Source organism: Sandaracinaceae bacterium, from assembly GCA_020633055.1.
In the GTDB taxonomy this organism is placed as follows: Bacteria; Myxococcota_A; Polyangia; order Polyangiales; family Houyiibacteriaceae; genus JADJJE01.
The window spans coordinates 634,231-748,732 of sequence record JACKEJ010000007.1 but is presented as its reverse complement, the minus strand read 5'-3'; the positions used below and the strand labels follow the sequence as shown (position 1 = coordinate 748,732).

General features: G+C 70.2%; 101 protein-coding genes, 4 tRNA genes and 6 pseudogenes (2 of these 111 running past the window's edge). 50 read left to right on the top strand and 61 right to left on the bottom strand.

Features of this window, described 5'->3' with window-relative positions; genetic code table 11:
- The 3 genes from H6726_16650 to H6726_16640 all read left to right on the top strand — a co-directional run.
- Positions 1-2,715, top strand: partial view of a protein kinase gene (locus H6726_16650; protein ID MCB9659276.1) — the 3' portion only. It extends 1,275 nt beyond the left edge of the window; only the last 2,715 of its 3,990 coding nucleotides appear in the window; the start codon falls outside the window, past its left edge; its stop codon occupies positions 2,713-2,715.
- A gap of 2 nt (positions 2,716-2,717) precedes the next feature.
- Complete coding sequence (locus H6726_16645) at positions 2,718-3,281, top strand: YaeQ family protein (protein ID MCB9659275.1); 564 nt, start codon at positions 2,718-2,720, stop codon at positions 3,279-3,281.
- A gap of 123 nt (positions 3,282-3,404) precedes the next feature.
- Complete coding sequence (locus tag H6726_16640) at positions 3,405-5,120, top strand: hypothetical protein (protein MCB9659274.1); 1,716 nt, start codon at positions 3,405-3,407, stop codon at positions 5,118-5,120.
- A 36-nt stretch (positions 5,121-5,156) separates the two neighbouring features.
- Here the strand turns inward: H6726_16640 and H6726_16635 are convergent, their stop codons facing one another.
- The gene (locus H6726_16635; GenBank protein MCB9659273.1) at positions 5,157-9,977 is read right to left on the bottom strand and encodes a sigma 54-interacting transcriptional regulator; all 4,821 of its coding nucleotides are present in this window, start codon (positions 9,975-9,977) and stop codon (positions 5,157-5,159) included.
- A 249-nt stretch (positions 9,978-10,226) separates the two neighbouring features.
- Here H6726_16635 and H6726_16630 point away from each other — a divergent pair, with 249 nt between their 5' ends.
- Positions 10,227-10,961 carry a 1-acyl-sn-glycerol-3-phosphate acyltransferase gene (locus H6726_16630; GenBank protein ID MCB9659272.1) on the top strand — a complete coding sequence of 245 codons (735 nt, stop codon included), beginning with the start codon at positions 10,227-10,229 and terminating at the stop codon, positions 10,959-10,961.
- Positions 10,962-10,968: 7 nt separating this feature from the next.
- Here the strand turns inward: H6726_16630 and H6726_16625 are convergent, their stop codons facing one another.
- From H6726_16625 to pyrR, 3 genes are read right to left on the bottom strand one after another with little or no spacing between them, the layout of a single operon-like run.
- Positions 10,969-12,138 carry a DUF1343 domain-containing protein gene (locus H6726_16625; protein ID MCB9659271.1) on the bottom strand — a complete coding sequence of 390 codons (1,170 nt, stop codon included), beginning with the start codon at positions 12,136-12,138 and terminating at the stop codon, positions 10,969-10,971.
- A gap of 14 nt (positions 12,139-12,152) precedes the next feature.
- Entirely contained in the window at positions 12,153-13,085 is a 933-nt protein-coding gene (locus H6726_16620; GenBank protein MCB9659270.1) for an aspartate carbamoyltransferase catalytic subunit, read from the bottom strand.
- Positions 13,085-13,588, bottom strand: coding sequence for a bifunctional pyr operon transcriptional regulator/uracil phosphoribosyltransferase PyrR (pyrR, locus tag H6726_16615; GenBank protein MCB9659269.1), 504 nt, complete (start codon positions 13,586-13,588; stop codon positions 13,085-13,087). The genes H6726_16620 and pyrR overlap by 1 nt, the downstream gene beginning before the upstream one ends.
- Before the next feature lie 125 nt (positions 13,589-13,713).
- Here pyrR and H6726_16610 point away from each other — a divergent pair, with 125 nt between their 5' ends.
- A complete protein-coding gene (locus H6726_16610; GenBank protein MCB9659268.1) occupies positions 13,714-14,298 on the top strand; it encodes a hypothetical protein in 585 nt (194 codons plus the stop codon).
- A gap of 91 nt (positions 14,299-14,389) precedes the next feature.
- On the opposite strand, the gene H6726_16605 is transcribed toward H6726_16610, so the two are convergent.
- Together H6726_16605 and H6726_16600 are read right to left on the bottom strand one after the other, a co-directional pair.
- Entirely contained in the window at positions 14,390-14,848 is a 459-nt protein-coding gene (locus H6726_16605) for a helix-hairpin-helix domain-containing protein (GenBank protein ID MCB9659267.1), read from the bottom strand.
- A 140-nt stretch (positions 14,849-14,988) separates the two neighbouring features.
- The gene (locus tag H6726_16600) at positions 14,989-15,615 is read right to left on the bottom strand and encodes a universal stress protein (protein MCB9659266.1); all 627 of its coding nucleotides are present in this window, start codon (positions 15,613-15,615) and stop codon (positions 14,989-14,991) included.
- A gap of 183 nt (positions 15,616-15,798) precedes the next feature.
- On the opposite strand from H6726_16600, the gene H6726_16595 reads away from it, so the two are divergent.
- From H6726_16595 to H6726_16535, 13 genes are all read left to right on the top strand, one after another.
- On the top strand, positions 15,799-16,287 hold the full coding sequence (locus H6726_16595; protein MCB9659265.1) for a hypothetical protein: 489 nt from the start codon (positions 15,799-15,801) through the stop codon (positions 16,285-16,287).
- A 56-nt stretch (positions 16,288-16,343) separates the two neighbouring features.
- Positions 16,344-17,288, top strand: a complete 945-nt coding sequence (locus H6726_16590) for a hypothetical protein (protein ID MCB9659264.1) — start codon at positions 16,344-16,346, stop codon at positions 17,286-17,288.
- Positions 17,215-17,760, top strand: a complete 546-nt coding sequence (locus tag H6726_16585; GenBank protein MCB9659263.1) for a cytochrome P450 — start codon at positions 17,215-17,217, stop codon at positions 17,758-17,760. The genes H6726_16590 and H6726_16585 overlap by 74 nt, the downstream gene beginning before the upstream one ends.
- Positions 17,761-17,791: 31 nt before the next feature.
- Entirely contained in the window at positions 17,792-18,574 is a 783-nt protein-coding gene (locus H6726_16580) for a metallophosphoesterase family protein (protein ID MCB9659262.1), read from the top strand.
- A 72-nt stretch (positions 18,575-18,646) separates the two neighbouring features.
- The gene (locus H6726_16575) at positions 18,647-19,783 is read left to right on the top strand and encodes a nitronate monooxygenase (protein MCB9659261.1); all 1,137 of its coding nucleotides are present in this window, start codon (positions 18,647-18,649) and stop codon (positions 19,781-19,783) included.
- A 61-nt stretch (positions 19,784-19,844) separates the two neighbouring features.
- Entirely contained in the window at positions 19,845-20,816 is a 972-nt protein-coding gene (locus H6726_16570) for a universal stress protein (protein ID MCB9659260.1), read from the top strand.
- A 5-nt stretch (positions 20,817-20,821) separates the two neighbouring features.
- Positions 20,822-21,139, top strand: coding sequence for a hypothetical protein (locus H6726_16565; protein ID MCB9659259.1), 318 nt, complete (start codon positions 20,822-20,824; stop codon positions 21,137-21,139).
- Positions 21,140-21,684: 545 nt separating this feature from the next.
- On the top strand, positions 21,685-21,906 hold the full coding sequence (locus tag H6726_16560; protein ID MCB9659258.1) for a hypothetical protein: 222 nt from the start codon (positions 21,685-21,687) through the stop codon (positions 21,904-21,906).
- Positions 21,907-21,980: 74 nt separating this feature from the next.
- Entirely contained in the window at positions 21,981-22,325 is a 345-nt protein-coding gene (locus tag H6726_16555; protein MCB9659257.1) for a hypothetical protein, read from the top strand.
- 49 nt (positions 22,326-22,374) lie between these two features.
- Positions 22,375-23,289 carry an OmpA family protein gene (locus H6726_16550; GenBank protein MCB9659256.1) on the top strand — a complete coding sequence of 305 codons (915 nt, stop codon included), beginning with the start codon at positions 22,375-22,377 and terminating at the stop codon, positions 23,287-23,289.
- A gap of 66 nt (positions 23,290-23,355) precedes the next feature.
- On the top strand, positions 23,356-23,571 hold the full coding sequence (locus tag H6726_16545) for a YHYH domain-containing protein (GenBank protein ID MCB9659255.1): 216 nt from the start codon (positions 23,356-23,358) through the stop codon (positions 23,569-23,571).
- 179 nt (positions 23,572-23,750) lie between these two features.
- A complete protein-coding gene (locus tag H6726_16540; protein ID MCB9659254.1) occupies positions 23,751-24,458 on the top strand; it encodes a hypothetical protein in 708 nt (235 codons plus the stop codon).
- Between the two features lie 48 nt (positions 24,459-24,506).
- Positions 24,507-25,457 (top strand): NAD-dependent epimerase/dehydratase family protein, encoded by a 951-nt coding sequence (locus H6726_16535; protein ID MCB9659253.1) that lies wholly within the window; start codon positions 24,507-24,509, stop codon positions 25,455-25,457.
- 22 nt (positions 25,458-25,479) lie between these two features.
- Here H6726_16535 and H6726_16530 read toward each other — a convergent pair whose 3' ends face one another.
- The 5 genes from H6726_16530 to H6726_16510 all read right to left on the bottom strand — a co-directional run bounded on the left by H6726_16530 (position 25,480) and on the right by H6726_16510 (position 31,517).
- Positions 25,480-26,124 (bottom strand): hypothetical protein, encoded by a 645-nt coding sequence (locus H6726_16530; GenBank protein ID MCB9659252.1) that lies wholly within the window; start codon positions 26,122-26,124, stop codon positions 25,480-25,482.
- A gap of 115 nt (positions 26,125-26,239) precedes the next feature.
- On the bottom strand, positions 26,240-26,998 hold the full coding sequence (locus H6726_16525) for an SDR family oxidoreductase (protein MCB9659251.1): 759 nt from the start codon (positions 26,996-26,998) through the stop codon (positions 26,240-26,242).
- 103 nt (positions 26,999-27,101) lie between these two features.
- The gene (locus H6726_16520; protein MCB9659250.1) at positions 27,102-27,686 is read right to left on the bottom strand and encodes a TetR/AcrR family transcriptional regulator; all 585 of its coding nucleotides are present in this window, start codon (positions 27,684-27,686) and stop codon (positions 27,102-27,104) included.
- 169 nt (positions 27,687-27,855) lie between these two features.
- Positions 27,856-29,367, bottom strand: coding sequence for a hypothetical protein (locus tag H6726_16515; protein MCB9659249.1), 1,512 nt, complete (start codon positions 29,365-29,367; stop codon positions 27,856-27,858).
- Positions 29,368-29,609: 242 nt separating this feature from the next.
- A complete protein-coding gene (locus tag H6726_16510; GenBank protein ID MCB9659248.1) occupies positions 29,610-31,517 on the bottom strand; it encodes a hypothetical protein in 1,908 nt (635 codons plus the stop codon).
- Between the two features lie 169 nt (positions 31,518-31,686).
- Between H6726_16510 and H6726_16505 the strand changes: the two genes are divergently transcribed.
- Positions 31,687-32,301 (top strand): hypothetical protein, encoded by a 615-nt coding sequence (locus tag H6726_16505; protein ID MCB9659247.1) that lies wholly within the window; start codon positions 31,687-31,689, stop codon positions 32,299-32,301.
- 100 nt (positions 32,302-32,401) lie between these two features.
- Here H6726_16505 and H6726_16500 read toward each other — a convergent pair whose 3' ends face one another.
- Genes H6726_16500 through H6726_16490 form a run of 3 tightly spaced genes read right to left on the bottom strand, consistent with a single transcriptional unit; the run spans position 32,402 to position 33,903 of the window.
- Complete coding sequence (locus H6726_16500; protein MCB9659246.1) at positions 32,402-32,818, bottom strand: hypothetical protein; 417 nt, start codon at positions 32,816-32,818, stop codon at positions 32,402-32,404.
- Positions 32,815-33,561: a hypothetical protein gene (locus H6726_16495; GenBank protein MCB9659245.1), complete on the bottom strand. Its 747-nt coding sequence runs from the start codon at positions 33,559-33,561 to the stop codon at positions 32,815-32,817. Before H6726_16495 ends, H6726_16500 begins: the two co-directional genes overlap by 4 nt.
- 33 nt (positions 33,562-33,594) lie before the next feature.
- Positions 33,595-33,903, bottom strand: a complete 309-nt coding sequence (locus H6726_16490) for a hypothetical protein (GenBank protein ID MCB9659244.1) — start codon at positions 33,901-33,903, stop codon at positions 33,595-33,597.
- Between the two features lie 72 nt (positions 33,904-33,975).
- Between H6726_16490 and H6726_16485 the strand changes: the two genes are divergently transcribed.
- Together H6726_16485 and H6726_16480 are read left to right on the top strand one after the other, a co-directional pair.
- Entirely contained in the window at positions 33,976-34,542 is a 567-nt protein-coding gene (locus tag H6726_16485) for a macro domain-containing protein (GenBank protein MCB9659243.1), read from the top strand.
- A 40-nt stretch (positions 34,543-34,582) separates the two neighbouring features.
- Complete coding sequence (locus H6726_16480; GenBank protein ID MCB9659242.1) at positions 34,583-34,957, top strand: hypothetical protein; 375 nt, start codon at positions 34,583-34,585, stop codon at positions 34,955-34,957.
- Positions 34,958-35,514: 557 nt separating this feature from the next.
- On the opposite strand, the gene H6726_16475 is transcribed toward H6726_16480, so the two are convergent.
- Complete coding sequence (locus H6726_16475; protein MCB9659241.1) at positions 35,515-36,390, bottom strand: hypothetical protein; 876 nt, start codon at positions 36,388-36,390, stop codon at positions 35,515-35,517.
- Entirely contained in the window at positions 36,387-37,112 is a 726-nt protein-coding gene (locus H6726_16470) for a hypothetical protein (GenBank protein MCB9659240.1), read from the bottom strand. The genes H6726_16475 and H6726_16470 overlap by 4 nt, the downstream gene beginning before the upstream one ends.
- 207 nt (positions 37,113-37,319) lie before the next feature.
- Here H6726_16470 and H6726_16465 point away from each other — a divergent pair, with 207 nt between their 5' ends.
- A complete protein-coding gene (locus H6726_16465; GenBank protein ID MCB9659239.1) occupies positions 37,320-37,772 on the top strand; it encodes a hypothetical protein in 453 nt (150 codons plus the stop codon).
- A gap of 79 nt (positions 37,773-37,851) precedes the next feature.
- Here H6726_16465 and H6726_16460 read toward each other — a convergent pair whose 3' ends face one another.
- Positions 37,852-38,088, bottom strand: coding sequence for a hypothetical protein (locus H6726_16460; GenBank protein ID MCB9659238.1), 237 nt, complete (start codon positions 38,086-38,088; stop codon positions 37,852-37,854).
- Positions 38,089-38,201: 113 nt separating this feature from the next.
- Here H6726_16460 and H6726_16455 point away from each other — a divergent pair, with 113 nt between their 5' ends.
- The 5 genes from H6726_16455 (at position 38,202) to H6726_16435 (ending at position 42,592) form a co-directional block, all read left to right on the top strand.
- The gene (locus H6726_16455; GenBank protein MCB9659237.1) at positions 38,202-38,645 is read left to right on the top strand and encodes a hypothetical protein; all 444 of its coding nucleotides are present in this window, start codon (positions 38,202-38,204) and stop codon (positions 38,643-38,645) included.
- 332 nt (positions 38,646-38,977) lie between these two features.
- Positions 38,978-40,108, top strand: coding sequence for a sulfatase-like hydrolase/transferase (locus tag H6726_16450; GenBank protein ID MCB9659236.1), 1,131 nt, complete (start codon positions 38,978-38,980; stop codon positions 40,106-40,108).
- Positions 40,109-40,136: 28 nt separating this feature from the next.
- The gene (locus tag H6726_16445) at positions 40,137-41,057 is read left to right on the top strand and encodes a hypothetical protein (protein MCB9659235.1); all 921 of its coding nucleotides are present in this window, start codon (positions 40,137-40,139) and stop codon (positions 41,055-41,057) included.
- A gap of 158 nt (positions 41,058-41,215) precedes the next feature.
- On the top strand, positions 41,216-41,761 hold the full coding sequence (locus tag H6726_16440; GenBank protein MCB9659234.1) for a hypothetical protein: 546 nt from the start codon (positions 41,216-41,218) through the stop codon (positions 41,759-41,761).
- 231 nt (positions 41,762-41,992) lie between these two features.
- The gene (locus H6726_16435; GenBank protein ID MCB9659233.1) at positions 41,993-42,592 is read left to right on the top strand and encodes a hypothetical protein; all 600 of its coding nucleotides are present in this window, start codon (positions 41,993-41,995) and stop codon (positions 42,590-42,592) included.
- 386 nt (positions 42,593-42,978) lie between these two features.
- Here H6726_16435 and H6726_16430 read toward each other — a convergent pair.
- A protein-coding gene (locus tag H6726_16430; GenBank protein ID MCB9659232.1) for an IS3 family transposase occupies positions 42,979-44,141 on the bottom strand; the annotation gives its coding sequence in 2 pieces (ribosomal slippage) (positions 42,979-43,886 and positions 43,886-44,141; 1,164 coding nt in all).
- Positions 44,142-44,550: 409 nt separating this feature from the next.
- Between H6726_16430 and H6726_16425 the strand changes: the two genes are divergently transcribed.
- On the top strand, positions 44,551-44,874 hold the full coding sequence (locus H6726_16425) for a hypothetical protein (GenBank protein ID MCB9659231.1): 324 nt from the start codon (positions 44,551-44,553) through the stop codon (positions 44,872-44,874).
- An 8-nt stretch (positions 44,875-44,882) separates the two neighbouring features.
- Here the strand turns inward: H6726_16425 and H6726_16420 are convergent, their stop codons facing one another.
- From H6726_16420 to H6726_16390, 7 genes are all read right to left on the bottom strand, one after another.
- Positions 44,883-45,401 (bottom strand): hypothetical protein, encoded by a 519-nt coding sequence (locus H6726_16420; GenBank protein MCB9659230.1) that lies wholly within the window; start codon positions 45,399-45,401, stop codon positions 44,883-44,885.
- A 134-nt stretch (positions 45,402-45,535) separates the two neighbouring features.
- Positions 45,536-45,778, bottom strand: a complete 243-nt coding sequence (locus H6726_16415) for a hypothetical protein (GenBank protein MCB9659229.1) — start codon at positions 45,776-45,778, stop codon at positions 45,536-45,538.
- 91 nt (positions 45,779-45,869) lie between these two features.
- Positions 45,870-46,337 carry a DUF695 domain-containing protein gene (locus tag H6726_16410; protein MCB9659228.1) on the bottom strand — a complete coding sequence of 156 codons (468 nt, stop codon included), beginning with the start codon at positions 46,335-46,337 and terminating at the stop codon, positions 45,870-45,872.
- Between the two features lie 66 nt (positions 46,338-46,403).
- Entirely contained in the window at positions 46,404-47,510 is a 1,107-nt protein-coding gene (locus tag H6726_16405; GenBank protein ID MCB9659227.1) for a sigma-70 family RNA polymerase sigma factor, read from the bottom strand.
- 3 nt (positions 47,511-47,513) lie between these two features.
- A complete protein-coding gene (locus tag H6726_16400; protein MCB9659226.1) occupies positions 47,514-48,980 on the bottom strand; it encodes a hypothetical protein in 1,467 nt (488 codons plus the stop codon).
- 75 nt (positions 48,981-49,055) lie between these two features.
- Positions 49,056-49,943 carry a hypothetical protein gene (locus H6726_16395; GenBank protein MCB9659225.1) on the bottom strand — a complete coding sequence of 296 codons (888 nt, stop codon included), beginning with the start codon at positions 49,941-49,943 and terminating at the stop codon, positions 49,056-49,058.
- Positions 49,944-50,203: 260 nt separating this feature from the next.
- A tRNA-Gly gene (locus H6726_16390) sits at positions 50,204-50,276 on the bottom strand.
- Positions 50,277-50,420: 144 nt separating this feature from the next.
- Here H6726_16390 and H6726_16385 point away from each other — a divergent pair.
- Complete coding sequence (locus tag H6726_16385; protein ID MCB9659224.1) at positions 50,421-54,113, top strand: response regulator; 3,693 nt, start codon at positions 50,421-50,423, stop codon at positions 54,111-54,113.
- 19 nt (positions 54,114-54,132) lie between these two features.
- On the opposite strand, the gene H6726_16380 is transcribed toward H6726_16385, so the two are convergent.
- Genes H6726_16380 through H6726_16365 form a run of 4 tightly spaced genes read right to left on the bottom strand, consistent with a single transcriptional unit; the run spans position 54,133 to position 58,199 of the window.
- Positions 54,133-54,858, bottom strand: coding sequence for a hypothetical protein (locus H6726_16380; protein ID MCB9659223.1), 726 nt, complete (start codon positions 54,856-54,858; stop codon positions 54,133-54,135).
- Positions 54,859-54,889: 31 nt separating this feature from the next.
- Complete coding sequence (locus tag H6726_16375; GenBank protein MCB9659222.1) at positions 54,890-56,143, bottom strand: FAD-dependent monooxygenase; 1,254 nt, start codon at positions 56,141-56,143, stop codon at positions 54,890-54,892.
- Positions 56,144-56,156: 13 nt separating this feature from the next.
- Positions 56,157-57,350, bottom strand: coding sequence for a VWA domain-containing protein (locus H6726_16370; GenBank protein ID MCB9659221.1), 1,194 nt, complete (start codon positions 57,348-57,350; stop codon positions 56,157-56,159).
- 6 nt (positions 57,351-57,356) lie between these two features.
- Positions 57,357-58,199 carry a MoxR family ATPase gene (locus tag H6726_16365; GenBank protein ID MCB9659220.1) on the bottom strand — a complete coding sequence of 281 codons (843 nt, stop codon included), beginning with the start codon at positions 58,197-58,199 and terminating at the stop codon, positions 57,357-57,359.
- Between the two features lie 510 nt (positions 58,200-58,709).
- On the opposite strand from H6726_16365, the gene H6726_16360 reads away from it, so the two are divergent.
- The 4 genes from H6726_16360 (at position 58,710) to H6726_16345 (ending at position 61,790) form a co-directional block, all read left to right on the top strand.
- Complete coding sequence (locus H6726_16360; GenBank protein ID MCB9659219.1) at positions 58,710-59,306, top strand: hypothetical protein; 597 nt, start codon at positions 58,710-58,712, stop codon at positions 59,304-59,306.
- Positions 59,307-59,842: 536 nt separating this feature from the next.
- Positions 59,843-59,913 (top strand) — tRNA-Gln (locus H6726_16355).
- A gap of 50 nt (positions 59,914-59,963) precedes the next feature.
- Positions 59,964-60,038: transfer RNA gene (locus H6726_16350), tRNA-Glu, on the top strand.
- A 144-nt stretch (positions 60,039-60,182) separates the two neighbouring features.
- On the top strand, positions 60,183-61,790 hold the full coding sequence (locus H6726_16345) for an ATP-binding cassette domain-containing protein (GenBank protein ID MCB9659218.1): 1,608 nt from the start codon (positions 60,183-60,185) through the stop codon (positions 61,788-61,790).
- A gap of 45 nt (positions 61,791-61,835) precedes the next feature.
- On the opposite strand, the gene H6726_16340 is transcribed toward H6726_16345, so the two are convergent.
- On the bottom strand, positions 61,836-63,512 hold the full coding sequence (locus H6726_16340) for a serine/threonine protein kinase (protein ID MCB9659217.1): 1,677 nt from the start codon (positions 63,510-63,512) through the stop codon (positions 61,836-61,838).
- Positions 63,513-63,772: 260 nt separating this feature from the next.
- Here H6726_16340 and H6726_16335 point away from each other — a divergent pair, with 260 nt between their 5' ends.
- The 3 genes from H6726_16335 (at position 63,773) to apaG (ending at position 67,135) form a co-directional block, all read left to right on the top strand.
- On the top strand, positions 63,773-66,025 hold the full coding sequence (locus H6726_16335) for a nitrite/sulfite reductase (GenBank protein MCB9659216.1): 2,253 nt from the start codon (positions 63,773-63,775) through the stop codon (positions 66,023-66,025).
- A gap of 38 nt (positions 66,026-66,063) precedes the next feature.
- Positions 66,064-66,633 (top strand): hypothetical protein, encoded by a 570-nt coding sequence (locus H6726_16330; GenBank protein MCB9659215.1) that lies wholly within the window; start codon positions 66,064-66,066, stop codon positions 66,631-66,633.
- A 103-nt stretch (positions 66,634-66,736) separates the two neighbouring features.
- Positions 66,737-67,135, top strand: a complete 399-nt coding sequence (gene apaG / locus H6726_16325) for a Co2+/Mg2+ efflux protein ApaG (protein ID MCB9659214.1) — start codon at positions 66,737-66,739, stop codon at positions 67,133-67,135.
- Here the strand turns inward: apaG and H6726_16320 are convergent.
- The 10 genes and pseudogenes from H6726_16320 to H6726_16275 form a co-directional block, all read right to left on the bottom strand.
- Positions 67,062-69,113, bottom strand: a complete 2,052-nt coding sequence (locus tag H6726_16320) for a CRTAC1 family protein (GenBank protein MCB9659213.1) — start codon at positions 69,111-69,113, stop codon at positions 67,062-67,064. The two genes, apaG and H6726_16320, sit on opposite strands and share 74 nt — an antisense overlap.
- A gap of 75 nt (positions 69,114-69,188) precedes the next feature.
- Positions 69,189-70,400: a hypothetical protein gene (locus H6726_16315; GenBank protein MCB9659212.1), complete on the bottom strand. Its 1,212-nt coding sequence runs from the start codon at positions 70,398-70,400 to the stop codon at positions 69,189-69,191.
- 1 nt (position 70,401) lies between these two features.
- Positions 70,402-70,646: pseudogene (locus H6726_16310) on the bottom strand (calcium-binding protein).
- A gap of 66 nt (positions 70,647-70,712) precedes the next feature.
- Positions 70,713-70,946: pseudogene (locus tag H6726_16305) on the bottom strand (hypothetical protein).
- Positions 70,885-71,148: pseudogene (locus tag H6726_16300) on the bottom strand (hypothetical protein). The pseudogenes H6726_16305 and H6726_16300 overlap by 62 nt, the downstream one beginning before the upstream one ends.
- A gap of 60 nt (positions 71,149-71,208) precedes the next feature.
- Positions 71,209-72,093: pseudogene (locus tag H6726_16295) on the bottom strand (hypothetical protein).
- A gap of 141 nt (positions 72,094-72,234) precedes the next feature.
- A pseudogene (locus H6726_16290) lies at positions 72,235-72,447 on the bottom strand (hypothetical protein).
- Positions 72,439-73,290 (bottom strand): annotated as a pseudogene (locus H6726_16285) (hypothetical protein). The pseudogenes H6726_16290 and H6726_16285 overlap by 9 nt, the downstream one beginning before the upstream one ends.
- A 227-nt stretch (positions 73,291-73,517) precedes the next feature.
- Positions 73,518-74,117 carry a threonylcarbamoyl-AMP synthase gene (locus tag H6726_16280; protein MCB9659211.1) on the bottom strand — a complete coding sequence of 200 codons (600 nt, stop codon included), beginning with the start codon at positions 74,115-74,117 and terminating at the stop codon, positions 73,518-73,520.
- A gap of 4 nt (positions 74,118-74,121) precedes the next feature.
- Positions 74,122-75,015, bottom strand: a complete 894-nt coding sequence (locus H6726_16275; GenBank protein MCB9659210.1) for a hypothetical protein — start codon at positions 75,013-75,015, stop codon at positions 74,122-74,124.
- 127 nt (positions 75,016-75,142) lie between these two features.
- Between H6726_16275 and H6726_16270 the strand changes: the two genes are divergently transcribed.
- Complete coding sequence (locus H6726_16270) at positions 75,143-75,640, top strand: hypothetical protein (GenBank protein MCB9659209.1); 498 nt, start codon at positions 75,143-75,145, stop codon at positions 75,638-75,640.
- A gap of 93 nt (positions 75,641-75,733) precedes the next feature.
- On the opposite strand, the gene H6726_16265 is transcribed toward H6726_16270, so the two are convergent.
- From H6726_16265 to H6726_16245, 5 genes are all read right to left on the bottom strand, one after another.
- The gene (locus H6726_16265; GenBank protein ID MCB9659208.1) at positions 75,734-76,819 is read right to left on the bottom strand and encodes a serine/threonine protein kinase; all 1,086 of its coding nucleotides are present in this window, start codon (positions 76,817-76,819) and stop codon (positions 75,734-75,736) included.
- Complete coding sequence (locus tag H6726_16260) at positions 76,820-78,196, bottom strand: bifunctional phosphopantothenoylcysteine decarboxylase/phosphopantothenate synthase (GenBank protein ID MCB9659207.1); 1,377 nt, start codon at positions 78,194-78,196, stop codon at positions 76,820-76,822. It lies immediately after the preceding gene.
- 71 nt (positions 78,197-78,267) lie between these two features.
- Positions 78,268-79,806, bottom strand: coding sequence for a VanW family protein (locus H6726_16255; protein MCB9659206.1), 1,539 nt, complete (start codon positions 79,804-79,806; stop codon positions 78,268-78,270).
- Positions 79,807-79,838: 32 nt separating this feature from the next.
- Entirely contained in the window at positions 79,839-80,531 is a 693-nt protein-coding gene (locus H6726_16250; GenBank protein MCB9659205.1) for a TetR family transcriptional regulator, read from the bottom strand.
- Between the two features lie 28 nt (positions 80,532-80,559).
- On the bottom strand, positions 80,560-81,807 hold the full coding sequence (locus tag H6726_16245; GenBank protein ID MCB9659204.1) for a serine hydroxymethyltransferase: 1,248 nt from the start codon (positions 81,805-81,807) through the stop codon (positions 80,560-80,562).
- A gap of 537 nt (positions 81,808-82,344) precedes the next feature.
- On the opposite strand from H6726_16245, the gene H6726_16240 reads away from it, so the two are divergent.
- The gene (locus H6726_16240; protein ID MCB9659203.1) at positions 82,345-82,887 is read left to right on the top strand and encodes a hypothetical protein; all 543 of its coding nucleotides are present in this window, start codon (positions 82,345-82,347) and stop codon (positions 82,885-82,887) included.
- 36 nt (positions 82,888-82,923) lie between these two features.
- Entirely contained in the window at positions 82,924-83,175 is a 252-nt protein-coding gene (locus tag H6726_16235) for a hypothetical protein (protein MCB9659202.1), read from the top strand.
- Between the two features lie 679 nt (positions 83,176-83,854).
- On the opposite strand, the gene H6726_16230 is transcribed toward H6726_16235, so the two are convergent.
- The 6 genes from H6726_16230 to H6726_16205 form a co-directional block, all read right to left on the bottom strand.
- Positions 83,855-83,928: transfer RNA gene (locus H6726_16230), tRNA-Asp, on the bottom strand.
- Positions 83,929-84,020: 92 nt separating this feature from the next.
- Positions 84,021-85,532, bottom strand: a complete 1,512-nt coding sequence (locus H6726_16225; GenBank protein MCB9659201.1) for a chorismate-binding protein — start codon at positions 85,530-85,532, stop codon at positions 84,021-84,023.
- 69 nt (positions 85,533-85,601) lie between these two features.
- Positions 85,602-86,156: a hypothetical protein gene (locus H6726_16220; GenBank protein MCB9659200.1), complete on the bottom strand. Its 555-nt coding sequence runs from the start codon at positions 86,154-86,156 to the stop codon at positions 85,602-85,604.
- Positions 86,153-86,821, bottom strand: coding sequence for a hypothetical protein (locus tag H6726_16215; protein MCB9659199.1), 669 nt, complete (start codon positions 86,819-86,821; stop codon positions 86,153-86,155). The genes H6726_16220 and H6726_16215 overlap by 4 nt, the downstream gene beginning before the upstream one ends.
- A 94-nt stretch (positions 86,822-86,915) precedes the next feature.
- Entirely contained in the window at positions 86,916-89,408 is a 2,493-nt protein-coding gene (locus H6726_16210) for a HEAT repeat domain-containing protein (GenBank protein ID MCB9659198.1), read from the bottom strand.
- Positions 89,408-91,084 (bottom strand): ABC transporter ATP-binding protein, encoded by a 1,677-nt coding sequence (locus H6726_16205; GenBank protein MCB9659197.1) that lies wholly within the window; start codon positions 91,082-91,084, stop codon positions 89,408-89,410. Before H6726_16205 ends, H6726_16210 begins: the two co-directional genes overlap by 1 nt.
- A gap of 301 nt (positions 91,085-91,385) precedes the next feature.
- Between H6726_16205 and H6726_16200 the strand changes: the two genes are divergently transcribed.
- The gene (locus H6726_16200) at positions 91,386-92,954 is read left to right on the top strand and encodes a sigma-70 family RNA polymerase sigma factor (GenBank protein ID MCB9659196.1); all 1,569 of its coding nucleotides are present in this window, start codon (positions 91,386-91,388) and stop codon (positions 92,952-92,954) included.
- Positions 92,955-93,038: 84 nt separating this feature from the next.
- Here H6726_16200 and H6726_16195 read toward each other — a convergent pair whose 3' ends face one another.
- Both H6726_16195 and H6726_16190 read right to left on the bottom strand, forming a co-directional pair.
- Complete coding sequence (locus H6726_16195) at positions 93,039-94,100, bottom strand: glycosyltransferase (GenBank protein MCB9659195.1); 1,062 nt, start codon at positions 94,098-94,100, stop codon at positions 93,039-93,041.
- The gene (locus H6726_16190; protein MCB9659194.1) at positions 94,063-95,901 is read right to left on the bottom strand and encodes a cyclic nucleotide-binding domain-containing protein; all 1,839 of its coding nucleotides are present in this window, start codon (positions 95,899-95,901) and stop codon (positions 94,063-94,065) included. The genes H6726_16195 and H6726_16190 overlap by 38 nt, the downstream gene beginning before the upstream one ends.
- 101 nt (positions 95,902-96,002) lie before the next feature.
- On the opposite strand from H6726_16190, the gene H6726_16185 reads away from it, so the two are divergent.
- From H6726_16185 to cysC, 5 genes are all read left to right on the top strand, one after another.
- The gene (locus tag H6726_16185; GenBank protein ID MCB9659193.1) at positions 96,003-97,460 is read left to right on the top strand and encodes an AarF/ABC1/UbiB kinase family protein; all 1,458 of its coding nucleotides are present in this window, start codon (positions 96,003-96,005) and stop codon (positions 97,458-97,460) included.
- 3 nt (positions 97,461-97,463) lie between these two features.
- Positions 97,464-98,036 carry a Holliday junction resolvase RuvX gene (gene ruvX / locus H6726_16180; GenBank protein ID MCB9659192.1) on the top strand — a complete coding sequence of 191 codons (573 nt, stop codon included), beginning with the start codon at positions 97,464-97,466 and terminating at the stop codon, positions 98,034-98,036.
- A complete protein-coding gene (mltG, locus tag H6726_16175) occupies positions 98,033-99,118 on the top strand; it encodes an endolytic transglycosylase MltG (protein ID MCB9659191.1) in 1,086 nt (361 codons plus the stop codon). Before ruvX ends, mltG begins: the two co-directional genes overlap by 4 nt.
- Positions 99,115-100,104, top strand: a complete 990-nt coding sequence (locus tag H6726_16170) for a DUF72 domain-containing protein (protein MCB9659190.1) — start codon at positions 99,115-99,117, stop codon at positions 100,102-100,104. Before mltG ends, H6726_16170 begins: the two co-directional genes overlap by 4 nt.
- Before the next feature lie 149 nt (positions 100,105-100,253).
- The gene (gene cysC, locus H6726_16165) at positions 100,254-100,868 is read left to right on the top strand and encodes an adenylyl-sulfate kinase (GenBank protein ID MCB9659189.1); all 615 of its coding nucleotides are present in this window, start codon (positions 100,254-100,256) and stop codon (positions 100,866-100,868) included.
- 97 nt (positions 100,869-100,965) lie between these two features.
- On the opposite strand, the gene H6726_16160 is transcribed toward cysC, so the two are convergent.
- The 8 genes from H6726_16160 to H6726_16125 all read right to left on the bottom strand — a co-directional run bounded on the left by H6726_16160 (position 100,966) and on the right by H6726_16125 (position 110,725).
- Positions 100,966-102,420, bottom strand: coding sequence for a DUF3482 domain-containing protein (locus H6726_16160; protein MCB9659188.1), 1,455 nt, complete (start codon positions 102,418-102,420; stop codon positions 100,966-100,968).
- On the bottom strand, positions 102,417-103,958 hold the full coding sequence (locus H6726_16155) for a DUF2868 domain-containing protein (protein MCB9659187.1): 1,542 nt from the start codon (positions 103,956-103,958) through the stop codon (positions 102,417-102,419). The genes H6726_16160 and H6726_16155 overlap by 4 nt, the downstream gene beginning before the upstream one ends.
- Positions 103,948-104,559, bottom strand: coding sequence for a hypothetical protein (locus H6726_16150; protein ID MCB9659186.1), 612 nt, complete (start codon positions 104,557-104,559; stop codon positions 103,948-103,950). The genes H6726_16155 and H6726_16150 overlap by 11 nt, the downstream gene beginning before the upstream one ends.
- The gene (locus tag H6726_16145) at positions 104,556-105,359 is read right to left on the bottom strand and encodes a fumarylacetoacetate hydrolase family protein (protein MCB9659185.1); all 804 of its coding nucleotides are present in this window, start codon (positions 105,357-105,359) and stop codon (positions 104,556-104,558) included. The genes H6726_16150 and H6726_16145 overlap by 4 nt, the downstream gene beginning before the upstream one ends.
- A gap of 161 nt (positions 105,360-105,520) precedes the next feature.
- Positions 105,521-106,444, bottom strand: a complete 924-nt coding sequence (locus H6726_16140) for a hypothetical protein (protein MCB9659184.1) — start codon at positions 106,442-106,444, stop codon at positions 105,521-105,523.
- Positions 106,445-106,446: 2 nt separating this feature from the next.
- On the bottom strand, positions 106,447-107,382 hold the full coding sequence (locus H6726_16135; protein MCB9659183.1) for an outer membrane beta-barrel domain-containing protein: 936 nt from the start codon (positions 107,380-107,382) through the stop codon (positions 106,447-106,449).
- Between the two features lie 154 nt (positions 107,383-107,536).
- The gene (gene ftsY, locus H6726_16130; protein MCB9659182.1) at positions 107,537-108,982 is read right to left on the bottom strand and encodes a signal recognition particle-docking protein FtsY; all 1,446 of its coding nucleotides are present in this window, start codon (positions 108,980-108,982) and stop codon (positions 107,537-107,539) included.
- Between the two features lie 9 nt (positions 108,983-108,991).
- Positions 108,992-110,725 carry a carboxypeptidase regulatory-like domain-containing protein gene (locus tag H6726_16125; protein MCB9659181.1) on the bottom strand — a complete coding sequence of 578 codons (1,734 nt, stop codon included), beginning with the start codon at positions 110,723-110,725 and terminating at the stop codon, positions 108,992-108,994.
- Positions 110,726-110,857: 132 nt separating this feature from the next.
- On the opposite strand from H6726_16125, the gene H6726_16120 reads away from it, so the two are divergent.
- The 5 genes in view from H6726_16120 to H6726_16100 are tightly spaced (at most 53 nt apart) and all read left to right on the top strand, a layout consistent with a single transcriptional unit that may run on beyond the window.
- Complete coding sequence (locus H6726_16120) at positions 110,858-111,745, top strand: alpha/beta hydrolase (GenBank protein MCB9659180.1); 888 nt, start codon at positions 110,858-110,860, stop codon at positions 111,743-111,745.
- A gap of 53 nt (positions 111,746-111,798) precedes the next feature.
- Positions 111,799-112,389, top strand: a complete 591-nt coding sequence (locus H6726_16115) for a hypothetical protein (protein ID MCB9659179.1) — start codon at positions 111,799-111,801, stop codon at positions 112,387-112,389.
- Between the two features lie 10 nt (positions 112,390-112,399).
- Positions 112,400-112,990, top strand: coding sequence for an aminodeoxychorismate/anthranilate synthase component II (locus H6726_16110; protein MCB9659178.1), 591 nt, complete (start codon positions 112,400-112,402; stop codon positions 112,988-112,990).
- Positions 112,987-114,033, top strand: a complete 1,047-nt coding sequence (trpD, locus tag H6726_16105) for an anthranilate phosphoribosyltransferase (protein ID MCB9659177.1) — start codon at positions 112,987-112,989, stop codon at positions 114,031-114,033. The genes H6726_16110 and trpD overlap by 4 nt, the downstream gene beginning before the upstream one ends.
- Positions 114,030-114,502 carry the 5' portion of an indole-3-glycerol-phosphate synthase gene (locus H6726_16100; protein ID MCB9659176.1) on the top strand. 388 nt of this gene lie beyond the right edge of the window, so only the first 473 of its 861 coding nucleotides appear in the window; the start codon lies at positions 114,030-114,032; its stop codon lies off the right edge, out of view. Before trpD ends, H6726_16100 begins: the two co-directional genes overlap by 4 nt.

Below are 114,502 nucleotides of genomic sequence, written 5' to 3'. Positions count from 1 at the left end.
CGCCTGCGTGATGCTGCGCACGGTGGGGTGCGCGTCGTGATCGTGCGCTCCAATGCGCGGGTCTACGACGGTGGCTTCGCCGAAACCAATCCCGCCGAGCGCGCCCGGGCGCTCGCGTTGCTGGAGACGCTGGCGCCCAACGAGATCGCGTGCGAGCCCGATCTCGCCCCAGATGTGGGGTGGGTCTTTCGCGTGGGCGACGAGCCCCTGCCGCGCCTGCATGGCCTGCGGTCCCGCAGCGAGCGGGAGGCGGAGACCATGCGGCGTGACGCCCCGTTCGTCGGGCGCCGCGAGACGCTGAAGCTCGTGGGGGATACGCTGGCCGGCGTCGTCGAGGGACAGGGGGCCGCGCTGTTGGTCGTCGGGGGTGCTGGGGTCGGCAAGTCGCGCCTCCTAGCGGAGCTGCGCTCGCTGACCATCGGCGAGGGACGGGCGTTCATCAACGCGCGCTGCCGCCCCGCGTTGGCCACGTCCCCCTTCTCCGTGCTGGCGGATGTCCTCGGAGATCTCCTCGGCGTGGAGGAGGACGACGAGCTGGCCGCGCGCGCCGAGAAGGTCGAACGCATGCGCGTGCTGGGGCTCTCACCTCGCGAGATCTCGCTGGTGGGCGAGTTGGTGGGGCTCTCTGCCGCAGAAGCCCAGCGCCCCGGTCGTCCTCGCGGGCTTGACGTCGTCGGCGCCGTGCAGAAGGCACTGCAGGCGCTCGCCGTCGATCAGCCCGTGGTGCTCGCCATCGAAGACGTGCAGTTCATGGACGACGCGACGCGGCAGGTGCTGTCCATCCTCCTCGCGAAGCTGCGCCGCCTGCGCGTGCTGACCGTGATGACGTCGCGGCCTTCCCCGTCGTTGCCGGTGCACGTCGGGGTCGACCGCGTCGCCATCCGTCCCCTCGATCAGGCCGCCAACGCCCGCTTGTTCGCCGCCGTGGTGGGAGGGCGCAACCTCGAACGCAACCTGAGCAACGCCGTGTTCGCGGCGACGGGGGGGCTCCCGGCCTGGACCATCGCGCTGGCCGACGACATGCGCGCCACCGGGACCGCGCAGCTGGACGAACAGCTCGTGCATGGCGGCGAAGTCTCGACGGCCGGGGTGCCCGAGCGGGTACAGCACACGGTCGCGGCAGAGCTCGCGCTGCTGAGCGCCCCCGACCGCGCCACGTTGCAGCTCATCAGCTTGTTCCGCGAGCTGGTGGACATCCCCACGTTGGCCGCGATCCAGGGCGTCCCGCGGGATGCCGTGGAAGCGCCTGTGCGCCGGTTGCTGGGGCTGCACTGGGTGGTCCCCGACGTCGACGCCCCGGAGCTCTGGCCCGCGGAGGGGCGTTGGGGCGGCGGCGGGGGCGTGCTCGCCATGCCGGCGCGCATGCGGGTCTCCGGGGGAACCTTGTTGCGTGACGCCGTGCGCAAGAGCCTGAGTGCCCACGCCGCGGGCACGCTGCACGGCATGATCGCCGCGGCGCTCGAGCGGGGCGGCGCCGGCGACGACGAGCGCCGCGTGGCGCAGCTGGCATATCACGCGGTACGCGCCCACGACCCCGCGCGTGCGCCCGCGTACCTGGTGCGCGCCGCCGATCTGGCGGTGGCGCAGGGGCGGCTCGCCGACGCCTCCGTCAACGTCGCCGACGCCGCGAAGGTGGTGGCCGCGCAGGTGACGGCGGCTGGTGCCGTGGCCGGTCGCGTATTGCATGGCCTCGCGGAGCTGGTCATCCGCGCGGTGGACCTGAGCCTGCAAGTCGGCAACACCGGGCTCGCCATCGAGGCGCTCGAGCGCTTTACGCCGACCTTCCGCGACGCGGTCGACATGGACGTGCGGCTCTCATTACACCTGGCTCAGGCGCGCGTTGCGGCGCACCAGGAGCGGTGGAGCGACGTCGTGCAGATCCTCGCCGTCACCGAGGAGAACGAGTCCGAGCCCGTGGACCCGGACATGCTGGGCGAAGCGCTCATGCGCTTGGGCCACGCCCGGCTGGAGGCGGGCGAGGTCGACGCCGCCAGCCGTACGCTGGCCCTGGCGGTGGCGCAGCTGTCTGGGGAGGACACCCGACTCTTGCACGGGATGGGTTCGTGCTACCTCGCAGTCGCGCTCGCCCGGCTGGGGCGCATCGACGACGCCCGCATGCGAGGGATGGACGCGATGACCGGTGCCGTGTGCGTCGGGGAGCTGCGGCTGCGTTGGTCGTCGCTCTCGGCCATGGCCGAGGTGGCGGAAGCGCAAGGGGACTTCAGCGGCGCGACCACGCGCTGGAGCGACGCGATGGGTGTGGCACGCGAGCACGGCATGCCGGTGGAGCTGTCGCGGGCGGCCGTGCGCGCAGCCGCAGCGGCCTTCGAGGCCGGCTGGGAGTCGCGGGCCGCGGTCTTCGCGGAGGAGGCCATCCACGTGGGCAGGCGGCATCGCCAGGAGGCCGTGGTCAGCCTGGGCGCCGCGATCCAAGGGGCGTTGGCGGTGGCGGCGCACCCCGATCCGGGCTTCGTCAAGGGTATGGTCCGCGGGGTGGAGAGCCTCGAGGCGATGGGGCGTCCCGCCGAGGCGGCGATGGCGCTGCGGATGCTCGCCTTCGTGCACGTTGCGCTGGGGGACGTGCCGGCCGCCATACGGACGCTCGGGCGCGCCCGCCCGCTGGCGGTGGCTTCGGGACAGCTGCCTCTCGCGGCGCGCTTGCTGCGCGCCGCCGAGCGGTTGGCCGAGGGGGCCACCGACACGAGGGGGGTCTGAACATGGCGCAGGCGACGGTGCTGCTGCGAGTGGGGGTCGAGCTGGCGGATGTGGACCGCGGGGTCTACGAGACGCTGGACCTGCGCGTCGCGCAGCACCCCTCCGAGTCCGAGGCGCGCGTGGTGGTGCGCGTGCTCGCGCGCTGTCTGCTCCACGAGGAGGGGCTCGAGTTCGGACGCGGACTGTCGAACGTGGACGAGCCAGCGCTCTCGCTGCCGGGGGCGCATGGGGGGCACGCGCTGTGGGTGGACCTGGGCGCCCCGTCGGCGGACCGTGTCCATCGCGCGAGCAAGCTCGCCGAGCGCGTCGCCATCGTGACCGACAAGGACGCCCAGACGCTCCGCAAGGAGTGGGGCAGCCGCACCATCCACGCCGCGGACGCCATCGAGCTGCTGCTGCTCCCTCGTGGCTTCGTCGACACGCTCGCGGCCGGCCTCGGGCGCAACGACGCGTGGGTGGTCTCGCTCGTCGAGGGGAACCTGAGCGTCACGGCTCACGGGGAGTCCCACGCGTGCGACCTGGTGCGCACCACGCTCGCCGCGTTCCTGGCCGGCGACGCGTCGTAGCCGTCGGTCTGCGGTGGCGCGTCGGGCGCGCTGCGTCGGCTCGCGACCGCGCGTGCGCCACACGGCGCGACGGCACATGCCGCGTCGCTGGTCATGCGCGGCGGCTTTTGGGATAGTCCCGCGATGGCGCAGAATCGATCGATCCTCGGCGTGGCCGCGCGAGACCTCAACCGCCTGCGGGCCGTGTCGGTCACGGTCGCGCGGCACGGCTTCGGTGAGCTCCTCATGCGGACCGCGATCGGGCGCCGTCTGTTCCCCGACCGCAGCGTGCCGGCCACGGACGCCGAGCTGGTCGGTTCTCCCGCGGCCCAGCGCTTCGCCCACATGCTCGGCGAGCTGGGGCCGACGTTCATCAAGCTCGGCCAGATCCTGTCGATGCGGCACGACCTGTTCTCGCCCGAGTTCATCAAGGCGCTCGAGAGCCTCCAGGACGGCGCCCCGGTGCTCCCGTTCGAGGAGATCCGCGCCGTCGTGGAGTCGGGTCTCGGCGGCAAGCTGGAGGACCTCTACCAGTCGTTCGACGAGAAGCCCCTGGCCACCGCGTCCATCGCGCAGACGCACCTGGCCACCACGCTCGACGGAGAGCGCGTCGTCATCAAGGTGCAGCGGCCCGGCATCGAGGACATCATGCGCGGCGACCTCGACCTGCTCTACCTCGGCGCGCAGGTGCTCGAGGCCAGCATCGACGAGATGGGCCTCGCCAATGTCAGCGAGATCGTGAGCGCGTTCGAGAAGGGGCTCCTGAAGGAGCTCGACTTCAACGAGGAGCTCGGGAGCCTCTTGCGCATGCGCAAGAACCTCGACCCCGAGCGCAGCGTGGTCGTGCCGCGGCCACACGCCGAGCTGTCGTGCAAGACCGTGCTCACCATGGAGTTCTTCCCTGGCCGGCCCGTGCGCAAGGTCGAGCCACGCTCCAAGGAGGCGGAGCACGTCGTCACCGAGATCGTGCACTCGGCGTGCAAGCAGGTCTTCATCGACGGCTTCTTCCACGGCGATCCGCACGCGGGGAACATCCTCATCAACGACGAGGGCACGCTATGCATGATCGACCTCGGCCTGGTGGGCAGCCTCACGCCGGACCAACGCGAGGACCTCGTCACGCTCATCATCGCGGCCATCGCCAACGACTCCGGGACGGTGGCGCGCATCCTCATGAAGATGGGCACCCCCACCCAGCGCGTGAACATCGCGGAGCTCAAGGCGGAGATCGAGCGCGTGCGGCAGCAGTACCTCGTGGTGGACAACATCGGCGACGTCGACTCGGGCGCGTTCGCCGAGGAGTTCGCGGACGCCGCGGCCAAGTTCCGCATCAAGCTGGGCCCCGAGTACGCCTTGCTCATCAAGGCGGCCGCCACGGTCGAGGGCATCGTGCGCAGCTTGCACCCCGACGTGGACCTGCTGGGCATCACCAAGCCGTACGCGGAGCAGATCATCGCGCAGCGCTACTCGCCGCAGGCCTTGCTGCAGGGCGCGGTCGGCGAGGTGGCGGGGCTGGGCGCCATGGTGAAGAACCTGCCCACCCAGCTTGATCAGCTGCTGCACGACATGCAGGAGGGGAACCTGCAGGTGCGCGCGGTCACGCCCGAGCTGGACGACGTGCCAGCGATGATCCACTCGCACGCCAGCCGGTTGGCGCTGACCGCGTTCGCGACCTCCATGACCCTGGGCGCCGCCCTGATCTTCCCGCCCAACGCCGAGGGGACCGCCGCCCTCGTGCTCAGCGGGCTGGCCGCCATCGCGGCGAGCCTGGCGTGGCTCGTCCTCTGGGGCTGGCACTTCGTCGGGCGCGGCAAGCCCATGAAGGTCACGCCGCTGCTCAAGCTGTTCCGGCGCGGGTAGGCGCGCTCCCCCCCCGTTCACGCGCGCTCGCGGAGCTCACTCCCGCAGGCCCAAGCGCTTCATCATCTTCTGCAGGCCGTAGCGGCTCACACCCAGCTCGAGCGCGGCGCGCGTCTGGTTCTGGCCGGTGCGTTCGAGCGCCGCCGTGATCAGCGCGCGCTCGAGCGCGTCGACGTGCTCGCGCACGGCGAGTGATCCCAGCGGGTCGAAGGCGGACACGTCGCCCCTGCGCGGGGGTTCCACCGCCGCGGTCGTGGGTCCTGCCGCAGCCAGCACGTCGCTCGCCTCGATGGGGTCGCCCTCCATCACGAGCAGGCGCTGCACCTCGTTCTCGAGTTGGCGAACGTTCCCAGGCCATGGGGCGCTCGCGAGGCGTCGCATCGCCTCGGGCGTCACACGCGGGGGCGTGCCCGGGTGGTGCTTCCGCAGGAAGTGGCGCACGAGCAAGGGCACATCGTTGGCGCGCTCGCGCAGCGGGGGAAGCCGCAGCGACACGACGGTGATTCGGTAGTACAGGTCCTCGCGGAACCGCCCGTCCGCGACCATGGCCAGCAGGTCGCGATGCGTCGCCGTGACGAGCCGCACGTCCACCTGCGTGACCTTCGTGCCCCCCACCGGGCGTACCTGCCCGTCCTGCAGGACACGTAGCAGCTTGCTCTGCATCGCGGGGCTCATCTCGCCGATCTCGTCCAAGAAGAGGGTCCCCCCGTCGGCGGAGTGAAACAGCCCCTGCCGCGCGCGGTCCGCACCCGTGAACGCGCCGCGCTCGTGCCCGAACAGGGCCGACTCCAGCAGGGTGTCCGGGATGGCGGCGCAGTTCTCGCTCACGAAGCGTGCCGCGCGGCGCGCGCTCTGGTCGTGCACGAAGCGCGCGACGAGCTCCTTGCCAGTCCCGCTCTCGCCGAGGATCAGCACGGGGACCGAGCTCGCGGCCGCTCGCTCCGCCAGCTCGAGCGCGCGCCGCATGGGACCGGGGCCCGCGATCATGCTGCCGCGCTCGGTGCCGGTGACGGCGCGTCGCAAGGAAGTGATCTCGTCGCGCTGCGACTCCACGTCCGTGCGCAGCGTTGCCTCGGCGGCCGCCAGCTTCTTGCGCTCCTCGCGCAGGGCGGCGGCGTCCCAGCTGGCTGTCAGCGAGAGGCCTGCGAGCTGCGCGCACGCTGCGAAGACCTCCTCGCTCTCGCGATCGAACGCTGCCGGTCGTCGGCGGTCGTCCACGTACAGCGCGAGGTAGCGGCCCACGCAGTGCAGCGGAGCGGCCAACACCGAGCGCGTGCCGATGCCGAGGACGCTGCCGCTCGTGTTGAGGCGGGTGTCGTCGATGGCGTCGAGCGCGGAGACCGTGCGCCCCGTGGCGAGCGCGCGCCCTGCCACGGACCGTGAGAAGCCGCGCACGTCGGCTGGTTGTTCGTCCGTGCAGGCGAGGGTCAGCCAGCCACCGTCGGCCAGGCGCTCGACCACGAAGCCGCGCTCGGCGCGCGTGAGGGCTTGTGCAGCGTCGGCGATGCGCTGCAGCAGTCGCCCCGGGTCGCCTGCGCTGACGAAGCGCTGCATGTACAGCGGGAGCTCGCGGAAGACGTCGCGGCCGCCCGCCGGGGTGGGGGCGTCCGCCTCGAACAGCGGCGGCACCCGCAGCGCGGCTTGGTAGCGAACCGTCTCGAGCAGGAGGGGACGCAGGTGGTTGGGGAGCGAGTCCAGCGCGGTATCCAGCAGCACGCGCGCGCGTCGGGCCTCGGCCAGCGCTCCTGGTGCGTCGGCGAGGCGCTCCAGGAGCTGACTGATCAGCAGCGTCGCTTGCAGCTGCCGCTCCCAGCCACGTGGGTCGGCGGCAGCGGGGGCCAGGAGCTCCACCGCGCGTCTGCGCGCGACGCTCTCCGCGCCCAGGGCCAGGGTGCCGAGCGCCAGTCGGCGCGTGAGCGCGGCGTCGGCGTGTGGGAGGGCCTCTTCGGCTTCCGTGGCGGTCAACAGCCCACGCGCGCGCTCGCCGTGGTTCGCCTCGGCCAGGGCCAGCGCGGCCCGCGCGTGCACGAGCGGGAGCGCCTCTGGTGGGCAGCTCGGGACCCGCTCGAGCGCCGAGTCGATGCGTTGCACGGACGCCAGCAGTTTGCCGCGACGCAGCTCGATGGCGGCCCACGTGAGGTCGACGTGGGCGCGGACGCTGGCGAGCCCCGCGGCCTCCGCCTTGCGCGCGGCGAGCGGCAGCAAGGCGCTCGCCCCCGTGTCGTCTCCGAAGGCGGTGTGGACTTGGGCGAGGTTCAACGCAGCTTGCGAGAGCAGGCTGTCTCGGCCTAGCTCGGCCAGCGTGTCCGCCCCTGCGCGTACATGCGAGAGGGCCTCGCCGAGGTTGCCGAGCTCGAAGCAGGACAGCCCGAGGTTCAGGCCGTACACCGCCGCCGCGAGGCGCTCCCCACCAGCCTCGGCCAGGGTCAGCGCGCGGCGACCCAAGGCGTATGCGCTGGCCGCGTCGCCGCGTCGCTGCGCGATGGTGGCACGCAGCGAGAGACCGCGCGCCGCCTCGCCAAGCGCGTCTCGCTGGAGGGCTAGGGTCGCCGCCCGCTCGGCCTCCCGCTCGGCGACGTCAACGTCTCCGCACGTGAACGCGGCGAGAGCGCGCAGCTCGCAGAACGCATGGGAGTCGCGGTGGTCTTCGGGGCGTGCCTCCGCGAATGCCGCCAGCAGCGCGTCCACGCCGTCGACGGCCAGGTCCGGATGCTCGATCGCGAGCCGACCTGCGCTGCGCAGGAACACCTCGCTGGCATGTGCCCCAGGCAGCCCCCGGGCGGACGCCAGCGAGCGCACCGCTTCGGTGGGGCGCCCTTGCTGGCGCAGGAACTCGGCGTGTAGCGCGAGCGACTCGGCGTCCACTTCCCGCTCGAGCAACGCCAGCGCGTGCTCCGACGCGGCGCGGCGCTGCAGCCACTGGGCGGCCAACTGCCTCGTGCGCAGGCTCAGCGTGGGCAGCGCACACGCCAACGCGTACACGCGCGCTGCGCGCGCTGGCGAGGCCGTCTCGTCGTCGCTCTCGGCGAGGGCCCGGGCGAGCTCCGACTCCGCGACGTCGTGCAGACCGGCCTGCACGGCGAGGTGCGCGCGTCCCAGTGGGTCCATCACTGACCCGAGCAGGTCGGCCGCCAGCCTCTTGCGTCGCGCCGCCGTCATGTGCGCCAACATCCGGGCGCGTACGTCCGCGCGGGCCACCACGTCGCCGCGATGGTCGACGGCGAGCAGGCCCAGGGTGAGCGCCAGCGAGAGGCCGTCCGGCACGTCGTCGTCGAGCGGCAGACCGTCGGCGCACATGCTGCAGCGCTCGAGCAGCTCCAGGGTCGCCGTGGGCAGCGGGGGTGGGGCCCACTCGAGGGTGGCCGCTCGCAGCGTGGGGAGGTCACGCGCGCGGAGAAAGTCGCCCCCAATGGCGTGTGCCGCGAGCTGCTCCACGAGGGAGCCCACGAGCCCGCCGGTCAGCGCCAACGCGGCGTCGACCTCGTCTGGTGTCGGGTGCTCGCGCAGCGCGTCGTAGAGGAGCTCGCGCACCGGGTCGGCCGTTAGGGGCCCGAGCAGTATCTCGATCAGGCGCGCGTCGTCCGAGCCTGTGACGAGCGGGGCGTCCGTGCACACGACGATGATGGACGGACTACGCTCCACCTCGCTCACGTCCAAGAAGCGGAGCGCGCGTGCCGCCCCCTCTTCCGTCGTTGGCGGCGTCCAACGCACCACGACGGGCTGTCCCGAGAGCGTTGGGAGGACCGGGCCGTGCGCGATCGTCGGGACTGGGAAGCCCGCGTCGAACGCCATGCGCTGGAGCCGCTGCGCGAACTCTTGGGCGAAGCGGTCGCGTCCGGATCCGGCAGGACCGATGACGCGCACGAGGGTGGGGGGGAGGCTCGTGCCGGCGCGATCCCGGATCCGCTCGAGCGCGTCTCGGAGCGGCCCCTCGTGTCCCACGAAGCGCGCGTTGCGGAGTGCGCCAGCGACCCTTGGGCCGCCGCGCCGGGCGCGCATGCGGAGCGGCGCGAGCTCCTCGGTGTAGCTGCTGCGAGGGCGGTCCTCGTGCTCCCACTCGAAGCGCCGGGCGACCTCTTGGGCGTCGCTCGGACGCGTGGAGGGCGACGGCGCCAACAGCGTCGTGATGATCTCGGCCAGGGGGTGGGGCGCATCACGTAGCCGTTCTCGGCTCAGGTGCTGGAGGCGGAGCGCGTGCTCGTGCGCATCGGCGAGTCCTGCCAGCGTGGGCAACGAGGTGGCCCCAGGCGCCGCTGCCAGCAACGTCGCGCCCAACGCGAACAGATCCGTGCTGGGTGTGCGGGCGCCCGCGAAGGCTTCGGGGGCCATGAAGCCAGGGGTCCCGGCGGCGCCCACCCCGGCCTGAAGCGGCGAGCCCGCGTGGCCGAGGTCCACCAGCACCCAGCGGCCGCTGCTGGACAGCACGTTGAACGGCGAGACGTCGCCGTGGACGAGGTTCACGCGGTGCAGCTCCGCCAGCGCTTCGGCCAGCATCTGGCCCGCGGCGGCGAGCTCCTCCCAGCTCTCGCACGGGGCCTCGGCAAGCGGCTCGCCAGCGACGAGCTCCTCCACCAGCACCGCGGCACCCGCGGGCAGCGCGAAGGGCGGAGGTAGCGGCGTCGCGACCCGCAGCAGCTCACGCGGTCGCACGATGCTGGCGTGCCGCACGTCCAGCAGCGCATCCAGCTCTGCCGCGAGGCAGGCCGCGTTGTACGGGGGCACGGCCTTCGCGACCCACGAGCTGCTCCCGTCCACGTCGCGCACCAGCATGACGCGCCCTGTAGCCCCTTCGGCGAGCTCTCCTTCGTAGGCATAGCGGCCGGCCAACCGGGCCTCGATGGGTCCCGTGTCTGTCAACGTCGTTGGCGTGCGGCTCCGCTCCATGCCAAGGACTCTGCGCCAGCGCACACTCGGCAGTCAACGAGGTTGACGTCTGCCGCCGCGCAACGGCACCAGCAGGGACGCAGGCGCGGCTGGCGCGTGCGTCCCACGACGAGCTGGCCGGTACACGACGCGCGTCTTGACCGCCGAGACCCTCGAGGCCGTCTTCGGCTGAGGGCGCGGCCAGCTGGCGCGCACGGTCTCGTCCGAGCATCCTCGACCGTCATGGAGAAGCCCCGGCTCAGCATCACCCTCAAGACCTGTGGCGAGACCCTGCGCGTCTGCGTGCCCACCATCGCGGAGGCCGCGTTCGGGCCCGTGCCCCGCGAGCGGGCCAGCCGGCGGCTCGCGCAGTGGGCCGAGGCCGCGGTGCGCCACGCGCGCATCGATACCTTCGTCGAGGGTCTCGAGCACGTCGACCCGACGCGTCCCCACCTGGTCGTGTCCAACCACCAGAGCACGTACGACATCTTCGTGCTGATGCACCTCTATCCCGCCGAGCTGCGCATGATCGCGAAGAAGGAGATGTTCCGCGTGCCCTTCGTGGGTGGAGCCATGGCCGCGGCGGAGTTCGTCAACATCGACCGGGGGGACAACGCCCGCGCGCGCGAGGCCCTCGAGGTCGCGCGCCGTCGCATCGAGTCCGGCATCAACATCTGGATCGCCCCCGAGGGCACACGCTCCGAGGACGGCCGACTGCTCCCGTTCAAGACGGGCGGGTTCATGCTGGCCCTGCAGACGGGCATCCCCATCCTGCCCGTGACGGTCGTCGGGACGCAGCACGTGCTGCCCGCCAAGCAGGTGCGGGTGCACCCTGGGAAGCGCGCGGGCCTGCGCTTCCATGCGCCCGTGGACCCGGCGGCGTATGGCACGGCGCGCCGTGACGAGCTGATGGAGCACGTGCGGCGCACCATCGACAGCGGCCTCCCGCCCGGGCTGCAGAGCTACACGCACGGGTGAGCGTCGATCAGCGGTAGAGCAGATACGGCGCGCGCTCGGCCTCGAACGCCGCGGCGCCTGCGGCTTCGGACGCGAGCCACGGGTCGATGCTCTCGCCTGCGTCGGTCGCTTGGCGGAACTCGGGCCCGCCCGTGAGGAGGTCGATGGCCGGCCGGTCGGTCACGTACTCGTACTCTTCGGTCCGATAGCGCGGCGCGTCCGGGTAGCGCGTGAGCAGCGCGTGCAGGATGCGCAGGTAGGCCTCGTAGCTGCGCACTCGCGCGCGGTCGGTGACGTGCACCTGTACGCCGCCGCAGCGTTGCCCCCCGTGCTTCTGGAACGTCGGCTGGAAGTGCAGGGGGCGCAGCGCGAGCCCCGGCAGCTGGCCTTCGAGCGTCTTTGCGAGGGCCTCTCCGTCCACCCAGGGCGCACCGAACACCTCGAACGGGCGGGTGGTGCCGCGCCCCTCCGACAGCAGCGTGCCTTCGATCAGGCACCCGCCGGGGTACACCAGCGCGGTGTCCAGCGTGGGCATGTTGGGGGAGGGATAGACCCAGGGGAGCCCGGTGTCGTCGAAGTACATCGCGCGCTGCCAGCCGCGCATGGGCACTGTCACCAGGCTCTCCGCCGGCAGCGCCAGGCGCGCGCGGACCATGCCCGTGATCTCGGCGATGGTCATGCCGTGGCGCACGGGGACGTCGTAGAGGCCCACGAACGAGCGGTACCCGGGCCGCTGCGGGGCGCCCTCCAGCACAACGCCCCCCAGCGGGTTGGGGCGGTCCAGCACGACGCACGGGATGCCCACGGCCGCCGTCGCCTCGAGCATGAGCGCCGCGCTCCACACGAACGTGTAGTAGCGCGCGCCGACGTCCTGCAGGTCCACCACCACGGCGTCCAGGCCACGCAGCATTTCCGGGGTGGGGCGCAGCGCATCGAAGGTGGTGCCGTAGAGGGAGAACACCCGCACGCGCTCCTCGGCTGCGTCGTCCACGTCGCCCACGGGCGCCATGTCCTGCGCCTCGCCCCCGTAGCCGTGCTCGGGCCCGAACAGCGTCACCACGCGTGCGCCCGCGCGCTCCAGGACCGCGTGTGCGTGCGCCAGCCCCCGCGTCACGCTGGCCGGATGCGCCAAGAGCCCCACGCGCTTTCCGCGCAGGTGCCCGAGCACCTCGGGGGCGCCCGCCGCGACCCGGTCCAGCCCGCTCTCGACCGTCACGCTTCGCCCGAGTCGCCAGCCAGCAGGTACAGGAGCGCCATGCGGATGGCCACGCCCGCCTCGACCTGGTCCAGCACGTGCGACGTCGCGCCGTCGGCCACGTCGGGCTCAATCTCCACGCCACGGTTCATGGGCCCGGGGTGCATCACCAGCGCGTCCGGCTTGGCCAGCGCCAGCCGCCGACGGTTGACCCCGAACGTGCGCGAGTATTCGCCCAGCGACGACAGCAGCGCGCCCTTCAGCCGCTCGAGCTGCACGCGCAGCACCATCACCACGTCGGCGTCACGCAGGCCGGTCTCCACATCGTGGTGCAGCTCCACGCCGTAGCCGGCGAGCTCGGGCGGCACGAGCGTGTCTGGTCCCACGAAGCGCACGGTGCAGCCGAACTGCTTCAGCAGCAGCGCGTTGCTGCGCGCCACGCGCGAGTGGGCCACGTCGCCCACGATGGCCACCGTCAGGCCGTCCAGCGTGCCCCGCGCGTTGCGGATGGTGAGCGCGTCCAGCAGGGCCTGCGTGGGGTGCTCGTGCATCCCGTCGCCCGCGTTGATGACGCTGCAGCGCACGTTCTTGGCCACGAAGTGCGGCGCGCCGGACGACGCGTGGCGCATGACGATGACGTCGGGGTGCATGGCCTCGAGGGTCTTGCACGTGTCGTACAGCGTCTCGCCCTTGCTCACGCTGGAGCTGGCCACGCTGATGTTGATGACGTCCGCGCTCATGCGCTTGCCGGCCAGCTCGAAGCTGGTGCGGGTGCGCGTGGAGTTCTCGTAGAACAGGTTGATGACGGTCTTGCCGCGCAGCGTGGGCACCTTGCGCACGGGCCGCCGCGACACCTCGAGGAACGCCTTGGACGTGTCCAGCACGTGCTCGATGTCGGCGCGCGACATGCCCTCGATGCCCAGCACATGACGGTGCGGGAACGTCTCCATCAGGCCTCCTCCGCGCCGGCCTGGCCAGCGGGTTCCAGGAACGCGCGGTCACCTTCGCGCCCCTCGAGCTCGACGCGCAGCTTCACGCCCGCGCGCACGTCCACCGTCTTGCCGACGAAGTCCGGGTGCACTGGAAGCTCGCGCCCGCCGCGGTCGAACAGCACCGCCAGCCAGATGCGCCGAGGCCGGCCGTAGTCCAGCACGCAGTCGATGGCCGCGCGCACGGTGCGCCCCGTCTGCAGCACGTCGTCCACGACGATGACCTCGCGCCCCTCGATGGGGAAGCGGATGTCGCTGGGGCCGATCTTGGGGTCGGGCAGGGCCGTAGCCGCGTCGTCCCGGTAGAGGCTGATGTCCACCGCGCCGACTTGGGGCGTGCCCTCTTCGAGGTCGCCGATGGCCTCGGCCAAGCGCTTGGCCAGGTCCACGCCGCCGCGCCGGATGCCGACGAGGCACAGCTCCTCGGGCCGCTTGCCCGTGCGCTCCACGATGCTGAGGGCCATGCGACGAAGGGTCCGCTGCAGGGCGTCACCGGCGAGCAAGACCGTCGGGGGCGAGGTGGGCACGGCCCGGATTTACGCGCCTTCCGACGGGTGCGTCAAGCCGCCCGGGCTGCTATCAACGCGACGTGGCACCCGCCCCGCACGCCTCGGCCTCCTTTGCGCTCGCCTGGTGCCGCGCGTCTGCTGCGTGGGCCCTGTGGGTCACGATCGCCATCGTCGGCGTAAGCCTCGTCCAGCCCGGCGAGGCCCGCGCGTACGAGGAGCAGATCGCCCTCAACATCGACGCGGGCTACGTCTACGCGCAGCACGGGCTGCCCACGCACGGCGTGGGCGTCGGCGTGGGCGCGGGCATCGGTCTCGGGGACACGTTCACGCTCGTCTTGCGCGGCGGCTACGCGGCGCACCCCGGGAGCACGCCCGGCCACGTGCTCTCGGCCACCGCCGAGGTGCTCTACATCGTGGACATCCTCACGTGGGTGCCCTTCTTCGGCATCGGCACGGACGGGCACCTCATCCTCCGCGATGGGCAGGTGCGCGGGAACTTCGAGGTGCACGGCGTGCTCGGGCTCGACTACCTGCACTCGCGCACGCTCGCCATCGGCCTCGACGTGCGGGTGGGCTACTTGCCGTTCGAGCCCACGGCAGGCGTGCTGCACGGCCTGCACGCGCAGGCGGGGCTGCGGGTGTCGTACCTGTTCTCCCGCTGGTGATGCGCCGCGGCTGGGCCGGACGGCCGCCCGTTCGTCTTTGGGTCACGACAGCCTTGGGCGAGGGTGCCGCGTGCGATGAGCGGCAGCCCGGCTAGTGGGTCGTCCGCGGCTGCCCCGCGTCTGGGGCCGAGCTGACCGTGGGTGCGGTCGCGCCCGCGTGAGCGTCGGTGGCTTCATCACCTGACCCCGCGTAGGCCAGCGCGGCGATGCGCTCCACCGTACGCGGACCGATGCCGGTGACGCGCGTCATCGCCTCGAGGGTGGGGTATGGGCCGTGCTCGGCGCGATCCGCGATGATGCGCTGCGACACCACGGGACCCACGCCCGGCAGCAACTGCAGCGTGATTGCGTCCGCCTGGTTGACGTCGATGCGGCCCCCGTCCCGCACGACCGCGATCTGCGCGGCCGCGGCCGCGGACGGAGGCTCGGGGCGCTGCGACGCGTAGGTGGCCGAGTCGAAGCCCGTGCTGGTCTGTGGCTCCGGGGCGGGGGGCGTCTGCGCCAGGGACGCCACGGCGATGGCTGCCGTCACCCACGCGGCGGCGCTCACGGGACTGCTCCGCGGGGACGGGTTCGGCACGCGGCCCTTCTCGGCGCTGGCGCCCGCCAGTTGCGGGGTGGCGCGCCGACCGTCCGCCCTCGTGAGTGCCAAGGGCGGCTGTGTCGCTTCGCGCGTGGCGCTGGCGACCGTCAGCGCATGTTGTAGCCCGGTGCGCTCGACTTGCGCGTGCCCGCACCGCTGTACGTGTGGCGGCTCTGGTGATCACGGGCGTGCGTGGCGCACCACGTCATCATGTCGCCCGTCTCTTCGCGCTTTGCTACGCAGTCGGCGCAGGGTGGGGCGGGCAGCTCGCTCTTGCGGCGACCCTGGTAGGCGCGCGGCTTGGCGACGAGCACGGGGCAGGGCGCCTCGCGCAGGAGCCCCTCGCTGACGGGCGTGCGCAGGCGGTCGATGGCCTTGTGGGCGTGGGTGCCGCACACCAGCAGGTCGGCCTCGACGTCCGTGCAGAACTGCACGAGGGCGGCGACGGGTGTGCCAATGCGGGTGTGCACCTCGGGCCGCACCAGCGGCCACACCTCCTCTCGCTCGCAGACGTCGCTGACGTACGCGCGCACCACGTCGGGATCGTTCTCCAGGACCTTCTCCTGCTCCTGGATGCGCGTGGCCTCACGCAGGGCGTGGACCTCCACGGCGTGCACCACGTGCAGGGTGTCCGCGGCGTTGCACATGCGCACCGCCGTCAGCAACGCCAGCTCCGAGTCCGCGCTCGAGTCCACACCCACTACGATGATGCGACCGCTCGTGTTCGTCTCCATCTCATCCATATCGAAAGACCCCCTTCCGGTCGGGCGAATGGCGGAGCACCCCCTTCGGGGCTCCGTCCAGCACACTCTAGCGGCTGATAGTAGCGTTGGCGAATGGCAAAAGTGTGACGCTGTGCGCAACGGACCTACACGGCGGCCGAGAACCGGGCCAACTCTCCGAAAGGCCCGGTCCCCATGTACGCCATCGACTCCTCGTCTCTCCAGCAGATCCTCGCCACCATCGTCCTCGCCTCACCCGCTGTGCCCTTGCTGGCGTGGGCCATGCGCCGGGCGCTCACGGAGTGGTCCCCGTCCAACCCGCGCAACACGTGGTCGCGTGGGCTCACGCTCTCGGCGTTGCACGTGCTCGTCGGCCTGCTGCTCACGTTCACCCTCACCCTGGACATCCCCGCGGCGGCAGCCGTCACGGTCGCACGCCTGGCGTTGCTGGTGGGCGCCATCGCGTACGCCTACCGCATCGGTCCCGTCTTGGCGCTCGGGGTAACCCTGCTCACGCAGCTGTTCATCACGCTCGCGAGCGGGGCGGTCACCATCGCGCTGATGGGCGCGTGGGCCGTCAGTCCCGTCTTCGCCGTGCTGGTCGTGGTGCTCGGTCTCGGGGGCATCACGCTGCACCTGCGCGCCGGGCGCCGGCTCCAGGCCCGCTTCGACGCGGTGGAGTGATCCCGTCGCCGCGTGCGGAGGTTGAGTGCGGCTGCGGCATGTGAGACAGAATACGCATGCCCCCCGCGCTCGACCCCGGTCAGGCCCAGCCCACGTCCCCGCGTTTCGCTCCCGTGGCGAAGCACCATGGGCCGCCTCCCATGGTGCGTGGCGGTATCCCCTGGATCGGCCACGCGCTCGCTTTCGGCAAGGACCCGCTGGGCTTCCTGCGGACGTGCCAGCGCGAGTACGGCGACGTCTTCACGGTGCGCTTCCCGTCGGGGCCGCGTACGTTCCTGCTCGACCCGCTGGACTACCCCGCCTACTTCAAGAACCGCGACATGGAGTTCGCGGAGGTGGGCGCCGAGATCGGCGGGCGTGCGTTCGGCTACACGCTCGAAGAGGTGAAGCGCGCCGACATCGAGGAGGTGTCGCACCAGGTCAACGTGTACATGAAGGGCGAGCCGCTGCAGGTGATGAGCGAGCGCATGCAGCGCAAGCTGGTCGAGCGCCTCCGCGCGCTGCCCGTGGGCACGTGGACCGAGGACGCGCTCCATCGCTGGGCCAACGAGTACATCTTCGCGGCGGGCACGGACGCGCTCTTCGGCGAGGGGGTCTACTCCGAGGCGCTCAAGCGGGCCTACACCACGGTGGACAAGGCGTTCCCCGTGCTGGCCATGGGCCTACCCGTGAAGCTGGTGCCGCCGTGGGCCCGCGCGCAGCGCACGCTGGGCGAGCTGGTGCGCCTCAAGGGGCCCGAGCACGCCGAGCTGTTCGACGTGCGGCACGCGCACTTCACCAAGCTGGACGTCCTGGACCACGAGGGTGGGTTCGACGCAGGCCTGATGTGGGCGGCGCAGGCCAACACGGTCTCGGCCGCGTTCTGGACCATGCTCTACATCCTGCGCGACCGGCGCGCGCGACGAGATCCTCGCCGAGGTGCGTGGCGTGCTGGGCGGGGCGGACATGCTCGCGCCAGGCGGGCCCGTGTTCTCGAAGCAGCAGCTCAAGAGCTTGGTTAAGCTCGAGAGCGCCGTCACCGAGATGAACCGCCTCACCACGGCGCCCATGGTGCCGCGGCGCGCCATGAAGCCCACGGAGCTGGCGCTGCGCAGCGGGACGTACACGTTCGAGGTGGGCGACGACCTGGCGTTGTTCCCGCCCACCACGCACCTCGACCCAGAGATCTACGAGGACCCGTACAGCTTCCGCTTCGACCGCTTTCTGCCCGACGAGAGCGGCGCGCCCGCGCGCTTCTTCAAGGACGACGAGCGCGTGCACTTCAACCTGCTGCCGTTCGGCGCCGGCGTGAGCATGTGCCCAGGGCGCTTCTTCGCCATCAACGAGTTCAAGATCGCGGTGGCCGTGCTGCTCTCGTCGTTCGACATCGAGCTGCTCACCACGGCGGTGCCCAAGCAGGACGTCGGGCGCACGGGCTTCGGCACCCTGCCTCCCGTCGAGGACGTCCCCTTCCGATATCGGCGGCGCGCGTGACGCCGGGCCATGGCGTGGTCAAGGTGAGGTCATGGCGCTCCTAGCCCAGCTCTCAGATGCCCACTTGGTGGAGCTCGACGCCTCCGAGCGAGACGCGGGCGACTGGGTGCGCCTCGCGTTCCTCTCGTCGTACAGGCCTTCTCGGGCGGTCAGCCGCGTGCGGAAGCTGGCGGGCGCGTTTGCGCGGGCGCGTGCGGCAGGCGCCGACCACGTGGTGTTCACGGGCGACCTCACCGAGGACGCGGCGCCGGGGCAGTTCGCGCTCTTCGCGCACATCGTCGCCGAGAGTGGGTTCACGCCGGAACAGGTGACGGTCATCCCCGGCAACCACGACGCATACCGCGGGCGCGACTTCTACGCGCACATGGCCGCGGGAACGTTGGGTGCGGTCGCCCGCACGTCCAGTGACCCGTTCGACCTGGATGGCGTGCGCGTGGTGCCGCTCGACTCGACGCTGGACCAACACTACGTGCGCGCGGCCGGCTGTCTGGGCGCCGCCCAGCGCGCGCAGCTGCGCAGCGGGGAGGGGCCCACGCTGGTGTTGCAGCACCACCCGCCGCTGGCGCACGCGCCGCGCGCGCTTTCGTGGTTCCAGGAGCTGGTGGACCTCGCCGACGTGCAGTCCGCCGTGGCCGCGGCCGAGCACCTCTACGTGATGCACGGGCACGTGCACCGGGACCGCGACCTCTACCCGTATGGCGCCACGCGGCCGCGCGTGTTCTCGCCGCGCGCGGTGGTCGAGACCGATGCCGCGGTGCGCTTCTACGAGGTGGACGCGCGCGGCGTGCGCCCCCTGGGCGAACGGCTGGACTGAGCGCGCTCCTGAACTATACAGTTCGTAAACATTCGCGGGGAACTACCCCGTGGTCCCAAGGAGCCCCTCTCAATGCGCACACCCATCTGCGACACGCTCGGCATCGAGTTTCCGCTGTTCGCCTTCAGCCACTGCCGCGACGTCGTCGCCGCGGTCACCAACGCGGGCGGCTTCGGCGTGCTCGGCGCGCTCACGTTCAGTCCGGAGCAGCTCGAGGAGGAGCTGACCTGGATTGACGCGCACGTCGGTGGACGCCCGTACGGCGTGGACATCGTCATCCCCGCCAAGTACGTGGGGCGCGAGTCGGGGGACATGAGCACGGCGGACCTGAAGAAGATGATCCCCGAGCACGTGTCGAAGTTCCTGAACGACCTACTGGCCAAGCACGAGGTGCCCGAGCTGCCGGCCGACTTCGGCGGCTTCTCCGAGATGCTGGGGTGGTCCGCGGGCGGCGGTCGCGCGCACCTCGAGGTCGCGATGAAGCACCCCATCCGCCTGCTGGTGAACGCGCTCGGGCCCCCGCCGGAGGACGTCATCGAGCTGGCGCACGCGCAGGGCATCCTGGTGGGCGCGCTGGTGGGCACGCCACAGCAGGCGCTCAAGCAGAAGCAGGTGGGCGTGGACATCATCATCGCGTCCGGCACCGAGGCCGGCGGCCACACGGGCGAGGTGGCCAGCATGGTGCTGACGCCGCAGTGCGTGGACGCCGTGGCGCCCACCCCCGTGCTGACCGCGGGCGGCGTGGGGACGGGGCGGCAGCTGGCGGCCGCGCTCTGCCTGGGTGCGCAGGGCGCCTGGACCGGGTCCATCTGGCTCACCACCAACGAGTCGGAGGAGGCCGAGTCGCTGATCGAGAAGCTGCTGGCCGCGACGTCCAGCGACACCATCCGCTCGCGCTGCCTGACCGGCAAGCCCGCGCGGCAGCTGAAGACGACGTACACCATGGCGTGGGAGGCCGAGGACGCCCCGGACCCGCTGCCCATGCCGCTGCAGTTCATGGCTGTGGCCGACGCGAACAACCGCATCTGGAAGCACTCGCAGACCAACCACCCCACGGCTGGCAACCTCACGGGCATCGCCGTGGGGCAGATCGTCGGGATGATGAACCAGCGGCGCCCCACGCGTGAGCTGGTGCAGAGCATCGTGACGGAGTGCGCCGAGACGCTGGCCGCGCAGGCCGAGCTGCTGGAGCGCTCCGCGGCCGACTGAGCGCTTCGAAGAGCGGCGCACGGGTGGTGCCGGTGGTAGGCTCCCGCCAAGGAACCCGACCATGACTGGCACCGCTGACCGCCTCCTCGTCGCCGCCGACCTGTCCTTCGCCAACGACGCCGCCGTGCGCTTCGCGGCGTCCGTGGCCAAGGCGCTCTCGCTCTCGCTGGAGCTGGTACACGTGGTGGACACGGCCGGCACCGAGCCCCTGGCCGACAGCGCCGACCCTGCCGTGCAGGTGTACCTGCGCGAGCTGCAGAAGCGCCTGACCGACCGGCTGGACGCGCAGAGCGCGGGGCTCGAGGCGGAGCGTGCGCTGGTCGAGGCGCTGGGCGTGCCGTGCACGTCGCACCTGACGAACGGGCGCGTGTGGGAGGCCATCCTCACGCGCGGCCGCGAGGTCGACGCGCGCTTCGTGGTGGTGGGGCCGCACAGCAAGGGGCCCGGCGAGCGCCTGCTCGGGGCGCTGGGCGAGTGGCTGCTGGGCAGCACGGCGGACCGCGTGGTGCGTCACGCGCACTGCCCCGTGTGGGTGGTCCCTGGGGTGCCCGCGGGCGATGACGTGGTCGCGCCGCAGGGACCCGCGGCGTCCCTGGCCCGCATCATGGTGGCGGTGGACTTCTCGCCGGCGTCCATGCGGGGGCTCGCCATCGCGGCAGACCTGGCGCGCGGGGCGGGTGGCTCGCTGCACCTCGTGCACCTGCTGCCGCACGGATACCGTGGGGACTCGAGCTCGCCGTGCGCGGAGGACATCACGAGCGCGCCATCCACCATCGTGGCGAACGACGCCAAGGCGCGCCTCCACCGCGTGGCACTCTCCGCCGCGGAGGGGGGCGTGACGGTGCACGAGGACGTGCGCGTGGTGAACCACAGCTTCCACGAGGAGCTGCTGGAGGCGGCTCGAGAGGCGGACGCGACCGAGGTGGTGCTGGGGTCGCACAGCCGCTCGGTGCTCGACCACCTGGTGCTGGGCAGCACGGCCGAGCGCATGCTGCGCCGCGCGACGGTGCCCACGCTGGTGGTGCGCGGCTGACGCCCATGGCCTGGGCGGCGCTGTTCCTGGCGGGCCTGCTGGAGGTCGCCTGGGCCGTTGGGCTGGTCTACACGCGCGGCTTCACGCGCCTTTGGCCTTCCGTGTTCACGGGGCTGGCGCTGGTGGCCAGCATGGGGTTGTTGTCGTTCGCGGTGCGCACGCTGCCGATTGGGACGGCGTATCCCATCTGGGTGGGTATCGGCGCGCTGGGCGCGGCGGCGGCTGGGGTGGTGCTGTTCGATGAGCCGGTGTCGGCGGCGCGGGTGGTGTTCGTGGTGTTGTTGGTGGTGAGCGTGGTGGGGCTGAAGGTGACGGCGAAGTAGCGGCGGGGGGCACGGGGCACCGGGTCACGCGGCCCGGTTCACGGTTCACGGTTCACGGTCACGGTTCGCGCGGCACGGGTCGCGGTTCACGGGTCCCAGGGTCACGTGGCACGTGTTCACGGTTCACGCGGCCCGGTCCACGGTTCACGCGGCCCGGTCCACGGGTTCGCTGGGCCCGGTTCACGTTTCACGGTTCGCGCGGCCCGGTGTTGCGGGCGGGTGGTGCGCGACTTGGGTCGGGGGCGTGGTGGCTCGCGGGGAGGGTGTGGACGCTTTGGGGCGGGCCGCGCGGGAGAGGTCAGGGTAGCACGGTGCTCGCCCTGTCACGCCCGACCCTGCGGGTCGCTTTTCGTGCCGAAAAGTGCGGCGGGACAGGGCTGCGACTCCGTGCGGGTGGGGGGGTCTCAGCGCGGCCGATGCCGCAGAAAGGCCTCTTTGTGACACGTACGGAAGACCTCATTTTGTCCACCATTCGGGAAGCCACGCCGGTGATTCGCGTGATGGGTCGGCGGGTTCCTCACCTTGCTCGGCAGACCGAGCGGGCTTTGCACTCCGTGGCTCTGCAGTACGCGGAGGGGATGCACGCTCGGGGCGGGAACCGGGACGCGAAGCTCCAGGGGGCGTATGCCGAGGCGAAGGAGGCGATGACGGCGGTGCGGGTGGCCGTCGCTTGCGGGGCGCTCAGCGAGGACGGGGCGCGGGGGACGCTGGTGCGGCTGGACCATGTGGCGGCGGTGTTGCACCTGAAGCGCACGCGGCCGCTTTGAGCGGGGGCGTAGCCGGGCTCGCTCCTCGGAGCGGGCTCGTTGTCCTCGTCTCAGGGTTGCTGTACATCTGTTCAGTGCACTCCGCGCCGACGCCCGCTCCCGAGCCCAAGACCTGCGTGTTCTGTGGGCAGCCGTTCGCCGAGGGGGCGGCGCGGTGGTTCGTGCGGGGGGACGCAGCGTGGGCGCCGGAGCGGGGCTTCGCCCACACGGAGTGCATGCCGTGGGAGCGGGCGAGCGCGCCGTGGACGCACATGCTCACGCAGCTGCCGAAGGAGCTGAACGGGCTGCGTGCCCGCCTTCGTGCGGGGGAGCGGCTGCTGCGGGCCATCCGCAAGCTGCACGGGGAGTGGCCGCGTGAGGCGCGGCGGCGCGTGCTGCTGGTGCAGGCGATGATCGAGGAGTGGCAGAGTCGGCGTTGAGCGCACGGTGCGTAGACGGGGCCGCCTGTGTTGCCCCATGCTCTTGGGCATGTCTGCACGGCACGTCGAATGGCGCTGGGTCCTGACCGGGCTCGCGTGGCTTTACGTGGCGGGCGTTCAGGGCTGCGGCGGGGTGGCTTCCACGAGCGCGGGTCACGCGGCGGGAGCGGAGCCGAGCACGGCCGAAGAACGCACGGACACCGACGAGGACGGCGTGGCGGACGCGCTGGACGCGTGTGTGGAGGCTCCCGAGGACCTCGACGGGTTCGACGACGAGGATGGGTGCCCCGACCCGGACAACGACGGAGACGGCGTCGCCGACGTCGACGACATGTGCCCGAACGACACGTCGTACCGCAGCCGCTCGCGACAGGGGGCTGGGGAGGATGGCGCGCTCGGGTGTCCGGATGGGTCCGAGCGGGAGTACACCAACGGGCCGCCCGGCGACCTCGACGACGACGGGTATCCCGACGAGGTGGACCAGTGCCCGCGCCACGCCGAGACCTTCCCGAGCAGCCTCGACGGGGGCTGCACGGACGACGGGGATGGCTGCCCCGACGGTGGGTCCATCCTGCTGGTGGCGTGCGATGTCGCCATCTTGGACATCGTGTACTTCGCGTCGAACGCCAGCACGCTGTCGCCCGACGGTGCCCTCGTGCTCGACGCGCTCGCACAGACCCTGCAGGTGAACCCGGGCGTTGGGGTGGATATCGTGGGCCACGTCGACGACCGCGAGCGTGAGCCCTTGGCGCAGCTGCGCGCCCAGGCGGTGTACGACGCGCTCGTCGCGCGCGGTGTGCCGGCCTCGCAGCTGGGCGTGCGCGCCGTGGGGGCGTCGCAGCCCGCGGCGCCCATCGCGGGCGTGCGTGGACGGGAGCTGGCCGCCGCGCGGGAGCGCAACCGACGCGTGAGCTTCGAGGTCACGCGGCAGCCGCGCTTGCCGGGTCGTCCGTCCGAGCGCTGAGGGCGCGCCGCGGGCTCGTTCGTCGTTGCCGTTCCCGCCACGCGTGCGTTGTGCGACGCTGCGCGCATGGGTCGACTGCTGTTCGTGTTCCTCCTCGCGCTGCCCGCGTCGGCCGCGGCGCACCGTGGCGGACTCGACGACCAGGGCGGGCACCACGATCGACGCACGGGCGAGTACCACTGCCATCGAGCGGGCTGCTGTCAGCCGCCCCGCGAACGACGCGACCCCGAAAGAGACGACGAGAACGAGCCCGACGACGAGCCGGAGCGCCCGCGTGGCTGACGCGCCCCAGAGGGAGCCGCCCGAGTGGGGCACGGACGCGCATCTGCGGTGGGAGCTCGACCACCTGCTCCACGGAGCGCACGTCGACGCAATGTGCGGTCCCTTTCCTACGGGCGCGCTCCGTTGGTCGCTGCGGGCCAGTGGCGCCGAGGACGTCACGTGTTGAGGCGCGGCGCCCGGTGACTGGGCGCTCGCCGTACCGAGTTGGGCTCGAGTGGTGCGCGTTCGCCGAGGAGGACCTCGTGGTCGGTCGCGTCGGTTCGGGCGCTGCCGAGCCTCCCGGGGCGCGCGACGCGCTGCTCACGCTCACCGTCGGTGCACGCCCCACGGCTGCCGGGGTCGCTGTGATGGTCGACGCGACTCTGCCTGAGGAGGCAAACGCGGTGCGGCGCGCGTTCGCCGGGCTGCGCCAGGAACCCCCAGCCCGCGACTTCGTGGAGCTGGAGGCTTGTGTGCAGGGCTTCGTGGAGCGCGCGCGCGAGCAGCTGCACCAACGTCCCGGGCACGGAGCGAGCGTCACGGCGGTGGCGTGGTGCGGCGCGGAGGGGGTCGTGTGGCACGTCGGAGAGGTGCGCGCGTATTCGCTCTCGCGCGGCCACGTGAGGCGCCTGACGACCGACGATACGTTCCAGACGACGCGGGGCGCGTGGATCCTCACCCGTTCGCTCGGCCTCGGCCGCGATGAACCGACCGTGACGCGCGTCTCGCTCGATGGGGTCAGCGACCTGCTCTTGTGCTCGTCGGGGGCGCATCGACATGCCGACGACGCGAGCTTCGACGTCTTGTCCCAGGACTGGAGCCGCCCGGCGCAGGCCATCGACGTCCTTCGTCGGGCCCGCGCGGGTGACCCGGGATCGGGCCTCGTCGCGCTCGTCCGGCGCTCGTGACGTCGACCGTGCGCGCCTCGGGCGCTACAGCACAGCAGGAGCCAAGCGATGCAGACCATCCTCGGGGCGAGCGGACAGATTGGGCGGGAGCTGGCCATCCACCTGGCGCGCGAACACACCACGGACATCCGGCTGGTGAGCCGGCGCCCGGCGCGCGTGCACGACACCGACGAGCTGCGCCCTGCGGATCTGTTGGATGCCCAGCAGACCCTGCGCGCCGTGGAAGGCTCCACCACGGCGTACCTGACCGCCGGGCTGCCGATGGACACGCAGCGCTGGGTGGCGCAGTGGCCCGTCTTGATGCGCAACGTCATCGACGCGTGCGCCGCGCACGGCACGCAGCTCGTGTTCTTCGACAACACGTACATGTATCCGCAGACCGCGGACCCCCAGACCGAAGAGACGGCCTTTCGTCCGCACGGCGCGAAGGGTGCCGTGCGCGCCCAGATCGCCGAGGCGCTGCTGGACGCCATGGTCAGCGGCCGCGTGCGTGCGTTGATCGCGCGTGCGCCCGAGTTCTACGGGCCCGGGGCGACGCAGAGCATCACGACCGCGACGGTGGTGGACCCGCTGTGGTCAGGCAAGGCTGCCAAGGTCTTCGTGCGCGACGACACGCGGCGGACGCTGATCTACACGCCCGACGCGAGCCGCGCGATGGCGCTGCTGGGCAACACGCCCGACGCGTTCGGTCAGACGTGGCACCTCCCGTGCGACGACCAGCGGCTCACCTATCGCCAGTTCGTCGCGCTCGTGGCGGAGACCTTCGGCGTCCCGGCGCGCCATCGCGTGCTGCGCCGCTGGCAGTTGCGGTTGGCGGGCCTCGTGAGCCCCACGGTGCGGGACGCGGCCGAGCTGCTGCCGCGCTACGACGTGGACAACCTGTTCGTGTCGGACAAGTTCAAGCGCCGGTTCCCGGAGTTCGCCGTGACGTCGCTTCGCGCGGGCGTGACCGCGATCCGCGACGAGCGTGTGCTGCTTCGTGAGGCGGGACGCGAGTAGCGTACGAGCGAGCGTTGGGGTGCTACGGCGCGAGCTCCTCGAGGTAGGGGCGCCATGCGTCTTCGGTCCACGGGGCATCCGCCGCCGCGCGCAGGTGAACGGTGTGCACGCCGCGCGGCGCGCTCGGGTCGCCGCCGACCGTCGCTTGATGCAGCAGTCCACGCCAGCCGTGTCCTGGCTCCATGACGCTGTTGCACAGCGCGACGAGGACGAAGTGCGTAGCGTCGCGCGGGATGTCGATGGCCAGGGCGCTCAGGCGCGGGTCGTCCGCCGGGAAGCCGTTCGGACGGCTCGCGAGGTAGGCCGCGATGGACTGGGCTTCGGCCGCCGCGTGAGGGAGATCGACGACGCGCAGGCGGCTGGTGCGGGCAGAGGGCTCGTAGCCCAGCAGCAGCACCGACTCGTCGGGTCCACCGTCGACGTGGAAGGGCGTGGTCTCGCCCTGGTCGAAGAAGGTGAGCGCGGTGGGGATCAGACCGCGGCCACGCAGGCGGCGCTCTTCGCGGTCTAGCCCCCGAGCCAGGCGGTGCTGCGCCTCACGGAGTGCCCGCGCCCCCGCGTGAGGCCCGAGGTCGATGGTTGCCCAACCGGGCTGCCGCTCGTCGCGGCGCAAGATGGCGCCGTGGAGCGACGGATGGTCCAGGCTGGCGGCGCCATGTACGAGCATGTGAGGTAGACGAGCCCGACCGCAGCGCTCTGTCAACCGTGCGCCACCGGCGGGCCGGAGTTGCGCGCGGCACCGAGATGCGGGGCGGTCGAGCTACTGCGTCTCGGTGGCTCCCCTAGTTCCTGCCCGCCATGACGCCGCCGTCCACGTCCCACACGGCGCCCGTGACCCACGCCGCATCATCGGAGAGCAGGTGCGCGATGGTCTTGGCCACGTCGTCGGGCTGACCGATGCGACCGATGGGGTGGAACGCGTCGAAGCCTCGGAGGGTCTCGGCGATCTGCGCGGGTTCGATGAAAGCCCCGTAGATGGGCGTGTGCACCACGGCCGGAGAGACGGCGTTTACGCGGATGCCGTCTGCTGCGAGCTCCATGGCGAGGTGCTGGGTGAGCGCGTGGAGCCCAGCCTTGGCCATGGAGTAGGCGGAGGAGGGCGTGGCCGCGATGGCCTGCTTGGCCCACATGGAGCCGATGTTCACGATGGCACCGCCCCCGTGCCGCTGCATGTTCGCGACGACGGCCTGGGTGAGGAAGAAGGTGGCGCGGTTGAGGTCGTGGTAGCGGTCGTAGTCGGCGCGGGTGTGTTCCATGAACGGTCGCGGGCTGAAGTAGCCGGCCGCGTTGACGAGCTGATGGATGGGCGCCGCCTGCTCGCGTAGCTGGGTGGCGAACGCGTCCACCGCGGCCTTGTCGTAGAGGTCGAGGCTGGTGGTCTCGACGCGCCCGAGAGGGCTCAGCTCGGACTGCGCGGCGGCGAGCTTCTGTGGGTCGCGCGCGACGAGGTGCACGGCGCCACCTCGTGTCAGGAGGTGGCGGGCGGTGGCGAGGCCCATGCCGGTGGAGCCGCCGAGGATGAGAGCGTTGAGGGAGGTCATGGAGTGTTCTTTCGAGATGGTTGGATGGTGCTACCTATGCATAGGTAGTCAACGCGGACGGCGGACGAGCGCGGCAAACGTCGGGTCGACGATGGCCGGCGCGTCAGGAAGGCGAGGGCGCGGCGACCGCGTCGAAGAAGACGCGCGCGACCGTGGCGACCCACGGGGAGCCCGCCCGGACCCTTGCCAAGATGAGGCCTCCTTGGAGCCCCGAGACGAGCGTGGTGGCCAGCTCGTGCGGGTCTTGTCGCGTGTGGAGCTCGCCGCGCGCCACGCCGTCCGCGACGCGTGCGGCGACCCACTGGGCGCTGCGGTCGAGGTAGGCGGCGACGGCGTCGCGCATGGGGGTGGGCAGGGTCTCGCAGTCGGTCGCGAGCGAGCCGCAGACGCAGATGACCCCGTTCGTTTCCGTCTTGCCGTAGAGCGCGACGAAGGCTTCGAGCTGGTCGCGAACGGACCCGCCGCGTGCGTCGATGTCGGCGAGCGCGGCCTCGAGCTCCGCGCGGTAGCGCTGCACCACGGCGAGCCCCAGGTCGGCTTTGGACGGGAAGTGGTAGTGGATGCTGGCCGTGCGGATGCCCACGACCGCGGCGAGGTCCTTGTAGCTGAACGCGTTGAACCCACGGCTCTGGATCAGCGCCTGGGCCTCGTCCATCAGCTGGTTGGCGGTGTCGGTTCCAGAGGTCATCGAGGAGCTCTGTGTATAGCTACCTATCCATAGATAGGCAAGGGCTGCGGACGTTTTCGTGTGACTCGTCGGGGGCGCAGCGACCGCGGAGGCAACCCTTCGGGGGCTGGGCCCCCGGCTTCACGTGTGTGTCATGTGTGATTCTTTGTCGCGCCCATGGGTGCCCCCTTCACGGCGCGACGGGGGTCTGCACGAGCCAACCGCCGCAGTCGCCCCCGTGTCCGTTCCGCGTGATGGTGCAGCTGCGGTCGGGGGTCGCCGTGTCGAAGTCCGTGGTGAGCTGCAGCCCCGGCCACGGCCCGATGAACAGCGGGAAGGTCGCGCTCGTCGCCGCCCCCGAAGCGCGCCGCACACGGAACGACTGCGTCACGCTGCGCCCGGGCCAGACCATGAACTGGGCGTCGTCGCCGCGTGCGCTGTCGCGCTGCCAGTCGGTGCCCTCGTCGCGCACGTTGAAGTCCGGCTGGTCGCGCAGGAACCCGTCCTGCTCGAACACGTGCAGCGGCCGGCAGCCCTCGATGTTGTCGTTGGTGACCTGCACGTCGACGTACACGGTGCGGTCGTCCTGCACGCGCGTGCTGACGGTGAGCGTGGGCGGGAGCGCGCAGCGGGCATCGTCGGTGACGGCGTCGACGCGCAGGGTGGCGGTCATGCCGTCCTCGGCGAAGGCGTCGACGTCCACCTGGATGCCCGTCTCGTCGATGAAGCGGTGCCGGAACGTCGCGACGAGCGAGCCGCGCGTGGCGCAGTCGTCACAGTCCGCGATGATGTGCGCGGCGATCATGGACTCCTCGTCGCGCTCGTCCGAGTGACGGAAGAAGCCCACGCTGCGGAACGCGGACTGACGCCCGATGAGGCTCAGCTGCATGACCTCGCCCGTGGGCAAGCGCACCAGCGCCGCGATGGGCTCGCCGCGCGTGAGGAAGTCGGACTCCACCACGGAGCCCACCTCGCGGATGAGCACGGGCTGGCTACGGTTCGGTTGCACGAAGAGGTCGTCGTGCTCGAAGAAGCGCACCCAGTAGAGCTGGTGCGGGAGCATGGCGGCGTTCGCGCGCCCCATGAACGAGGTGTAGTCCCCGTAGGCGTAGGAGCCCTCGGCCAGGCGCGAGAGGGGCGCGGTCCCGTCGAAGCTGTCGGCGGGCGTGAAGGCCGTGTCGCCTTCGCCTGCATGGAGGATCTTGTAGGCGTGGTGGAAGCCCAGCTCGTGGCCGAACTCGTGCACGTGCGTGTAGCCGTTCTTGATGCCGGCCATGGCGATGTGCGAGCCGTAGGCCGCGGTGCCGCACTGGGTGTTTCGGAAGTAGGCGAACGTCACCTCGGTCCCCGGGATGAGGAACATGCTGGGCACGTCGCGGCAGCTGGGCGGCGTGCCCTCGACGGTGGCGCTGGCGATGGACTCGATGGTCAGCCGGCCGTTCGCGCGCGACCCGTAGAAGCTGCGCAGGTGGTCCATGCGGGCCGCCCAGGTGTCCGCGCGGGCTGTGTCGTCGTACCAGGACTCGGGCCCCTCGTCCTCGATGAACACGGCGCCGACGCGCACGTTGCGCACCAGCTCGGTCTGGTTGCGCTGGGGCAGCACGATGGGCCGCGTGGAGAAGGGCGGGAGCGCGACGGAGGCGTCCGGTGCGGACCCGTCGGGTGGCGTGGCGCCGTCCTGTGGCGTGGAGGCGTCGGGCAAATCCGGGGCGTCTGCGTCCGGGCATGCGCCGGGGGGATCGCAGGGCGGGGCGTTGCCCGCGTCCGAGCACGCGGCGAGGGCGAGGGCGAGTGCGCACAGCGAGAGGTGCGTGTGGCGCCGGCGTTGCGCAGGTGGTGCCGTGATGGACGGCGCTGGAGGACAAGGGCCACGGGGGGGACGGCAGCATGCGACTTCTCCCTACACTGCGCCTGGGGGGCACGTCCACCCCGACCCGCTCGGCATCACGGCGCGCTCAGCATCCAGGTGACCACGGCGCCGACCACGAGACTGGGGAGCAGGAAGAGCCCGAGCGCTACCAGAGCGGGCGCTACCCGGTCCAGGGCGCACCGGAGCACGCTACCCGGTGAGCCGACCCACGCTGTGCCGCTACGCCGGTAGGGGGATGCCCCGCCCGTGAGCTCGGGGCGGTGCGCTGGGCCGCGTGGCACCCACCCTGGGAAACAGGGTGTAGCCGTGGCTGAGGCTTGGTCGAGCGGCCCACCCACCGTGCAGAGGGCGTAGCGCCGGGCGGTGATGACGACGACGCCGAGCAGCCACCCGAGCCAAGCTCCGAACCCCAGCGACACAGCGCCGAGCACGAGGCCCAGCCGATGTTGGACCAGCGCCGCCGTGTCGGCGCCGAAGTGATGACGCGGGAGCGCGGCGCTCGCGGGCGGGTGCGGACCGGGAACCACGTAGGTGAGACCCGCGCTGCGGTCGACGTCGACGAGGCGGGTGTTCGGCGCACCCGAGAGCACGGCGTCCATCCTCCCAACGGGCGTCGCGTCTCGGCGCATGAAGGACCACTGTGGATCCGGGGGATCCGCGAGCCGGTGCGCGCTGACCGCGGTGGTGACCAGCTGTCGTCGCAACGGGCGCGCGATGGCGAAGCGCGAGGGGAGGGCCTCGCCGAGGGCGTTGGACGCGTCCATCGGCACTACCCACTCGAGTTGGCATTCGCGGTCGCACACGCTGCGCGCGAGGGCCGCGAAGTCCGCCGCGGTGGCGCTCTCGGGCATGAGGACACCGCCATAGTGGAGGGCGACGGGCTGCACGGGAGGTCCCCCATCGTCCGCGTCGCGCAACGACCCGTTGGGTTCCACCCAGAGGACGCGGCCGCGAGGGCCGTCTGCCAGTCGTGCGGGCGTGGTGCGGAGACGAGCCATGACCGCACTCCGCTCTCGGAGTGCCCACGCCGCGCCATGTTCTTGGCGCGAATACGCGAACGCGTTGCGACCGAGGAGGCTGGCCGCGACGACGCACCCCGTCAGCGCGAACGTCACGCCGGTGGAGCACGCGGGAGGCCGCTGGCCGCGGTGCGACCCGAGGCGCAGACCCCGTGTGACCTGGCCGAGAAGCGCGAACGTCCTTTGTGCGAACGCCAGCACCATCAGGCCCGCGAGCAGCGTGCCCGCGAGGGCCAGTACGTGCGCCGCTGACCAGTCTGCTGCCGACGCGAGCAAGGCGGTCCTGAAGACGTCGTTCAGACGTTGGTTCGATGGCCCTGCGACGAGTCGGACGATGCCATGCTCGAGCAGTGTGTCCGCCACGAACAGCACGGCGACGAGGGTGCACATGCGCTGCAGCCACCGGTCCGCGTGAGGCGTGCGTTGGGTTCCGTTCGACGCGGGGCCCATCATCAACGCGAACGCAGCTAGCCCAGGGAGGATGTTCAGCGCTTCGGTGAGGAGCGAGCCTGGCCACATGCACAGCATCCCCGGCTCGGATCCAGGCAGCCAGACAGCCACCGGGGGAGGCGCGGCGAGCAGGCCGACCACGCCCGCCGCGAGCGCAGTGACGCGCGGTACGCGCCGGTGGACCAGCGCCCTCAACCCCACCGCGACGACCGACCACGACACGAGCGCCGTCGTGTGGGTGGTCCAGTGCACGACCCGGCAGGACGCGATGCCCGCCGCAGCCATGGCCAGACCTAGCGCAACGCGCCTGCGTCGCGACGCCGACCACGGCACGGTGGGGGCCATGACGACGCACAGGCCGAGCACCGCGGTCAGCGCCAGGTCCGCCCGTCGCCAGATCATGGCGTGGTCGTCCGCCGCGCTCTGGAGTGCACGGAGCTCGGGCCGCAACGAGAAGCCCGCCACGACATAGCGCGAGAGCTGCGCGAGGATCGCCAGCATGGCGATGGGCACGAGCTCCCTCTCGGCTACCCGGCGCATCCGCTTCAGCGCCCTTCGCCTGGTTCGTTGCACGACACAGCGACACCCTTTTTTCTCAGAAAGTTCCCGCGGACTCCAGCGCCCAAGTCGGACCGCGGGGCGGCGTTTGGAATGGTCGCCGGCACCGCATGTTGTCGCCCACATGGTGTGGCGACGTGTGCGCGCGTGCTTCCAAGGGGTCGGCCAGGTCTTGCAGGTGCTGGACCTGCTCGTCTTTCTGCTGGTGGTGATCCTCGCCGTCGTCGGTCTGGGACTCTGGCTGCTACGGGCGCTGCTGCCGTGGGTACCGTGGATGGCCATCACGGCGGGTGCGGTCATGAGCGTCTCCCTCGCACGCGCTCCCGCTGGGGTGGTGCGGCGCGCCGGCATGCTGGTCATCCAGCGGAGCGTTGGAGACCGTTTGGGCGCAGGGTGTGCCTTCGGCATGTGCGGCATTGGCGCGTTCGCGGTTGCCGTGGGCGGGTCTTCCGTCGCGGGCGCAGGCTCGGTCGTCGCGGGCAGCGTGGCCGCGGCTGGTTTGCTGGCGTCCGCGCTCGCGTTCGGTGTCGCTGCTGCGCGTATCGAAGCCACCCAGGCAGGTGTTCGCACACTCTTTGGTCAGACCCCTTGGCACGAGGTGCAGTGGCGCCACATGGGCGAGGCAGCGCCTCAGCTCGTGGCCCGCGGCTGTTCCGTTCGCGTGGCCTACGGCGACCTCGATGCGCTCCACGCAGTGGGCGTTTCAGCGGGAGAGGGTGGTCCCGTGCGGAGCTTCTGAAGGCACGGAGCCGCTGGGGCTGTCGCGCCATGGGCCTGCGAGAACCCGGGCGCTGCTACGGCCGTCGCTCGGCATTTGGGGCGTGTGGTGGCGCCGAGTGCTACGGCGCGTCGCTGTAGTAGCGCTGGGCGTCTGCGCGCAGCTCGTCGACATCAAAGCCGTCGAAGTCCCCATGCGCTTCGCACACCTCGATGTAGTCGAGCGCGTCGCGCGCGAGCGCTCCCGTGAGCGCGGCGAGGTGCTGCTTCGTCGTGGCGAGTCCAGCACCGCACATCAGCTGGACGTCGATGGAGCATCCCGCGTCGAACGAGGATTGCTTGGCTCGCCACACCGCGAGCGCATCGGTCACATCGCCACCGAGGCACAGGTGGACGCAGAGCAGGCGTGCCGCGGCGCTGTCCCCCGTGCCGTCCCGCAGGCGCTGCGTCTCCTCTTCGAGTACACGGCGAATCTCGGGTGAGTGTCGCGGGTCCGCGGGTGGCACACCGAACCGAGCGATGAGCTCGTCCTCGGTCATCGGGCCAGCCTCTCGGTGAGCGACGCCGCGAGTTGGGGGTCCTTGGCAAGCGCCGCGCCGAAGCCTTCGCGCACGGCGCGCTCGACCAGGCCGCGTGCCGCCGGCGTGGTGAGCTGGTCCTTGGTGGGCGCTCCGTACGAAGGGTCGACGAGGGTCACGCTGATCACGGCGACGAGCCCCCTTGCAACGCGGTCGTACGCCGCGGTGGTCCGCCCGCGTGAACGCGCGCCAGCCGCGCTCGCGACCGCATCGACGAGCCCGCGCCGGAAGCCATCGAGGTGCGTTCCGGCGTGTGTCTTCAGCAGGTTGCAGTAGCTGGCCTCGCGCGGGGGCGCGCCGAACGCGGGGTTCGAGAACCAGAGGCCGACGCGCGCGCTCATCGGTCCGTCGTCGGCGCTGCACAGGATGACGTCCTCCGGGCGCGGGCGACCATCGCCCAGCTCACACACGAGGTCTCGCAGGTCTTCGAACGGGCCGTAGCGGCGCCGCTCGAACGCGAAGGACGTGGTGAGGCCCGGGCACAAGCTCGCCAGCTCGCGCAGCATCGGGTCTATCCGCGCCGGGTCCCAGGCGGGGCGCGGAAAGATGTCGGGGTCGGGGAGCAGCTCCACAGTGGCCCCCGTGGTCGTCGCGGGCCCCGTGCGCACCAGGTCGCCGGTCGCGACGCCGCACGCGAACGTCCGTCGGAAGCAGCCGTCTGCGTTCCTGACCTGGACGAGCAGCGCGGCCGACAGCGCGCACACGGGCGCGAGGCCGAGGCCGACGTCCGCGAGATGTCAATGGGGTGCGTGGCCATCGGCGGTCGGCGTCGTGTGCCGCGTCGTGAACACACGCTCGAGGAACGTCCTCCCGTCGGCGTCGCGTGCTGTCGAGATCCCTCGGCCGTCGTCTTCCACGCGCAGGCGTCCGTCGGCGAGGACCGAGACATCGATACGCGTCAGGCGCCCCACGTAGAACTGGTCCAGGGCGTTCGCGAGGAGCTCGCGCAGCAGGTGGTGCAGGCCACTGCCGTCGTACGGGTCTCCCACGTACATGCCTGGGCGCTTACGGACGGACGTGATGAACTCGAGGTCGGAGTCGGACACGGCAGAAGGTATCGCGAGGGCGCGCGGGTGTCAGCGGTGACGAGGTCAGCGCGGCCCGTTACCATGCGGGCCATGGACTGCCGCGTGTTCGTGGGGAGCCTCGTCGACGCCAGCCTGCGCGCTGACGCCATCGTGAACGCCTCGAACCCGGAGGTGGCGTTGGGCACTGGGGTAAGCGGCGCGATTCGCGAGGCGTGCGGCGGCGCCCCGTACCAACGGCTGGTGCGGAGCGCGTGGGAGGAAGAGTTCGACGAGCCCCTCGGGCCGGACGACTGCCTCGTCACGACGGCGGGTACAGCGAGCGCGTTCCGGTGGGTGCTGCACGTGGCTGCTGTGGACTATCGCAAGCCCGACCCCGAGACGGGTGGACCGTCGGGCCCGACCCGCATCGAGCGATGCACGCGCGCCGCGCTAGACGCCGCCGAGGAGCTCGCCATGTCGGAGTCCGCCGAGTCGTTCGTGCTCGGCCTTCCGCTGCTCGGGGCGGGACACGGCGGGGCCGGCGAGACCGCATCAGCGGGCGCGATGGTGCGCGCCCTACGCGGGTGGGCCGGCCCGACGCGCCAGGTGTCGACCGTCGTGTTCGCGGTCCTGGAGGAGCCCACGGCGCGTATCGTTCGCGCTGCTCTCGGGCTATGATGCCAGCCGACACTAGGTCACGTTGCCGCACACCCCACGCATGAGCCGTTCACCGCACGACCCTCACCTCACTGTGCCCCTCGGCGGCCGCGAGCCTTCGTTCAAGGTGATGTTCGTTCCCGCGTGGGTCTTGTTGGGTGTCTTCTCGACGTCTGGCTGGATGACGCTGTGCGGTCCCCCCGTGTGGTGGACGTTGCTCCCCGCGACGGTGATCAACTTGGTAGGAGTCGTGGTTGGGCTGTCCAGGTGGCTCGCCATCGGCCCGCGCGCGGTGCTGGTGGTCGCCTGTGGGACCTGCTTCGTGTTCGCCGCGCTGCCCATGGCAGCTGCGGTCAGTGACCAGGTCTTCCGCGACGATGCGGTGCGCGTGGGGTGTTCCGAGGTTCACAGCGTGCAGTCGGCCACTGCCAGGTGAGGCGTGGATCGGACCAGGCGATATCGAATGGCATGGGAATCGCGCTCACCGAGGGTGGTTGAACTCGCTCGAGTCATCGCGCTCCGGCGCCAGAGGCGTGCTCCCCTCGCTGACGAGGCCCACGGTGCGTGCCACATGCATGCGCTCGTCGCCGGAGGAGGGTCATGACAGGGATTGGAGCGGCGGACGCAGAAGCGCTGTCTACCTGGGAGGAGCTGTTGACGTCCTGCGACGAGCCCGAGGTGCTCGAGCTCGCGCGCCAGATGTTCCACCTCCCGCGCGTGCGTCGCCTCTTCCCGTTCGTTTCGCTTCGCCGGTTGGTGCTGAGCGTCAATCCGCCCTTCGCGAGCCTGTCGAGCCCGAGAAGCGCGCTACGTTCGGGCCGGACGATGGGGAGGTGTTGCGGACCGCCAGCTGGGCGATGCACATCCCGGTCTCGGGGGTCGGCCGCTTCACCGAGAGCCCGGTGGGTTGTTCCCGTTCGAACGCACCGAGAACGGAGACGTCCTCTACCGGTTGACCGCCGGGCCCCGACGCGCGGACCGTGATCGCACCCATCAGCCGAACGCGGCTTCGTACTCCTGTCGGTCGAACACGAACGGTCCAAGGTCGTACACCCACGGTCGGTGGAACGACTCGAAGTCGGACCACACGACGACGTCGGGCAGCACGGAGATGCGCACCAGCAGGAACTCACACTCGGAGACTCCACAGGAGCACGTGAGGAGCGTCGTCTTGCTCAGGCGTCTGTCGCTCGGCTCCATGACGAACGACCGCGCCTCGACCGACGGAACCTCTCCGAACAGCTCCCTCGAGGTGCGGAACGTCTGGGGCGGGGGGAGATAGTCCGCCGGGACGAGGTGACACGCCGGGTCTCCTCCGCCGCGGTTGGCGTTCTCGCGCTCGACGTGCGGCCGCTCGGCGTCGCGGACCCAGTCCATGAGGTCCTTCCCGCTGACCTCGATGCGCACGCCCGCGTAGCGTCCGCCACCCGGCCACGTCAGGGTCTGCGTGTCCCCGAACCGCAGCGTGTCGCGTGACGTGCGCGCGGCGACGAGCTCGTGGATGACCGCCGTCGTGAGCTCGGGAGGCCCGACTTCGGCGGTTCGGCTCGGAACACGCGCGGACGCTGGACGAAAGGCGAATTGCGGACCTTCGTGCGTCGGTGTCCAGCCAGCGCTGAGCGCCTCCCGCACCACGGCCGCCACCTCTCTGGGCGTGACCGCGTACGTACGCTCCAGTCCACCGCTTCCCGGGTGCAGTCGCCGGAGCACGGCGACCAACGTGGCGCCGCGGACATCGTCGCGCTCCACCGCCACACCGAGCGGGCTGCGACCTGTGCGCTGTGCCGCGGTCGGGCGGGTGCGCACGCGCCAGCGATACGTGACGCCATCGACGATGACGGTTCGGCTTCCTCGGCGCGGGAGGGTCATGGTTCGCCGACAGTAGCAGCGTGGGGCGCCGCTCTACCGCACAGGCTGAGCAGGTGCGCGATGCGTTTCCGCACCACGGGGCTGGGGTGTTGCGCGAAGCGGCGGAGTGCCTCCACGGGGAGCCGGCCGCGGCCGCGTTCGATGGCCCCCTGCGCGACACCGAGGGCGCGCACAGCCTCCACGTTCGTCTCCGCCGTTGCGAGGTGTCGCATGCCGCACAGGTAGGAGGCGCGGACCCGGCGGATGAGGTTGGGGGTGCCCGGGCGGAGGCACATGCTGCACACGCAGGCGTAGTGCGTGGTGCCCTCGGGGGTCTCGACCCAACCAACGTCTTGGCGGAGCGCCCGTATGGCGCGGATGGACGACGCGGCGATGCGCTCCGGGATCACGATCTGGGCGCCCGCGGGCGAGTCACGTACAGCGGCGACCGAAGCGCCCAGCGGGAGCGCGCGGTGTTCTTGCCCGAACCGCCCGACGTAGACCTCCGTCTCGGCCGGGAGTCGAAAGTAGACGCCGATGAAGCGTCGCCCGTCGTGCCGGCGTAGCTCCCGGAGCCACTGGTGCGTGACGCTGAAGTCGCTCAGCACCGGCATGGCGAACACGGCTTCGGTGAACGAAACACGTTGGCCACCGACCATCAGTGACCACGCGCCACCACGCAGCCCGCTGCGCGTGATGCGGCGGTGCAGATGCTCGGGCGCGAGGTGGACCAGGGTGGGCATGCGCGGGCGACCCTGGGGAGGCGAGGTCACAACGTCAACCGCGAGGCACCGCCTTCGGGCGCATCACCAGGGCGCGCAGCCGACACCCCGCGCTTCGGCTTCGTACGTCTCGCCGCCAGACGACGCCAGCCGCGCGTCGGCTTTCCCGCACACGGGACCCGGGGCTCCTGGTACTGTCGGCAGCTGACCGGTGAGAGGCGGTGAGCGATGAGGGCGGTGCTGGGAGTTGTGGTCGCGTTCGCTTGCGCAGCGAAGGCGCTGGTGTCTGCGCAGGACATCGTCCCGACGTTGGAGGTCAACACCATCATCTCTGACGATGCCTTCCGGGGGGCAGGTGCGCGGGAGCGCTCGCGTCGTGTGGTGATCACCGACTGCCGCCGCATCTCGCGCACTTCGCAGAGCTGTCGCGCCGGGGCGTACCTCACTGCGGATCACGCGAGCTTCTGGGAGCGGCGTGTGCGGTTCGAGTTCGTCGACAGGGCAAGCGCCGATGGGGGGCCGCTGTGGTGGGGGCAGGTGGCGTCAGGTGACGTGCTCGAACGCCTCTACGTGACCACCCTGCACCTCACCATCACGCGCATCACCCGCTTCCCGGACAGTGCGTTCACGGTCACCGTGCCGCGTAGGTCCCCCGACACTGATCCGGGATTGCACTACTGAAGCGAGGGTCGACGAACGCTTCCGTCTCAGGCGCATCGTCCGACAATCACCGCTCATCTACGAAAAGGCGCACACGCCGCTAGCGCATGAGGTCGCGCAAGGACTCCCAGAACGAGTCGCCCAACACTGCCGAGACGAAGCCCACCGCGATCAACCCCACGGCCGCGAACCCGCAGACCTCCGCGCCGCTCAGATCGGGGTAGTCGGTCGCCACATAGAGCCCAGCCACCACGCCGAGGAGTCCACCGCAGCCGAAGCGGACACCGCGACCCGTCGATGAGTGGTCGTCATTTACCTCGAAGCCGTTGTTGCCCATGCTTGCTCCGCCTTACGTGTAGCATCGCGGGCGGTCCGACGGCACTCGCATCATCGTTGGCGCCCGTGTCACGAGCTCGACGCGATGAACGCACGTCGGTATCGTCCGCGCCCATGAGGTGGCTGCTCTTCTCGACCGTTCTCATCACCTTCGCCATCGACGTGATGGCGTTCGAACCGAGCCATGCGAAGGCGCGCCGCGGCTGGGCCCTCATCGGGAGCAGCGAGAACATCGCGGAGGTTGCGGACGTAGTCACTCCCGAGGCGATCGCGGAGGTCGGGTTCGCGGAACCCGTCATCGGCTACAAGTACAGCGACTTCTCGGTGTTCTTCGTGCCGCTGTTCACAGGTGGCGGGTCGTACGTGGTGTGCGACCGCGACGGGGACTCGTACATCCCCCTGGACGATGCCCAGGTGCTCGCCCTCTCGGGACAGACCCCCGACGACATTGGCACGCCGTTCTTCTACAAGGTCCCTTTCGGCTGGCTGATCCTTGGTCCGTTTCTCGCCCTTCAGGCGTTGGCGTTCGTGCAGCGGTGGCGAGCGGTGGGCGCCTAGCGGCTGTCGCGACGCGATTGGTATGTCGCTGGGGGCCTTGGCGCTTGGCGCGACGGGCGTTCTTCGCGCGAGCTCGTTCCCTGGGAATCACCCGCGCGGGACCATACGTTGGGCGCCGCATGACCTGGCCGAGCCATCGAACCAGCGGAGTCGCCGCGTGGGTCGCGCTCCTTGCCGCGTGCTCGGGGTCGTCAGGCAGCCCAGAGTCACCCGCAGGTCAGGCGTCCACGCGCCATGGCGCCGAAGCAACGCCGACTGCACCTCAGACTGAGACGTCGGAGACCTCCGATGCTGCGCCCGATGTCCCCACGGGCCGCGCCCGCAACGCCCTCTTGATTCTGGTCGACGCGCTCCGTGCAGACCACCTGACCGCGGAGCGCATGCCGAACCTCACGCGCCGCGCACAGGGCGGCGTGCGCGGTGAACTGCGGTCCCCCGAGACCCACTGCCTGCGAGCCGTGGGCAGCCTGCTGATGGGCGTGCCGACGGAGCGCTTGCGCCGCGTCAGGTCCCGCGCATTGGGCGAGGAGCCCGTGATCCCCCGGCTCGCGTGGACGCTCCCGGAGATCCTCCAGTGCGAGGGTCTTCGCACGGCGGGCTTCTCCGCGAACGGCTACACCAGCGAGCCCTTCGGCGTCACGCAGGGCTTCGAGCAGTTCCACAACGCGCTTCGCGCGTACGCAGGCACCACCGCCCCCGCCGTCCTGAGCGTTGCGGAGTCCTGGATCGCGGCGCAGCAAGAGGAACGTTGGTTCGTCTATGTGCACCTGATGGAACCCCACGTCCCGTATGACCCGCCTGCCGAGTTCGCCCCCGCGCGTCCCGAGGGGGCGGTGGCACCCGATGCGACGGCAGGGTGGGTCCAAGCTGTTCAGCGCGGCCAACGGTCGGCCACTCCAGCGGACGCAGCCTGGATCGCCTCGCTGTATGCGGCCGAGGTGCGCACCGTCGACCGCGCGCTCGATCAGTTCATGGACAGGCTGGAGCGGCGAGGAGCGCTCCGCGACACGTTGGTGGTCATCGTCGCCGATCATGGGGAGCTCCTCGGTACGGCGGAGGAGGGCGGGCGGTTTGGTCATTCCGAGGTGGCCCCGTCCGTATCGCAGGTGCCTTTCGTCGCTCTCGGTCCCGGGCGTCCGCATGTCGTCCCGACGGACGCAACCCTGGCCAACGTCGCGCCCACCATCCTCGAAGCGCTGGGCATCGCGCTGCCGGATCGCATCGAGGCCGCGAGCTTCGGACCCGACGCGCTCCGCCCACCCGTCGCGGCCACGCCTCCTGACTACACGACGGACTCGACCAGGCTGAGTCGCGAGGTTTGTGAACGGCTGATGCGTCTCGGCTACGTCGTTGCGCCGCTGGACTGCCGGGTCTACCCAACCGAGCAGGAGCTACTGCGGGCTCGAGGCCAGGGGCCGGACGCCCCGTGCGATCTACACGCGAACCGTCACGCCCAGGAATGAATCGTCGTCTCGCGCAGGTTTGGCATCCATGCTGCGCGTACGGGTCGTACTCATCCTCGCTGGGTGCACGGTGACCGGAGTCGTCGTCGGCGTCTCGCGGGCGCAGCCACGCGCTGCGGTGGTTGCGCTGGTGTGGACGCGGCAGGCGGGCGAGCGTGACTGGGTGGAGCCCGGGCCAGCGTGGACGTACGCCGTCGACGCCAACGGTCGCGTGCAGGCGCGCACCCGGGGTGTGACGTTGAGCGTCGGCGGGCAGCGCGTCACACCCGTTCCTCGCCCGCGCAACGCCTGGTTCGTGAACTGCGGGCGAGGAGAAGGAGACGGACGTGGCGTCGCGACCAAGCGTGGACGTGTCTCGGAGCTCGACCTCCGGGGACCGCAACGCCAGGTCCCGTTGTGGGAGACGCTTCCGTCCGAGGTCCCGATCGGTGAGCGAACCGTCACCGATGAGCTCGTCGCGAGCATCGGTCCGCTCCTGTTCGTGCGACGCAGGGACTGGGAGTACAGCTGTGGTGCGGCCCACGGCGAGTGGCGCACTTCGCTGCGCGCCATCGACCTCCGCTCGCTCCGTACGGTCGACTTCTTGCCGGCGACCCGACTGACACGCACGCGTCTCGCGGCGGCGCAACGCGATGCCATGGAACATCCCGTTTCCAGCGACGAAGACTGCAGCGACAGCTTCTCGGTCGTGGCGGCGTTTCCCGTGCTCGACGCGCACGGCCAGAGACTGCGCTATCAGGTCACGTGCGACGTGCCGTACTCCGGCTCGGACGGTGACTGGAGCGCCTACAGCACCTCGCGCTACGTCGACGTGAACGCGTTGGGGCCCGTACTCTCTCCGTTCGCAGGCGTTCCTGCTCCCGTGCGTCGCTTCATTTCCGCACACCCAGAGCTGCCCGTGGGCGGGTTCACCACCGTCGCATCGGAAGATGTCGACGGCTCCCACTGAGCACAGCTGCGTGTCTTGGCTCGATGGAACCCGGACCCTTCTCGCCCCCAGGTGTTCTGACGCTGCCATCGACCCGTGGGCGCCTCGCGTGCGTCGGCGGGGACCATGATTCCTCGCGGCCGTCGACCATCCCGTGCCGAGTACCCTAGGCTCGATCCATGGCGTTCATCTTCGTTGGATACCTCCCCAAAGTCATCGTTTCCCCGTCCGCCGAGATGGCGTTGCCAGCACGGGTCGCGGGCGTGTGGTCCGTCAGCAACTGCATCTCGGCCGCGCCTCCTGCGTGGTTCGAGCGATGGGAGCACAACCGGTTCGGAGCGTTCGACACCGTCGAGGGCGCCTGGAGCCTGGTCCCGGAGGACACGGCGAGCGCCTACGCCATGTTGGCGCTGCGCATCTGGCACGAAGACCGCGCGTCCGACGGGTGGCAACCCGTGGACTTCGCAGGGATCGCCGCCGCGCCGCCGCCGACGGCCAGCACCGAGTTGCTCGGATTCGACGCCGTGAACCACAGCGGAAGCGATGCCTTCGAGTGCTCCCCGCTGTCCTGCAACGGGGGCGCCCGGGAGTGCACGACGAACGCCCAGTGCCTCTTCGCGACGCTCGGGGACGCGCTCGCCGGCGCGGAGTACTTCGCCGGTGGCGGTTGGGAACCAGGCCCGTACTACGTGGTGGAGGTCTCCCGCATCCAACCCAAGAGCTAGCCTCGGTGCCTTGCCTTCGTCGGTTCGGTGGACACGCCGCCAGTGTGCGGTGGACACACCGCCGTTGTGGTGCAAGCTCTTCGCGTGCGCTGGCGGGACATACTGCGAGACCTCGGTCGCCATGGCGAAAGGGTCGACTTCGCGCGGGCACGGCCAGCCTACGATGCGTTCCTAGCGGCCCCCGAATCCGAACGAGACTTCGACGGGTTCGCCGCGGTAGCTCCGCCGTTGATGCAAGGCCGCGACCCGTCGCTGACCCACTTGCCGGAGCTTCGCGCGATCGTCGCCGAGCTGGGAGACGCACGCGGTCGGTGCCTAGAACGGCTGTTGGTCGTCGACGACACGGCCGCCGATCGCCTCCTTGGGACGGTCGTCGAACGACGCAACCAACTCCTCGCGCAGCCTGAGGACGTGCTCGATCAACCGTTGTTCGAGCGCATCGAGAGCCACCTGATGGACGTGCGCCGCGCCACGCCCGAAGAGGGCCGCGTGTCCATCCAGGCGGCGTTCGATCTCGCTGGTTCACATGACGCGTTTACCGACGCAAGGCGCGCCGCGCGCAACGCCGAAGCGCTGCGTTCGGCCAATGCGACCTACGACGCGGCCGCGCGCGTCCTCGTGGATGCGTGTTTGGCACCAACGCTGCACTTGGCGCTGGACCGACATCAGCGTGGGTCGACGGGGCTCCACCGCCTGTTCAACGGCGGCGTTGTCGGCCTGCGCAGCGCGGCTGACGCCTACTCGCCCGCTCGAGGGTATGGGTTCTTTACGTATGCGCAGTGGTGGGTGAGGCGCGCGCTGATCGTCGCCGAGCAACGGATGGACGCGTAGTGCCCACTTCGGTGTGACGATGCTCCCCGCTACCGACGACGCCGGCCCTCTCAGGCTAGACCCTCCCAAGGGCATGGCGGTTCGTGCGCTCGACAGCAATCGGGGCTTCGTGCTCGAACAAAGGGCGCATCTCGCGACGGTGCTTCTGGAGTGGGTGGTGTTGGGCGGGGTCCTCGCCTACGCGTCGTGATGGCAACTCGTCGGGAACGCGGAGGGGGGGCACGTGGCGGTTTCGTCAGTCGCTCCTGTGGGTCTTGGTCGCCTCCCTGGCGACGATCCCGGTGTACATCCACCGCACGTTCGTGCCCATGCGCATCTACGTCACGCTGACCCACATCGAGGTTGGTGGCTGGTTTGAACTTCCCCCCGTCGAGCGGACAGGTTGACTATGCCGCCATCGCGGCGAGTTGGCACTTGAGTTCGAACTGGATGGGGCACTCGTAGTCGATGAACGAGTGCCTCCGCTTGGGGTTGTAGTAGCCGTCGATGTAGTCGCGGACGATGGCGATGGCGGCGTCGTGGTCTCGGGGCACGTGGTCGCCCAAGGCCTCCACCTTGAACGTCGCGAAGAAGCTCTCGGCGACCGCGTTGTCCCAGCAGTCGCCCTTCCGGCTCATGCTGGCGATGATGCCCGCCCGTTCAAGTTCACGGCGGTAGTCGCCGCTGGCGTAGGGACTGCCACGGTCGGAGTGATGCAGCAGCCCGGCAGGAGGGCGGCGCGCGACGAGGGCGGCTCGCAGGGCGTCGATGGCGAGGAAGCGGTCGTTGCTCGCGCTCGTCGCCCACCCCACGACGCGCCGCGAGAACAGATCGAGGATGGCCGCCAGGAAGATCCAACCGGCGTGGGTCCACACGGCCGTCACGTCGGTCACCCAAGCCTCGTTGGGGCCGGTCGCCGTGAAATCGCGCTCGAGGAGATTCGGCGCGATGGGGTCGTCGTGCTTCGAGTCGGTCGTGGCTCGGAACCTTCGCTTTCGCCGCGCCACGAGGCCGTGGTCGCGCATGACCTGGGCGACCTTCTTCTCACTCACGATGTCGCCGCGCTCACGGAGCTCACGGTGAACACGAGGGCTGCCGTATCGACCCTTGTGCTCGTCGAACACGGCACGCGTCTTCGCCACGAGCACGGCGTCGCGCTGCTCTCGTTCGGTCTCGGGCTCGGCCAGGTAGCCGTAGAAGCCACTGCGCGAGACTCCCAGTACGCGACACAGCGCGGCGGTGGGGAAGGCCACCTTCTTCTCGGCGATGAACGCATACCTCACGCGCTCTCCTTGGCGAAGAAGGTGGCCGCCGCTTTTAGGATTTCGCGTTCCTGGCGCAGCTGACGGTTCTCACGGCGGAGGCGGGCCAGCTCCTGCCGCTCGTCCGTGGTCAGCACGTCTTGACGAGCCCCGGCGTCCGCATCGCTACGTCGCACCCACTCACGGAGCGCCGTCTCGGTGAGCTCGAGCTCCCGCGCGACCGTCGGGATGGACTTCCCGCTCTTCACCAGCCGCACCGCATCGGACTTGAATTCAGGCGTGAACGAACGACGAGCACGCCGCGCCAGGGAGGGTTGTTTCTTCTGCTTCATCGGACACTCCTGCGCATTCTCGCGCTATCTCAGGTGTCCGCCAGGTGGGGGGAGGTTCAGTTCGGGAAGCGGCGCATATGCATCGACGATGTGCGCCATCCCTACGTCGCTACGCGCGTGATCAAGCGACTTTGGATGTCTCCCTACAGCATATGGGTTTGGTGGTTCGGTCCAGCGGTTCCGCACGTGGACGTGCAGCTCCGTGACGACGAGGTGGAGAGGGGCGTCTTCGTCGGGTCGGAGACGGATGCGGAGTTCGTCTGCAGCTTCCTCAGCGAGTCGATGGGTTGGGCGTCGAGGCAGCGACGCGGGAAGGGTTCCGCCGCGACGGGTTGCACGTGAGCGACTGGCCTGCGGCATCGCCATACGCCACGCTGAGCGGGTCATGACGGACCCGTTCGCGCCAGACCCCGAGCATCAGTGGCTCCAGCCCACCCCGATCCACGAGCTCTTCGCGGTGTCGGTCGCGCTCATCGTCTTCACGCTATCGGTGTTGGCGTTTGGCCCCGTGTTCATCGCCATCGCAGCTACGCTCCCGGGCGTACACACCGGCACTGCGGCCTCGGGGTTCCACACCTGCGGCTTGCTCGGCTATGCATTGGCCGCGACCGTCGTCTCGCTCGTCGCGGCGGTCGGTGGTGCCTCCTGGGCGCAGCTGCGGGTCGTTTCCCTGGGGTGCCCGGACACGTGTCGTCCGCAGGTGTTCTGAGCCTTCTTTCAGAACGTCGGCCGGATGCACGCCGGGGTCGCAGAGTGCGGAGCCACTGCGGTCAACCAGCACAGGCCATCCACGATGTCCTGCGTGATCAGAAGCGGATTCCCGGAGGCCGAAAGGGTCGCCGTCTCTCGACACAGGTAGTCGGCCGCCCCGACGTTGGAGACCTCGCACTGCACCCACGGAAGCTCGCTCATCTCGGCAGCCTCCGCCTGGGAAGCGAGGACGCCAACGCGCCAGCAATACACACCTTCGCCCACGACGAGGTCCACGATGGGGACCGGGTCGAGGTTGGCGCCGATGTAGTGCACCTCCGCCGCGTGGATGCCGCAGTCGAGGTCCCCCGCATCGGGTCGAGGCCCGATGTCCATCGGCTCCACCGCCGTGTCGAGGGCCCCGGTGTCTGCGCTCCCGGTGTCTGTGCTCCCGCCGTCCGCCAGGCCGACGTCCTCCACGCCCCCATCCGCCAGACGATGGTGCTCGGCACACGAGGGGAGCGCGAGCAGGAGCGCAGTGACCATCCACGTTCTCGGAAGCGTAGGTGCCTTCATCTCGGGGTCTCTCGGTGAAGGCTTCGTTCTCCCATCGCGCGGGACGCCGCGTCAACGAGCTGCAGCGACGCGTCGCAGCGGTGGCGTGGCGTTGGGGCGACGCGCTACTGGGCGGGCCGCTCGAAGCACGCGGTCCCACCGCCCGTGACGACGGTGATGTGGAACCCTTGTGCGCCGTTGCGTAGGACGGCTTCGCTGAGGGTTCGGTTGTTGACGCGCTCACAGAACGCCTGCAGCGGCACGACGTTGGCGGGCGTTGAGAACGACTGAGCGGTGATGGCGGGCATGGCAACGCCGGCGGCGCAACCTACGAGCGCACAGACCACGGGCACTACGAACTTCTTCACGGGGACCTCGTTGAAAGGGCCCCGAGGATAGCGAACCGCCTACGGCCTTCGCTTTCGGAGCACGTTGGCTGGACGCCGCCGTCTTCGGTGGTCACGGCGAAGGAACGAATTCACGATACGAGGCCCACTTCGGGTCCTTGACCGCCATGCACTGCACGTCGTGGCTCGACACCTCGTCGCGCAGACGCGTGTGCACCGTGGCGATGTCCATGCCGGGCGCGACGTAGAACACGAACTCCTTCATCACGCCCGTGGTGAGGCTCATCGCGTGCACCGCGACGCCTGCCGCGAGCACGCGCTCCACGATGAGGTCCTCGACCCGCCCGAGCTCGGCGTTCTCATCCGCGTCCGGCAGGCCCCCGGGAGCGGGGCGGTTGAGCGGCACTGCCAAGCCGAGCTTGATGGGCAGGTCTGGGTGTCCTGCGAGCTCGCGCGCCGCGTCGTTGCTGGGGACGATGAGAGGTCCACCGCCAACGTCGCCCTCCGCGACGGTCCAGCGTTGGGCGTCTCGCGGTGGGATGCTGAGTGGGGGATGCTTCTTGGAGAATGGCCAGCGCATGAGGTCGCGGAGGCTAGCACTCCGGCCTGCGCACCCCACTCTAGTCCTCCGGGCCCAACGACTGGCTCACGGTGGATGCGGGCTCCGCGCGTCGAGCGCACGCTGGATGGCGTCGCGTTCCCTTCGGAGCTGCCCGTCGGGGAACTGCGCGTCGTAGGCCTGGAGCGCGCGCTGCGCGGCGTCGGGAGCCGTCTCAGTGAGCGCCCTCGCTCGCGCGAGCGCCCGCGTCTCCGCGATGAGCGCGTCCGTGTCGTCTTCTGGGAGTGCCGGCTGCGAGGCCTCTGTGCTGGGCTCGACGCCGCCGAGCCCCCGCGAGCGATGGGAGCGGGGTCTCGGCGGGACGATGGTGGGCGCTTCTCGCGAGCTCACGGGAGGGGCGTCTTCGGGCGTGTCTTGGGCCGGCACGCTTGGACGCGTGGGAACGCCCGTGTTCACTTCCGCGTGGTGTGCCGGTGGCGACGCGACGGCGCTGGGCGACGCATTTGTCTGGACCGCCACGACCACTCCAACGACGATGCATGTCACGGAGATCGCCGCAGCGGCCGCGGTCGGGGGCGAGGCGAGCGCTCCGAGCAACGCGGCGAGGACTGCAGCGCAGCGAGCGCGGAAGGCCTGACGGCGGATTGTTTGACGAAGTCGGTGGGTACCCAGTCTGAGACGAGAGTGCGCGGTGGCGACAGGACACCCGACCGTCTCGGCTACGCGCTCCATCGGCCAACCCTCCAGGCGGTGCAGGATGACGACGTCGCGCTGGGCGGAGGGGAGCGCGTCGAGGGCCCGGTGCACGAGCGAGCGGGCCTCTCGTTCGTGGACCACGCGCTCTTGCTCCGCCGGGATGCTCACCTCGGGTGGAACGTCCATGGCCAGCTCGCCCCGTCGTCGTTGCCTGCGCGCGTTATGCGCGACGTTGCGCGCGACGGTGTAGAGCCAAGGGCGTGGGGAGGTGCTCGTGTCCAGCGCTCCGGACCTGCGCATCGCGATGACGAACACGTCTTGGACCGCGTCGTCCGCATCCGCACCGTAGACCCCGAAGCGCACCAGGCACCGACGCACGAAGGGCGCATGCGCGCGCACGAACGTGTCGTCGATGGGCGAGTGGTCTTCGGTGCGCTCGGGCTGGACGGGGGAGGCGTCGCGGGCTTCGAGGTGACCAGCGCTGGACTCGAGCAACACGCGCTACCCTCCGAAGCCGTAGAGGATGTGCACGAGGCTCCTGTCGGTCGCGTCGGCCCTCGCGCCGAGCGCCAGGTCGAGCTTGCCGTCCCCGTCGAAGTCCGCCACGGCGCCCCCCAGCGTCGTGAACACGGGGGCTCCCGCATCACCTGCGCGCTCGATGGTCTCGCGGCGGATCAGTACCCCGTCCTCGCGTTCGACTCCGGTCACGAGCCCCGTCACGCCCGGTACGCGCAGCGAGAGGGTGTCTTGCGCGACGAGGAACACGGCATCTTCGCCCGACGGGCCACCTCCGCGCACGGCGGTCGCCCATAGAGGGCGCTCATCTTCCGTGGTGCGGTCGACCGCGAGCGGCAGGACCCTGCGCGGTGCGACCCTCGGTCCACCGGGGAGGAAGAGGCTCGTCCCGTCGACAGCGGTGAACAGGAGATCATCTCGGTCGTCGCTGCCGAAGTCACCGACGACCGTGGACACCGCGCCATCCAGGACGAAGGAGCTGACGGCGGCGGGCGCCAAGGAGATGCCGGGGAAGTCGAACATCGGTGCGTCGACGTCTCCCAGCGTGCGGTTCGCGTCGAGGGGTCCAAAGAACACCCCGAGACCCACGGCGGTCCAGGACCCGTAGAGCGTCGGGTTTCCGCCCTCGGTCCGGACGTAGAGGACGGCGAGGTCGTCGATGCCGTCACCGTCGTAGTCGAGCACGCCGCGAACGTCCATGAACGTGTTCTCGGGTGCGACCAGCTCGACCCGCGCGGCCCCCGTCGCCAGGTCACGGACCGTGAGGTTCGATACCCCGATGGGGATCGTGCGGTAGGGTTCGGTCACGAACTCGGCGCCCGCGGTCCCGTCGAGGTCGCGGACGGGGAGGGGGGCGCGCACGGCATAGTCCATGCCCGCCCGATATGCGGGCGTGCGCGCGCCGACGCTCTCGATGGGGTGGACGCCCGCAGGGAGCCCAGCGCCGTCCACGACATACACCGAACCGACAGGCGGGGCCGCGAGGACCGCTGGCGTGATCTCGGAGCTGCTCGGGAAGGCGTCGGAGGACTCCACCAGCGCGTGGACGACGATCTCGGCCGCGCCGTCCCCGTCGAGGTCCTGCGTCCGTGCGTGCGCGACGAACTCGTGCTCGCGGAGCGTCAGCGTGGTGTCAGCGTCTTCTGGGGCTAGGGTTCCGTCGAAGCCATTGTCGCTGCCGAGGAACACGAAGAGCTCCATGACGGGGCCGGTTGGGATGCCGCTGGTATCGCGCGGCTGGGACGCGTTCGTCCACACGACCAGGTCCACGAAGCCGTCCCCGTTGACGTCGCCCGCGGTCGCGCTGGCGTCCGCATGAAACGTCCCCAGGGTGGACTGCCGACTGTCAATGGGGATGCGGCCAGAGCGGCCGACGAGTGAGTCGTCCGCGCAGCCAGCGGCGAGACCGAGCGAGAGTAGCGTGAAGAGGGCAGCACGTTGTGAGTAGGGCATGACGGTTCCTTTTCCTTCCTTCGAGGTGGGCTGTTCCGTCTCCCTGGTCACCATCACTTTTTCTTCGTCTTCCCCTCACGGGCCTCTATCGATGCGAATCAGCGCCGCGAACTCCAGGCGCGCACCGACGCGGGGGACGCGGTAGATGACCTCGGGGCCGTCCAGCTGGCTCACCGCGAACGACGTCCGCGTCAGCGCGGCGTCCACGACCACCGAGGCCGAGAGCGCGAACCACGAGGCAGGCTCGAACACGGTTGTGAGCCCGACCCCCGTCCTCGTGTGGGGGGTGCGGATGGTCGCGTTCTCGACCAGCAAGCCACGCGTGCGACCGCGCAGCTGCCCCGCCGTGAGGCTCCCACAGACGCCGAGAGCGAACCGTCGTCGTTCTAGCGCGAGGCCACACAGCGTCGCCTCTGCAGTGAGCGCGCGTAGCTGAAGCTGGCCCTCGGCCGCTGCGGTCCGGACCGCGCTCCCGACCACGAGGCGAACGACCGTAAAGACATGTGGTCTCCGCATCGAGAGCGCGAGGCCGCCGTCGATGTACGCGCGGGGCAACGCGAGAAAGCGCGTCCCGGAGACGAGCCCCGCGCTCCACCGCACCGACCGGTGCTCGGCTGCGGTCGCGCGTCGTTCGGCGACGGCGGCGTCCAGCATCAGGGCCGACACCAGCACCAGTGTGTCGTCCAGCTCGCGGCAGCCCGCAGCGCGGCTCACCAGGTCGCGCCGCGTGAGCTGGGTGCCGACCTCATCGAACACGACCAGGGTCAGCTCGTAGGTCTCGCGCACGTGCCGGATGTCGATGCGGAGCTCGTGCTCCGGATGCTCCGGGAAACGCAGCGCGGCGTGCACGCGCGCCGAGAGCTCCTCGCGCGATGCACATGACGACACGTCGTCGCCCGTCGAGAGAAGCACGCGGTGCGCGAGCGCAGGCGCCGGGACGCCCACCCACGTGGCCAGTATCAACAGCGGGATCCAGCATGCTCGACTCCATCTCACGCTGTTTATCAGCAAGCGCACCCTGACGAGGCTTCCGGACCTCCAGACGTTGCCGACGTGGCGTGGCCGTTGGGTGGTCTCCGCCGTCCTCATCGCGCGGCAGCCTAGCAAACCAACGCGCGGGTTCCCACCGCGGCGTCGCTTGAGCGCTCGGTCGAACATGGACGGAAGAGAACGGCCGGGTAGGGGGATCCCTAACCGGCCGAGCCTTGAAACGCACTGTTTTGAGCGGGCGACGGGATTCGAACCCGCGACATCCAGCTTGGGAAGCTGGCACTCTACCGACTGAGTTACACCCGCGAAGGAGCCGAAAACTAGGCCGCGCTTCGGGGGGTGTCAAGGGGTGGCGCGCGGGGGTCGTGCGTTCTGTTCACGGGGCCGTTCGGCGTGCCGTCATGTGGGGAAACTGGCCACGTCCGGCCGGATGCGTACACTCGGGCGGACGTGCCTCAGCAACCCCATGACACGGCGCTCGGGCTCGCGCGCCAGCGCTTCGTAGACAGCCTCCCGGCCAAGTCGGGGGAGCTGCGCGGGGCGTTGGCCTTGCTGGTGGGCAGCCCCGAGGCCGCCCGCCCACGCGACGACTTCCGCGCCCGCCTGCAGGCGCTCTATGCGTCGGCGCAGGTGTTCCGCATGCACGGCCTCGCGTCGGCGCTGTCCGATGGCGCGGGCATGCTCGAGCGCGCGCGCGACGAAGCGCGCCCGGTGTCTCAAGGCGAGCTGGACGAGCTGACGCACCTCGTCGCCACCCTGCCTTCGTTGGTGGAGGGCGCGAACGCCGGCCTCCGTCCGTCGATCGTGCCTGCGCCCGGCGCAGCACGCCCCTCTGCGGCGCCCATGCCCATGGTACACGTCGGCTCCACGCCCCCGCCCGCAGCGCCGCCCGCCCCGGCGAGCGCTCCGTCCGCGCGTCCCGCCGCACGGCCAGCGCGCGCGCACAAGCCCACGATGATGGGCTTTCAGCCACCCGGGCTGAAGGCTCCAGCGCCGCCCGGATCGGGCTCCAACCGGCCGCCGCCGCCCGGCGCACCGCCCGGGTCGTCGTTGTCCGGGAGGCCCAGCCCCGCGCCGCTGCCATCCATTCCCTCGTCTGCCCCCACGCGCAGCGCCACGCGCCCTGCGTCCCACGCGCCCTCGGCCCTCAGCGCGCCACGCGTGCCTCAGCCCGCAGCCCCTGCGTCCCAGGCCACGCACCTCCCGCCCGCCGCGCCCCGCGCTCCCCAGGTCACCCCGGCGCCAGCCACGCGACCAGCGGCCGCAGCACCCAGCCCGCGCGCAGCGGTCGCGACCCACACGGCCGCGCCTTCTGTCCCCCGGCACGCGCCAGCCGTCCGCACCGAGCCCGCACCGCGCCCGAAGGCCGAGCCAGCGCCAGTGGCCTCGCACGAAGCCCGGCTCGTGCCCATGAAGCCGCCTGCGCCCTTCACCACGGCCTCGCCTGCCACGGTGGGCTCCGCGCGCGCCAGCGTCCCCCCGCCCGAGAGCACCACCAGCGCTGGAGGGTACAGCGCGCCTCAGCGCTCCATCGTCAGCGCGCTCATCTGCACCGACGCCGACAGCGAGACGCTCATCCGCGCGGCGCTCCCGGCCGAGCAGTTCGAGGTGCTGGTCGCCGCCAACGCCGAAGAAGCCACGCAGCTCGCGTGGGCCAGCGCGCCCGACCTCATCCTCGCGGACGCCACCGTCTGCATCGGCACCAACGGCCTCTTGGCCCGGCTGCGGCGCGACGCGCTGACCGACTTCGTCCCCGTGGTGGTGCTGTTCCAGCCTGGCGTGCCCGTGGACACCATCGCCCTGCGCGAGGCCGGCGCGGTGGACTCGCTGCGCAAGCCCCTCCACGTGAAGACCATCCTGCAGACGGTGCATCGCGTGGCCGACCTGGGCGAGGCCGCCACCTGGGCGCCCCTCGGCGACCTGACCGTCAACGACGTGGCCGAGCGCATCGCCGAGGAGATCCGGCGTGGGCTCGTGCTCTCCGCGGACCGAGGTCCGGACGTGGCCGTGCCCCTCGGCGACGGTAGCGAGGTGCTGGCGGCAGCCTGGGCGGCCATTGCTCGCGTGCGCGCGCACTTGTCCGAGCGCTCTTCCGGGCGCGTGCACTTCCGAGACCCGGCCGGTCGACGTGGTCCGGCGCTCGTGTCCTTCAACGACCTCGAGCCCACGGCCGAAGAAGAGGCACGCGAGGCTTCCATCGAGGCCGAGATCTCGCTGCGGGGCCGGCGCGTGATCGTCGCGGACGACGACCCGGCCGTGCGCTGGTTCTTCGCGCAGCTGCTCGAGGACGAGGGCGCCCACGTGGTGCAGGCCGAGGACGGCGCCGTGGCGCTCGCGGCTGCCCGCGCTCAGCCGCCCGACGCCATCGTCAGCGACATCCTGATGCCGAACATGGACGGCCTCGCGCTGTGCCGTGCCCTGTCGCGCGACCCGAGCGTGTCCGAGACCCCGGTCATCTTGCTGAGCTGGCGCGAGGACTTCCTGTCCCGCATGCGCGAGCTGCGCGCCGGGGCCCGCGGGTACCTTCGCAAAGAAGCCGAGTCGACGCAGATCCTGGCCAAGGTGCGCGACGTGCTGCGACCGCGCGCCCAGTTCGAGGCGCGCTTGCGTGCGGGCGGCACCGTGCGCGGGCGGGTCGAGGGCCTCGGCATCCCGTGTCTCCTGGCCACCATCCAGCGCGAACGCGAGCACGCGCTGCTGACCGTGCGCGACGCGTTCAACCTGTTCGAGGTCGAGCTACGCGGACGCGAGATCGTGTCTGTGTCGTGCACCGCCACGGACGGCGGGTTCTCGCGTGGAGACCGCGCCCTGCGGGTGCTGGTGGGTGTCAGCACCGGCCGCTTCGCCATCGAGGAGCTCGACGGAGACGTGCGCCACAGCATGGCGGGTGGCGCGCCGCGGGTGAGCGTGGCCGACGCGTGTGCGCGGCTGGGTGCGCTGATCGATTCCGTCTCGGGCGAAGCGTTGGCCAGCGTGGACTCGCTGGGCCTCGACGAGGACGCGCTCGATTCGTTCGAGGCGACGGCTCCGGGCGAGGTGGGGGCCGTGGCGGCCGCCCTCGGTCGCGGTCAGACGCCACGCGAACTGCTGGTCGGCAGTGTTCATGCCCCCCAGACGGTGGAGGCGGCGTTGCTCGAGCTCGCACGGCGCGGCGTCATCCTGGGCGTGCGCGACCATCACGGGGTCGACTTGGTCGCGACCTCACTGAGCGAGCAGGAGGAGCTGCTCTCGGCCAGCCCGGCGATGGACGAGGCGGGAGGCCTCCCGGCGGATGCGCTCGCCCTGGACGATGCACTCGCGGATCGCCTGGACGACCTGGACCGCGAAGATGCGGATGACGCGGCGCCGCTGCTGCTGATGCCCGCCGCGCGGGTGTCGCATGCCTCCGTGGCGGACGCGCTCCACGCCGCGAACGACGACGGCGCCGAGCCATTGCCCCTCGGCGCGCCCGTCACGCAGGCCGCGCCCATGTCGCCACCCGTGACCGCGGACGACGCCTTCGACCCGTTGCACGACGGCTCCCTGGAGCTGGCGCTGGGCGCGCCGCCCGCCGCCGCCTACGTGCCTGCCGAGCTCGCGGTAGACGCAGACACGGACGAAGAACCCGTTCGCCAAGGGCTCGGACCGCTCACGTGGTTCGCCATGCTGTTCATGCTCATGGCCGTGGGGTACGTGGGCTACATGATGGTCGCGGAGAGCAACGCCTCGGACGCGCCCGTGCCCGACGTCCCCACGAGCGCACCCGAGGCCGGTGAAGACCACGAGGGCCCCAGCGACGACCCCGGCGCGGACGAGGACGCGCCAGACACGGACGCGACCGAGGACCCGAGTGAGGGCGCACCCGAACCTGCTGGCGACGACGAGCCGCGCGAGGACGGGCTGACCTTCGGCACCGTGACGGAGGGCGCGCGCCTCGAAGGGGGGCGGGTGCCCGACGGACATGGCGTCCTGCACATCCTGGCGGGGCGTACCCCCAACGTGGTGGTGTCGCTGGGCGACCAGACGCTGGGGCCGCCACCGCAGCAGGTGTCGCTCCCCGAGGGGCGGCACATCGTGAACTTCCGCATCGGGGAGACCACCGTGCAGCGCTTCTACTTCGTGCCCGGCGGACACACGCGCGTGGTGCCAGTGCCCGAGATCTGAGCCTCTGAGGCGCCGGCGCCTACGACAAGATCAGCGGCGATAGCAGGTCGGACAGCCGCTGGTTCATGGCGGCGTCATGCTTCGGGTCACGCGCTCCCCGCTCACGCTCGGCCGCGGCCCCCAGCTCCACCACGGCCTCGGCGACGGCTGCGGGGACGAACAGGGCCTGGCGCTGTACGGGGTCGTCGGCCAGTGTCGCCGGGTTCAAGCAGAGGGCCCCTGCGGAGGGCGGCATGAACGCGCTCGGGCCCATGCCCAGCAAGGCCGCGTACCCGCGGGCGCTCGCCACACGCTGCGTGGCTAGGCTGAGCTCCGAGACCGCGAGCGCCTCACTCGCTCGCGCCAAGTAGGCGCACGCCGAGGCCACTGGCGTGACCACCAGCTGCGAACCCAAGGAGCGGTAGGAGCCCACGGGGTTCGCCGCGAGCGCGTCGGCCTTGTCCGCTGCACTGAGCGCGACGCTCGGGTCCATGCGTCGGGCGAGCGTCCCGCGGGTCACCTCCAGCACTTCCAGGAGCGCCGGCTGGGACTCGCCCAGTCTGCGCACAGCCGACTCGGCCTCGAGCGCGACGGCCTCCACCAAGGCGCGCAGGGGCACGCCGGATGCGGCGCAGATCCAGATGGCCCACGTGGGATCCTCGTTGCTCTGCAACAGGGAGGCGCCATCAGCATGGTCGTTGGTCGCCGACGAGGCCCAGGCGATCAGGTTGGGGGGCGCGTCCACCGCGACCAGCGCTTCGTACATGGGGGGAGGGTGCGCTACGCGGCCCCGGACATCAACGCGCCGCGACGTCGCGTTCGCGCGTGTCGTCGTTCCCCGCACCCAGGCGCGGCACGTAGCTCCCGGCGGGCAGGCTGCCGCGCAACATGCCCAGCTTGCCGCCGCACATCGTGGCCACCATCTGCTCGCGCAGCGGGGGCAGGGCGGCCCCCAGCGGGAAGCCCAGGTCGCGGGCCCACCCGAGCAGCGTCGAGTCCGACTGGAAGAACGGCGTGAGCCAGCGCGTCATGCGCTGATAGAAGCGGAGGTGGGCGCGACGCTCCGCGCTGTACGCCTCGAGCGCCAGCTCCACTTCATCCGGCCGCGCGGCGATGCACCGGCTGAGCACCAGCGCGTCGACCAGCGCCAGGTTGCTGCCCTGACCCAGCTGGGGGCTCATGGCGTGCGCGGCGTCGCCGATGAACACCACGTTGCCGGCGTTCCAGCGCGTGAAGCGCACGTCGCGATAGCCCGCGAACAGCAGCGCCTCCGTGCTGGGCAGCTGGTCCAAGATGGGCTCGGCCATGGGCGCCACGCGCAGCACGCGCTCGCGGAACGCGGCCACCCCCTCGGCGCGCACGACCTCGGCATCACGTACCCGCGTGCTCACGAACAGGCTGACCAACGGCGTGTCCCCACTGGGTGCGAGTCCCGTCGGCAGCATCCCGACCATCTCGCGGGCCCCTCTCACGCACTGCAGCAGCTCCCCGCGGTAGCGCCCCTCGGGGTCCTCCGCGACGAACCACAGCGCGCCCCAGGGGTAGGGCACGTCCCGCGCGCCGGGGAAGTCCGCCGCCCGAATCTGCGAGCGCGCTCCGTCGGCCACGACGATCAGGTCGAAGGGCCCCAGCTGTTCTCCGTCGCTCGCCACCACGCACCCCGTGGGTCCGAGACGCTGCACGGCGACCCCCAAGCGAACATGCGCGCACTCGGCCCGCGCCGCGTCGAAGAGCGTCTGAAACAGCACGCCGCGGTGCAGCCCCAGCCCGAACAGCTCGGGCCCACGAGCCTGGTACGGTAGCTGGAACAGCCGTCGACCCGTGTGCGTCAGCCCACGCAGGGCGTCCACGCGGTGACCCGCGCGCACGATGGGCTCGGCCAGCCCCAGCTCCGCCAACACGTGCATGCCCGTGGGCTGCAGCATGATGCCGGCGCCCACGGGGCTCGGGTCGGGCACGGCCTCCAGCAGGGTCACCTCGTGCCCTGCGCGACTCAGGAACAGCGCCGCGGCGCTCCCGGCGAACCCAGCACCCACGACCACACAGCGCATGGTCGTCAGGCTATCACTTCCCGCCGCGCGCCTGGCCCCGCATGAGGTACTTCACGCCCTCGCCCAGGCCCTCCAGCGTGAGCGGGTACATGTCGAACACGCGCGACACGTACTCGATGGTGTTGCCCTTCCAGTACTTCTGCGGCTCCGGGTTGAGCCAGATGGACTTATCGAAGTGCTTCTGCATCATCATGAGCCACTGGATGCCCTCGATGCCGCGGTCGTCGCCGAGGTCCAGCGAGCCGCCGCTGGCCATCAGCTCGTAGGCCGCCATCAGCGCGTCGCCCACCATGATGAGCTTGTAGTGCCGGCCGCAGTCGTGCAGCAGGTCGCGCACCTTCACGGGCTCGTCGAAGCGCTCGGTCTTGTAGACCTGCCCGTAGACGCAGTTGTGGAAGTAGTACGTGCGCAGCTCGCGGAAGTGCGACGACTTCTTGGCCGCCGAGAACAGGCGCGAGCAGAGGTGCGCGTACGGGTCCATCGAGCCGCCCACGTCCATCATCAGGATGATGCGTGTGTTGGTGCGGCGCGGCGGCTTGGTCACGATCTCCAGCTCGCCCGCGTTCTTGCCCGTCTCCTCGATGGTGGCCTCGAGGTCCAGCTCCTCCTCGGCGCCGATGCGCGTGTAGGTGCGCAGCTTGCGGAGGGCCAGCTGCATCTGGCGCACGTCGAGCGTGATGTCCTCGCGGTAGCCCTTGTACAGGCGCGCGTCCGCCACCTTCACGGCGCTGCGGCCGCCTCCCGGACCGCCCACGCGGATGCCCTGAGGGGACTTGCCCGAGTGCCCGAAGGGGGACGTGCCGGCCGTGCCGATCCACTTGTTCCCGCCGTCGTGGCGCTCGTCCTGCTCCTTCATGCGCTCTTCGAAGAGCTTCTGCAGCTGCTCGAGGTCCAGGCTCTCGACGAACGCGCGCTGCTCGTCGGTCAGCTCGCCCATCTGCTCCTTGGCCTGCTTCAGCCAGTCCAGCAGGTCGTCCTGGAGCTTCTTGGCCTCGATCTCCACGCCCTTGAAGTGTTTCAGGAACGCCTGGTCGAACAGGTCCAGGTGGCGCTCGGAGTGCACCAAGAGCGCGCGCGCGATGTAGTAGAAACCGTCGAGCGAGTTCTCGTGCAGCCCCTTGGACATGGCCTCCGCGAGCCGCACCGTCTCGGTGGCGCCCACGGGCACCCCGAAGTCACGCAGCTCGTAGATGAAGTCGACGAACACGAGCGCTCAGCTCCTCCAGCGGCGCCCGCCGGCCAGCTGGTCGGCGAAGGCCACCAGGTCCTGCTCCTTCTTGAGCAGCGCGCCCAAGAACGGGAGGTTCTGGTCCAGGCGGATGTCCTTGATGCCCGTACGCTTGAGCACTGCGATCCAGTCCACCAGCTCGCTGGTGCTGGGGCGCTTGCGCAGGCGGTTCATGCTGCGGATCTCGAAGAAGGTCTCGATGGCCTGGTCCACCAGGGACTCTTCAATGGTCGGGTGGTGCACCCGGACGATGTCCTTCATGAGCGACTTCTCGGGGAAGTCGATGAAGTGGAACACGCAGCGACGCAGGAACGCGTCGGGCAGCTCCTTCTCCGCGTTGCTGGTGATGATGACGAAGGGGCGCTCCGTGGCGACGACCTCGCGGCCCGTCTCGTTGATGTAGAAGCGCATCCGGTCGAGCTCGTGCAGGAGGTCGTTCGGGAACTCGATGTCCGCCTTGTCGATCTCGTCGATGAGCAGCACCACGCGCTTGGGCGAGTCGAACGCGCGCCCCATGGGCCCGAGCTTGATGTAGTGCGAGATGTCGTTGACGTCCTTGTCGCCGAAGCGCGAGTCGTACAGGCGCTGGACCGTGTCGTAGACGTAGAGGCCGTCCTGCGCGCGCGTGGTGCTCTTCACGTGCCAGCGTACCAGCTCCATGTTCAGCGCCTCCGCGGCGGCCTCCGCCAGCAGCGTCTTGCCCGTGCCCGGCTCGCCGCGCACCAGCAGCGGGCGCTCGAGCAGCAGCGCACAGTTCACGGACGCCTTGAGCGCGTCGCTGGTGAGGTAGGAGTCGGTCCCGTTGAAGCGGCTGAAGTCTTGGGTCATCTGGCTTGGACCATAGCGCGATCCGGAGTGAACGCCCATTCATTCCGCGGTGGGGGGCCGGTCCCTCGTGCGCGGCGTTTCCAGATGTCCATGCGGTTGCGCGCGGAGGACGAGGGGCGTCCGTGGCTGCGGGCTCGGTCGCGCAGGCGCTCCCTGCGGTGCCTCCCCCATTGCGGCGCGCCAGGGCGCTTGCAATGGGGCCCCCCCGACACCCGCCGCCACGGCCGCCCCTCACCCTCCTCGGTGACGTTTGGTTTGCCTCGGGACGCGGGGCTCGCGCCTGGGATCGGCCTTGCGCGGCGATCGCTCGGCTGGGCTCGACTGGCGGATCCGTCGAGCCGGACCGTTCCCGACGCTCATCAGCTCGCAGCCTGGGACCCGGTTAGTGCGGCGTCCCCCTCGCTCAGCTGGGGTGACGGACGGCCTCGTGACGCGGTACAACGCCGGGCCTGCGACCGAGCAGGCCGTGTGTGGTGCTGTGGACCCCGCGGAGCCGGAGGGAGTGGTTGGATGACGACTAGTGGGGAAGGGATTGAGGCAGGATCGCTCGCGGAGCCGATTCGGCTGAGGGTGGAGGTGGCGCTGCGGGGTCTCACGCCGAGTGAGACCGAGGGCGTCTACGCCTTGTCCTTCTACCTCGCGCACGAGGACATGCAGCATCCGGCGCTGATGGTGGGCTTCAACACGGAGGCGAACTGGGAGGCCACGGTAGACGAGGCGTCGAGCCCCGACGAAGCTCGATGGAACTGTGCTTTCTGGCTCCAGAACCAACTGGCGTGGTTCGGCGAACACGGCACGCCCGCGGCCGCGGCGGTCGAGGACTGGCTGAAGGCTCGAGGACTCGTCCTTTCCGAGGACGCGGAAGACGACATCGACCAGCTGCTCGACCTCGAAGGGGACATCGCGGAGGCGTTCGCTGCCGACGTCTGCAGAGCCGCGCTGGCACTCCACGAGGACGGTACCCTTCAGCAGGTGTTCGGCCATCCCGTGCCGGTCATCGTGCATCGCCTCGAGTACGACGACGAGATCGCCGCGCTCACCGAGTCCGCCAACCCTCCCGGCCTGGCCGCCGACTTCATTCGCTGGGTCATGGACGGTTGCGAGTAGCTCGACGAGGCCCCCTTTGCGACGAATGCCCAAGCACGCCGCGCCCACGAACGCCTTGGCGCGTGGTGCGCACGGCTGATCGGCTCAGCACGGCGAGGGCCCATCTAGGCTCGACGGGTGGATCCCTCGAGCCGGACCGTCCCGTCGGACCCGTGGAGCCTCACCGGCCCCTCCCACCCCCTCACGCCCATGCCCCGCTCATCCAAGCACTCCCCCAAGCGAGCGGCGCAAGCCGAACGCGCCATCCCCGCCAAGGCGAGGCCCCACCTGGATCCATGAGGTCGGGGGCGCCACAGCCTCGGCCAGGGTGTCGGGGGGGCCCCAATTCAAGCATCGTGCAGCGATGCGCCGAATTGGGGGAGGCACCGCAGGGAGCGCCAGCGCGACCGAGCCCTGGCCGAGGCTGTGGCGACCACGACCGTCGATCCCAGTTGGACCCCCCCCGCGAAAAAGGAGGCAATCAGGCTTGCCCCGCGAGTCGTTCTGACTATAGTCCCGTCCTCGCAGGGCGCCCCAGGGCACCTGGGTGTTGACATTCGGGGATCGTCTAACGGCAGGACTCCAGTTTCTGGTTCTGGCTATCTAGGTTCGAATCCTAGTCCCCGAACAGCTTGAAAAAATGCTGCAAGCCACTATAAGGCTCGCAGCTCCCAAGCTGGCCCCATCGTCTAGTGGTTAGGACATCGGCCTCTCACGCCGGTAACACGAGTTCAAATCTCGTTGGGGTCACCACCCAAGCAGGCTCGACGCACCCCAGCGTCGGGCCTGTTTCTTTTTCTCCTTCGTCCACCGGCCGGTGGGCCTCGTCGCTCGGGCGCCGCGCCTTCGGGCGAGCCGCCCCTCCGCCCCCCGCTCACGCCGCACGAGAGAGCCACCATGATCTCCACCGAAAACCTCTCCCTCTCCTTCGGCAGTCGCCCGCTCTTCGAGAACGTGGACATCAAGTTCACGCCCGGGAACTGCTACGGCCTGATCGGCGCCAACGGCGCGGGCAAGTCCACCTTCTTGCGCTGCCTGTCCGGTGAGCTCGATCCCAGCTCCGGCAAGGTCGTCATCCCGCCTGGCGCGCGCCTCAGCGTGCTCAAGCAGGACCACTTCGCCTACAACGACGTGACCGCGCTCAACGCCGTCATCATGGGGCACAAGCGGCTCTACGAGGTGGGCCAGGAGAAGGACGCGATCTACGCCAAGGGCGAGTTCAGCGACGAAGACGGCGTGCGCGCGGCCGAGCTCGAGACCGAGTTCGCCGACCTTCAGGGCTGGGACGCTGAGAGCAACGCGGCGCAGCTGCTGAGCGAGCTGGGCATCCCGGACGCGCGCCACAACAAGCTGGTCAAGGAGCTGGAGGACGGCGAGAAGGTGCGCGTGCTCCTGGCCCAGGCGCTGTTCGGCAACCCGGACATCCTGTTGCTCGACGAGCCCACCAACCACTTGGACGTCGACACCATCCTGTGGCTGGAGGAGTTCCTGCTGCGCTTCCAGAACACGGTCATCGTCGTCTCGCATGACCGTCACTTCCTCGACAAGGTCTGCACGCACATCGCGGACGTGGACTTCCAGAAGGTGCAGCTCTTCAGCGGCAACTACACGTTCTGGTACGAGACCAGCCAGCTCGCCCTGCGTCAGAAGCAGGAGGCCAACGCCAAGAAGACCGACAAGATCAAGGAGCTGCAGGCCTTCATCCAGCGCTTCAGCGCCAACGCCAGCAAGTCGCGTCAGGCCAGCTCGCGCCGCTCGCAGCTCGAGAAGATCACCCTCGACGACATCAAGCCGTCGTCGCGCAAGTATCCGTACATCATCTTCAAGACCGAGCGGCAGCTGGGCAAGGACGTCCTCTTCGTGGACGGGCTGACCAAGACCCTCGACGGGGAGCTCCTCTTCAAGGACGTGCGCTTCACGCTCAGCCGCGGCGAGAAGATGGCCGTCACGGGCAACGACAACGCGGTGAACGCGTTCATGTCCATCTTGGCGGGCGACATGGAGCCCGACGAGGGCACCTTCCGCTTCGGCAGCTCCGTGAACCTGGGCGTGCTGCCCCGCGACAACGCCAAGTTCTTCGACGGCTGTTCACTGAACCTGGTGGACTGGATGCGTCAGTTCTCCACCAACCAGGAGGAGAACTTCTGTCGCGCCTTCCTCGGCCGCATGCTGTTCTCCGGCGAGGAGTCGCAGAAGGCCGCGTCCGTGCTCTCCGGGGGCGAGAAGGTGCGCTGCATGTTGTCGCGCGCGATGCTGCAGGACCCGAACGTGCTGCTGCTCGACGGCCCCACCAACCACCTGGACCTCGAGTCCATCACGGCGCTCAACAACGGGCTCATCAAGTTCGAGGGCAGCCTCATCGTAGCGTCCCACGACGTGCAGTTCGTGGACTCTCTGGTGTCACGCGTGCTCGAGCTCGGCCCGGACACGTACTACGACCTCGGCATGGGCTACGAGGAGTACCTCGCCGACGAAGCGCGCCTCGCGCGCCTCGGGAAGGCCTGAGCCCAGCGCGGTAGGCCCGCCTGCGCCGTCAGGAGGTTCGCGCCGTCAGGTGGCTTGCCACCCGGCGCGATAGATCGTGGAGCCGCGCTCGAGTCCCCCGGTGGAGTACACGTCCACCGCAGTCGCGCCTGTGATGGTGAGCAAGCGCGCGAAAAGGCCGCACATCATCGCGTCGCGTGCGGCGCACTCGGCGAGCGTGGTCATGACGTCGATGCGGCAGCGCGTGGACCCCACCGTCATCACGGAGACAGACCCGAAGTCGAACAGGTCGGCCCACACGTCGGGCACGCGCGTGACGAACACCGCGGGCGAAACGGTGCGGACCCAGCGCAGCGTGCGGGTCGCGGCCGATGTCGCGATCTCGGCTCCGATGGCGCGGGACACGGACATGGCGCCCGCCCCGAACTCGATCTCGGCCTCGTTCAGCAGCGCGTCGCACACGCTGGCGGGACAGCGAAGGTTTGGGGCGCCGTCGATGAGCAGGCGCGCGTGCGCGCTGGGTAGGCGGGTGAGCAGCTCGGCCACCGCCGCCGGGCCGAACTCCGCCTGGAGATAGCGCATGGCCCCCATCGAGACCGTCTGGGAGACGGATGGCTCCGCCGTGGCGGGGAGGTCGCGCGCAATGAAGACGCTCGAGTCCCGGGCACTACGGACCGCCACGTCGTCGCCGCCAGGCTCGTCGGCAGGCGGGGATGGACGGGCTGGCGACACGCCGAACTGGGATGCCGCGGAGGTGGCCAAGCGCGGCGGCGAGGAGGCGCGCGTCAGGGTGAGGAACGGCTCCAGCGCGCCCGCGAAAGCATCCGCGTCCGCGTATCGCACGTCGGGGTTGACCGCCAGGCCGCGATGCACGACGGCAGACAGCCCCTGGGGCAGCACGGCGACGCACGCCTCGAGGGGGGGCGGGTTGCCCTCGACGATGGCAAGCAGCAGCGCGTGATAGTTGGAGCGAACGTGCGGCACGTGGCCGGCGATGCACTCGTAGAGCATGGCGGCGACCGAGTAGAGGTCGGCGCGCTGGTCGAAGCGCGGGTTCCCGCGGGCTTGTTCGGGGCTCATGTAGCTGGGTGTCCCCATCAGGACGCCCGTGCGCGTGAGCTTGGTGGAGGCGAGGTCGAAGTCGCTCCACATGGACACGCCGAAGTCCAGCAGCTTGACGCGTATCTCGCCACGCGGCGTGAAGCTCAGGAAGATGTTGCCAGGCTTCAGATCGCGATGGATGACCCCGGCGCGGTGCACGGCCGCCAGCCCGAGCAACGCCTGGTGCATGAGCTGACACGCGACGTGTGGCGACAGCGTCTGCGCACGCGTGAGGCGCGTGGAGAGGGGCTCACCGTCCAGGTACTCCATCACGATGTATGGTGACCCGCCATCGACACCCGCCTCGAGGACCTCGACGACGTTCGGGTGCCGCACGCTTCGCGCCGTCTCGGCCTCCCGTTGGAAACGGCGGATGGCGTCGGCGTTGTCCGCGATCTCCGGATGGAGACACTTGACCGCCACGCGCTCGCCGGTCGAGCGCCGCGCGCCGTAGACGATCCCCATGCCCCCACGGCCAATGATCGACTCGATGCGGTAGCGTGAGGCGACGGTGCTCCCGACTCGTGGGTCCCCCGCCTGCATGGGCTTGCCCGAGTTTGGGCAATGCGTCCATACGCGCGGATGCGTCTCGCGGCAGTGCACGCAGAAGACGCTGGACGTCGAGTCGCGGATGGGTTTCATCGCGGTGGGGTCCACCATAACGCGATTCCGCGGCGGTCGTCGCACGAGGGCGTGACTATTTAGTGGGGCGATGTGGGATACGAGCCCTCGGGCGGCGGACTTTAAAGCACACCTCGCAGGTCAAGAATTAGGGCTATGAAATGATTTCGTTAAATGCGACATGACGGGTCACCACGGCATTGTTGACTTGACCTCTGGGTAAACTCGTGAATAGTGGCGGTCCTAGCGCTCGAGGACCGAGCGCGCATGAGGAGTTCAAGATGAGCGCCCCGACCTGGAAAGACCGCCTGCGCGGCGAAATGTCCCCCGAGATGACCCTGGAGATCGACACGTTCGAGGGGCAGATCGATCTGAAGAAGCAAGGCAAGCTCGACGACAAGTTCTTCGCCGAGACGCGTCTGCGCCGCGGGGCCTACGGCCAGCGCTACGACAACGGTCTGCGCAGCGATGGCGAGCAGCAGCAGACGCTGGTCTTCCCGCAGCCGCTGACCAAGGGGCCGGACACGCAGTGGGACGCCCCGGGCATGATGCGCATCAAGATCCCCATGGGTCGCTTGAGCATCCAGCAGCTCGAGGTGCACGCAGAGCTCGCCGAGGAGTACTCGGACAGCATCCTGCACATCACCACGCGCCAGGACATCCAGCTGCACTACGTCCACATCGAGGACACCCCCGACATGATGCGCCGGCTCGCGGCCGTGGGCATCACCACCCGCGAGGCGTGCGGCAACAGCGTGCGCAACGTCACGGCGTGCGAGTACTCGGGCGTGTGCAGCACCGAGAGCTTCGACGTCACGCCGTACGCCGACGCGTGCATGAAGTACTTCCTCGGCCACCCCGACGTGCAGGACTTCGGGCGCAAGTTCAAGATCGCGTTCAGCGGCTGCCACGAGAACCCGTGCGGCCTGGTCACGTTCCACGACCTCGGCGCCGTCGCCAAGATCGTCGATGGGCAGCGCGGCTTCAAGGTCGTGGTCGGCGGTGGTCTCGGTGCCGTGCCCGTCGAGGCCAAGGTCCTGGCCGAGTTCTGCCCGGCCGAGGAGCTGTTGCCGCTGGCGCAGGCCGTGGCGCGTGTGTTCGCGCGCTTGGGTGAAAAGCAGAGCCGCGCCCGCGCTCGCATCAAGTTCCTGGTGGACAAGCTGGGTCTCGAGGAGTTCAAGCGCTTGGTGCAGGTCGAGCGTGAGGGGCTGCGCGTGGACGAGCGCTGGACCGAGAACCTGAAGGACCTGAGCCGCCTCGACGAGAAGCCCATCCGCCCGGGAGCCGCGCTTCCGACCGAGGGCCCGGCCGCGTTCCTGAAGTGGGCCGAGTACAACCTCAAGCCTCAGGTGCAGGAGGGCTACTACACCGCCATCGTGAAGCTCCCGCTGGGCGACTTCACCTCGCGGCAGGCGCGCCTCATCGCGGACCTCGCGCGCGACTACACCGGCGACGGCATCCGCTGCACCGTCGAGCAGAACCTCGCCATGCGCTGGCTGAGCGGCGCGGACGCGCTTTCGTTCTGGGAGCGCCTCTCGGCCATCGGCTTCGCCGAGGCGGGCGCGGGCACCATCACGGACATGACGTCCTGCCCCGGCACCGACACGTGCAAGCTGGGCATCTCCTCGTCGCGTGGCCTCACGGCGGAGCTCAAGCGCCGCCTGACGGTGGTCGAGGAGTCGCTCGACAAGCAGGTGCGCGAGCTGCGCATCAAGTCCAGCGGCTGCTTCAACAGCTGTGGCCAGCACCACGCGGCGGACATCGGGTTCACCGGCGTCAGCCGCGCGGCCGGCGGGCGCAAGGTGCCCCACTTCAACGTCGTGCTCGGCGGACAGTGGACCGAGAACGCGGCCAAGTACGGCTTGGTGGTGGGCGCCGTGCCGTCCAAGAACATCCCCAAGACGGTGCAGGCCATCACGGATCACTACGTGGCCAACCGCGAGCGGGGCGAGTCCTTCCGCGCGTTCATCGAGCGCGTCGGCAAGAAGGACTTCCGGGCCATCCTGAAGCCGCTGCAGGCCATCCCCAGCTACGAGGAGGACCCGAGCTTCTACAGCGACTGGGGCGACCCGCGCGAGTACACCATCGGCGACATCGGCATCGGCGAGTGCGCCGGCGAGATCGTGCCGTTCGTCGAGTTCGGTCTGCAGGCCGCGGAGCAGGAGCTGCACGGCGCGCAAGACATCCTGGACAGCGTCGGCGGTGACCCGGCCACGGCTGCCGCGGGGGCCTTCCAGTCGATGGTGACCGCGGCGAAGGCGCTGGTCCGGCACCTGGACAAGCAGTGCCGCGACGACGCCGACGACGTGGCGCTCCAGTTCAAGACGCACGTGGCCGACCCCGGCCTGTTCAACGACCCGTTCGTCGGCAACAAGTTCGCGCACTTCTTCCTCGGCTTGCACGCGAGCCAGCGCTTCGTGGGCGCCAACAAGGAGATCGCGCACAAGTGCATGGACGAGGCCCAGCTCTTCCTCGACGCCTGCCACGCGACGTATCAGCGCTGGCTCGAGGCCGCGAACCGAGCCGCCGAGTGAACGCCGTCGCAGCAACCCGCGTAGGAAACGAGACAGCCATGCAAGCCCAGAAACTCCAAGTGAAGTTCTTCGCGCGCGACGAGATCAGCGACGTCGCGCTCGTCCCCGTGTTCCACGAGTGGATCAAGCGGCGCGTCGTGTCGGACGAGCTGCTGATCGACGTGGCCGACTACTCGCACGTGCCCGACGGCCCGGGCGTGATGATCATCGGGCACCACGCCAACTACGCGGTGGACCGCGACGACGCGCGGCAGGGGTTCACCTACAGCCGCAAGCGGCTGGCCGAGGGGGACTTCGCCGCGCGCGTGACCGACACGTTCCGCCGGGCCCTCTCCAGCTGCGCGCGCCTCGAAGCGCAGGAGGGGCTCGCCGCGCGCTTCGGTACGGGCGAGGTGCTCTTCCGCATCCAGGATCGCCTCCTCGCGCCGAACAGCGAAGAGACGGTCGCCGCCGTGAAGCCCGCCCTCGAGGCGACGCTCGCCAAGCTCTACCCGGGGCAGCAGGCCACCATCGAGTCGGTCGGCGAGGCGCGTGAGCCGCTCACGCTGCGCATCACGGTCGACTCCGACGCGACGGCAGCGGACCTGCTGGCGCGGCTCGACGCATAGGCCACGCGTCCGCGCAGCCCCGACCAACGGTGGGCGCGGAGGTCCCCGAGGCGCGAACGACTTTGCCGTTCGCTCGACCTTGGGTACCCTCGCGCCCACTCGCATGAGCATCTCCAACAAGAGCCACGCCGAGACCCGCGGCGTCCGCGTGCTGGTCGAGAGCCGCTACCTCGACGAGCAATCCCAGCCCGCCGCCGACCGCTACGCCTTCGCCTACCGCGTCCGCATCGAGAACCGTGGCCACGACGTCGTTCAGCTGGTCACGCGCCACTGGGTCATCACTGACAGCTACACGCACGTGGAAGAGGTCCGCGGGCCCGGCGTCGTCGGTGAGCAACCCACGCTGCGCCCAGGCCAGGCCTTCGAGTACACCAGCGGCGCCATCCTGCGCACTCAGCGCGGCAGCATGAAGGGCAGCTACCAGATGGTCACCGAGGACGGTGATCGCTTCGACGCCGAGATCGGCGAGTTCGCGCTTGAGCGGCCGTACTCGCTGAACTGAGCCGGACCCCCAAGCGGGCCAGTACCATTGCCGCAAGCAGGAGCCAGGCGCTGCCTCGGGCTCGGCTCGGAGCCGCTGTACAGGCCGCGGAGGCGCGCGCGGTGACACCGCCGTCCGGCGGGACGTGCAGGTCGGGCCCGACGTTCGCCGTCCCCCCGTCTTCGGGCCGCGGCCCCTCGCAGACGTCTAGGAATCCGCTCGTGTCGACGTCGAGGCTGGGTTCGCGCGCGATCTGGCATTCATCCGGTGTCCCGTCTGCGTCGCAGTCGTACCCGCAGGCGTCCGGGAGACCGTCGTGGTCGCAGTCCGGGAGCACCCGTGTCGGGACGCGAGGTCGAGGCGGTGCGACGTCGGGCTCCGTCACGGTCAGCACGCGGTTCGGTAGTACGTCGTCCACGGCGACGCGGTTCCCACCCAGGAACTCGACCTCGACGCGAAGGGGCTCGTCCAGGGCGGCGGGGCCGAGTCCCACGTGGGCTTCGCGTGGCCCGACGCCGGTGAAGTGCGATGCCGTTCCGACTTCGGCGTACCACGTGCGACCGCTTTGGTTGGTCACCCAGACCTTTGCCCCCCAACCATCGCGGTTCGATCGCGTGCCTCTGGGGACGACGGTCAACCATGCGTTCACGCTCGGTAGGTCGTTCCGGAGCAAGAGCGGCGGGCCGTGGTAGCGAACCACCAACAGATCCTCGTCCCCGTCGCGATCGAAGTCGAACGCGAGCAGCGCACGTCCGGGTTGCTCCTCCTCGACCCCCAGCGCGGCCGCCGATTCGATCCACGGCAGCGAACCTTGGTTGACCCACAGGCGCAACGGACTCGGGAGCGGGTAGGCATCGTTTCCGCCTGTTGTCGCCAAGTCGATGTCACCGTCGTTGTCCAGGTCGACGAACGTGGCGCCCCAACCCCACCCCGAGTCCCGCACTCCGTAGGCCAAGCTGCGCTCGGCGAAGGTGCCGTCGTGTCGCTGCAGGTGCAGCCGGTTGCCCGTCGCGTCCTCTCGATCCGGGTCGTAGATGGAGGTGAAGAATACGTCGAGGTCGCCATCGCCGTCGGCGTCCGCGATGCTCGACCCCATGCCAAACTCCACCGCGTCCAGGCCGCGTGCACGCGTCTCGTCGGTGAACCCGCCCGTGCCCGCATTCCGCAGGAACTGCTGGCGACCAAAGTCTGCGGTCACCAGTAGGTCCGGCAATCCGTCTTGGTCGAGGTCAGAGAACGCGCCGCCAAACGACACACCCGCCACCTCGTGTACGCTCAGTCCGAGTCCGAGTTCTGGCCACGCGCCCACGTCGCGTGTGACGTCGCGGAACCTCCCAGGCCCGAGCGTTCCCAGGTTTCGGTAGAGCCCGGCGGTACCTGCGTCGCAGCCTGACGCCAAGATCTGCCAGGAACCCACGAAGAGGTCGACGTATCCGTCGAGATTGTAGTCGCCCGCTGCGATCCCGGTGCCGGACAGCGGTGCGCCGTTGCCAGCTCCCCGTAGCGCGAGCCCCGAGGTCTGTGAGCGCTCCTCGTAGTAGGGCGTGGAGCTCGTGCCGACGTTGTAGAAGACGATGTGGTGCGTCTCGTCGGGCGATGGACCGCTGGTGGCCCGGGCGAGCACGAGGTCCGAGTCGCCGTCCTGGTCCAGGTCGGCGAACAACGAAGCGCTGGCGCTGGGCGCGGACGCGAGGCCCGCGGCTGCCGTGGCGTCCGAGAAGGACCCGTCCCCGGTGGACAAGTAGAGCGTGCCGCGGGTGAACGGGCCCGCGACGTAGAGATCGGGGAAACCGTCGCCGTTGAGGTCGCTCGTGGACGCGGTGCCCCCGTACGCGGCTGCGCACAGACCACCCGGGCACACGCTCCCGTCCGGTGTGCCGAGCGCTGCCGTGAGTCCCACCTCCGACGCGACGTCCGTGAAGCCCTGCGCGGAGCTCGTCGCTGCGACATGCAGCGCGAAGCCAAGCGAGAGTGCGCGGAGGAAGTGCGTGGGTGTCATGGTGGGAGCGGAAACGCGACGGCCGGCCTTCCAGTATGTCGGAAGGCCGGCCGTCGCGTCAGGGACGAGCGGGCCTCAGAACTCGTTGCAGGTGAGTGCGGCGGTCTGGCCGCACTCGTAGCTGAGCACAGTGGCGCTGGTGATGGCGATGTACGTCCGCGTGTTGTCGTTGTTGGTCGACTCGGGGACCTCCACGGAGGGCATCGTGAAGCTCGCGGTGGTGTAGTTCGAGCTGCTGAACGTGAAGTTGTTCAGCACCTGCTCCCACGTCGCGCGCTGGTTTCCGAGACCGGGGACGAAGCCACAGACGAGTGCCCCGCCCGAGCAAGTCACCGCGCCCCAGACGCTCATGCGCTTCGCGCAGCCTGCCTCGTTCGTCCCGTTGCCTTGGGCGTCCGAGTGTGGCCAACGGTTGTCGTTCCCATTGACCACGTCGCAGGTGCTCCACGACAGGGTGTTGCCGGCCGCGGTGCCGGACGCCCACGGACTGCACGTACGGCTGATGCTGGGTGACACCGGGATGGTCGCCGGGGTCCCCGACATCGCGAGGATGCCGACGCTGTGGTCGACGTTCGTGGTGACGGTCGCGCCAGAGCACGACGTCGAGAACTCGAGCGGCATATAGTACTCGATCAGGCTGACGGCACCGGCGACCGGCGCGTTCCCTGCCCCGTTCGCCGGGAAGCGCAGGCGCACCATTCCGTTGTCCCAGCTAGAGGCGACGGTGAACGGCGTGGTCGCGCCGCCCGACAGGGCGGGGTTGGCGGCGTTGGTGCCGATGTTGTTCGTCCAACCCGGGGAGCATGCAGGCGGGTTGGTGATCTGGAACGTGCCGGCCACGCGGTACACGACGTCACAGAACGCCGGTGCCGTGCAGGTGAACCCGTCGCCCACGTACCCCGCGTTGCAGGTGCATCCGTAGCTGCCGGGCGTGTTGTTGCACGTCGCGTTCGGGCTGCAGGCTGCCGTTCCGTTCGTGCACTCGTTGATGTCGGTACAGGTGACGCCGTTGCCGGTGTACCCCATGTTGCAGGCGCAGGAGAAGCTGCCCGGTGTGTTGGTGCAGGCGGCGTTGGCGTTGCAGTTGTTGGTGCCGTTGGTGCACTCGTTGACGTCGGTGCAGGTGACGCCGTTGCCGGTGTAGCCCGCGTTGCAGGCACACATGAAGCTGCCGGGCGTGTTGGTGCAGGCGGCGTTGGCGCTGCAGTTGTTGGTGCCGTTGGTGCACTCGTTGACGTCGGTGCAGGTGACGCCGTTGCCGGTGTGTAGCCCGCGTTGCAGGCACACTGAAGCTGCCAGGCGTGTTGGTGCAGGCGGCGTTGGCGCTGCAGTTGTTGGTGCCGTTGGTGCACTCGTTGACGTCGGTGCAGGTGACGCCGTTGCCGGTGTAGCCCGCGTTGCAGGCACACATGAAGCTGCCGGGCGTGTTGGTGCAGGCGGCGTTGGCGCTGCAGTTGTCGGTGCCAGCGGTGCACTGCTGACGTCGGAGCAGGTGACGCCGTTGCCAGTGTAGCCCGCGCTGCAGCAACACATGAAGCTGCCGGCGTGTTGGTGCAGGCGGCGTTGGCGCTGCAGTTGTCGGTGCCAGCGGTGCACCCCGTTGACGTCCGTGCAGGTGACGCCGTTGCCGGTGTAGCCTGCGTTGCACGCACAGGAGAAGCTGCCGGTGTTGGTGCAGGCGGCGTTGGCGCTGCAGTTGTCCAGTGCCAGCGGTGCACTCGTTGACGTCGGAGCAGGTGACGCCGTTGCCGGTGTAGCCCGCGTTGCACGCACAGGAGAAGCTGCCGGGTGTGTTGGTGCAGGCGGCGTTGGCGCTGCAGTTGTCAGTGCCAGCGGTGCACTCGTTGACGTCGGAGCAGGTGACGCCGTTGCCGGCGTAGCCCGCGTTGCAGGCGCAGGTGAAGCTGCCGGGCGTGTTGGTGCAGGCGGCGTTGGCGCTGCAGTTGTCGGTGCCTGCGGTGCACTCGTTGACGTCGACGCAGGTGCCACCCTGGTCGACGTAGCCCGGCGCACAGGTGCACGAGAATCCGCTCATCACGGAGCCTGTGCAGATCTCGGTGGTCGGCATGCAGGCTGGGAAGCAGCCCGAGGGGCTACACATGAAGCCACCCACGGTGTTCGTGCAGACCTCCATCACGTCGTCGCAGTCATCCGTACCAGCGGTGCACTCGTTGATGTCGTTGCAGGTGACGCCGTTGCCGGAGTAGCCAGTGTTGCAAGCGCAGGTGAAGCTGCCGGGCGTGTTGGTGCAGGCGGCGTTGGCGCTACAGTTGTCGGTACCGGCGGTGCATTCGTTGACGTCGGAGCAGGTGACGCCGTTGCCGGTGTAGCCCGCGTTGCAGGCGCAGGTGAAGCCGCCGGGCGTGTTGGTGCACGCCGCGTTGGCGTTGCAGTTGTCGGTGCCGGCGGTGCACTCGTTGACGTCGGTGCAGGTGACGCCGTTGCCGGTGTAGCCGGTGTTGCAGGCGCAGCTGAAGCTGCCCGACGTGTTGGTGCAGGCGGCGTTGGCGTCGCAGTTGTCGGTGCCCGCGGTACACTCGTTGACGTCGGTACACGTGAGACCGTCACCGGTGAAGCCGGCATTGCACGCACACGTGAAGCCGCCATCCGTGTTGGTGCACGCTGCGTTCAGGCCGCAGTTGTTGGCGCCGGTGGTGCACTCGTTGACGTCGGTGCAGGTGACACCGTTGCCGGTGTAGCCTGGGTTGCAGGCGCACGTGAAGCTACCAACGGTGTTGGTGCACGTCGCGTTGGCGCTGCAGTCGTCGGTGCCCGCCGTGCACTCGTTGGCGTCCACGCAGGACCCTGCGCCGCCCGTGTAGCCGGGTGCGCACGCGCAGCTGAATCCGCTGGTGGCGTCACCCGTGCATACCTCCACGGTCATGGCACACGATGGGTCGCAGCCAGTCGGGGTGCACATGAAGCTACCTACGGTGTTGACACACATCTCCACCGGGCCGCAGTCGTCGGTCCCGTTCATGCACTCGTCGAAGTCGGCGCACGAGACGCCATCGCCGATGTAGCCGGTGTTGCACGTGCAGGTGAACGAACCCACCGTGTCCGCGCACGTCGCGTTGCTGCTACAACCCGCCGTGCCGGCGGTGCACTCGTCCACGTTGTTGCATGTGAAGCTCCCGACCGTGTTGGCACACAGGAAGCCGGTCGTGCAGTTGTCCAATCCGAGAGCGCACTCGTCGGTGTCCACGCAGTTTCCTGCGCCGTCGTCCGTGTAGCCGGTGTTGCACGCGCAGGTCGGCGTTCCGCTCACGTCGACGCAGTTCGCGTTCGCGCCGCACGCGGGGTCGCACCCCGTCACGATGGGCGAGCAGGTCATGCCGTCGCCAGCGAAGCCATCGTTGCAGGTGCACGCATAGCTCCCCTGCTCGTTGCTGCAGGTCGCGTTCGCGTCGCAGGTCGCCGTGCCCGCCGTGCACTCGTCGACGTCAGGACAGCCTCCCATTCCGTCGCTCATGTACCCAGCGTTGCAGACGCACACGCTGGTAGCGCCGGAGGTGTCGCATGTGGCGTTGGCGTCGCAGAGGTCGCAGGGGTCGACGTCCGGGTCGCCGATGCAGTAGGTCTCGAGGCGTGCTCCGAAGTCTGCGGCCAGCGACACGAGGTCACCGAGGGGGACCGCGCAGTGGTAGCCAGGTCGGGTGCAGTCGCTGTCTTCCGAGCACGCCTCCAGACAGATGCCGTAGGTGCGGAAGCCCTTGATCGTGTCCTCCTCTTCATCCGAGAGGCCGAGGAGCTCGACGAGGGGGTCGAACTCTGCTGCCTCCACGTCGATGAGAGGCAAGTAACAGGTGCCTCCTTCGCCACACTCCGAGTCGTTGGCGCACGGCGCAACGGTCGAGCAGTAGTTGTTCGGGAAGGTGATGACCGTCTGCTCCGCGAGCGTCCGAGCGGTCTCGCGCGGTGAGTCGAGCATCTCTTCCAACGGTTGCAGCACCTGCTGGATGCATTCGGGCGTTCCGGGTCCCGCGCACTGCGCGCTGACCCCGCAGGCCGATCCGACCGGAAGCAGGTCGACGCCGAGGTCGACTTGGCCCATGTCCTGGGATCCGCCGCCGTCGTCAGGACCGCTGTCCGTCCGATTGTTGCCACCACCTCCGCAGCCCGGAGACATGAGCGCAGCGATGACCGCCGCCAAACCAAGTGAGCGAGTAGTTCGCATGATGTTCCTTCGTAGGTTGGGCAGACTCGACACAGGGTGAGCCGCCAGCCAATCGAAGATATTTTTATCAGCAAACCTTTACAAGCCGTTTACTCCCGACATCCACGTCTGCTGTAACGCGTAACTCGCACAGTGTAAGCCTGGCCCGGTAGGCGCCCACGGTTGAACACATGTACAATTTTGATGTACATGGCAGACGAGCAACGAATTGTTGCGATTTGGAGGATTTAGACTGCGTCCACAGGCCCCGCGCCCTCGCGGACGACCACGGGGGTGTGCCCGGTCAGGTCGACGATCGTCGAGGGCTCGAGGCCTCCCCAGCCCGCATCTAACACCATGTCAGCGTGTTGGAACTGCGCGGCGATGTCCTCCGGGTCGGCGTGTTGCACGCCGTCGATGCTCGCGGAGGTGGAGACGATGGGGTGGCCGAGGGCGCGCACCAGGCGCAGCGCTACCTCGTGGTGCGGGACGCGGATGCCGACCGTCTTCTGCTTGCGCATGACGATCTTGGGCACCTCGCGCGTGGCCGGGAGGATGAACGTGTACGGCCCCGGCAGGAGCCGCCGCATGATGCGGTAGTTCATGTCGTCCACGATGGCGTAGCGCGCGATGTCGCCCAAGTCGGGGCACACCAGGCCGACAGGGTGGTCGGCGGACATGCGCTTGAGCGCGTACACCCGCTCCAGCGCCTTCTTCTGCATGGTGTCGCAACCGATGCCGTAGACGGTGTCCGTTGGGTACACCACCACCCCGCCGCGCTTGAGCACATCCACCGCCTTGTCGAGCAGTCGTTGCTGAGGGTGCGTGGGGTGGATCTCGACGCGCATGTCTCTACTCGCTCCGTGCGTGCACCAGCCTGCGCTCGACGCCGTCCTCGAACAACACGCGGGCCTGCTCGGTGGACTCTCCGGGCGAGACCTCTTCCACGCGGCCGATGCCGAAGCGCGCGTGGTTCAGCCAGTCGCCCGCGCTGAAACGGATGCGTGGGCTGTACGCCGGCGCGCTGTGCCGGTGCGCGTCCACTTCCTGCGCCGAGAGCTTTTGTCCCTTGCGTGTGGTGGCTTTGCGCGCAGGCCCGGAGCTGCGTGCCGCGTCGCGCTTGATGGTGGCCGCGCGGACCGATGCGGGCTGCGCGACGATGTTGTCGGCCTTGGCGAGGCCGCGCACGGCAGCCGCGACCTTCTGGTAGATGGAGCCGAGCGTCTCGCACACCAGCACCTCTTCGATGCCGGTGCTCATCCCGCTGGCGGCGCACTCCTCTTCGTACTCGTGCGCGGCGCGGATGATGGTGATCAGCCGCTCGGCGGCGGGCAGCTCACCCGGCCCGGCTCCGAGCGCGCCGAAGCCGATGCGCTTGACGTGCCGCGAGGACGCGAAGTGGAGCGCCGCCTTCACGGCCTTCGCGATGCCCTTCGCGTCGGGCGCGGGCTCGGGCCGCGTGCCTGTCTGCGGGGGGCGCGTGGCCACCCATGCGAGGAAGTCGCAGTGCAGACGGCCGCGAGCCACGCGCACCACTTCGTAGAGAGGAAGCGTGCGATCCGGGAGCTGCCGAACCTCCGCGTCGAGCGCGGCCTGGAGCGTGCCGCCGAAGCGCTCGTCCAGGTCGAAGTCTGCGCCGCGGCCGGGCCACAGCTGCATGTCGGAGGAGCCGTCGTAGACCAACGCGTCGAGCCTCTGGCGCGAAGGGAGGTCGTAGATCGAGGCGCGCACGAGGGAGATATCCATGCACGGCGGATGTAGCACGAAGCGCGGGGTGCGACAGCTTCACGAAGGCAACGAGGGTGCTTTGCGCAGGCGAATGCAGCTGGGCACTACCCAACGGAGCGTTCTTGGAGTAAGTCGCGTCTCAGCCATGACCGAGAAGGATCCTCGCCCCTACATCGTCGTCACCGTCCTGCTCGATCAGGGAGCGCGTGCGGCTGTCCTCACCCAGAGCCACGGCGACGCCATGGAGCGCGCGCTGATGGCCACGCATGGCCTCGACGTCGCAGGCGTGGACCTGGTGGAGCTGCCGGTCCCCACGGCCACGTTCGCCGCGCTGCGCAAGCAGATGGGGCGCGCCAAGGACGAGGTCGGCTTCTACGATGTGTTCCCGCTCGCGAGCCACCTGCAGCCCGACGTGCGTGCCACCGCTGGGCAGTTCCTCGCGGCCGAGGCGCTGTGGGCGCTGGAGGAGGCGGGGCAGCTGGGCGGCGTGCCGCTCAACGTGAAGCTGGACCTGCCCAAGGGCTGGGAGCGCGAGCCGCAGAAGATCCACGAGCGCCTCGTGGCGGAGGGCGCTCTCGACCTCACGCCCGAGGCGATCGAGACCTACCGCAGCGCCAAGCAGGCGTGGGACGCGGTCAAGTAGCGTCCGCTCCACAGTCGCCCTCGGTCGCCCGAACTCGCATATCAGCCTACGTGCTCCGTAGCGGACCCGCGTAGCTCTGCCGATGGCTCGTGCCTACAGCAGCAGAAACGCGAGCACCCCTGCGGCGACGACTGCGAGCACCACCACCACGCCGATGATGGCGATGGGCGCGATGGAGCTGTTTCCCGGGGCGCTCGCGTGCGCGGGCGGCCCAACGGGCACTTGCTGCGCGGCCGACATCGGCGGGGGCGGCCCAGCGACGGGCGGCGGAGCGACGGCGGCGCCCTTCGGACGATGGACGACGCGCGGCAACGCGTTGAGCGCCGCGAGCATCTGTCCGGCGTCTTGGTAGCGGTCCTCCGGCTTCTTGGCGAGCGCGCGCGCGAGCAGGGCCTCGAGCTCCGGCGCGAACTCGTACGAGTCGCTGGCCGAGGTGAGCGTGGGTGGCGGGTTCATCAGGTGAGCACGGAACATGAGCACCTGGTTCTCCTCCATGAACGGCCACATGCCCGTCAGCAGCTCGAACAGGATGCAGCCCATGGAGTACACGTCGGTGCGCGCGTCCGACGGAGCGCCAGTGCACTGCTCTGGCGCCATGTACGCAGGCGTGCCGAACACCGAGCCCTGCATGGTGAGCTTCTTGGACTCGCCCCAGCGGTCGTCGTCCATGAACTTCACGAGGCCGAAGTCCAGCAGCTTGGCGCCACGCGTGCCGTCAGCGTGCCGCGGGAGGAAGACGTTCTCGGACTTGAGGTCGCGGTGGGCCACGCCCTTCGCGTGCGCGAACGCCAGCCCCGTGAGCACCAGCCGTGCGATCTGCAGGGCCTCCTGGGGCTCGGGCGAGTGCTCCTCCAGGTACTTGTCGAGCGGCTCACCCTCGAGCAGCTCCATCACCAGGTACGGGCTGCCGTGCGCGACGCCGAAGTCGTGCACCGTGAGCACGTTGGGGTGCTCCAGGGCGAACAGGGCGCGGGCCTCGCGCTCGAAGCGTTCCCGCAGCTCGGGGGTGTCGACCAGGTCGTCGTGCAGGACCTTGACGGCGACCGCCGGTCCGCCGATCTGCTCGGCGCGATAGACCACGCCCATGCCTCCCTCGCCCAGCACGGACGTGATGCGGTAGCGCCCGTCGAGGACCTGACCGAGGAAGGAGAGCATGCTGGGGCGGGAGATTTCGGCCATCTAGGTTCCTGACGCGTGGGCCTGCGTGGGGGCGTGCGGCTGGGGGGGCGCGTGGTGGATCCCCAACGCCGCGGACAGGATGTGGTCGGCGAGGGCGTCCTTGCTCATCGTTTCCAGGGAGAGCACGCCTGTCTCCGAGACGAGGTGTGCGCGGTTGGTGTCGCCGCCGAACCCGTGCGCTGCCTCGTTCGCGACGATCAGGTCGCAGCGCTTCGAGGCCAGCTTCGTGCGCGCGTAGCGCTCGATGTCGGTGGTCTCGAGGGCGAAGCCGATGAGCACCGGCGTCGCTGGGGCATCGGCGTCCAGGGCCTCACGCCGGGCGGCGCGCTCACTGCCCAGCTCCGCGAGGATGTCCGGGTTGCGTACCAGCTCGAGGGCGCGCGCGCCGGACTTCTTGATCTTCTGGTCCGCCCGCTCGGCGGGGCGGTAATCGGCGACGGCGGCGGCCATGACGACGATGTCGACGCCGCGGGACACCTCGGACTTCACGGCGGCGTGCATCTCGCGCGCGGAGCGCACTCGCACGGTGGTGACGCCCGCGGGATCGGGGAGGGTCACAGGGCCGCTCACGAGCACTACGCTGGCGCCGCGCGCGTGCGCCCGGGAGGCGAGGGCGAAGCCCATCTTGCCGCTCGAGCGGTTGCCCAAGAAGCGCACTGGGTCGAGGTCCTCGAACGTCGGGCCGGCGCTGACGAGCACGCGGAGCCCCGCGAGGTCTTGTGTGGAGGCTGTGGCGCCTGGCAGCGCTCCAGAGGATCCGGCGCTCGATCCCGGGGCGGCGGCGGCCGGCGAGGCCGCGGCGGGGGCCGTGTGCGCCAGCGGCTCCCTCAGCGCGTTCGCGAGCGCGTCGGCGATGGTCGAGGGCTCCGCCATCCGCCCCTTCCCGCTGCCACCGTTCGCCAGCGGCCCTTCCACTGGGCCGACCACCTGGACGCCATCGCTCCGCAGCGTAGCCACGTTGCGTTGTGTGGCTGGCTGCATCCACATGTGGGGGTGCATAGCCGGCGCGAACAGCCGCACGCAGCGCGCGCACGCCAGCGTCGCGAGCAGCGCGTCGTCGGCCATGCCGTGCGCAAGGCGCGCGATGACGTTCATGGTGGCGGGGGCGACCACCATCGCGTCGGCCCACTCGCCGAGCTCGACGTGGACCTCGCCCGCGTAGCTCGGGTCCCACAGGTCCACGACGGGGGGGCGCCCGAGCAGCCCCGTGAACGTGACGGGCCCGACGAAGCGCGTGGCGGCGGGGGTCATCACCACGCGCACCTCGGCGCCCCGGCGGCCGAGCTCGCGCACCAGCTCGACGGCCTTGAACGCCGCGATCCCGCCACCGATCCCGACGACGATGCGTTTACCCGTGAGCATCACCGCGGGCAGCATAGCAGCATTGTCCCCTTACGCTCCGAGTCCGTTCGGTGGCGGGGGCGTGTCGGGGTTGTCCCGATTCAGGGTCAGTTGCCGCCTTCTTCGGTCGGCTCGACGGCGGGGGGCTGGGGCATGCCCATGCGGGCCGTCCAGCCGGGCAGCCCCGAGAAGCCGGGCTGGCGCGTGGTGTCGGTGCCGCGGATACCAGGCCCCTGGGTCATCGTCGTGTACTCGTCGGCCGTGTACTCCGGGTGCCCGTCGCCCTCGGGGACGTAGCCCTCCGGGGGCGGACCGCCCGTGCCCACGCGCCAGATCTGGGTCGTGGGCGGGTACACGTCCACGGACGCTTCGCGACGCGCCTGGTTGGTGGTGAGGTCGCGCACGATGCGCCAGCGCTGGACACGGAAGCCCGCGACCCCGCGCTGCCCGAGGGCGCGCACGCCGGACGGGAGGCTGCTGTCCTGCGTCTCGCTCTCCGTGTACGGCTGCACCGAGTCGATGCGGCGCACGAACGTGACCATGTGGCGCTGCTCGAGGCCCAACACCTCGGAACGCGCGATGCCGCCCTCGAGGCGGATGCGTACGACGACGGGGAAGGGGAGGTCGTTGCGGAACACCAGGTTGATGCTGGGGTAGCTCACCGCTGCGTCGAGTCCGAGCTTGATGTAGAAGCTGGGCCGGCTGTGCGGGTGGCGCTCGAGGATGGTCATGCCCGCGAAGAACGCCGCGGCATGGATGGTGCCCGCGATCTGGCAGGCGCCACCACCGAGGCCATCCACCAGCTCGCCGCCCGCGATGACGGGCGCGGGACGGAAGCCGCTGGCCTCGTTGCGTTCGCCGACGACGTCGTTGAAGTCGAAGACCTCGCCCGGGAGGAGCACGATCCCGTCGATCTTGCGCGCCGCAACGCGCAGGTTGTGCGTGCGGTCGGCGGCGCTCTCGTTGAGGCTGTAGCGCGTCTCGAACTCCCCGAGCCGGGCGTCGACGCGCACGTCACGCAGCTCGCTGGCGGTGCGGCGCGCGTTCGTGCGCACCACGCGCACGGCGACTTCATCGGACCCGTGGTGGAGCGCGTCGTCGAGGTCGTCCAGCGTCGTCCACACGTCCAGCGACAGGCCGGAGCGCTCGGCGATCACCTCGCGGGTGTCGGGGTCGAAGCGCGCATCGGCAGGCGCGTGGTCGTGCAGCCGCTTGAGCTCGAGCAGCAGCGCGCGGGCGGGCTCGGCATCGAAGCGCACGGGCAGCGCCAGGTTCAGCTCGTCGGCCTCGGCGGCGCGGCGCCGCAGCGCGCTGGTCGGGTTGTTGGCGTCACGCAGCAGGCGCGTCAGGTGCTCCACGTCGACGCTGCCGCCCAGGTCTGAGCGGGTACGCACGAGCGTCTCTTCGGTGAGCTGCAGGCGCAGGGGCTTCTGCGCCCATTCGTCGGCGATGCGGCGCGCCTGGCTCGCGGCGTCCTCCACCACCATCGTCAGGCCGCCCACCCGTACGGAGGGCGCAGGGCGTTGGTCCGTGGCCGAGGCGCGCGCCGGGATCATCGAGGGGAGGGTCAGCAGCGCGGAGCCGCCGAGCAGTCCGATGCCCGCCACGGCGCGCGCGTGGGTCCACCATCGCGAAGGAGAGATCACGGCCGAGGCATCGCAGCTCCCGGCCCGTCCGGTCAACTTTTGGAGGGGTCCGGCGTGGGCTCGCTGGGCTGCAGCGCAGCGACGATCATGTCCGCGGTCGCGCTGGCGTGCAGCTCGAGGAACGTGACGTCGTCGAGCGCGCCGGGGGCAGCGACCTTGGCGGCCAGCTCCTTCAGTGCGTAGAGCGCGGTGCCTCCATTGAAGACCAAGAAGAACAGGGAGGCCCACGGGACGTCGCGGACGAGTCCTTGCTTGGCGGCGGCGTCGATCAGCACGCGGGCGACGTCCAGGAAGCCCTTGATGTGTCGGTCGACGATGTAGTCCAGGCGCTCGCCCCCGCGGGCCCCCTCCTGCGTGATGATCTGGAACCCCTCTGGGAACTGCGCCGAGAGCATCACGTAGCTCTTGACCATGTCGTGCACCTTCGCGACCGGGTCGCCTGGGCCCAGGAGCTTGTCGAGGCGGGGCAGGATCTGCTTGCTGACTGCGCCGAAGCTGTGGTCGATGCAGGCCTCCCAGAGCTGCTGCTTGGAGCCGAAGTAGTGATGCAGCAGGGTGTTGCTCACGCCGACCTCACGGCTGATCTGACGTACGCTCGCGCCTTCGAAGCCGTCACGGGCAAAGACGCCGAGGGCCACCCTCAGCGCGCGGTCCCGGTCGAACGCGTCGTCGTCGGCGAGGCGCGGCCGGCCTGGCCTGCGGCTCGCCTCGGGCGTATCGCTCACGCGCACCTCGTCGGCCGAGCCGTCATGATCAGGAGACGGGCACGCCGGGCGCGGGGAACTTGTCACACAACGCCTTCACGTCGGCCGCGATGGCCGCGATCTTGGCGTCGTCCGTGACGTTGTCCACCACGTCCGCCATCCAGTCGCCGAGCTGCTGCATCTCGGCCACGCCCATGCCACGCGCCGTGATGGCGGGCGTGCCAATGCGCACGCCGCTCGGGTCGAAGGGCTTGCGCGGGTCGAAGGGGATGGAGTTGTAGTTGGTGACGATGCCGGCGCGGTCGAGGGCCTGCGCCGCGACCTTGCCCGGGACGCCCTTGGGCGTGAGGTCCATGAGCACCAGGTGGTTCTCGGTGCCGCCGGTGATGAGCGCAAAGCCGCGCTCCTCGAGGCGAGCCGCCAGGGCCTGCGCGTTGGTCACCACGTTCGCGGCGTACTGCTTGAACTCGGGGGTGCCGGCCAGCTTGGCGGCGACGGCGATGCCGGCGGTGGTGCCGTTGTGGGGCCCGCCCTGCAGGCCGGGGAAGACCGACTTGTCGATGGCCTTGGCGTGCTTGGCGTCGCACATGATCATGCCGCCGCGGGGGCCGCGCAGGGTCTTGTGCGTGGTGGAGCTGATGACCTCGGCCAGGCCGACCGGGCTCGGGTGCGCGCCGCCGGCGATGAGGCCGCTGATGTGCGCGATGTCGGCCACCAGGATGGCGCCCACCTCGCGCGCGATCTCGGCGAAGCGCGCGAAGTCGATCTGGCGGGGGTAGGCCGTGGCGCCGCAGAACAGCAGCTTGGGCTTGTGCTCACGGGCGAGGGAGGCCACCTGGTCGAAGTCGATGCGGTGGTCGGACTCGCGCACGCCGTACTGCACGGCGTTGAAGTAGCTGCCGCTGATGCTGACCTTCCAGCCGTGCGTCAGGTGGCCGCCGCTGGGGAGGCCCATGCCCATCACCGTGTCGCCGGGCTGGCAGAACGCGAAGTAGACCGCCAGGTTGGCCGGTGAGCCGGAGTAGGGCTGAACGTTGGCGTGGTCCACGCCGAACAGGGCCTTCACGCGCTCGACCGCGAGGGACTCGACGCCGTCGATGAACTCCTGGCCCTCGTAGTAGCGCTTGCCCGTGTAGCCCTCGGAGTACTTGTTGTTGAGGACGCTGCCGCAGGCCTCCATGACGGCCGGCCAGGCGTAGTTCTCGGACGGGATGAGCCGCATGGTGCGGTGCTGGCGCGCCTCCTCCTTGGTGATGAGGGCGGCGATCTCGGAATCCATCTGCTGCAGCTCGGACATGCGGCGTCTCCTCCACCAACGGTGAGCTTCGCGAAGGGCTCGCGAGGTTGGCGAACTGGGGCGCATGTAGCAGCGCTTGGGGGGCGGGTCCACCTTGCCTGCCTGGGTCCTCGGTGCTCCGTTGCAACTGGTGGCCTGGTGGCGGGAGGGCGAGGCGCACCCGTGGCACGGGCCCGGGCGCGCTGGCGCGCCCTGTGGTGCCTCCCCCATTGCGGCGCGCCAAGGCGCTTGCAATAGGGCCCCCCCAACGCCCTTCGCCACGGGTGCGCCTCGCCCTCCGGCTACGTGGTCGGTGGAGGCCCGGGGTCCGCGTGGGGTGGGCGGTGGTGGTCCCGCTGGGCGCTGGGAGGGCTCGGGTGGGCTCGGCTGTGGTCGGTGGGGCCGGGTGGTCGGATGGAGGTGGGCTCGGGTGGGCTCGACGGTGGTCGGTCGGGTCGGACGGTTCGGATGGTGGTGGTCGGCGCGGGTGAAGTCGGCGGTGGCGGCGGAGGTCGGGTGGGGCGGCTTGGTGGTGTGCGGTTCGGGTAGAGTGCGCGGATGAGCGAGTACTCGGACACGGTGGCGCGTGACTTCGTGGTGCGAGACGCACCGGGGGTGGCCGGGCGCAACGAGCTGGTGCTCAAGCCGCGCGCGCCGTGGGTCCCCGCGCTCGGGTTCGGGTCGTGGGGTGTGGTGATCGCCGTGCCGACGACGATGTTCTTCGTCGAGGGCGAGCTGCCCGCCCGCGGACTGCCCGTGGCAGTTGGGATCACATTGGTGGGGTATGCGCTGATCTGGGCGGCCGTGCGGGCTGTCATCAACCGTGGTCGCGTTTTCGTAGATGGCGCAGAGCTGGTGTTCGAGCGGCGCCCCATGTGGCCGTTCAACCGCGTCCGGGTGCAGCGCGCGGACGTCCGCGACGTCCACATTCGCATGCGGGAGCCGTCGTTCCTCCACCCGTCTCACTACCGTGGCTTCATGATGCCGCAGCCCTACTTCGTGGACCTCGACCTTGCAGACGGCAGCGAGCGTCGGCTGCCCACGACGCTCGGGCTGAACGATGCGATGGCGGTCGTCAACTTCGTCAGGGCGCAGCTGTAGGTTTCGAGCATCGCGCGCGAGGGATACCCTTCGGCGATGCGAAACTTCCTCCTCGGCCTCTCCATCTCTGGCGCGTTCATCGCCGGGTCTCTCTTCACCGGCGGACGTCCCCCAACGGCGGACGCTCAGGCGACGCAGCGCTGGGAGTACCACTGCACCGAAGGCTTCAACGCTCCCACCATCATGGAGCGAGCCAACCAAGCGGGGGCGTCTGGTTGGGAGATGGTCGGCGCGGTCGCAAGCCCTCGGACGCACGGGCTCTGGTGCTTCAAGCGTCCCCGTCGGTAGTCTCGTTGCGCCGCTTCGAACGCTGCTGATAGAAAACAAAGACGCGTGCCCTGAGGGTGGTGCAGGCGCTCACTGCCTCACAGGGAATGCGTGTCCGCTCCAGCAGGATGACGGTTTCGTAAACCGTGCGCCTGTTCGGGGAGCCTATGGTGTCATCATGTGAACGTGGACTACCGGAATGTCATCCTCTGCTTCGCGCTCTGCTTCGCCGCGTGCCCCGCGCAAGCGAGCTCCACGGACGATCCGGCGCAGCAAGTTCATGCGTGGGTCACCCAAGTCGCGCCTCGGGCGCTGCGTCCACGTGAACCGAGGCATAGCCGACGTCTCGTTGCCACGATTCGTCCCTGTTTCGGAGGGGCGACTTCGCCGGGCAACTATCGAATCGAGGCGACCATCGCACCGAGCGGTCACCTCACCCTCCACTGGCGCGATTTGGCTCCTGAGTGGCGATCATGCGTCGAGCAGTCGCTCGCTGGCCGTCGTTTCTTTGCACGAACCGCGGAAGGAGGGCGCGCGCAACTACGAATCCTGGTCCTGGACCGTCCGATGAGGGCGGGGGAGCTCGATTTGGATTGAGGAGCCTGGAAGGCCATCGCAGCAGGTGCCGGACGGATGACACGACGGATGACACCGGGGGGACGGAAAACAAAAACCCCCTCCGAAGAGGGGGTCTTTCCAGCGCGGCGGACGGGACTCGAACCCGCGGCCTCCGGCGTGACAGGCCGGCGTTATAACCAACTTAACTACCACCGCTGGTGGGGTGTCTCGGGGGCCTCGACCCCGTCAACGGAGGCACCTTCTAGCGCTCTGATGTGGAGCTGTCAAAGGTTTCCGAGCACTTTTCGTCACGCCTTTTTTTCAGGCGGAACGCCGACGGACAGCGCGACCAGCCCGGCCCGCGCTTTGTTCACGGTTTCCTGCCATTCCGAGGCCGGAACGGAGGCTTCGACGACGCCTGCGCCGGCCTGCAGGAGCAGCTCGCTGCCCTTCTTGACGACGGTGCGAATCGCGATCGCGACGTCCATGTTGCCGTCGAAGCCGATGTAGCCGACCGCGCCGCCGTACACGCCGCGCCGCTCGGGCTCGAGCTCCTCGATGATCTGCATGGCGCGCACCTTGGGGGCGCCGCTGAGGGTGCCAGCCGGGAAGGTGGCGCGCAGCACGTCGAGCGCGTCGCAGCCGGAGGCCAGCTTGCCCTCCACGTTCGAGACGATGTGCATCACGTGGGAGTAGCGCTCGATCAGCATCTTGTCGGTGACGCGCACCTGGCCCGGGCCGCTGATGCGGCCCACGTCGTTGCGCCCCAGGTCGACCAGCATGACGTGCTCGGCGCGCTCCTTGGGGTCGGCCAGCAGCTCCTCGGCGATGGCCTCGTCCTCTTCCGGCGTGGCGCCCCGATGACGCGTGCCGGCGATGGGGCGGACGCTCACCACGCCGTCCTCCAGGCGCACCAGCGTCTCCGGGCTGGCGCCCGCGATCTGCACGTCGTCGAAGCGCAGGAAGTACATGTACGGCGAGGGGTTGATGGCGCGCATGGCGCGGTACACGTCGTAGACGTCGAAGTCCGGCGCCACGGGGACGCGGAAGCGCTGCGAGAGCACCACCTGGAAGATGTCTCCGGCGCGGATGTACTCCTGAGCGCGGCGCACGGCGTCCTCGAAGCGCGGCCGCTCGAAGTTGCTGGCGGGGAGCTCCACGCTCGGGCGCTCGGGCAGCGACAGCGGGCGTGGGTGCTGCGGCGTGCCAAGGCGCTCCACCACCAGCGCGAGCCGCGCCACCGCCGCGTGGTACGTGGCGTCCACGTCGGCGCCCGCGGGCACGTGCGCGGGCACCACCACCTTGATGAGCTGCTTCACGTTGTCGAACACCAGCAGCGTGCCGCCGATGCCGAAGCAGAACTCCCAGTCGTCCTCCGCGCCGAGCGCCGCGCCCACCTTGGGCTCGAAGCGCCGGACGGCGTCGTACGTGACGTACCCTACGGCGCCACCCCAGAAGCGTGGGAGCCCCTCGACCTCGGCGGGGGGCACGAACTCGGCGAGCGTCTCGCGCAGGCGCTCGAGGGGGTCCACACCGTCTTCGCGCGTGACCGTGCTGCCCACGACGGTCTCGAAGCGATCGGCCACGCCGCGCACGATGCGCTGCGGGTCACAGCCCACGAAGCTGTAGCGCGCCCATTTCTCGCCGCCGACGACGCTCTCGAGCAGGAAGCCGCCTGCCTGATCCGCGAGCGTCGCGCGCGCGACCACGGGGGTCACCACGTCCGCGAGGACCTCGCAGAAGACGGGGACGACCGTGACGTTGGGCTCTTGGGCGAGCGCGCGGAAGCGGTCGAGGGTGAGGCTGACGGTGGGGGACATGGCCGGGCAGTATCGCAAAGCCTGCCCGCTTGTCACCTGTCGCACGTCGGAGCCGCCGCGCGACGTGGCTCAGGCGCCGCGCGCAGCCTCGAAGAGGCCCAGGGGGAGGTGGACCCGGGCGGCCTCCACGCACGAGTTCTGCGCGCTGAGCATGACGGACATGAGCTCGTCGTCGTCGGCCTGGGCCAAGCTGAGCTCCACGGCGTACGAAGCGGCAGCCGCGGCGGCGTAGGGGTCGTCCGGCACGCGCGCGACGGCGGCGACGGCGTTCAGCAACGCGGCTTCGGCGGGGGTCTGCGCGTGCTTCGCGGCCTCCTCGCACAGCGCCGCGTGTCGTGCGCAGTTTGCAAACGGCTCCCAGTGGATGGCCCACGTGTGGACCGACTCCAACGCCGAAAGCGCCACGTCGGGCATGTCGCGCCCCGCATGGGCCACCCGCACGCAGGCCATGGCGGCGCGCGCCAGCGCCTCGCGCGGCAGGTGCATGCGCGCGGCGATGCTCAGCAACCAGTCCGCCCGCGGGCATGCGCCCATGGCGGCCTTCCAGTCGGCACCGAATGGGCGCGCCCACTCGACCACATCGTTCTGAGCACCCGCGTGCTGCAGCCAGGCGGCGACGCTCAAGAGTCCGAGGCCGCTTCGAGGGTCGTGTGACCCTGGAACTCGATGAGACCATTGCTGGCCGAGAAGCCCACGCCGGAGTAGCGCTGGAAGCGCCCACGCACCGTGACCTTGTTGCCAACGGCCAGGTCGGTGGGGATGGGCGGCGGGCCGCCCGGCGTGGTCTCCTGCTGAGCACCACGGTTGCGTCGATGCTCGGCCACGGCGTCGTCCACCTCGCCCTGACGGGAAGCGTACCCCGCGACCATGATGCGCTTGTTGGCGTCGCTCTCGTTCGCGGTGTCGGCGATGTAGAAATGCGGGGCGACCGCGCGCGGGCAGGCCTCTTCGTTGTCGCAGTCGGGGCGCGCGTAGATCTCGACGATGTACCCGGTGACGGCCACGTCGTGATCCATCGTGGTGGCGCTCATGTGGCGCACGCCATAGACGCTGTAGCTCTCGTCCCCGTAGCGCGTGGGGTGGGGCGGCGGCGGCAGTTCGGGCACCTCGGGCAGGTTCGGCTCGGGATCCGGGAGGCGCTCGACGACGACGTTGGACTCGACGCTCTCGCCGCAGGCCGTGAGGGCCAGCAGCGCGAGGGGACCGACCAGCCGGCGGGCCGTGGACGACGAGAGGGCCGCGAGCGGCGTGAGCATCGGGGAGCGAGGGGCGTGTGGGGTGGATTGCATGCCGAGTGGATCCTCCGCGTCGGGCTGCGGATCATCCGCTGCCAGACCGACGGCGGAGCCTATCACGCGTGGCCGCGGCGATAGAACCGTTTCTTCAGTGGCCGGAGCCCGAGTCTTGGCAGGCGCCGGGGCTCGTGAGACCCCGTGCGGCGGCGGCGCGGATGGCCTCGGGCGGGCCCCCATCGCGTAGCGCGGCGAGCTGGGCCAGCACGTCGGGGCCGCCGAGGCGCGCGAGGGCGGCGACGGCCACCACCGCGGTCTCGACGTCCGGCTCGTAGGCGTTCGGGCGGCGACCACGCGCCACCGCGTCCAGCAACGTCTGAACGTGAGCCACCGCACAGACCTCGCCCAGGTAGCGGGCTGCGGCGCGCTGCACGGTGGCGAGCTCGTTCTCCCGCGCCAGCCGCGCCGCCACGGCCTCGGCCGCGCGCCCATCGCCAGCCGTCCTGAAGGCCTCGATGGCAGCGAGCCGCACGCGCGCCTTGGGATCGCCCAGCGCTCCTACGAGTAGCTCACGAGCGCCCTCGTCCATGCCCAGCGCGGTCACCGCCGCCGCGCGGACCCTCGGCCACGCGTCTCGCTGCGCTAGCTGGAGCAACGCGTCCCGGCCAGCGTCGGTCGGCTGTAGCAGCTCGGCCGCGCGCTCGCGCGCACGCGGGAACTCGTCTCGGGCGAGCGCCAACACGACCTCGGTGGCGAGCGGCGAGCGGCGGGCGCGCAAGCTCGTGGCGGACTCGGCGCGGATCATCCAGCGCTCGTCGGTCTCCGCGCGCACGCGGAGCCACGCGTCCACCTCCGAGTCCGAGGGAAGGGCCGCGGCGGCGCGTACCACGCGCCAGACCTCTTCGAACGTCTCTGCGCGTGGGGCGGCGCCTCGCAGCAGCGCAGTGCCCAGCGTCGCCCCGTCCTCGCCCGCTGGCCCGAGCGCCTCTGCCACCACCGCGGTCGCTTCCACGGGCTGGGCCTCCGTGGCCCATTCGGCCACCAGGGGGACGGCCTGGTCCGGCGCGCGCACGAGGGCGTCCGCGACGGCCTGGCGGAGCCCGTCGCGCGCCACCCCCTGCTCCGCCACCAGGGCGGGCAGTAGCACTTGCAGCGCGCGGCCGGGGATCGCGCGGGCCAGGACCCTGGCGGCCTCGTCGTCGCCGTCCCTCATCAGCGTCGTGAGCTCGTTGCCTGCCCCGGCGCTGCGCAGCGCCTCGAGGGCGGCGGCGTGCAGCTCCGCGTCGTCGCTGCGCGCGGCGACGAGCAGCGCGGCGCGGGCAGCGGGCTCGTTGGGGGCCATGTCGCTCAAGACGCGCACCGCCAGGCGACGCTCGCGCGCGGTCATGTCCGGCCAAGCCTGCGCGATGGCGTTCGCCCCGGGCTCGCCGAGCCCGCGTAGCAGGCGCGCTGCGCTGACCCCACGTGATCCGCCTCGGGCTAGCTCGGCCAAGAGGCGCGTGGGCCCGTCGGGCCCGTCGAAGTCCGAGTGCAGGGACAGCTCCGCCAGCCCCACGTGGCCCCCGTTCGGATCGGCGGGGGTGGGCAGCAGCACGCTCACGCACCGGAACGCCACTGGCGGGTCGAGGGTCACCACGTAGCGCGCGCCCGGCTGCACGTCGGGTGGGACCTGCACGCGCACGCGCGCGTCGGGCGTCACCAGATCCACATAGGCGGGTGGACGCACGTCGGGAGGGGCGTTCGTCATCCACGGCACCAAGCTCACGACGCGGACGGGCCACTCGAGCGCGTCGAAGCGCCCCGTCACAAAGGCAACGGACCCGCGCGTTGGCTCGGCTTCGACCCAGGCGGTGCTCGCGTCGCGGTCCGTCAGCGCGACGGGCCGTGGGGCGCGTTCGTACGAGCCCTCTCCGGCGCCGGACGAGGCGACGTCGAAGTGCAGCGCGTCCAGGCGGGGGGCGGCGAAGTCTGGTGGGGCGAGGCGCGCCGTCTGCGTCTGGGTTGGCGAGGAGGCTGGCGCCGGCTGGGGCGTCGGGTGGAACGCGAGCGTCCGTGGATCGAGCGCCTGCACGTCCAGCCACGTCTCGGTCGCGCCACACACGGCGACGCGCTCCGTGACGGTCGCGCGGAGCACCCGCACCGCACGGGAGCCTGACGCTGCTGGGGGCGCGGACGCTGCGTGGGCCACGTCGGTTCCATCCAGGACCCGTAACACGTGTGCGCGTCGCTCCCCCGGGTCCCCGTGCAGGTCCGCGCGTCCTTCGTCCAGCACCAGGGCGCGCCCGCCGCGACGGCCGAGGAGCAACACGTAGCGTTGGACACCCGCTTGGGCTTCCACAAGCGCCACGGTGCCGCCTTCGAGCGCCAGTTCTCGCGCAGACAAGGTGGTGGGGCGGAACGGAAGCGCCGCGAGTGAGCGTTGGTTCGCCGTCAGCTCCCACACCGTCGCTCCAGGTTCTCCCCGGGTCGCCTCGATCGCTCGCACGTCGATCGCGACGAGCTGTGCAGGGCGCCCGAGGTGAACCATGGCCGAAGGTGGCGCAGCCGGGGCCACGCGAGCGGAGGCTGGCGTGCTCTGCCACGACAGCACCATGGCCAAGGAGAGGGAGGAGACGATCCGAGCGAGCGAATGGGCAGAGCGCATCACGGCGCACCATCGCCCAGCACCCGCCCCCCGTCCAGCGTCAGCACGCGGGTCGCGAAGGAGGCTACGGTCGGGCGATGGCTGACGAACACCAGGGCGGTGCCGTCATGCGTCAGGGTGGTGAGCGTAGCCAGCACTTCGGCTTCCGACTGCGCGTCGAGCGCGGAGGTGACCTCATCGAGCAGCAACACGCGGGGCGCTCGGTAGAGGCCCCGCGCGATCGACACGCGCTGGCGTTCGCCGCCCGAGAGCTGGCGCCCACGGCCTGCCAGCACCGTGCGCAAGCCGTCGGGGAGTGTCTCGAGCAGGGTCGCGAGGCCGACTCGCGCCAGCGCCTCGCGCGCGCGCGCTTCGTCTTGGGGTGCCCCGAACGCGACGTTGGCCAGCAGCGTGTCGGCAAAGAACAGCGCGTCTTGCGGCACCCACGTGATGCCTCCCATGTGGAGGTCGGAGCTTGCCGATTGGCGCGTCCCGCGAGACGGGGGCAAGAGGCCAGCGAGGATCATCAGCAACGTGGTCTTGCCCTCGCCGCTGCGGCCCGTCAGGGCGATGCGCTCGCCTGGCCGCACGTCGAGCGTGACCTCGCGCAGGACGTCGGAGCCTCCCGGGTAGGAAAATCCGACGGCCCGCAGGGAGAGCAGCGGCGCATCGTCGTCCTCCCGTAGGGTGCCGTCTTCGGCCTCTGCGGCGCGCGGCAGCCGAAGCATCTGCTCGAGTCGCTCGAGGCTGGCGAGGCCGGCGTAGAGCACGGGGAGGCTGCTGGCGAGGGCCTGGAGCGGGCGCAGCATCAGCAGCATGGTCGCGAGCAGGCTGATGCCGGTCGTGAACGGCAGCGCGAGCGGCAGGGTCCCCTTGGCGAACAGCGCGCACACCAGGAGTCCGGCGGCCACCATCTCGAGCGCCGGGCCTACGCGCTGGTGAGCGATCAACGCCCGCATCGCTGCGGCCTCGGACTCCGCTGCGGCCTCCATCAGCTGGGCGTGGGCGTAGTCCTCGGCCCCGTACGCGCGCACGAGCGGCACCAGCCCAGCGTGTTCGCCGGCCAGCTCGGCCACCCGGGCCTCCGCGACGTGCAAGCTCAGGTTGGCTGGACGTGCGGCCCGGGCCAGCCACCATGTCATCCCGGCTAGAGGTGCGGCCACCAGCAGCGTGAGGGTGGCCACTCGGGTATCCAGCCGCATGGCGAGAGTAGCCAACGCGGTCGCCACCAAGGCGTGTTGGATTGTGTGCGAAATTACAATATGTACCAGACTGCGGACGGCTGCGACCTCCGCACCCAGTCGCCCCGCCAGTTCTCCGGGAGCCAGCCTCGCCCAGGCCGAGGGCGCGAGGTGCAGCAGGTGATCGTGGATGTGGATGCGCAGTTCTCGAACAGCCCGCTGCTGAACGAACCCCGCTGCCAGCGCGCCGACGTAGCGTCCCAAGGCCCGCATCAGCATCAGTCCCGCAGCAGCCCCGACAGCCAGCGTGGGCGTGAGCCGTACGCCCAGCAGGCTCACGGCATCCGCCGTCGGGACGTTGGTAGAAGGGTGATCGAGGGTCGCGAGGGCGGGGCCAGCCAACGCCGCGAGACCCGCCGTGGCGGCTGCGCTGACCATGAACGCTGCCACCGCGCCGAGGGCCGTGGGGAGCTGCGTGCGCACTGCACGCGTCAAGACCTGGCGTGCGCTCAGCAAGGGACCAGCGCCGTAGCAGAACGGTTCATTGTCGCAAGCCCACTGTTCATCTGCGCAATGCGACCCATATGGAAAGACATGCTGCCGTTCCTCAGCCTCGCTCACAACTCCCACGAAAAGGGTTGGAACAGGACTGCGCGGGCGCTGTTGGCGAAGTCAAGCCGTCGGCACGGCACATGCAAAGGGTCGGGCGCACAGACGGCGAGCACGCGGTCAGCGCAGCCGCCCACTGGACAGCGGAAAGAAAGTCACTGAGCCACCACCGTGCGGAAAGCGGAGGCGGCTCGAGAAGCGAGGAACCATGAGCAAGACAGCGACCGCGCGTAAGCGCACAGCAGACTCCCCCAAGGTCGAGAAGGTCGAAAAGGTCGAGAAGGTCGAAAAGGTCGAGAGCGCCGTCAAGGCCGCGGCCACCAAGACCGCCGTGAAGGCCATCGGCGCGAAGACCAAGGCCGTGACCAAGTCCACCGCCACCAAGCGCGCTGCACAGACCGCAGAGGCGAAGCTCGTCGAGGCCACCTCGCGCTCGCGCGGCAAGTCCGCCCAGGACGACGACGACGACGACGACGCGGTGGACGGCGGTGACGAGTTCAAGATGGGCTCGCGCGACGACTCGCGCACCGAGCCCTCGCAGGCGCAGCTGGAGAAGGCCCGCGTCGACGCGGAGAAGGCGCTGAAGGAGCTGGAGCGTCAGGGCGCCGGCGACAGCACCCTGTCTCGCTACTTCCGCGAGATGGCCTGCCACCGCGTGCTCACGCCGCACGAGGAGATCGAGGCCGCCCGCAACGTCGAGCAGCTCGAGATCGCGTACTGGGAGGCCCTGTTCGCCAACATGCAGGCGTTCGAGACCGTGGCCGCCATCATCGAGGCGCAGAACCTCGAGGAGCCCGTCACCGAGCTTGTCGCCATGCGCAAGATGGTGCGCGCCGCCAAGCGCGCCAAGATCTCGAAGAAGCAGCAGGAGAAGTGGGACTCGCTGGCCCTCGCCGCCAGCACCCGCTTGCGCGCCGTCGACAGCGACCGCTTGTTCGTGCAGGAGGCCGACAAGGCCGTGCATCGCCTGGCGGGTGAGTTCGCCGAGGAGCGCGACATCGTGGGCGACGAGGTGCGCATCACCGTCTCGTTCCGCCGCTACCTGCAGGGCGTCCGCAAGGCGCAGAAGGAGCAGCAGCGCGCCAAGAACCGCTTCGTCGCCGCCAACCTGCGCCTCGTCGTGAGCATCGCGCGCCGCTACAACCGTGGCCGCCTGCCCCTCATCGACCTCATCCAAGAGGGCAACATCGGCCTCATGAAGGCCGTCGAGCGCTTCGACCACAACCGCGGCTACCGCTTCAGCACCTACGCGTCGTGGTGGATTCGTCACGCCATCAGCCGCGCGCTGGCCGACAAGGGCCGCGCCGTCCGCATCCCCGTCCACATGCTGGACACCTACAACCGCGTCGCCCGTGCCACTCAGGCCATCACCACGCGCACCGGCAAGGAGCCCACGCCCGAGGAGCTCGAGAAGGAGACCGGTATCGCGGCCGACAAGCTCGAGAAGATCAAGGGCTACTGGGCCGAGACCCCGTTCTCGCTGGACCGCCCCGTCAACGACGAGGACGGCCGCAAGTTCATCGACTTCCTCGAGCAGGAGAACGTGCCCACCCCGTACGAGCAGCTCGTCAGCCAGAAGTGGAGCGAAGAGGTCCGCCGTCTGCTCGAGACGCTCACGCCGATGGAGGCCCGCATCCTGCGCTGGCGCTTCGGCCTCGACAACGAGGACGAGCTCACGCTGAAGGAGATCGGCGACAAGTACAACCTGTCCCGCGAGCGCATCCGCCAGCTCCAGGAGCAGGCGCTCGGCAAGATCCGCCGTCAAATCAAGGAGTGATTCCTCGCTCCGGGCTGCCTCGGTGGCCCATCTTTCCGCACTGAGGCGGCCCGTTTCGGCGGGCCGCCTTTCTTTAACGGGCGGTCACGCGACGCAGAAGAAGCCTTCGCCTTCCACCATGCCGATGCCGAGCAGGTGGTCGCGGATGAGCTCCCGCGCGCCCTCGACCCCGACCGAGGCGACGACGACGTCGGTCTCGGGGCGCAGCTGCTCGGGGCGGACGATGGGCGCCCCCTGGGCGATGCGCCCGAGCTTCTTCGGATCGATGTCCACGAACGCTCGGGGGGCGAGTCCGAAGGGCTGCAGCGCGCGCGCGAAGCGCCGCCCGTCGCGCCCAGCGCCCCAGACCACCAGTTCGCGCTCGCTCGCGGCCAGGGCGGGCGCCAGGTAGCGCGCCTTGAGGGCGCGCATGCTCGGCACGGAGAAGCGCGGGTCCGTGAAGGTCGTCTGCCCCTCGTGTCGTCGCCACCGCAGCAGCTCGCGGGGCAACTTCTCCAGTGTGTAACCCGCGCGGTCCATGCGCAGGAAGAGCTCGTAGTCCTCCGCGACGTCCCCTTCGTCGTACCCCCCGACGGCCAGCAATGTGCTGCGCCTCAGCATCACGCTGGGATGACACAAGGGAGCGTCCACGAAGAGGTCGCGCGCGTGCTCCACCGCCGTGACCAGGCTGTTCTGCCAGCCCACGAAGCGCATGAACCCGGCGCTGGGCGCTGCCCCGAAGACACCTACCCGTGTTCCGAGCGCACCCAGGCGCTCGGACGGATCGGCCGCGAAGCGCGCTACCTGGGCTGCCAGGCGCTCGGGGTGACACCAGTCGTCCGCGTCCATGCGCGCGATCAACTCCGCGCGTGCTAGGGCGACCCCGAGGTTCAGCGCTTGGGCGATGCCCGCTCCAGCGCCACGGACCACGCGCACGCGCGCGTCGCGGGACATCGCGCCCTCTGCCAGCGCGCGCGTTGCGTCTCGGGATCCGTCGTCGACCACCAGCAGCTCCAGCGACACGTCCTGGCTCGCGAGGACACTCTCCAGCGCGAGGCCCAAGGTCGCCTCGGCGTTGCGCGCGGGCATCACGACGGACACGCGCGGCGCAGCGGCGCCGCCGCTCACGTCAGGCTGGCCCCGGGATGATGGAGATGTGCTCGCCATCGACCGAGTCGCTCTGCTCGGACAGGTGCATCAGCGCGGTGGGGTAGAGCGCCGCGAGCTCGTTGAAGCGCCCGGCGGGGAGGCGCAGCACCAATGCGTCCGTGACCGCGACGACGGTGGACTCGGCCGGAGTGCGCGTCAGTATCGCGCTCTGCCCCATCACGGTGCCGAGGCGGACGCGGCCCAGCACGCGACCGTCCTGCGTGACGTCGAGGCGCCCCAACAGCGGCACATAGAGGCCATCGGTCTTCTTGCTCTGCACGAAGATCTCCGTGCCGATGGTCGCCCGTCGGACCTCGAAGAGCCGCGCCAGCTCGGCGCGGGTGTCGGGGTCGAAGCCCACGAAGAGCGGGTTGGTCCGCAGCAGGTTGCCGATCAAACGTCGCGTGAGCAGCTCCAGCAGCACCTCGTCCACGGCTGGGAACTCGGCGACGATCTCGGAGATGACGGTCTTCGGGATGCGCAGCGCCGAGACGCGCGTGACCGTGCGCACGTCCGCGCGTCTCGTGACCGCGTCCAGCAAGCACGCCTCGCCCACGACGCTGCCCTCCGTCAACGGGATGGGCGTGCTGAGCCCCGGCCAGTCCACCTCGAGGTCGCCGCTGACGATGACGAAGAGGGAATCGGCTGGGTCTCCCGCGCGGATGAGGAACTCGCCGCGGCCGAGCTCGATCAGGTCCGCGTCCTTGATGAGCCTGGAGAGCGCGGCCGGCGGGACCTCCGCGAAGAGCGAGATGGAGGGCAGCGCGGCCAGCTGCTCTGCAGACTTCCGGCGGTCGTCGTCGTCCTCTTCCTCGTCGAACAGGAGCACGGCGTGGTCGCTCACCTCCTCGGAGGGGCGCGTCATCATCTGCGAGTCGTCCAGCTCCATCGCGGACAGGTCGATGTCGATGGCCTCGTCTTCGTCCACGTCGGAGAAACGCAGCTCGTCGTCTTCGGCGTCCAGCACGGGACGCAGGTCCACCGCGGAGACGCTGATGCTCTTGCGACGCCTCGGTCGGGGGAGCGCAGCTTCGCGATCGGCCGTGTCCATGGACGGCAAGGGGGGCGGCACAGGTGGACGGGGGCCCGGCAGCGGTGGGGGGACGACGGCGGCCGCCGGTGATGGAGCGGGAGGGGGCGGTGCTGCGACCACGGGAGGGAGAGGCGCTCGAGGCGGTGGGAGCGGCCCTCGAGGGGCGGGCAGCGGAGGGGGCGTGGGGGCGTCGACCGAACCGGGGACGGCCGCTGCTACGGGCGCCGGAGTACGGACAGCCGTGGGAGGCGGGACGGGCTTGGGCGCAGTGGGCACAGGTGGCGCGATGCGCGGTGCGGCGGCGACGGGAGCAGCGCCAGCCGCTGCGAGGGCCGGGGACGGGGGCGGTGGAGGCACCACCATCGGGGTGGGCTCGAGGTCGCTGGGCAGCGGACCTGGGACCACCGAGCTCGGGTCCGCCACGGCGGTCACGACGTCGTGGCGCTGTTCACGGTGTAGGCGGCGGGCCTCGTCTGGGTCGACGCGGGCGAGGACGTCCAGTCGTGTGTCGTCGATCTGCAGGATCAGCTTGGCCATCGCCGCAGCGCGGGCCACGAAGCCCTGCTTGGCGTAGAGCTGGACGGCCACTTCGTACGACTCGATGGCCTTGTCGTCGTGCTTCATGCGGCGGTGGAGATCGCCACGCCGTTGCGGCCACCTGGGGTCGTTGGGCTCTGCCGCCGCGAGCTCGTCGTACAGGCCCAATGCCACGTCGAACTTGTCGCCTCGGAGCGCCGCGTTCAGCTGTTCACGGAGCTTGGGGATGTTGGGCTTCTTCGAGCGCATGCCCTGCGACCATATCAGGATGACGACGCTGCTGCGTGGGCTTTGCGGGCCGCAACGCCCCATGCGGCGACGCGCGCGGGCTGCTAGGCTTGGCCGCCACTATGAGCCTGTTCGTGCGACTGGTCAGAGCGCTGTTCATCCTGGGTCGCATCTTCGCGAGCTACTTGTTCCAGCTCGGCCTCCTGAAGGTGTTCCGGAAGTGGCAGCGTGACGAAGAGACCGGTCGCGAGGTGTCCTCGATGCCCGCTTGGCTCGAGAGGCGCCAGAAGCGCGTCGACGACACCAACGCGCGGCGCCTCCTGGCCGGCATGCTGAGCCTGCGCGGGGTCTACATCAAGCTGGGTCAGGTGCTCTCGGTCATGGGTGGCTTTCTGCCGGACGCCTATGCACGTGAGCTCGAGAGTCTGCAGGATGCGGTACCGCCGCAGCCATGGGACGTGATGGCGAGGGCCTTCGAGGAAAGCCTCGGCAAGCCACCTTCTGCCGTGTTCGCGCGCATCGAGCGCGAGCCACTCGCGGCTGCGTCGCTCGGGCAGGTCCACGTCGCGTACTCTGCGGGGGGCGACAAGTACGCGGTGAAGGTGCTGTATCCGGGCATCCGCGACGTGGTGCGCGTCGACCTGCGCGTGGTCCGCCTCGGGCTGCGTCTGTATCGGATGTTCGTCCCTGTCCAGAACATCTCGGCCGTGTACGACGCCCTCGTCGATCTGCTGGAGCGCGAGACCAACTACGTCCACGAGGCCTCGTGCATGACGCGCATGGCGAAGAACTTCGCGAGCGAGCCGGACATCCTCTTCCCGGAGGTCATCGAAGAGGCCAGCTCGGCCGAGGTGCTCACCATGACCTTCATGGAGGGCATCAAGATCACGCGCTTCGAGGAGTACGACGCCCTCGGTATCGACCGGGACGCCGTCGCGGAGCGCTTGGTGAAGTGCTTCTATAGGCAGCTGTTCCTCGACCGCTTCTTCCACGCGGACCCACACCCCGGGAACTTCTTGGTCCAGCCCGGCCCCACGCCAAAGACACCCAAGATCGTCATTCTGGACTTCGGGGCCATCAGCGAGACGCCCCAGACCGTGATCGACGGCATGGTCGACGTGCTGCGCGGCTTCTTCGAGCAGAACGACGCGCTGGTGCTCTCGGGCATCGACACGCTGGGTTTCGTGGCGCCCGACGGGGACCGCGCGCTGCTCGAGCAGACCGTGAAGACCTACTTCGCGAAGCTCCTCAAGATTCAGGACATCACCGCGGGCGCCCTGATGCGCGCCAACACCAAAGAGCTGGAGGCGCTGGCCGACCCCGAGGTGGCGCGGCGCGAGCTGCGCGGGCTGATGAAGTCCGTGCGGTACCCGGACGACTGGTTCTACGTCGAGCGCGCGGCCGTGATGAGCTTCTGGCTCATCGGGCAGCTGGCGCCCGACCTGGACGCGATGAAGATCGGCTTCCCGTACGTGCTCCCGTTGCTGGCCGCTCGGACGGCCGCGGCACCCACCGCGATGACGTCGGCCACGCAGGCCGGGAACGCCGCCGCCGAGAGCCCGAGCGCGAGCGTCGGTTGAGCCATGGGCCGCTTCCTCGGCGTGGACCCTGGCGCTGCGCGGATCGGGCTCGCGTTGTCCGACGAAGATGCCCGCGTGGCGTTGCCCTGCGCGACCGTGAAGCGCGCGAAGGACGACGTGCAGGCCGCGCGGCAGGTGCGCGAGGTGCTCGCGACGCGTGAGGATGCGGACGGAGACGGCGTCGTCGATGCGCTGGAGGGGGTCGTCGTGGGGCTCCCGCTGCGGCTGGATGGCACCGAGGGTGAGGCGGTGCGTCGGGTCCGGCGCTTCGCGGACGCGCTGGGCGACGTGCTCGCGGTCCCCGTGCACTTCGTGGACGAGCGCTTGTCGACGGTGGCGGTCGAGCGCACGCTGCGGACCCTCAACGTGCCCAAGGCCGAGCAACGGCGCGTGGTGGACGAGGCGGCTGCGGCGATCTTGCTGCAAGCGTTCCTCGACGCTAGAGGACAGGAGACGTGGCCGGAAGCGGACAGCGAAGAGGTGGCGGCGGCCGACGAACAGCCCAGCGCCGAAGCAGCAGCTCGCGGCGCCCGCGCTCGCAGCAAGGGCGCACGAAGGGCACGCAAGCAGCGTTGAGCCCCCGCGTGCGGCTGCTGACGTGGCTCACGGCGGCGCTCCTGGCCGTGGCGGTCGCGGGGCTGGTGTACGTGCTCGTCGTCTATCCGCGCGAGCCCGGTCCCGGGCGCGGGCGCGCGGTCGTGGTCGCCATCGAGCTCGACACCAGCGCGCGCGAGCTGGCGGAGCAGCTTGAAGCCGAAGGGGTCGTTCACGACGCGTGGCTGTTCTCCCTGTATCTTCGACTGCTCGGCGCGCACCACACGTTACGCACGGATCAACGCATCGCTCTGGCGGACGACCTGCCGCCGGCCGAAGTCGCGCGTCGCGTCGCGCGGGGCCTGGGGCCACGCAGCATCAACGTGACCATCCCAGAGGGGTTCACGCGCTTCGACGTCGCGGAGAGGCTCGAGCACTTCGGGCTGGTGCGCGCCGACGCGTTTCTGTCCGCCACGGTGGACCCCACGGTGCTGCGTCAGTTCGACATCCCAGGGGGCAGTGCGGAGGGTTACCTGTTCCCCGACACCTACACGCTCCGCGACGACCGGACGCCGACGCAGATGATCGGCCGCATGGTCCGCAGCTACCGCAGGCGCACCGCGCCGCTCGAGCGGAGGTACGGAGCCCGTCTGGCCGAGCTCAGGCGGGACCTGGGCTTCGGCATGCACGAGGTGCTGACGTTGGCTTCCGTCGTCGAGCGCGAGGCGGCCGTCCACGACGAGCGGCCCATCATCGCCGGCGTCTTTCTGAACCGATTGCGTTCGACCACGTTCTTGCCGCGTCAGCGGCTGCAGGCGGACCCCACCGTCAGCTACGGCTGCCGCGCGGAGCCCGAGCGTGCCCCAAGCTGCGCGGGGTTCCGCGGGCGCATCACGCGCGCGATGCTGCAAGACCCGGCCAACCGCTACAACAGCTACCGCCACCCCGGCATCCCGCCGACGCCCATCTGCAACCCGGGGATCGCGGCCATCGAGGCCGTCCTCGCGCCCACCCAGCACGACTACCTCTACTTCGTCGCGCGCGGTGGGCGGCGTCACCACTTCAGCGCCACGCTCGAGCGGCACAACGAGGCCGTCGATGACTACCTGCGGAGCAACGAGTGACTGCTGGGCGCCGCGCGCAGCTGGGGCTGTTCGGTGGCGCGGGCGCGGCCGACGTCGCGGGGCTGCCGGTGGATCCGGCGCTGCACGCTCTGGCCCAGGCGCTCCCCGCCGGGGTCCGCTTCGGGACATCCAGCTGGACCTTCCCCGGCTGGCACGGGGCGGTCTACCAGCGCCAGTACCCGAGCCAGGCGGCCTTCGTGCGTGAGTCGCTGGCGGAGTACGCGCGCCACCCGCTGCTACGCACGGTCGGCATCGACCGCAGCTTCTACGGGCCCATCCCCGAGGCGGAGCTGGCCGCCTATGCCGCACAGCTTCCAAAGGGCTTTCGCGCCTGCATGAAGGTGTGGGAGCGCGTCACGACGCGTGTGTTTCCAGAGCACCCGCGCTATGGCGACAACGCGGGGCGGCCCAATCCCGACTTCCTGAACCCCGACCTCTTCCGAGAGCACGTCGCCGAGCCCGTGTTGGCCGCGTTCCGCGAGTTCATCGGCCCGCTCGTCGTCGAGGTGCCGCCCAGCCGCGCGCCCATCGACGCGGCCGCTTGGGAGACCGCTCTGGTGCGCTTCCTCGAGGCGGCGCCAGACGCGCTGCAGTTCGCGGTGGAGGTGCGCGACCGCGAGCTGCTCACGCCAGGCTACTTCCCCATCTTGCGCGACCATGGCGCGACGCACGTGTTCAACTTCTGGTCGCGCATGCCGGACATCGGCGCGCAGCTGGCGCTGCCAGGGTGCATGCCCGGGCCGTTCGTCGTGGCGCGGCTGATGCTTCCGCCTGGGATGGCCTTCGAGGACGCGCGGCAGCGCTTCGCGCCCTTCGACCGCATCGTGCAGCCGCAGCCCAAGATGCGCGCGGACGTGGTGCGGCTCATCCGCGAGGCCGTGGAGCGAGGCTTCGAGGTCTACGTCATCGTCAACAACAAGGCCGAGGGCAGCAGCCCGTTGACAGTGCGTGCGCTGGCGGAGCTGCTGCGCGACGCCCAGGCGTGACTCGCCGGCGGGTCGTCGCGCCTCGCCCGCGGCGCGTCGTCCGGCGCCATCGCCTCGCCCCCAGCGCGTCGTCCGGCGCCATCGCCTCCAGCGCGTCGTCCGGCGCCATCGCCTTGCGCCACTGCGGCATCAAGCTCTAAGTTCCGCGCATGTCGGAACCCAAGGCGAAGAACCTGACCTTTCACATCGGTGAGCTCAGTCGTGCGGCCCGGACGGCGGCGCACGGGCACAGGGGCGTGACCCTGTGGCTCACCGGGTTGAGCGGGTCGGGGAAGAGCACGCTGTCGCACCGGGTGGAGCGGCTACTCACGGAGCGCGGTGTCTTCGCGTACGTGCTGGATGGGGACAACGTGCGGCATGGCCTCAACCGTGACCTGGGCTTCGCGGCAGCGGATCGCACCGAGAACATCCGGCGGGTCGGGCAGGTCGCCAAGCTGTTCACGGACGCGGGCGCCGTCGTGCTGACGGCGTTCATCTCACCCTACCGCGAGGACCGCGCCAGCGTGCGTGCGGCGATGGAGCCCGGCGACTTCGTGGAGGTGCACGTGGCCGCGGGCCTCGAGGTGTGCGAGGAGCGCGACGTGAAGGGCCTGTACAAGAAGGCGCGGGCGGGCGAGATCCCCGACTTCACAGGCATCAGCGCGCCGTACGAAGAGCCGGAAGCGCCCGAGCTGCGGGTCGACACGGGTGGGCAGGACGTCGACCAGAGCGCGAACGCGGTGATCGCGTACCTCGAGGCCAACGGGTACCTCCGAGGCGCGTAGCGCGACGGGCGCCGAGCGCCGGTGGTTCTGGCGGAAGGGTGCACTCTCACGCCGTGCGCCAGACCGAGCGGGTGCCGCAGCGGTGCGTGTGGGCGGGCTACCCCTCGTCCTCGCCCGCAGCGGCGTCGAACAGCGCGCGCACGACCTGATGGATCTCCCACCGCAGCTCTCGCGGGACGTTGCGGTGCTTCTTGCGGACCTGCTTGAACGCTTCGGCCAGCCGCTTGCGCGCGCCGCCGTCGAGGCCTGCGAGCGCGGATCCGGGCTCGATCGGCGCGGCGGGAAGCTCCGGCACCGCGTGCGCCCAGGCCCGGATGCGCTCGAAGTGCACGCAGGCGCGCGCCAGCAGCACGAACGGGAAATTGATGGACGGGTGAGGGCCTACCCGCACGCGCTGACCACCTCGCCGCGCGTTGAGCAGTGACTCCACCTGGTCCGACAAGGTGCTCGCGCTCGCGAAGCGGCGGTTGAGCTCGTACACGCCCAGCCCGAGACCGCCGAGGCCTCCCAACACAGCGCCTGTCATGAACGAGGCGCCGCCCACCGCGGCGTCGATGGCGCCTCCGGCGGCCGCCCCGCTGATGGCGCTGAGCGCGACCAACGTGCTCGGAGACAGCCCCATCACGTTCCAGGTCTCTTCGGCGAACAGGTCGTCCCCGCTCTCCAGATCCGCCGCGGTCTCGGGAGACCAACCCTCCAGGCGATGCAGGAACACCTCGGCCATCTTGCGGTGCGCGGTCAGCTCGAGCCCACGTAGGGCGTCATGGAACTGCGCTTCGAGCCGGGCGCGTTCGAGGTCGAGGGACTGCGCGTCCGAGAGCACGATGGTGAGGTGGTAGCTCAACGCGTCGACGAGCAGGTCTGCGGCGATGCCCGCCACTTCGTAGCGCCGGCGCTGGCGCTCCAGGGCCAGCCCCGAGAGCGCCTTGTCCAGCTGCGCGCTCTCACGCGGGGTCAGTAGCCGGAAGGCGGCGAGCAGCTCGCGCCGGTCGCGGTACGTGACGCCGTGCGCGTCGAACTGCCGCACCAGCTTGAAAAACTGATCGAGGGCGCGCTGCCACTCGTCCAGGTACCGCCCGCTGCTGCTGCGGTTGATGAGCGCCATCGTGGGGCGCCCCGTGTAGCGGAGGATCTCCATCTCCGCTTCGTAGTTGGGGCGATAGGGCTCGTCCCCGTTGACCACGTAGAGGATGCACGCCCCGTCCAGGATGGGCTGCAGCAGGCGACACTCCTCCGTGAACTCGTCCGTGTTCGTGAAGGTCTCGACGAAGTCCCGCACGAGCTGCGGACGCTCTGCGGCGCTCGTCTCACGCGACTTCATCCAATGCAGCGCGCGGGGGGCGTCCTCGAAGCCTGGCGTGTCGATGACCGTGAAGAGCGTCTCGCCGTCGATGGCGACGTTGTAGCGAACGCACTCCGTCGTGGTGCCTGGACGCGGCGAGATCTTGACGCGGTCGTTCTCGATCAAGCTGGCGATGACGCTCGACTTGCCCTTGTTCACGCGACCGACGACGGCGAAGGTCGGCGCGCCCGTGGTGGCTCGGTCGGTCATGCGCTCTCGGAGGTGACGCCCGCGTCTGGGTCGAGCGCCAGGTAGGGGTCGCCCAGCTCGGCGAGATATCCACCCCACAGGGCGCGGTCGCTGGCCTCGCCGCCCGTGGTCAGGAGCACGTTGATGTGTCTCCGGACCCCCGCGGCTTCGCGCAGCGCAGCAATGAAGCGCTTGAACGCGCGGTCCGGGGAGGCCCATGGCTCGGCCACCACGAACAGCGGCGCGGGGTCATCCACGGCCAGCGCCTTCACGCGTGCCAGCAGGGCCTCGTCCTCCGCGAAGTCGTAGCCGCCGGCGCTGGCGACTGGGCCTTCGCGCGTCACGCCGAACGTGTCGCGCAGCAGGCCGTCGAGGTCCCCGACGCGGAAGCGGGCGTCTCGCCAGCGGACACACACGGCGTGCGCCGCCCCAGCGACCTGCGCGGGCGCGGCGACCGGGGCGGCTCCGTCGCCGACAGGGCGTGTGTCGGCGGGGTCGTTTCCGTGGGCGCGCTGCACGACGGGGCCGCGCAGGCGGCGCTCGAGGCGGTCGATCTCGGGCGTGTCCAACGAGACGTTGGCGAGCGCACGCCGCAGGGCCACATGGCTGCCGACGAACAGCAACACGCGCGGCAGGAGCGCATAGACCAGCACGCTCATCGCGAGGAACGGCCACCACCGCCCAGCGCCCGCGCCTCCTCGCGTCCCGACGGACGCATCCGCGAACGCGGCGTCCAGTCGGGAATACTGCGTCGCTTCCAGCAGCGACGCGTCGGGGCACGCGGCTGGCCAGGCCCAGGCCCAGGGCACGGCTGCGCGGGAGAGGGCGTCGGCGAGGGCCGTCGGCGTCCAGTTGAGGGTGGTGGCCCACGAGAACGCGACGTCGGACACGGCCACGGTGAAGAGGAGGTTGCCGAGCGCTCCGACGTTGAAGCCGATGGCAGCGACCTGCAGGGCGCGCACGATCAGCAGGCGCTCTACTGGCGCGTAGAGCCCCTGGCGCGACCGAACATAGCCGAGCGCCCGCCGCACGGCGGCCGCGTGGTCGGCCCCACGGCCAGCCAGGAACCGCGCGACAGCGCGCCCGGCGCCGCGGACCGCCGCGCGTACCATGTCGAGGAGTGGGATGCCTTCATAGGCTTGCGGCGAGAAGTGGAGCACCGTGAGGGACACCAACGTTCCCGCCACGAGCGCGACCTGCGCGCCCACCAACGCCACCAACGCCGTCAGGACGTTGACCGGATGCTCCCCCGTGTAGCGGAAGAGCCCCGCACCCACACCCCAACCCGCTCCCGCCATCAGCAGCGCAAACAGCCCCGTCGCGGCGGAGAGTCCCGTTGCCCACGCGGTGCCCACGTGACCGTCCGAACGCCGCGCGCGCGTGTCGTCCAGCCACGCGCGCAGCAGCCCCACGCGCTCGCGGGGCAGGGGGTCACGCCTGAGCCGCACCGCGTCGGCTTCTTGCTGCGCACGATCGGCCTGCGCGTCGTGCCACAGCGCGACCTCCAGATCGACCAGCTCGCCGAAGCTCAGCGCGTGCGTGCGTGCGTCAGTCGTCATCCCGCTTCGGGGCATCGGGGCCAGCGTTGCGGTGGGGGGCCCCTTCAATCCCTGGGGCGTCGGCGGTGTCAGCGTCGCTCGCCGCGTCCTCGGGCTCACCGCCGAGGCTGGGGTCGGCCGCTTGCCGCACGATGGCCACGGCGCCGCGTGCCCCCTTTACCGCCTCGTCCACGGCTTCGGCCATCACGTCGCTCAGCTTGTGGAGCTCGCTCCCGACCGAGCGCGCGAGGGGTTCGGCGCTGTCGCCGATTTGGCGTACCATCCGCCCTGCTTCCTCGGCCACGCCAGCCACGGCCGGCTTGGCGGTCGCCTTGGCCTGCTGGAAGACCTTGTCGGCTTCGCCCAAGACGTCCTTGATGGCGGGCTGCATGTTGCCGAAGAGGGCTCCCGCCGCGCTCTTGAGGCTCGTGACGGCGTTGCGAAGCTCCCGCGCAGCCTCGGTCGTGCCGCGTGGGCTGGCAGCGCCGGTCGCCGACCCGGAAGCAGAGCGCTCGCCACCGTCTCCGCCAGCCGCAGACGGCGCCGGGGGCGTTGCGCTCGACGCGCCCGCCTCGGCGTCGGTGTCTGCTGTGCTCGGGTCCTCGTGGTCGGCGTCGCTCATGGCCCAACGATATCAGGTCCCCGGGTCCGCGTCGTCACCGGGTTCGACAGCGTCCCGAGCGCCGAGAGACTGACCGACACGACGTCGCCCTGGACCAACGGGCCTACGCCGCTGGGCGTGCCGGTCAGGACCAGGTCGCCCGGCTCCAACGTCATCACCGCAGAGATGTAGGCCAGCAGGGTGGGGACCGAAAAGACCATGTCCGACGTGTGGCCGTCCTGCCGGAGGACGCCGTTCACGTCGACCCGAATCGCGACGTCGGCCGGGTCCAGCGTCGTCTCGATGAACGGTCCGAGGGGGCAGAACGTGTCGAAGCTCTTGGCGCGGGTGAACTGTACGTCGAGGCGCTGCAGGTCACGCGCCGTGACGTCGTTCGCGGCGACGTAGCCCAGCACGTGGCGCAGGGCTTCATCGGCGCTCACATCACACATGCGCGATCCGATGACGACCCCCAGCTCTCCCTCGTGATCGACTCGCTCGCTCTCCGGGGGGCGCAGAATGGGCGCGCCTGGACCCACGACGGACGAGTTGGCCTTCAAGAACAAGAGGGGCTGCTCCGGCACGGGCTTGCCCAGCTCCACTGCGTGCTTGCGGTAGTTCTGTCCCACGCAGACGATCTTGCCCGGGCGAAGAGGCGCGCGGAGGGCGCCGCGAGGTACGCCCAAAGCGGGTCCCGTCGGTGCGCCGGAGCGCCGCAGCGGCGCGTCCAGCAACTGCACCGTCAGGTCGCCCTCGACCGGGTAGTCCACCAGGACTACGTCACGTTCCTCACCGTCCAGTTCCACACAGGCGTAGCGCATGCGGCGCAGCATACGCTCCCGTGGGCGACCCAGGCGAGCCCGCTGGCAAGGGGCCCTCGCGACGACGTGCGCGTGCGCCTGCATGGGCGGCGTCACCCCCAACGCAAACGGGGCGACCCGTGAGGCCGCCCCGTGTGCGTGTCAGCGCGGTCCGCGCGAACTCAGTCCGTGATCTCGGGCGCCGTCGGCAGGTAGATGACGAGGCCCAGGGTGACCATGTGGTTGAAGTGGCGGATCTGGTCGCGGTAGTTGATGGCTCCGTCCGGGAAGAGGCCATCGGGCCCGCGCTCGTCGGTGCCGGACGTGTTCCAGGCGAAGGGCATGCCGCGCCACTCGACGGTGATGCCGAGGAAGTCGTTGAAGTACATCGAGAGGCCTGCGCCGAACGTGGGAGCGACCTGCGCCCGGTTGAGGCGGCGGGACTGGCTGTCCACCAGACACGCGTCGCGGTCCGTGACGGCAGCCCCGTCACCGCACACGCCGCTGCCCGCGACCGCCGAGCTTCCGCCGTTGCGACGTACGTTGGCGCGCTCCTCGATGCCGATGATGGCCGCGCCGGCGAACACGTAGAAGTCGGTGTCCACGAACAGCTTCTGGAAGAAGCTGAGCTTGCCGCGCAGGGGGATGAAGGTCAGGTGCAACGACGTGAACCAGTTGAGGTTGCCGATCTGGTTGTCGAAGTCGCCGCGCGACGGGAGGCTGAGACGGTTGCGGTCCGTGGTGACACCGCGACCCGAGACCTGGTCGGTCAGCCCCGTGTCCAGCTGGGCAACGCTGTAGGCGCCCCACACACCGATCGAAAGCCAGTCCGTGAGGCCGTAGCTAGCCTCGGCACCGACGATGAGCGCACGGGTGAACTCGTTCTGCAGCGTCATGCTGAACGTGGGCGTGAGGCGGAGGCGCCCCTGCCGGTACAGACGCATGTGGCGGACGGCCGGCTGGCCCGCGAGCGGACCCTCGACCTGGACATCCTGAGCGTGCACGGTTCCGGCGGGGAGGCCGAGCGTGGTGAGCAGCGCGAGCGCGAGTACGAGCGCCGCACCGGGTCGGGCGAGGGTGGCCCGCGAGAGGATGGTGTTCGTCATCATCACTTCGGCAACCTGTATTCGACAGAGAAGGGGAAGAAGACTGTGAGGCCGACCTGCACCGTCGTCGCGTTGGTGAACGTGTTGCCGTCCGCGAGCCAGGTGCTGCGGTCGTTACGCGCTTCGCCCAGGGCCACGTCCAGGTTCTCGTAACGCTCGAGGTACATGTAGTTGCGGAACTCGGTGAACACCGCGAGGTAGCGCGTCAGGAAGATGCGGATACCGAGGCCGATGTTGAAGGCCACGCGCCAGTCGTAGTCGAACTCGCGGACGGCCTGGTCGATGACCGGCACGGGGCGGGTGCGCATCAGGCCGACGCCGCCGACGATGTATGCGTCGTACTGGAAGATGAACTCCCGGAACATGTTGAACTTTCCGTAGAAAGGCACGTACGTGAAGTTCAGGTGCATGCCCATCTGCCACTCGGTGATGGGCACCGCGAGGCGCGTGGAGCGGCGGAGGAAGAAGTTCAGGTCGGACTCGTTCGAGTCGATGAACTGGTACCAGAGGAAGTTCGCGCCCACGGCGAGGACGTTCGAGATCCAGTAGTTCATGGCGACGCCGACGGCCGGGTGGCTGACGTACGGGTCGTTCACGACGAACGCCGCCGAGGGGGCCAGCTCGAAGCGGTTGAGGCGCAGCGCGTAGATCTGCTGAACGGCGTAGATCTCCTCGACGGCCTCGGCGGGACGCTCTTCCGTGTCTTCGGCAGCCGTCTCGGACGACGTGGAAGCCTCGGGCTCCCCCCAGTCGGAGAGCGAGCCCCCAGAACCGCTGCTGCCCTCGTCATCCTCCTCGGGGATGTCTTCGGGGATGGGCTCGTCGCCCTCGGCTCCCTCGGTCTCGTCGAGACTGAAGTCCATTTGGGCGTGCGCGGAGTCCCACTGTGGAACCAGCACGAACGCGCCCACCAGCAGGGCTAGATATCGCTTCGGCATCGAGATCCCTTTCGCACCGAGCATCGACCCGGGGGAGGCACTTGCTAAATGTCTGAAATTGCTCATGAAAATCCACTCACAGCGACGCCGGCGACTATATCACGGGGCTTTGCGAACAATCAACGCTTTCCTCGTGCAGGTCGGCCCCGCCGCCTCACTCCGCGTCGCTGACCTCGGCTTCGGCGGCTTCGTCACCAGGTTCTGGTTTGGCGAACAACGCCTCTACGAAGCTCTGCGCGTCGAACACCCGCAGGTCTTCCATGCGCTCTCCCACGCCCACGAAGCGCACCGGGATCTTGTGCTGATCGACGATCCCGAGCACCACGCCGCCCTTGGCGGTCCCATCCAGCTTCGTGAGCGCCACGCCGGACACAGCCAGCGCTTCGCCGAACTGGTTTGCCTGCTGGAGGGCGTTCTGTCCCGTCGTGGCATCGAGGACGAGCAGCACCTCGTCGGCGTTTCGACCGAGCGCCTTCTCCACGCTGCGGCCCACCTTCTTGACCTCTTCCATGAGCGGGGTCTTGGTGTGGAGCCGGCCAGCGGTGTCGCAGATGACCAGGTCGAAGCCTTCGTCCACGCCGCGCTTGATGGCGTCGAAGATGACCGCACTCGGGTCCGCGCGGTCCTTGCCCTTGGCCACCTCGCACTTCGCGCGGCGCCCCCACGCCTCGAGCTGCATGACCGCTGCGGCGCGATACGTGTCACCGGCGACCAAGAGCACCTTCTTGCCCTCGTCGGCGTAGCGCGCCGCGAGCTTGCCGATGGTGGTCGTCTTGCCCACACCGTTCACGCCCACCACGAGGATGACTGCAGGGGAAGCGTCTGGTAGCAGGAGCCCGCCGCTCACGCCCTCGAGGATGGCCGCTCCCTCCTCGCGCAGCGCGGTCCACACGGCGTCGCCGTCGGCGAGCTCGTTGCGCGACAGGCGCTCCTTGAGGGCGCCCAGGATTTTCTGTGTCGTCGGCACCCCGAGATCGGCGGTGATCAGAACTTCTTCCATCTCGTCGAGCAGCGCGGGATCGATGTCGGGCTTGCGACGAAAGACGCTCGCGAGACGTGCGATGAACCCGGAACGCGTGCCCTTGAGGCTCTCCTTGATGGCCGCGCGGTCGTCGTCGGAAGCTTGCTGGCGACCGCCGGCTGGCTTGGACACGGGCGCTGGCGCGGCGGGCTTCGCGGGAGTCTCGCTTGCGTCGGCGGGGGCGTCCTCGGGCGCTGCTGGAGCTGCTTCTTCGGCCGAGGGCCGCGGCGCCGGGTCGGGAGCCTCCTGGGTGGACGCGTCGGGCCCGTCGGCATCGGCCCCAGGCTTCGGCTCTGCGGAGGGCCGCTCCGTCCCGCCCTTCGCGAGGGGGACGGGGCGAGTCGGCTCGATGTCGGCGCGGGGAGAGGGCTTGTCGGTGGGTGGAAGCTCGCGCGCGCTGCTGTCCTCGCTGGACGGCAGCTCGGGCTTCCCCTTCCGGGTCGCGAGGACGATCGCGACCAGAACGACGAGGATCACCACGACGATGATTGCAGTTGTTGGCATCAGTATTCCCAAGGGCTTCGCGAACATCGCGCTCGCGAGCGGCTGACTATAGAGAGCCGAGGCGAGCGACGTCAACGCCGTGCGTCATTCGTCCCGTGGAGGTGCGTCTGGCGCGGGCAACGTGCGCAAGAGTGCCGTCGCAGCGCGTTCCAGCGGGGGCAGGTCCTCGGGGCGAGGGTCGCGGGGTCCGTAGTACAGGTGATCGGTCTGTTCGGCCAGCGCTCGGAGGGACGCGCGCTGGGCCTCGGGTGCGGACGCGGGCAGCTCGCGGTTGGTCGTGGTCTCGAACGCCCGCTCGGAGCTGACGAACCGCCGGCCGACTCTCCGGAACACCGCGAGCGCTCGTGTCCGATAGCTCTCGACGCGGACGACCACGTCGGACCACTCGCCGCGATGCGGGACGTGCACGCGCTGGTCCACCTCGACGTACCCCGCCAGGGAGACGCGCAGGCGGTACTCACCGGCGGTGAGACCTTTGATGACGAAACGACCGTCCGCGTCGCTGACGGCTCGGTGTACGGCGACAGGCACGCCAGCGGGCCCATCCAAGCGTTCGGCCGTCACCTGAGCGTCGCCGCGCGCGGCGTTGCTCGCGTGGTCGACGACGACCCCGCCCAACGTATCGTGGCGGTGCGTGGCGGATGTGCGCGTGCCGACCGAAACACCCGGGGCCGAGGGCAGGGTGCTCACCGACGAGCGCTCTCCTTGCCGTTCGCGTTTGCGCGTCACGGCCAGCGCGACGCCCGACAACGCCAGCGGGACCAGCAGCCAGAGCCAGTCGAGCGGGAGCGGCGAGCCCACACGGAGCGCGAGGGGCTCGGACGTGCTGGCGCGTAGCCCAGGGGACTCCGGGGCGAAGCGCGCCTCCAGGGTCCACGTGCTGCCCTCGCGCTCAGCCGGGACGTCGAAGGACGCGGCAAACCGTCCGTCGGCGCCCGTCGCCACCGTGACGAGCAGCACGTCGTCCGCATACAGGCTGATGGCGCCAGCCGCCACGGGGCCTCGCGCGTCCGAGAGCCGGCCGTCCACGCGCGCCTCGTCGCCGGGGTCCACGTCATCGTCGACCAAGGCGGCCTGCAGCGAGGTGCCGCGCGTGCGCACGACCGCGAGCTCGGCCCGCGCCGCGCTCCGCCGTGCGTCCCCGCCGAAGTCGACCAGCCAACGTCCCGGCCCGGGGTGCGCGTCCGAGAGCGAGCGGAGCGTGAACAGCGCGTGTCCGGTCATGTCCGTCTCGGCGGAGCCGTACTCCCGTCCCAGCTCGTCTCGCAGCGTCAGGGTCATGCCGTCGCCCCCTTGGCTGGACTCGGCGAACACGCGCACGCGGAGCTCGGGGAGGTCCAGGTCCACCTCGCGGCCCGTGACGTCGAGATCGTAGCGTAGGCGCACGTCCGCGAGCGTGGGGTCCACAGGGCGCTCGACCGTCGTGGGCAAGTGGAACTCGTCCCCCGCGAACGAACAGCTGAGCACGAAGGGGGTCCCGACCCAGGCCACGGTCAGGGTGAACTCGCCTCGGGTGTCGGTGACGAGCGACTGCGACCCGAACACGCCTGGAGGCGCCGAGAGCGCATCCGCTGAGTCCACGGGGCGTGTCGAGACGTGCAGCGCGCTGTGGGGGAGGGCCTGGCCGAGATCGTCGCGCAGCACACCCAGGACCTGGACCGTGGTGCCAGCGCGTTCGGCGGCGAGGTCGATGCGCGTCTCCGCGATCACGCGGACGGCCGCTTGCGCGTGCGCGGACGCGGGCCACGTCCCGAGACCGCAGACGAGGGCCAGCGAGGCGACGACCCACAGGGAGACGTTGGTGGCGCGACGCGGCACGAGCACACGGTGCCTCGAAACGGCGGGGGGGAGCAACCCTCTGCGGTGGACTCGTCGGGCGTGCTGCGGCGGCCCCCCGTCCGGTGGCGTCGGCTTCGTGACTTTCGCCGCGCAAACGGACAGCATCCCGGCATGGTGCAGCCTGCAGTCGAGGAACGCCGCGTCACGTCGTACGACGGAACCGACATCGCCTACCACGTCGTCGGCCGCGGGAGGCCGGTGCTCTTGTGCAACGGACTCGGTGGCAGCTGGGTCGCCTGGACGCACCAGATCCGGTACCTCAGCGATCGCTACCGCTTCATCTCGTGGGACTACCGGGGGCTCTACCGTTCTGGTCCCCCGGCCGTGCCCGGCGCGCTGCACATCCATGCGCACGCCCGAGACGGTCTCGCGGTGCTGGACGCCGAGGGCATCGAGAGCGCTGCGCTGCTGGGCTGGTCGATGGGGGTCCAAGTTGCACTCGAGACCTTCGATCTCGCAGCCACGCGCGTGCGCAACATGACGCTGCTGAACGGGGTCTCTGGGCAGATCTACGAGTCGGTCATGAACCTGGGGTTCATGGACAAGGTCGCGCCACCCGTTCTGCGAACCCTCGGCGCCGCGCCCCGTCTCGTCGAGGCGGTGGTGCGAAAGGCGGTGGGTTTCCCGGGCACGGTTCAGCTCGCGAAGGCCGTGGGCTTGGCGGCGCCGACCCTGGACGAGGAGATCTTCCGTGCGTTGGCGGACTCGTTCAAGGGCCTCGACATGGGGGTCTATCTGCGCTTGCTCGAGCTCTTGGGCGAGCACGACGCGACGCCGATCTTGCCGCAGGTGGACGTGCCCGTCTTGGTCGTGGCGGGTGACCGCGACATCATGACGCCACGCGCGGCGGCTGCGCGCATGGCCGACGGAATCCCGGGGGCGGAGCTGCTGGTCATTCCCGGTGCCACCCACTACGCGGCGGTCGAGTATCCCCAGCTGGTCAACCTGCGCCTCGAGAAGTTCTGGCTGGAGCGTGGATACGCGCCCGACCCGGCATGAGCCCCTGGTCCCGATGGATGGCGCGCTCGTGCCCTGGCGCTCGGAGTGTGCTCGTGCGCTACCTCGTGGTGGCGTCGTGCGGTGCGCTGCCCGCGTGTCGCGAGGTGGAGCCCGACCGAGCTCCAGTGTCGCGTGCCGAGGAGCTGCGGCAGCGAGGCGCCGAGCTGGTGCGCGGTGCGCCGGCGCCTGCCCCAGACCCGGTGATGCTCTCGGACGAACCCCTGACGACCGCGGAACGCGAGGACGTGCGCGCGCTCGCGGCCGCACTGCTGGCCACCGACCCCGTCGAGCGTGCCCTCACGGACGTGGATGAAGCCGTGGAGCGCGACCTGCCCGTGCTGGCCGCCGAGCGGCTGCGCGGGAGTGCGCTCGTGGCGTCCCGCCAGCAGGTGGCCCAGGTCGAGGCGATCGAAGTGGCGAGCGACCTCGGCCGCGCCCTCCAGCGGCAAGGACTCGCGGCGCTGCGACAGCGGGACGCCGCGCTCGAGGCCTACGCCGGCGCGCTGGAACGTGGAATCGTGGAGGACCTGGTGCTCGCCGATGCGCTACGCGACCAGCGCCGCGCGGTGGACGCCCTGGTCGAGGCGCGCGCCGCATGCGTGGCGGCGCAACGTCGCATTGACGCGTCCGCGGAAGGTGAGTAACCCCACGACTATGGCGATCCTCGTCGTCGACAACTACGACTCGTTCACCTACAACCTCGTCCAGTATCTGCGCGAGCTCGGCGCCGCCGTGGAGGTACGCCGCAACGACGAGATCGATCTCGACGGCGTGCGCGCCCTACGCCCGGAGGGCGTGCTCATCAGCCCCGGGCCGGGCACCCCCGACGACGCGGGGGTGAGCAACGACATCCTCGCGCACCTCGCGGCAACCACACCTGTGTTCGGCGTGTGCTTGGGTCATCAGGCCATCGGACAACATTACGGGGGGCGGGTGGTCCGCGCGGCGCGCCTCATGCACGGGCGCACGTCGCCCATCACGCACGAGGGGAAGGGGGTGTTTCGAGGGCTCCCGAGCCCGTTCACCGCCACCCGCTATCACTCGCTGCTGTTGGAACCCAGCTCCGTCCCCGACTGCCTGGAGGTGACGGCACGCACGGCCGAAGGGGAGATCATGGGGTTACGGCATCGCGAACATCCCGTGGAGGGCGTGCAGTTCCACCCCGAGTCGTTCCTCACCGAACACGGTCACCAGCTGCTGCGCAACTGGCTCGAACGGCTACCGGCTGCCGGGAAGGCGGCATGAGCGGCGACACCCCGACTCTCCGCGACACCATCATGCAGGTCGTGGCCCGACAAGACCTCGACGGCCCCACGATGGAGCACGCGATGGAGGAGGTGCTCGCCGGGCGCGCCTCTCCCGTACAGATCGCCGCGCTGGCCGTGGGCCTGCGCATGAAGGGCGAGACCACCGAGGAGATCGCGGCGGCGGCGCGCGTCATGCGTCGACGTTGCATCGTCAGCGAGCTGGACCCGGGCGGGCCCGTGCTGGACACGTGCGGCACAGGTGGCGACGGGCTGGACACGTTCAACATCTCGACCGTGAGCGCCATCGTGGCGGCGGCGGCCGGCGTCCGCGTGGCCAAGCATGGGAACCGAGCTGCCTCCAGTCGCGCCGGGAGCGCCGATGTGCTCGAAGCGCTCGGAGTGGCCATCGACCTCGACGCGCAGCAGGTGTCGCGGTGCGTCCGCGAGGTCGGTCTCGGGTTCTTGTTCGCTCGCCAGCGTCACGCGGCGCTGCGCCATGCGGCCCCTGTTCGTCAAGAGCTCGGGGTGCGCACCTTCTTCAACTTGTTGGGCCCGCTGACGAACCCGGCGGGGGCCACGCACCAAGTCGTCGGCGTGTACGACGGCGCGCGTGTGCGTCAGCTGGCCGAGGTGCTCGGCCAGTTGGGGTCGACGGCGGCATGGGTCGTCCATGGTCACGGTGGCATCGACGAGCTCTCGACTTCCGGCCCCACGCAGGTCGCCGAGCTGCGTGATGGTGTCGTTCGCGAGTGGGTCGTCACGCCCGAGGAGTTCGGGCTGGAGCGGGCCCCTCTCGAGGCGTTGGTCGGAGGCGACCCGGCCGAGAACGCCAACATCGCGCGCGCCGTGCTGGCGGGTGAGCGCGGTCCGAGGCGCACCGCCGTGTTGCTCAACGCCGGAGCGGCGCTGTGCGTCGCTGGGCGCGCCGCCACGCCCCGTGAGGCGGCGGACCACGCAGCGAGTGTCATCGACTCCGGTCGCGCGGCCGCCAAGCTGGAGGAGTGGGCGGCCCTCACCCAAGCGCTGCGAGGTGACGGATGAGTGGCGTCCCGGCCCCCGCGCAGCCGCTCGCCGCCGGGAGTCCGGAGCGGCGCGCCTACTTGGACGAGATCCTGGTCCGCAAGCGCGTCGAAGTGAGTCGTCGCTTGCGCCACCAGGCCACGCTGACGCGCCTCGCGGCGGACGTACCCCTCGACCCGCGTCGTGGCGCTAGGGCCCTCGAGGCGTTGCGCAGGCCGAGCTCGGACGCGCCCCCTCGCATCATCGCCGAGGTGAAGTTCCGTAGCCCGAGCGTGGGCCCGATCCGTGCCCCCGCGGCGGGCACCGGCGTGCGCGTGGCGCGCGCCTACGAGGCGGGCGGCGCGGCCGCCATCAGCGTGCTGGCCGACGGACCAGGGTTCGGTGGGTCGCCGCTCACGGTCCGGCGAGTGGCCCGCGCTTGCGCGGCGCCGGTCCTGTTCAAGGAGTTCGTGCTGGACCCCGTGCAGGTCGAGTTGGCGCGCGTGTGCGG

What these genes read in the sequence shown, in the direction of transcription:
- H6726_16645 (MCB9659275.1), top strand. Translation starts at nt 2,718, where the DNA reads ATGGCGCAGGCGACGGTGCTGCTGCGAGTGGGGGTCGAGCTGGCGGAT.
- H6726_16640 (MCB9659274.1), top strand. Translation starts at nt 3,405, where the DNA reads ATGGCGCAGAATCGATCGATCCTCGGCGTGGCCGCGCGAGACCTCAAC.
- H6726_16630 (MCB9659272.1), top strand. Translation starts at nt 10,227, where the DNA reads ATGGAGAAGCCCCGGCTCAGCATCACCCTCAAGACCTGTGGCGAGACC.
- H6726_16620 (MCB9659270.1), bottom strand. Translation starts at nt 13,085, where the DNA reads ATGGAGACGTTCCCGCACCGTCATGTGCTGGGCATCGAGGGCATGTCG.
- pyrR (MCB9659269.1), bottom strand. Translation starts at nt 13,588, where the DNA reads ATGGCCCTCAGCATCGTGGAGCGCACGGGCAAGCGGCCCGAGGAGCTG.
- H6726_16600 (MCB9659266.1), bottom strand. Translation starts at nt 15,615, where the DNA reads ATGGAGACGAACACGAGCGGTCGCATCATCGTAGTGGGTGTGGACTCG.
- H6726_16595 (MCB9659265.1), top strand. Translation starts at nt 15,799, where the DNA reads ATGTACGCCATCGACTCCTCGTCTCTCCAGCAGATCCTCGCCACCATC.
- H6726_16590 (MCB9659264.1), top strand. Translation starts at nt 16,344, where the DNA reads ATGCCCCCCGCGCTCGACCCCGGTCAGGCCCAGCCCACGTCCCCGCGT.
- H6726_16580 (MCB9659262.1), top strand. Translation starts at nt 17,792, where the DNA reads ATGGCGCTCCTAGCCCAGCTCTCAGATGCCCACTTGGTGGAGCTCGAC.
- H6726_16575 (MCB9659261.1), top strand. Translation starts at nt 18,647, where the DNA reads ATGCGCACACCCATCTGCGACACGCTCGGCATCGAGTTTCCGCTGTTC.
- H6726_16570 (MCB9659260.1), top strand. Translation starts at nt 19,845, where the DNA reads ATGACTGGCACCGCTGACCGCCTCCTCGTCGCCGCCGACCTGTCCTTC.
- H6726_16565 (MCB9659259.1), top strand. Translation starts at nt 20,822, where the DNA reads ATGGCCTGGGCGGCGCTGTTCCTGGCGGGCCTGCTGGAGGTCGCCTGG.
- H6726_16550 (MCB9659256.1), top strand. Translation starts at nt 22,375, where the DNA reads ATGTCTGCACGGCACGTCGAATGGCGCTGGGTCCTGACCGGGCTCGCG.
- H6726_16545 (MCB9659255.1), top strand. Translation starts at nt 23,356, where the DNA reads ATGGGTCGACTGCTGTTCGTGTTCCTCCTCGCGCTGCCCGCGTCGGCC.
- H6726_16535 (MCB9659253.1), top strand. Translation starts at nt 24,507, where the DNA reads ATGCAGACCATCCTCGGGGCGAGCGGACAGATTGGGCGGGAGCTGGCC.
- H6726_16530 (MCB9659252.1), bottom strand. Translation starts at nt 26,124, where the DNA reads ATGCTCGTACATGGCGCCGCCAGCCTGGACCATCCGTCGCTCCACGGC.
- H6726_16525 (MCB9659251.1), bottom strand. Translation starts at nt 26,998, where the DNA reads ATGACCTCCCTCAACGCTCTCATCCTCGGCGGCTCCACCGGCATGGGC.
- H6726_16520 (MCB9659250.1), bottom strand. Translation starts at nt 27,686, where the DNA reads ATGACCTCTGGAACCGACACCGCCAACCAGCTGATGGACGAGGCCCAG.
- H6726_16505 (MCB9659247.1), top strand. Translation starts at nt 31,687, where the DNA reads ATGGTGTGGCGACGTGTGCGCGCGTGCTTCCAAGGGGTCGGCCAGGTC.
- H6726_16500 (MCB9659246.1), bottom strand. Translation starts at nt 32,818, where the DNA reads ATGACCGAGGACGAGCTCATCGCTCGGTTCGGTGTGCCACCCGCGGAC.
- H6726_16485 (MCB9659243.1), top strand. Translation starts at nt 33,976, where the DNA reads ATGGACTGCCGCGTGTTCGTGGGGAGCCTCGTCGACGCCAGCCTGCGC.
- H6726_16480 (MCB9659242.1), top strand. Translation starts at nt 34,583, where the DNA reads ATGAGCCGTTCACCGCACGACCCTCACCTCACTGTGCCCCTCGGCGGC.
- H6726_16475 (MCB9659241.1), bottom strand. Translation starts at nt 36,390, where the DNA reads ATGACCCTCCCGCGCCGAGGAAGCCGAACCGTCATCGTCGATGGCGTC.
- H6726_16470 (MCB9659240.1), bottom strand. Translation starts at nt 37,112, where the DNA reads ATGCCCACCCTGGTCCACCTCGCGCCCGAGCATCTGCACCGCCGCATC.
- H6726_16465 (MCB9659239.1), top strand. Translation starts at nt 37,320, where the DNA reads ATGAGGGCGGTGCTGGGAGTTGTGGTCGCGTTCGCTTGCGCAGCGAAG.
- H6726_16460 (MCB9659238.1), bottom strand. Translation starts at nt 38,088, where the DNA reads ATGGGCAACAACGGCTTCGAGGTAAATGACGACCACTCATCGACGGGT.
- H6726_16455 (MCB9659237.1), top strand. Translation starts at nt 38,202, where the DNA reads ATGAGGTGGCTGCTCTTCTCGACCGTTCTCATCACCTTCGCCATCGAC.
- H6726_16445 (MCB9659235.1), top strand. Translation starts at nt 40,137, where the DNA reads ATGCTGCGCGTACGGGTCGTACTCATCCTCGCTGGGTGCACGGTGACC.
- H6726_16440 (MCB9659234.1), top strand. Translation starts at nt 41,216, where the DNA reads ATGGCGTTCATCTTCGTTGGATACCTCCCCAAAGTCATCGTTTCCCCG.
- H6726_16435 (MCB9659233.1), top strand. Translation starts at nt 41,993, where the DNA reads ATGCAAGGCCGCGACCCGTCGCTGACCCACTTGCCGGAGCTTCGCGCG.
- H6726_16425 (MCB9659231.1), top strand. Translation starts at nt 44,551, where the DNA reads ATGACGGACCCGTTCGCGCCAGACCCCGAGCATCAGTGGCTCCAGCCC.
- H6726_16420 (MCB9659230.1), bottom strand. Translation starts at nt 45,401, where the DNA reads ATGGTCACTGCGCTCCTGCTCGCGCTCCCCTCGTGTGCCGAGCACCAT.
- H6726_16410 (MCB9659228.1), bottom strand. Translation starts at nt 46,337, where the DNA reads ATGCGCTGGCCATTCTCCAAGAAGCATCCCCCACTCAGCATCCCACCG.
- H6726_16400 (MCB9659226.1), bottom strand. Translation starts at nt 48,980, where the DNA reads ATGCCCTACTCACAACGTGCTGCCCTCTTCACGCTACTCTCGCTCGGT.
- H6726_16380 (MCB9659223.1), bottom strand. Translation starts at nt 54,858, where the DNA reads ATGTACGAAGCGCTGGTCGCGGTGGACGCGCCCCCCAACCTGATCGCC.
- H6726_16375 (MCB9659222.1), bottom strand. Translation starts at nt 56,143, where the DNA reads ATGCGCTGTGTGGTCGTGGGTGCTGGGTTCGCCGGGAGCGCCGCGGCG.
- H6726_16365 (MCB9659220.1), bottom strand. Translation starts at nt 58,199, where the DNA reads ATGACCCAAGACTTCAGCCGCTTCAACGGGACCGACTCCTACCTCACC.
- H6726_16360 (MCB9659219.1), top strand. Translation starts at nt 58,710, where the DNA reads ATGACGACTAGTGGGGAAGGGATTGAGGCAGGATCGCTCGCGGAGCCG.
- H6726_16345 (MCB9659218.1), top strand. Translation starts at nt 60,183, where the DNA reads ATGATCTCCACCGAAAACCTCTCCCTCTCCTTCGGCAGTCGCCCGCTC.
- H6726_16340 (MCB9659217.1), bottom strand. Translation starts at nt 63,512, where the DNA reads ATGAAACCCATCCGCGACTCGACGTCCAGCGTCTTCTGCGTGCACTGC.
- H6726_16335 (MCB9659216.1), top strand. Translation starts at nt 63,773, where the DNA reads ATGAGCGCCCCGACCTGGAAAGACCGCCTGCGCGGCGAAATGTCCCCC.
- H6726_16330 (MCB9659215.1), top strand. Translation starts at nt 66,064, where the DNA reads ATGCAAGCCCAGAAACTCCAAGTGAAGTTCTTCGCGCGCGACGAGATC.
- apaG (MCB9659214.1), top strand. Translation starts at nt 66,737, where the DNA reads ATGAGCATCTCCAACAAGAGCCACGCCGAGACCCGCGGCGTCCGCGTG.
- H6726_16320 (MCB9659213.1), bottom strand. Translation starts at nt 69,113, where the DNA reads ATGACACCCACGCACTTCCTCCGCGCACTCTCGCTTGGCTTCGCGCTG.
- H6726_16280 (MCB9659211.1), bottom strand. Translation starts at nt 74,117, where the DNA reads ATGCGCGTCGAGATCCACCCCACGCACCCTCAGCAACGACTGCTCGAC.
- H6726_16275 (MCB9659210.1), bottom strand. Translation starts at nt 75,015, where the DNA reads ATGGATATCTCCCTCGTGCGCGCCTCGATCTACGACCTCCCTTCGCGC.
- H6726_16270 (MCB9659209.1), top strand. Translation starts at nt 75,143, where the DNA reads ATGACCGAGAAGGATCCTCGCCCCTACATCGTCGTCACCGTCCTGCTC.
- H6726_16265 (MCB9659208.1), bottom strand. Translation starts at nt 76,819, where the DNA reads ATGGCCGAAATCTCCCGCCCCAGCATGCTCTCCTTCCTCGGTCAGGTC.
- H6726_16260 (MCB9659207.1), bottom strand. Translation starts at nt 78,196, where the DNA reads ATGCTGCCCGCGGTGATGCTCACGGGTAAACGCATCGTCGTCGGGATC.
- H6726_16245 (MCB9659204.1), bottom strand. Translation starts at nt 81,807, where the DNA reads ATGTCCGAGCTGCAGCAGATGGATTCCGAGATCGCCGCCCTCATCACC.
- H6726_16240 (MCB9659203.1), top strand. Translation starts at nt 82,345, where the DNA reads ATGAGCGAGTACTCGGACACGGTGGCGCGTGACTTCGTGGTGCGAGAC.
- H6726_16235 (MCB9659202.1), top strand. Translation starts at nt 82,924, where the DNA reads ATGCGAAACTTCCTCCTCGGCCTCTCCATCTCTGGCGCGTTCATCGCC.
- H6726_16225 (MCB9659201.1), bottom strand. Translation starts at nt 85,532, where the DNA reads ATGTCCCCCACCGTCAGCCTCACCCTCGACCGCTTCCGCGCGCTCGCC.
- H6726_16215 (MCB9659199.1), bottom strand. Translation starts at nt 86,821, where the DNA reads ATGCAATCCACCCCACACGCCCCTCGCTCCCCGATGCTCACGCCGCTC.
- H6726_16210 (MCB9659198.1), bottom strand. Translation starts at nt 89,408, where the DNA reads ATGCGCTCTGCCCATTCGCTCGCTCGGATCGTCTCCTCCCTCTCCTTG.
- H6726_16200 (MCB9659196.1), top strand. Translation starts at nt 91,386, where the DNA reads ATGAGCAAGACAGCGACCGCGCGTAAGCGCACAGCAGACTCCCCCAAG.
- H6726_16195 (MCB9659195.1), bottom strand. Translation starts at nt 94,100, where the DNA reads ATGGCGAGCACATCTCCATCATCCCGGGGCCAGCCTGACGTGAGCGGC.
- H6726_16190 (MCB9659194.1), bottom strand. Translation starts at nt 95,901, where the DNA reads ATGCGCTCGAAGAAGCCCAACATCCCCAAGCTCCGTGAACAGCTGAAC.
- H6726_16185 (MCB9659193.1), top strand. Translation starts at nt 96,003, where the DNA reads ATGAGCCTGTTCGTGCGACTGGTCAGAGCGCTGTTCATCCTGGGTCGC.
- ruvX (MCB9659192.1), top strand. Translation starts at nt 97,464, where the DNA reads ATGGGCCGCTTCCTCGGCGTGGACCCTGGCGCTGCGCGGATCGGGCTC.
- cysC (MCB9659189.1), top strand. Translation starts at nt 100,254, where the DNA reads ATGTCGGAACCCAAGGCGAAGAACCTGACCTTTCACATCGGTGAGCTC.
- H6726_16160 (MCB9659188.1), bottom strand. Translation starts at nt 102,420, where the DNA reads ATGACCGACCGAGCCACCACGGGCGCGCCGACCTTCGCCGTCGTCGGT.
- H6726_16155 (MCB9659187.1), bottom strand. Translation starts at nt 103,958, where the DNA reads ATGACGACTGACGCACGCACGCACGCGCTGAGCTTCGGCGAGCTGGTC.
- H6726_16150 (MCB9659186.1), bottom strand. Translation starts at nt 104,559, where the DNA reads ATGAGCGACGCCGACCACGAGGACCCGAGCACAGCAGACACCGACGCC.
- H6726_16145 (MCB9659185.1), bottom strand. Translation starts at nt 105,359, where the DNA reads ATGCGCTACGCCTGTGTGGAACTGGACGGTGAGGAACGTGACGTAGTC.
- H6726_16140 (MCB9659184.1), bottom strand. Translation starts at nt 106,444, where the DNA reads ATGACGAACACCATCCTCTCGCGGGCCACCCTCGCCCGACCCGGTGCG.
- H6726_16135 (MCB9659183.1), bottom strand. Translation starts at nt 107,382, where the DNA reads ATGCCGAAGCGATATCTAGCCCTGCTGGTGGGCGCGTTCGTGCTGGTT.
- H6726_16120 (MCB9659180.1), top strand. Translation starts at nt 110,858, where the DNA reads ATGGTGCAGCCTGCAGTCGAGGAACGCCGCGTCACGTCGTACGACGGA.
- H6726_16110 (MCB9659178.1), top strand. Translation starts at nt 112,400, where the DNA reads ATGGCGATCCTCGTCGTCGACAACTACGACTCGTTCACCTACAACCTC.
- trpD (MCB9659177.1), top strand. Translation starts at nt 112,987, where the DNA reads ATGAGCGGCGACACCCCGACTCTCCGCGACACCATCATGCAGGTCGTG.